Origin of the sequence: Paenibacillus sp. RC73 (assembly GCF_044908085.1) — a bacterium.
GTDB lineage: Bacteria > Bacillota > Bacilli > Paenibacillales > Paenibacillaceae > Paenibacillus > Paenibacillus terrae_A.
Genome location: NZ_JBIYCV010000008.1, coordinates 173015 through 255858 on the forward strand (window position 1 = coordinate 173015; position 82844 = coordinate 255858).

Sequence of the window (82844 nt, forward strand, 5' to 3'; positions counted from 1 at the left end):
TCCCGTTTCACAGCGGCAATTCTCGGCTTACCTAGCGCATCCAGATATCCGTGCTTATCACGCACATCTTTAATCGTGAACGAGACAATTTGCAGCCCCATCTTTTTCAGATCGCGAGCCGCCACGCCCTGTACTTCCTGTGCAAAGCGATCCCGATTACGATATACTTCCTCCACCGTCATCGAGCCGAGGATCGCACGTAAATGGCCCTCCAGCACTTCCTGAGCCTCTCCCCTGAGGGCCTCCAGCGGCTTCCCGATGAACTGCTCCGCTGCTGTTGCTACATCTTCAATGGAACTGCCTACCTTGATGATTGCCACACCGTCCGCAATCACGGGAACTCCTTGCTCCGTATACACTTCCGGTGTTGTTACATCCAGCTTGTGGGACAATAAAGAAATAAATTCGGACTGCTGAAAAATAGGCCATATAAAGGCGCCACCGCCGCGCACAATTTTGATTTTGCGACCGGAATCATCCTCGGAAATATTTTTATTTCCCAAAAATGAACCCGTCACGATCATCCCTTCATCCGGTCCTACCGTTTTGTAACGGGCCCAAAAGGCGATCCCTAATATGACGATAACGATAACGACAATCCCCGGGACCAACACAATATCCTGCAAGCTTGACACTCCCGTTCACGCTCCCTTCAAGTTAAGCGAATGCGTCGTCTATGTGTCCAGATACGCTACGCGGACGACACCCTCTGCGACCTCAACCACGACGATACGGGTTCCCGCAGCCAGCGGTTTGTGATCAAAGCTCGATGCTGTATGTATGGTGTTGCCTGCACCCAAGCGGATCATAACCTCCCCGTAACCAACCTCAGGTACCGGGACGGTGACCTCACCGATTCTGCCAGTCAGCTCACGCATCGAGAAGCCGCTGGATACCTCCGAGTTCGCCATTGGCTTGATAAACGCAAAAAATACGAGCACTCCGATCACAAACGCAATCGCAAGGGCAAGCAGAACAACCCGGCTCATGCTCAACCCGGTATATTTCGTCAGCAACACACCCGCCCCGCCAAAAGCGGTCATCGCTCCAAGTAAAACGACGGGTCTGAACCAATCGAGGCCGGGAAGCTCCAATCCATCCAGCCAACCACCGAGTACATCCCCGATCAACACACTGACCACGGTAAAGATGGCGCCCCCTGCCAATAACCACCAAAATATAGTTTCCATGCGGCTCCTCCTTCCATGTCCCTTTTCAGTCTGGTTTCCAGCCTATAACTATGTTTACGTATTCAACCTTAAAAAGTTTCAAAATTTTCCTCTAAAATTCCAAATCAAACCCAAAAAAGCACGTCCATACGTCTAATGACGTACAAACGTGCTTACAATTATCCAATGACTGAATGACTGGATTACAGAGATGCTTTGTAAATTTCCACTACATCTTCGCGATTCAGCTTGTTAAATCCGCCAAAGGATCCGAATTTCACAGCTTTATCAGCCATAACGTCGATTTTGGAACCGTCAATGTCGTAATCAGCCAGACGGCTTGGCGCACCAATCGAGTTCCAGAAATCACGCAACGCCTGAATACCTTCGAGCGCTACTTCTTCATCACTCTTGCCTTCCGGGTTTACATGGAACACATTCACAGCCAGTTGCTTGAAGCGTTCAGGCTTCACATGCAGATTGTGCTTCATCCAGTTCGGGAACAAAATCGCCAGTCCTCCGCCATGTGGAATATCATAAACAGCAGACACCGCATGCTCGATATTATGAGTCGCCCAGTCACCTGTCAGCCCCATATTCAGGAAGCCGTTCAGCGCCATCGTACCACAGTACATCATCGTTTCACGCAGCTCGTAGTTCTCCAGATCGTTGACCAGGCCCGGAGCCGCATCCATAACTGTACGCAAAATCGTTTCACACCAGCCAAGCTGAACCGGAGTGTTAGATTCCAGATGGAAGTAATGCTCCAGCGTATGTGACATCATATCCACGATTCCGTACACCGTTTGATTTTGTGGCAGAGAATACGTGTTCACCGGATCAAGAATGGAAAACGCAGGGAACGCAAATACGCTGCCCCAGCCCAGTTTTTCCTGTGTTTCTTCGTTCGTAATGACAGAACCTGCGTTCATTTCGGAACCGGTAGCTGCCATCGTCAGAACTGTACCTAAAGGCAATGCTGCCTGTGGAGCCGCTTTACGCTCTGCAAAATCCCACATATCGCCATCATATTTCGCCCCGACAGCAATCGCTTTGGAGCAATCCAGCACACTACCGCCGCCAACAGCCAGTACGAGGTCGATTTGATGTGTTTTACACAATTCCACGCCTTTATGTACTGTGGACAAGCGAGGATTTGGTTCTACACCTGCCAGTTCCGTTACCTCTGCTCCAATCTCTTTAAGCAGACTTATTACATTATCATACAAGCCGCTGCGCTTAATACTGCCGCCGCCATATACAAGCAGTACACGTTTACCGTATTTAGGAACTTCACGCTTGAGAGCCTCTAATTGCCCTTTACCGAAGATCAATTGAGTAGGATTATAAAATTCGAATGCTTTCATCGCAAACGTTCGCCTCCAATATTTTTCAAAGTTTAATGTTAAGAAACTACTCTATTATAACCTTCTCAGTTACAGGAAACAAATTTGCTTCTTTTTCAGAAAAAAAACCATGTTCCTTAAGGAGCATGATTCCATGTCATATCTTGGGAGGGTTCTCGCACTGTATTATGCGCTGCCTGCAATTATTTTATTCCCCTGTTGTATAACCCAGTTGCTTTATAAAACGTCCAAACGCTTGCTGACCTTCCGAATCACGCTTGTACACTCCTGCATGCTCCAAAATTTCACTGAACTTCAGTCCAACTTCATTTTGTACAGTGCGAACAGCCGTCTCCTTGTCAGGCAGACGACCAAATCGGGTGTTCAACTGGTAAATCCAGTCCGCATGCTTGAATAGCGGATGCCCTTCCTGCTGCATAGCTATAGCCAGCTCGTCGTTACCGCATAAAATATCTGCAATACCATCCAGTTCATCCTTAAGCCGCCCCGGCAAAATCGCAAGTCCCATAACCTCGATCAGACCGATATTTTCCTTCTTGATATGATGCATCTCGCGATGAGGATGAAAAATACCTTCCGGGTACTCATCACTCGTCCGGTTGTTGCGCAGCACCAGATCCATCTGGTACCTTCCTTCCGTATCCCGGCGTACAATCGGTGTCACCGTATTATGCGGCACCGCTTCTCCGTCCTGCTCCGTATGAGAGAGGACATCGGCTGCGGGATCGCTGTAAGTCTTCCAGGCTTCAAATGCAGCATTCCCCGCCTCCAGCAACGCTTCGCCATCCGTTGAAGTAAAGCGGATCACTGACATCGGCCAGTTCACAATCCCTGCTGTGACTTGCGGGAAGGCTTCATTGCGATATACAACGTCCACGCCTGCTTTTTCAATCGGGAACGTATGACGTCCACCTTGAAAGTGATCGTGAGTCAGAATAGATCCTCCGACAATCGGCAGATCGGCATTGGAACCGATAAAATAGTGCGGGAACGCTTTCGTAAATGCCAGCAACCGCCGCAGCGTATCCTTCGTAAGCTTCATCGGCACATGATCGTGATGGAACACAATACAATGCTCGTTGTAGTACACATAGGGCGAATATTGAAAAAACCACGGTTCCCCGTTCAATTCCAACGGAATGATGCGCAGGTTTTGGCGGGACGGATGATTCACCCTTCCGGCATACCCAACGTTTTCACGGCATAATTGACATTTTGGATAAACTGGCGGCGGAAGAAGCTTCGCCATTGCGATTTCCTTTGGACTTTTCTCCGGCTTGGACAGATTAATCGTGATTTCCATATCTCCGTAAGGTGTCGGCTGATTCCAGTACACATTGCTGGCAACGCGGTCCATTCGGATGTAATTCGAGTCGATGGACAGTTGATAAAATGCATCTGTCGCTGCCTCTATGCCACGTTCAGCCTCCGTTTGATGAAAGTCACGGATGACTTCAGACGGTCTTGCCATCAGCAGGCCCATGATTTTGGAATCCAGCAAATCACGGTACGTATCTGTGTTTTCCGATATAAGTCCAATCGCATATCCATAATCAATCAATACATTAAGCACAGGCTGGAGAACCTCGGGGGCTGTGATGCCCCCTGCCTCCTCGCCGGAATAAGGCTCCGAAAACCCGAACTGCTCCAGCAGCAGATTACGGCTGTAATCTGTATCTTGCAGACCGATCAATCCCCGGTTTTGTGCGAATGCAGCCAGTTGCTCAATCGCATACAGAGCGGCTTGCTGTACAGTTTCATCGATGTCATGGGCCGCATGCCGGGAATGTTCCCGGCCTTGACCTCTATCTGCGGATTGACTCTTGCTCATCATGTCATCGTCTCCCGTCTATTCGTCGCCGTAGCCCTGAAGGTGCGACTGATGCCAGCCCCAAGCTCCGCAAATAATGTCCTCCAGTTGGGTACGCGCCGGACTCCAGCCCAGCACCGAACGTGCCTTTTCAGAAGAGGCAACCAATACTGCCGGATCACCCGAGCGCCGTGGCTCTGTAACCACCGGAATGTCGAGTCCGGTGACCTTGCGTGCCGTCTCGATAACTTCCTTCACCGAGAAGCCCTGTCCGTTGCCCAGATTAAACACGTTGCTGTCATGACCTTCACGCAAATAATTTACTGCACGCACATGGGCATCCGCCAGATCGCTCACGTGAATATAATCCCGGATGCACGTTCCATCTGGCGTGGCATAATCCTCACCAAACACCGCGATGTGTGGGCGCTGTTTCAGTGCTGTCTGGAGTACCAGCGGAATCAGATGACTTTCCGGACGATGATCCTCACCGATTTTGCCGCTCTCATGCGCACCGGCCGCATTAAAGTACCGCAAGGACACATATTTGATGCCCAATACTTTATCAAACCACGACATCATACGCTCCATCATCAGCTTTGTTTCACCATATACATTCGTTGGCTCCGTACGGTCGCCCTCTTCAATCGGCACCTTTTCCGGTTCGCCATAGGTAGCCGCAGTGGAGGAAAATACGATCCTGCTCACACCGGCATCCTTCATGGCCTCCAGCAAGCTCAACGCGCCGAATACGTTGTTGTCATAATATTTACCCGGATTTTGCATACTTTCCCCGACCAGCGAGTTGGCTGCAAAATGGATAACTGCGTCGATACTGTTTTCGGAAAACAGTCTGGACAGCAGTTCTTTATCTCTCAGATCACCTTCATACAGCTTGCCTCCGAGCAGTGCTGCCTTGTGCCCGGTCTGCAAATTGTCCAGCACCACAACTTCTTCTCCCCGATCCAACAGCTCTGCTACCGTATGTGAACCGATATATCCAGCTCCGCCTGTTACTAAAATGGCCATGTTATTCGTCCTCCTTCTGTTCTTTAACTCCGTCTCCCGCCTTACATACATAAAAGCTGGCTTCCAGCCCTGTCCGGGTCTGATAAGCTTCGCCGACTTCCTTCACAAACCGTTCCACATCGTCCTCATGGACAAGTGAAACCGTACAGCCCCCAAATCCGGCTCCCGTCATACGCGCACCCAGCGTGCCAGGAATGCGCCGTGCTTCCTCGACCATCACATCCAGCTCCGTGCAGCTAACCTCATACAAATCGCGCAATGAATCATGCGAAGCGTTCATCAATTGCCCAAAAGCTTCGAGATCATTCGCCGCAAGAGCATCGACAGAGGCCAGCACGCGAGCGTTTTCCTCTACCACATGCTGTGCCCGGCGTCGTACCGTTTCATCCGCAATATAATGCTGGAGCTCACCTAAACGGGCCTCATCCAGCTGAGCGAGGTATTCCAGCGTCGGCTCCTGCTGCTGCAAAATGGACAGTGCTTCGGCACATTGGCTACGGCGCTCGTTATAGGCTGAATCCACCAGCCCGCGGCGCTTATTCGTGTTGCCGATCACCAGCTTATAGGCATCGGTACGGAATGGCACCTTACGATATTCCAGCGTATCGCACATCAGCAGAATGGCATGATCAGCCGCACCGTTCGCTACAGCGAACTGATCCATAATACCGCAATTGACACCAACGTAATTGTTTTCTGCCCGCTGGGACAATAAAGCAATTTCGACTGTGTTCGTTTCCTGTTTTTCGGTAGTGAGGAACGCGTATCCCGTTACAACCTCAATAGAGGCAGAGGAGGATAATCCGGCACCATTCGGTATTTCTCCATGATAGAGCAGGTCGTATCCGCTAGACGGATACACTCCCTTTTCAGCCAGCTCCACCAGCACACCGACCGGATAGTCCACCCACTCATCAGTTTTACTTTTACCTATTTTTCCACGTGGGATAGATGCTTCATAGGAAAGGTTCGTCGAAGCAAAATGAATTTCATCATCATTACGCACACGAAGAATCAGCGTCGTACCGAATTCCAGTGCAGCCGGGAGTACATAACCACCGTTGTAGTCGATATGCTCCCCAATCAGATTAACACGCCCGGGAGCATGAAATATCCGCAGCTCATGGCTGCTTTCACCATATTTGTCGATAAAACGTTTCTTTATTTCAGTAGTGTTCATATCCACATCCACCTCATCACCGTTAGTAAAGGCCCCCTGACTTCCCTGTAACAAACTTAATCAGGTTGACACTTCTTATGATTTCAGTATAAATGAAAGCGTTAAATAATGTAATGCATCCATGTGTTAAAGCTATGGATAAATGTGACTTGGATATGTACAATGTAAGTATACCGTATCTAATAAACCATTCACAAATCCAGGAAGGATGACCCTATTTGCAAACGCATTCATATAGCTATGCTGTGGCCTCCAATCCGGTGTTTTATGAAAATAGCCCGTTGCACGTGCTTTTTGCCGGCGAGAGCCAAACCAAATCCGGTCATGCCGTCGGGCCGAAGCTCTATGATTACTATCTGCTTCATTTTGTAGAATCTGGAAAAGGCATCTTCCGAACAGAGCAGCACTCATATCAGCTTGAAAAAAACGATTTTTTCCTGATCCATCCCGGTCAGCTCGTAAGCTACACCTCCGATGAAGAGGAGCCATGGCGGTATCGCTGGTCTGCGTTTACAGGACAGCATACCGAAACCATGGTGCAGGAAGCAGGACTGCGCGTGCACCAGCCTGTCTTCCACGCTTCCAGTGAAAGCCTGATCCCCAGCTATCTGGAGCAGATGCAGTTAGCCTTTTACAGCCGAAAATCCAGCTCGCATCTTGCAGCCCTCGGCTACCTGTATCTGATCATGGGGGAAGCGGGTAATCATTTAAGCGACTGGTCTGACCCAACCGGGGCGGATTCGCAAATTCGGCGGACGGTCAAGCAGATGGTCCAATATATGTCCACTCAATATGCGCATCCCGTTTCTATTGAACAAATGTCCGAAGGACTTGGTTATAACCGTGCGTATTTGTCACGTATATTCAAGAAGGAAACGGGCGTCTCTCCTGTTACCTATCTGCTCAAGCTGCGAATTGACAAGTCTCGTCAACTGCTACGCGAGCGTCCCGAGCTTTCGGTGGAGCAGGTGGCCGCTTCGGTGGGATTGACAGACGCTTTGTATTTCTCGCGTCAATTCAAGCGCTTCTGCGGTCAGTCGCCAACCCAGTATCGAGGCAAGGTTCAGCAATATCCGCATCCTTAACAGACTTTAACCGATCACATGTCCTGCCCTGCTCCGTCTGATGATTGATCCTCAGTTCCAGCATGAATGAGCAACGACCAAGCTGGTATGGTTTGGAAAATGGCAAACAGCCCGCATCCTTCAACGATGCGGGCTGTCGCGTGTATATTGGGTATGAAAAATTGCACGTTATACCGATGATGATGGAATAGCTTTTGAGCATTAGGCTGTGCCGCCGTCCTGTAAGTTCCCGGCATTCAGAATCGAATCAATCCGATCCAGCTCTTCCTGTGAAAAGTCCAGATTGGACAAGGCAGCAACGTTTTCTTCAATTTGGCTCACACGGCTGGCCCCAATCAGGACGGAGGTCAGACGCTCACCACGCAGAGCCCAGGCCAACGAGAATTGAGCCAAGCTTTGTCCGCGCGCAGCTGCCATTTGATTGAGCGCCCGCACCTTACGAAGTGTTTCGGGTGTCACATTGTTTTCATTCAAGAAGACAGATGCACTCGCTGCACGCGAATCCTCGGGAATTCCGTTCAAATATTTATTGGTTAGCAATCCCTGAGCCAAGGGGCAAAAGGCAATGCTGCCGATCTCGTTTTCGTCCAGTACATCCTGCAACCCGTTTTCAATCCAGCGGTCGAGCAGAGAATATTTTGGCTGATGAATCAGCAGCGGTGTTCCCAGCTCCTTCAAAATACGAGCGGCTTCTGCCGTTTGCTCCGCGCTATAATTAGACACGCCCACATACAGCGCTTTGCCGGAACGTACGATATGATCCAGAGCCTGCATTGTTTCTTCCAGCGGCGTATCAGGATCAAAACGGTGGGAGTAAAATATGTCGACGTAATCCATACCCAATCTCTTCAAGCTCTGATCCAGACTGGATATCAGATACTTGCGTGAGCCCCAATCACCATAAGGTCCTGGCCACATATAATAGCCCGCCTTGGTCGAAATGACCATCTCATCCCGGTACGGCTTCAAATCACTAGCCAACACTTGTCCGAAAAATTCCTCTGCCGAACCCGCCGGAGGACCATAGTTATTAGCCAAATCAAAATGCGTAATCCCCAGATCAAAGGAACGGGTAACCATGTTACGGCCGTTCTCTGCATTGTTGATCCCACCAAAATTGTGCCACAAGCCCAGTGAAATGGCAGGCAGCTTAAGGCCAGATCTCCCTGTGCGGTTATATTTCATATTTTCATAACGATCATCGCCAGCCAAATAAACCATGCTATCCCAGCCTCTCTCGAAACATTGTTATGTCCATTACAACAACATCATAGCGCTTTTATCCGGCCGTTGACAAGAAAACGATTACAAACTCAATTGACTGCCGAGTTCTCCCATAACCCTGCCGATGGGATCGGTAATCAGGAGATCCGCCTTGTGATCATATGAAGTGGGGTCTGTATTAAGCAATACCGTATGTTTACCGTGAAAATAAGTAATCAGTCCCGCCGCAGGATGTACCGTCAGCGAGGTTCCTCCAATTAATAGCAGATCGGCCTGCGAGATAGCCTGAATGGACCGGACAAGCGTATCCTGATCCAGCTCTTCCTCGTATAAAACGACATCCGGTTTGATAATTCCCCCGTCTACTGGACATTTGGGCACCACCTCAGAGCTGTCCATCACTTCGTTCAGACTGTAAAAGCGCCCGCATTCCATACAATGGTTGCGATGCACCGAGCCGTGAAGCTCAAGCACATCCACACTGCCTGCGGCCTGATGCAATCCGTCAATGTTTTGCGTCACGACCGCTTTGAGTCGCCCTTGCTGTTCCAGTGATGCAAGGAAACGATGGCAGCCGTTCGGCTCCGCATCCGGATGCAGCATTTTGCTGCGATAGAAGCCAAAGAACACTTCAGGATGCTTTACAAAAAAAGAACGGCTAAGCATAACCTCGGGGGGATAAGGCAATTTTTCCTCACTCTGATACAGACCAGCCGCCGAACGAAAATCCGGGATACCGCTCTCCGTCGACGTACCCGCCCCGCCGAAAAAAACAATATTTTGTGATTGCTGTATCCATTCAGCCAACGTTTTTACTTTGTCCATGTTTCACGCACCTCCAGCTCTTCATATCCGCGGACGATGATGTCCGCATCCAGCAAATGATCGGAACGTTCCGGCTCTGACCCAAATCCGATGGCCAGCCGCACCCCGGCACGCTTGCCCATCTGCATATCCCCGTTGCTGTCTCCGATGACAGCTACATCCGCTGGCGACAGTCCTAGCAAAGCACAGGCTTTTTCAGCCATTTCCGGGTCCGGTTTGCCGTATGTAACTCTGTCGTGTCCGATGACCTCGTCAAAATATGACGTCAGCCCCATCCACTCCAGGTGCTCCTGCGCAGCCTCTGTACTGTCAGAGGTCACGACCGCCAGCTTCAATCCGGCACGGCGGCTTTGCTCCAGTAACGTGCGTAAACCCGGAAACACCTTCGCGGCCCGATGTCGCCGCACATCAGCCATCGCCATTTTGTTAAAATCCCGAACCAGCCTCACTGCTTCATTCCATGGTACACCGGCAGTATAAAGCTGCCAAGCCAGCACGCCCGTGGTCTCATCCACCGTCCCCATCGCCAGCGGGCCGGAAGGATCATAGCCGATCACGCGCCCCTCGGGGTCGTGGATGGTACCTAAAATACTGCCTTTTTCCACCGTAAAGTCAGTACCTGCCACAGCAAGATGCTGTTCCAACATATCCAGTATAGAACGGGCCCAGGGACCCCACAACTGAATAAAATCCAGCAGCGTGCCATCCTTGTCCAATAAAATGCCACGGCATGGAAACCGCTGTCCCTGCACGACTAACTCAGACATGCAGCCCACCTCCTTTTACTGGTTTTTTGGAGCTGAATCTACACTCTCTTTCATCCAGTCCTGCAAAGCTGAAACCGTTTGATTCCATTGCTCGGCCGGGCTAATTTTCGCAGGGTTATCTCCTTTTTGGGCTCCGTAGCTGCCAAATTGGGCATGATTGCCGCCCTCAACTGTAAAATACAGCGTATTGGCTGGTAGATAAGCCCTTCCACTTTGAACACTATCCATTTTAATAACTCCATCATCACTTCCAAGCAGGGAAATGACCGGCAGATTTTTATCCTTCAAATTCCCCTTACTGTCCGGGTAGGAAGCAAGGAAAAATACGCCCTTGACCTGATCGGGATGTGTAGCGGCATAACGGGCAGCCATAACACCGCCTAACGAATGGCCTCCGATCACAAAGGTTTCTTTCGGATATGCCTTCAACACCTCACCCGCCAAATCCGGGGAAGTCAGTGCAAGGTTCAGCGGCATTTTTGCAATGATCACATGATGACCCTTTTCCGCCAGACGGCGGGCCAAAGGAGCGTAGCTTTCGGGCTTCACCAACGCACCCGGGTACAAAATAACTCCGGCACCGATTCTTTTTACAGGCTCAAAACCAACCCAATACTCTTGTTCGTTCACCTTCACAGCATCGGCTGATTCTGCTAATGCAGCAGTAGCTGTGCTATCAGGCTGATAGGGCGTGAATACCTTCCATGCTCCCCAGCCTGCGATAAGCACAATGACAATCAGGATACCCAATAGAATTTTCCATATTTTCCGGGGAGTGCGTGTCCCATATGAGCTGTATGATCTTCTCGTCCTTCTTCTCATTTTAAAGGTTCCTTTCGTATTTCGTACCTCATGATTCATGATTGGTGTATGAAATTTTTTGCTGCGTAAATCAGCTTATCTATAACCTTGTTAGGGTACCATCGTTGCGCACACAGGGTCAAATAAGAAGACATTTCCAGACATTTGCCTGGTCTTTGTCCCCTGTTCAAGCTTCTGCCACATAATAAGGATATGACAGCGCTTACAATTGTGAATAAAATCACAATGGTAAGACTCAGAGTATCGTACCTTGTTCCTTGTAAGGATTATTTTGCACAGAGTTTACTCGGCTGAGTGCCGTTCGGAGGGAATTACATGACGACAAGCCATGACATACAAGGAGAAAGCTTCTTTCTCAATTTGCGCTTTATGCTGATCATATGCGTATTTGCAGGCAATGCTCTGGAGCCCTTGGTTGGCTCGCTTCACATCGCCCAGCAATGGTTTAGCTGGATATTCATGTTTCATATGCCGTTGTTCGTGCTCGTTACAGGGTACTTTGCCAAAACATCGTTAGCTGGGTACGCAGGCCGGAAAGTCTTGCTTCAGATCGGTATGCAATATCTTATTTTTCAAACCCTCTATTCGATATTGGATGCTGCACTCTTCCATGTTCCCCATATTCATCATTCTTTTTTTGCACCTTATCTGCTGCTATGGTTCCTCGCCAGCCATATCTGCTGGAGACTGCTGATGCTTGCTTTCCAGGGAATGTCACCTGTTGTCCAAATAGGTATCTCCGTGCTGCTGGGTATCCTTGTCGGGTATCTACCAGTGGATGGCATCTGGCTCAGCATAAGCAGAACCTTTGTTTATTTGCCCTTTTTCGTAGCAGGGTATCATCTGCATTATGCCGATGTTCGTCGCTTCTTCACGACTCCAGTCCGTGTGATCGCAGGCGTAGTGTCCCTTCTGCTTATGGTACTGGCGGGAACGTCGTACTACGGCATTCCGGCAGGCTGGCTGTATGGCAGCATGACTTATGGTGAGCTGGGTCATACCGAATGGTATGCGGGGATTTACCGCATTGGCATTTACGGAGTGCAATTCATAGCGGCTATCGCGTTTTTGAGCTTTGTTCCAGCCGTCACCGGACGTATGACTGAAATGGGGCGGCGGACATTATACGTCTTTTTGCTCCATGGTCTGATTGTCCGTACCGCTGCTGCCAAGGGGATTTACGATTATATAGACACTCCGGTGGAAGTGATTCTGATCGTAGCGTGTGCTGCGGGTCTGTGCTGTCTACTGACTCTGCCTTGGGTGCGAAATGCAACACATCCTTTAATCGAGCCACGGGTTGACTGGATGCTTAAGCCGTCTCCTTATCTTTTTAAACGATCCGCATAACTTTTTATGTCCATCCTATAACAAGCGTCAGTACGCGACAAACGGCTATCAGACGAAGAACTAGGCGGACCCTGATCCTCTTTACTTAGCAAGGGGCCTGTTTCATCAAGGCATGATGTGGTAAGTAAAGGATGCGCGCAACAAAAAACAACTTTTCATAAAGGAGTGATTTGTAATGGCACGTAATCAGGATCAAGGTAAAATGAGTCGCGAAGAGGCAGGTCGTATGGGTGGGGAAGCAACATCCAAGAAGCACAACAAGGAATTTTATCAGGAGATTGGTAAAAAAGGCGGGCAAGCTACCGCTAACTCCCACGATAAAGAATTTTATCAGGAAATTGGTAAACGTGGCGGCGATGCTACGGCTGAGTCCCATGACAAAGATTTCTACAGGGACATTGGACGCAAAGGCGGCAGAAATTAATGTGCAGTACCACATAAAACACCCTTCGTAACTATAAAAGCAAGCTCAAGCCCATCCCGCTTTATTGCGGAGTGGGCTTTTTCATATTTTGCCGACATCACAAAAATCCAATCGATTACTTTCTATATATGTAGAAATATGCGCACATGTATGATAGACTCTTTAGAAAACATCTGCGCTAATTCGGCGTCATTCGAACGCCATACCATTTTTTAACTTTGGGGGGAAACCAGCATCATGACAGCTAAGACGAAAATGCGTTCCGATATGATTAAAAAAGGCTTTGACCGCGCTCCTCACCGCAGCTTGCTGCGCGCAGCGGGCGTTAAAGAAGAAGATTTTGACAAACCATTTATCGCGGTGTGTAACTCGTATATCGACATCGTACCGGGCCACGTCCATTTGCAGGAATTCGGCAAAATTGTCAAGCAAGCCATTCGTGAGGCAGGCGGCGTACCTTTTGAGTTTAACACCATTGGTGTAGATGACGGCATTGCCATGGGACACATTGGTATGCGTTATTCTCTGCCAAGCCGTGAAATTATTGCCGACTCCCTGGAAACTGTCGTTTCCGCTCACTGGTTTGACGGCATGGTCTGCATTCCAAACTGTGATAAAATCACACCCGGCATGATGATGGGCGCATTGCGCGTGAACATCCCGACTATTTTCGTCAGCGGCGGCCCCATGAAAGCTGGTAAAGACAAGAACGGGCGCTCTATCTCCCTGACCTCCGTCTTCGAAGGCGTAGGTGCCTATCAGGCTGGTAAAATCGATGATCAAAGCCTGCTGGAATTAGAACAATACGGCTGTCCAACTTGTGGCTCTTGCTCAGGTATGTTCACAGCGAACTCCATGAACTGTCTCGCTGAAGCAATGGGTCTGGCTATGCCTGGTAACGGCACCATTCTCGCAGTAGCGGAAGAACGTAAAGAATTCGTTAAACAATCTGCACGTCAATTGATGGAATTGATCAAGCTGGACCTGAAACCACGTGATATCGTGACTAAAGAAGCTATTGATAACGCATTTGCGCTGGATATGGCAATGGGTGGTTCCACCAATACGGTATTGCACACATTGGCACTGGCTCATGAAGCTGAAGTAGACTACCCTATCGAACGGATCAATGAAGTGGCGAACCGCGTACCTCATTTGTCCAAATTGGCACCTGCTTCCGACTATCATATCGAGGATGTTCATAATGCAGGCGGTGTCAGCGCAGTGCTGAATGAATTGTTGAAGAAGCCAGGCGCACTGCATGGTGACTGTATTACCGTAACCGGAAAAACGATCCGTGAAAACGTAGAGGGGCAGGAAATTCTGGATACCAATGTTATCCACAAGCTGGACAACCCTTATTCCGAACGCGGCGGTTTGGCTGTATTATTCGGTAATCTGGCACCGCAAGGCTCCATCATTAAAGTCGGTGCAGTTGATCCGTCTGTTGGTGGTTATCACAAAGGTCCTGCCATCTGCTTTGATTCACAGGAAGATGCGCTGGCTGGTATTGCCAATGGTAAAATCGCAGAAGGCCACGTTGTTGTTATCCGTTATGAAGGTCCTAAGGGTGGACCGGGTATGCCTGAAATGCTCGCTCCAACTTCGCAAATCGTCGGTATGGGACTTGGTGCCAAGGTCGGCCTGATTACAGACGGACGCTTCTCAGGCGCATCCCGTGGTATCTCCATCGGTCACATTTCCCCCGAAGCAGCAGAAGGCGGCCCTATCGCTTTTGTTGAGGACGGTGATATTATCGAGCTGGATCTGAACAATCGTACGATTGAGCTGCAAATTAGTGACGAAGAATTTGAACGTCGTCGCGCAAACTGGAAAGGCTTCGAGCCGAAGGTTAAAACAGGTTATCTGGCACGTTACTCCAAGCTGGTGACCAATGCAAGCAACGGCGGTATTATGAAAATCTAATCCTTATCATGATATGTTTTAAAAACGAATAAACAAAAGCCTCCCGAACACCCTGATCACAGGGGTTGGGAGGCTTTTTTAGCGTTAATTCAACTACTTGATCTCGTATCTGCTGCTTGCGAGGCTCTAACTGCTTCCTGAATAGGATCGGTTTTGCCTTGGCCTTGATCCGTAGGGTATGAATCCCCCAGCCAGAAACGGTCAAACAGAGTATCAATCGGCATCACAATCATCTTCGGCACCATCTCGTCCCTTTTTTCATTCAACCGCTCTGGGCCGGAAGGGTGGATAACACTAAATAACAGCTTTAAATATAAGGTTGACGCTATCCTGAACAGTCCCTTGGGAAGCTCTCGTATCTGAAAACCCAGCTTCTCCGGTCCCCGATTAATCATACTCACTGCATAGATGGCCTTAATACCGTTCATTTTGGGGTCATCCGCAATTCGATAGGCGAGATCAGGAAGTTGTCGTTTTACAATCCGAATCAGTTGAATGGCCAAATGCACCATAGACTTGGCGGTTGTGCCTAACTGAAACAGCATTTTATTATCAAAATGCAGCTCAACCACGGCGTCCCCTTTTTCCAGCCACCTGCCGTTCTCCATGTTCACATTTGGCCCGTGATAGATACTACGCTTGTAATAAAAGATCGTGTCCTCCTTACGCACCGGACGTAGACGGAACAGAACGTGAAATAGCCGCTCATACAGCAACCATCCGAATACTAACGTTCTTTTAAACCAACTCGTATTGGATGTTTCGGTAGTAGCAGGTCTGCTGGCAGACTCACGACAAAATAAGGTATCGACACGTACGCTGCGCAGCTTCCGTTCTTGGGCAACCACCAACAGCTTCTCCAGCGCAATCAGCATGTTTTGCGGAGCGCCTGCGTCTGCCCCCAGTGTTGTACCGCAGTCATGGAGCAGCATCACCTCGCCACCCCTCAGCTTTTTGAGCATCCGCTCAGCCAACTGTTTTGCTCCGATGCTTGCCTTCCAATCCCCAAACATGGAGGACCATAATACGATTCGGCGACCATTCGAGTTGGAAATATCAAAGAAATTCACAATTCCCCATGGTGGGCGGTAAAAGGTCGTTCCTTCCCCGGTTACCCGGCGAATAACAGCCTCTGTCCGGGCAATTTGTCTTCTGACCGTGACGGGCCGCATAAGCCAATTCGATTTGTGCACATAATTATGAATACCGATCAAGTGACCTTCGTCATGCATGCGTTTCAAAAGCTCCGGGTGTTTTTCCGCATGTACGCCTACGACAAAAAAAGTAGCCTTGGCATCAAAACGCTTCAGCAAATCAAGCAACTGCGGCGTATACACTGGATCAGGACCATCATCGAAGGTGAGCGCATACTCTTGCTCGCTTTTGCCCCGCCGAAACACCCGAAATCCAAACATTCGACTGACCAGCGCCGGAATAAAAGCATAAAAAGTTGAAATGTAAAACATCCATAACAGTAAAGTCTGCACGTTTTATCCCCACTTTTCTATTTCTGGACTACCAAGCAGGCTTCCTGAGGAAAACTCACTTACTTTTATGTTATCACAAAGACGTAAGCGTGCCGAGATTTTGCTGCATTCTTTCTTGAGCATAACGATCAGCTACTGGGCTAACCCGTTGCTGCTTTAGGCGGTTATACTGTCGGTTTTGATTCTGTATTTTAGCACTGTGTAAGCAGCATAGAGATCCAATTTAGTGTACAATAGGTGAAAATCTTAAAGGAGTCGTTGTATACATATGCTTCCATTGTACAAAAAATATTGGCGGACCGTTTTTGATATCGGCCTGATTGTATTAACTGTGTATTTAATTATGTTCGTATCCAGTAAGCTGTATCAGCTCGCGGCCCCTGTATTCCTGTCGTTCGTTGTGTTTTGGTGCATTGAACCTGTGGCCCGTTATTTCCACCGTAAAGGTATGAAGAAGCCCTTCGCTTCCGCACTCTCTGTTTTGCTGTTTATCATCCTTTTACTCGCTATTTTTTTTGGATTAGGTCTGATTCTGGTTACGCAATTTACGAAAGTGGCGCAAAATCTCCCACAGTATACCCAGATTATCCAAACGGAATTCACACGGTATCTTCATCTTTCCCAAGATAAAATTGCCGCTTTGCCGCCGGGGATTACCGAACGTGTTAACGATTATTTTGAAACTGCGACCGCCATTGCCACCAAATGGGCACAGCTGGGGCTCTCCTTTTTCATACAGTTTCTCAGCTCCTTCACTGTCTTTATGGGCAACTTTGCAGTTGCCATTATTTTAGCTTTCTTTTTAAGTATGGAGATCAATCTCTGGAAGGGCATTGCTCGCAGTAAAACACCCAAGACGCTTAAAACCGCTTATCTTTTTCTGAAAAATCATGTACTCAAAGCGATTTCAGCCTTTCTGAAGGCACAAGCCATGCTGGTGGGAATTACCTTTGTTCTCGTATTTATAGGTTTACTCATTTTGCAGGTGGATAATGCCCTGTCGTTGGCTCTTGTGGCGGCTTTGTTCGATATTTTGCCACTGCTGGGTGTACCTGTTATTTTTATTCCGTGGGCAGTCTATTTGTTCATCACGGGCAACACCGGCCTGGCTGTAGGGCTGCTCATTGTCATGGCTGTAACGGTAATCGTCCGCCAGCTGGCAGAGCCTAAAATCACTGGTAATTCCATCGGTGTTTCATCTGCTTATCTGATGCTTTCCTTTGCCATCATCTCACTGTCGATCTTCGGATTGGCCGGGTTGATCCTGTCTCCAATCCTGATCATTTTACTGAAGGAATTATGGCAGCAAGGCTATTTGCAGCAATGGATTCGATTTCCGACAGAAGAATTCGAGGAGCCTCCCTTTATCGTCAAAATTCAGGAGGAAGAGCGTGTAGCTTCTCGTGGGACCGAGGAAAATTGAGCTAACAGGTCCATCACTTGACCAAACAGTGCTGTTGCCTGATTTGCAGAATGCTGTGGCGCATTTTGTACCAAGACGGCAACGGCATAACGAGGGTGCTTCACCGGGCCATACCCGATAAACCATTGGTGATTCACGGGTTGACCATCCTTTAGAGCCTGGGCTGTGCCCGATTTTCCAGCCAGATGCCACGACTTGCCACGCAAGGATGCACCTGTGCCGTGGGCTACGACCTTCTCCATCGCTTCGCGAAGCGTACGAGCTGTGGAAGCGTGAATCGGATGGCTTCCTTCGGGTGATAGAGAAGCGTGAGCTGGCAGATCCAGCAACGTACCTCCGTCTGCGTAGCCGACGTGCTTCACCAGCCGTGGAGCATGCACCTGACCATCATGCAGCAATGTCACGACGAGATTGGCGACTTGGAGGGGCGTGACCAGCACGTCTCGCTGGCCTATAGCTGTCTGGACACGTACACCCGGATCAGTCGCATTTGTAAGGGAGCCGAATACGGCTCCCTTTTCTTCGTGATCCAATGGACTGAACTGCGACATGCCTGCAAGATTCCGCTCCTGCCAGCCGACGGTCCGGCTCAATCCGAGCGCAGAGGCTGTGGCCTGAATTTGGGCAGGGCTAAGCCGTTCACCCAGATGAGCGAACACGATATTACAGGATACGGCGAGCCCTTCCTCCAGGTTCAGAGCGCCGTGTCCTTCTTTTTTCCAGCATGCCAAACCATACTTCCCATAGGTCCCGTGACAATGGAATTGCTCCTTCGGTTGGACTACCCCCGATTCAAGCGCAGCAGCAGCCGTAACAAGCTTAAAAATAGAGCCGGGTGTCACTGCCTTGAGCGCACGGTTAGCCCAACCTGTGGTCTGTTGTGGATCGACGCGACCAGGGTTATAAAAAGGACGAGACACCATCGCCAGCACATCGGCGTTCCCCGCATCCAGCACAACCACCGCCCCTTCTGCCAGATGATTGGTTTCCGTCAGCTTTTCAAGCTGCTGCTGTAATGGGAGATCAATGGTCGTCTGGACCTGTAGAGGATAGTGGCCATTGGACGGGGCACTGACACGTAACGGCAAATGAGCCAGCGGACGGCGCTGTGCATCCACAAATCGGGAAACGAAGGTTTCACCCACACCACTCAGGAGTGGCTCCAGCGTTCTTTCCAGCCCGGCTGCCCCGATTGGCAATTGCCCCGGTCGATCTGGTCGTTCGTACAGAAATCCAAGCCACTGCTTGCCATTGGGTACATTGTTGTAGCGTGTCGAATACGGTACAAGCTCTACCAGAGAAGGTGTGAGGCTAAGCAGTTGGTCCGCTTCATCCGGCTTGATATGCAGGGGTTGTCCATGCCCGTCTCGCCATAACAGCGGGGATTGCAGCCCCTTCCATTGAGCCAGCAGCTCCTTCTTATTTGTCCGCAGCAGCTTGGCAAGCTGTTCTCCATGCCCGGCTGTTTTACCGTCTACATCAGGAAAAAGCACTGGCGTCCATACCACGCCTCCAGTTAACGGTCGTCCGTACCGATCCGTAAATTGTCCCCGCCCCGAGTCTATTGCAATGCCCTCCTGCCGCTGGCGTACAGACATTTCCTTGAGCGAATGCCCCCCGTAAGCAGACATTTGGATACCCGCCGTCCCCTGTATCCAGGCCAGCCGCAACAGCAAAATGAGTAGCAATGTCGTAATGCCCACAGCCATATATGCTATGCGACGTTTTCGAATAAAACTGCTGCCACGCCTCGGCACATGCATCCTTCTTTCATCTTTTTTCCAGTAGTATGTCCTGTAAATGTTTTTTCCATTCTGTATGCTATATGGCATGTCGTTTTATTGAAAAGCAAAACCACCCAGCTTGAGAAGCCGAGTGGTTAGTTATTGAACATTGCCTTCACGATTATTTACGAACTAAATCCAAATTGCTTTAGTGATGATAACCAACAGAATAAAGAGTACCAAAATTGCACCAGTAGAAGTCCAACCGCCGTAACCACCTTCAAATCCACCCATGGCTCGATCCCTCCTTTGATGTGTAGTACACTTCAGCATATGTAGAAGATTACTCAAGGGCAGGGCATTCAGGCAAACAAATAAGGCTCTACCAGTACGATGCAGTAGAGCCCACAATGTTATAAGAGAAATGTTTTCAAGATGATCACTAGCAAAATAAACAGTGTCAGGATAGCAGCTATTGATGTCCACACTCCTCCGAAGCCTCTTTCCATTTCCCCCACAAGAACGCCTCCTTTGTTTTAGCGTACTGTATAGGCTATGCAAAGTATTGGCTAAGGAAAGGGCTTCTGGGTAAACAATAAATTCATATAACACAATAATCCTCAAACGTCAGCAAGCTCTACAATTTATGGATACGTATACCCTTACACTGTAAACCGTGAAAGCTGCTCCTTCAAATTGACCGATACCCCTTCCAGCTTATCAGACAATCCTACCAGCTGATTCCCGATATTCGCCTGCTCGGTGCTGAGAGAAGCGACTTCCTGCGAAGTGGCGGAGGACTGCTCGGCTACCGCACTCACATTGGTCATCGCCTCCGACAAGATCGCCTGCGATTCACTCAGCTCCTGAATGGATGAGGTAACCGTACCCAATCGAAGCGCAAATTCTCCCATTTGCTGCTGTACCGATTGGAAAATGTCCGTCGTCTCCTGTACCGCTCCCATCTGCTGTCGGAACAGTGGGTAAACCTCCGATAACGCCTGAACCGTCTCATTCATCTCGCCGACGATGTTATTAATAATTCCCGTCGCCGTGCGAATGGCTTGACGTGATTGTTCAGCCAGCTGCCGAACCTCATTGGCCACCACCATAAATCCGCGACCTGCTGTTCCGGCCCTTGCCGCTTCAATCGTTGCATTTAACGATAAAATATTCGTTTGCTTCGCAATATCTTGTAGCACGTCCAGCACCTTGAAGACATCGGAAGTCGTCTCCTTCAACTTGTCTACTTTGCTCACAAGCGCATGCGTCGTTTCTTCAGTGACCTGGGTCTTACTCAGGAGGTTTTTCAGCTGAACCGTTCCTTGTTCACTGGATTGCTCGACCTCGTGTGCAACCTTGCTCATTTCATGGTTGGAAGCTATAACCGTATCCATTTGCTGTGATATGTTTCCGGTCAGTCCGCTGCCACGTTCAGCCTCTGTCGCCAAGCTGGCGGAGCCGTGAGCAATCTCCTCCGTTGCTGCTGCAATTTCCTTGGCTGAGATGGCCGTTTTCTTTGAGGCATCACTCAGTTCCGTCGCTGTATCCAGCACCTCTTGGGCTGAAACGTTCGTCTGTTCTACCAGCAAAGTAATCTGCTCCATCATCGTATCAAAGCTTTCAGACAATTGCCCGATTTCATCCTTAGCGTTGTAGTTAGTACGAACCTGCAGATTGCCCTTGGCTCCTTCCAGCATCAGATCTTTTAAATGCGTTAAAGGGAGCGCCACAAGTCGCACCATCCACAAACCGATGAACAACGCAATCAGTGCCGCCACCGCAGCAAAAATCCAGGTCGCCGTTAAAATCCCTTCGGCATCTTTAACCAGCACAGATACAGGTACGACACCCAGGAGAATCCACTTGGAGGTGCCCAGTGTATTATGCACCGCCAGCACATTTTGCACTTTCCCATCTGCGGACTGCTCCAAAATTTGATTTCCTTCAACACCCTGGAGCTGTGAAACGTAATCCAACTTTTGTTTCCCTCCTGCCAGAGCATCAATGTTGGAGCCTATAAAAACGCCATCCTGTGTAATAAGGCTAATCATACTGCCCGCACCCAAATCAATACTCTTCAACTGATCATCCACGGCACTGGACTTCAAATCCATGACCAAGACGTAAGTCCCGCCCAAGCCCGACATGCTGTTCATGGAACGAGCCAGACGAAACGTCTTACTGCCGTTTTCATTTACCTGTGTAGGCAACCAGACAATCCCTTTATTTTTTAAAATATCCTTGAACCATGCTTCCTGTCGTACGTCCTTTTGTGTTCCTGTGCCCATAGCAGCCAGATCCGTCTGTTCAGGATACAGATAAAGCGAATCAATTTCCTTGTTTGTAAATGCAATATTCGTTAACTTCTTGTTTACTTCACCCATAGCGACAAATGAATCAAACGAATTTTTCTCCTGCTTTGCCGCCTTTTGTAGCTGATCACTTAATTCAGTATCGAAGAACACCTGTGTCGAGGTATCCTGAAAGCGTTCCAAAATGATATCCAGCTTCTCTGCGGTTTGTTGAACCGTTTGCTGGTAAGCCGTAGCCGCATTTTGCTCAATTGTATTTTTGGCTTTAAAGTATGAAATCATTCCCAGACTGATCACAAACAACATAATCGCTGTAAAAAAGATCAAAAACAGCTTCATGCCAACTGAACGGACCGGATTATAATTTTTAACCAAATGCATAAAATCCTTACTGTATTTTTCCGGCTTGAGTAAGCGCTTTAAATTGTATGCGCCTACACGAGTAGCCTTAGACAACCAGGGAGCGACCTTCGAATACCCCCCAACTGTTTTGTCTCCTTTAGCCGTTGTCGCCTTGCTGCCCTTCAACCCTTTAATTAGAGCCGTTTTCTTTGGCTGCTTCTTCGTTGTATTCCCCTCTTTTTTCCAAAAAGCCATTTCTCTCACCTACCACCCTATAATTAGTTTCCTGATCCACGTATCCGTTATGTATCTATTATCTATATCATATCTATCGGAACTATTCGACAAGGAATGTAGCTTTCCTTTCAACAACCACTAAATTTTGTGAAACTTTTTTCCTAGAAAAGTATTCAAAAAAAAGCCCCTCCAACCGATAGGAGAGGCTTTTGAATCTTTTTATCCGAGACTTAAGACTTAATTACTTCTTTTTACGCATCATGTCAAAATAAGATACAGGCTGATCTACCTTCATTTTGATCCGTTGAAGCGGGTGACGGGCAGCATCCAATTCGTTGCCTTCTTCATCCCAGATTGTTCCAACCGTTTGTTTAAAGAACGTTCCGTTCGGACCAAAAAATTCAATTTCATGTCCCGGTTTAAAATGGTTACGCTGTTGAATGGTAGCTATACCACTCGCCGCATCGTAGTCCATAACCAGTCCGGCAAAATCATAAGGCGCAGCCTTTTCTTCCGGCTCATAAATATGATCTTCGTGATCCGGTGTATCGTAGAAAAAGCCAGTGTTCAGCGGACGATTAGCCGCCTTGTTTATTTCATCAATCCATTCCGGTTTGAGCACATAATTTTCAGGATCAGCCATATACGAGTCAATCGCTTGACGATAAACATTTACAACCGTAGCCACATAGTGAATGGACTTCATACGTCCTTCTACTTTGAAGCTGTCCACACCGACATCAATCAGATCAGGGACATTATCAATCATGCACAGATCCTTAGAGCCCATAGAAAAGGCATTATCACTTTCCTCAAACAATGGAATCTGATTAACGCCAAGCTGGAACTGCTTCAGAACGTTGCTATCCTGCGCCTCTTCCTCTGATATCCACACCTCGTCTTGACGGGCATCCTCAAACAAATCGTATTTCCAGCGGCAGGACTGACAGCAGCCCCCACGATTGGAATCCCGGTCCGTAAAGTGATTAGACAGCACGCAGCGACCGGAAAATGAAGAGCACATCGCACCATGGACAAAGGCTTCGATTTCGATGTCTACATGCTTTTTAATTTCTTCAATTTCCTCCAAGCTGGTCTCACGGCCCAGTACCACACGCGGTAATCCTTCATTCTTCCAGAACTTTACCGCCTGCCAGTTCAGCGTCGATTGCTGGGTGCTCAAATGCACTTCCAGCTCCGGCACCGTACGCAATGCCACAGATACAATCGCTGGATCAGCGACAATTACAGCATGAATACCCGCCTTGTACAAATTACACAGGTATTCTTCAATTCCCGCAATATCCTCATTGTGCGCATAAATATTGGTAGCAACAATAACTTTGGCGCCATATTTTTTCGCAAACTCTACGCCTTCCCGCATTTCCTCAAAGCTGAAATTATCGGCATTGGAGCGCAGACCGTATTTTTGTCCACCAATGTACACGGCATCCGCGCCATAGTGAATAGCGAACTTCAGCTTTTCCAGATTTCCGGCAGGAGCCAGCAGCTCCGGCTTATCCAGACGATTCCGCTTGCCCGTATACTTTCTCGTTTTGGTCATCGTTCCCATGACGTTCCCCCCTCTGTGTACTCTTTTTCAAATTAATAAACCTGTTCTTTATAGAAAAATCCGAAGGACAGTTCCCGTTCAGGATCTTGAAGACGGCGAACCTCATCCAGCCAGCTTTCATCATAAGCATAAGCGTCCGGATCAGCTGTAAAAGTATCCATCGCTTTGCGATAAGCACGAACGACCGCCGCGTTATAAGCCGCAGGCTTCAACAAGCCCTCAATCTTAAAGCTATGCACGCCTGCTTCCATCAGAATATGCAGGTCCTCCATAATGCAAAAATCATCCGAACTCATAATATGCGTTCCGTTGATATCCTCATAAATCGGAAACTTCTCTTCCTGCCGCTCTGCTTCGATCAAAAACAAGCCGCGCTCTCTGCCCAGATCACCTTCCACCGTGCGTCCCTGATGCAGCATATAGCTTTGTACAAGCTTGCGCTTGGAATGATAAATATTAGTCATGCCATGCACCTGAACCTGCGCCTCCATGTTCAACTTTGGCACCATTTCCGTAATTTCGTCCATACTCAGCTCACGGGCCAAAATGACGCGCGAAGCCCCCTTCTCTCCCCAATAGTTGGCGGTTGCGAAGTTGGTGGAAATCATTTCACCGTTCCAGAACAACTTCAAATGAGGGGCATATTCCTTTACCGCCATTAATACGGCCGGATCATTAAACTCAATGGCATCTACACCGCATCCGGCAAGTGTCTGTACGTATTCGGAAAGGAACGGCAATAGCTCGTTCGTCATCAAGTTGGTCATGGATACATATACCTGGGCCGTATGCTTTCGAGCTTCTTCCACAACCTCACGGATTTGGTCCGGTGTAAAATGTCCCGGTAATCGCATCCCAAAGCGGTCATCTCCAATAAGCAATGCGCTCGCTCCAGCCTCCAGCATTTGACGGGCATCCTCCGGAGAACTGGCAGTTACCAATAGTTCGGGTTTGTAAGCCATAGGCTCACCTCCTAATTTGTCTTACGGTTGCTTACCTGAATATTATGCAAATGTTCTTTATATGTCTTGGCAAACAAATGTCTGTGCGTTCCGTCTTTTTTGGTCACATAAAATAAATAATCCGTAGCATCCGGCTGCAAAGCTGCCACCACTGATTTCAGGCTGGGGCTTGCAATCGGCCCCGGTGGAAGTCCCTGATGCAAATACGTATTATATGGGCTTTCTACAGCCAAATCCTTGTAGTACAGCCGTTCCTTTTGCTTGTCCAGCATATATTGAACGGTAGCGTCAATTTCCAGCTTCTTATCCTGCTTGAGCCGGTTATAAATAACGCCAGCAACGACAGGCCGTTCATTATCTACAACGACCTCGCGCTCCACCAGAGAAGCAACGGTCAGCAGTTGATGCCGCGTTTCCCCCCGCTGTTTCAGCTTGGCGTCCACATCAGGAACGGTCTCCAGACGTTTTTGCGTCTGTTCCAGCATCGCCTGTATAATATCTTTGGTCGTACTGCCCTTTTTCAGCTCATAGGTTTCCGGGAAAAGATAGCCTTCCAGCGCATAGCGAAGCCCCGCCTGCTTTGGAATGTCACGCACCAGTGCGACGTCAAAAGCGGACGGATCGTTGGCCAGCTGCAAAAATTGCTTCTGGTCCGCCAGTCCTTCCTTTTGCAGCTTATCAGCCATCTGTCTGATCGTAAATCCTTCCGGTATCGTAAAACGGATCATTTCCTCTTTCACAACGTCCCCTGCCGAGAGCTTGGCAATCAGCTGATCGAAGGTAGCACCGGGCTGAACCTCATATTTTCCGGCCTGAAATGCGCTTCCTTGCTGTTTGAATTTAAGGTAAGCCTTAAACACGAGCGCATTACGTATGAGTCCCTTTTGCTCCAGTGTATCAGCTATAGCGGACGTGCCCGTTCCCTTCACTACTGTAAATACAACCGGCTGCGTTTTCGCCTGAACAGGCTGCATGGCATTCCAAATATAGAGAGTTGCTCCGCCTGCTATGATCACAATCAACAGAAGCAACGTAACCAACGTCATCCTTCGCTTCACTTCCACCCAACTCCTTCACAGCCAAAAAGGGCGGACTGGTCCGCCCTTTCAGGTTTGATCTCCTCGTTATCCAGACCTTACAGCTCTTCCGGCAGCGTGCATTCATCATACAGCTCGGAAATATCTTCCCACTCATCGTCATCCTCAATCGTGGTGATGGAAATATCGCCTTCCGGGGATGGGCTCACATGATACAGCTCATGCTCGCCTTCAGCAGTTCCGGGCTTGCGCAATACGGCGTACCGTTGCTCTCCTACCTTGAACTCTGCTTCCAGTTCCATGCGTATTGCACGGCCCTGTTCATCCTGTAGCTCTACATCGCCGCCGAACGCTTCCTTCAAATCAGAGGTCCAGCTCAGGTCTTCACGTGAATAGTTCGTCATTTCCCGTCTTCCTCGTCCTCTTCTTCCACAAATGTATTAAAGGTCTCTTCAACGATTTCCCATTCGGCATCGTCTTGGATCACAAACAATTTAATATCATCGCCTTCTTCCTCGTAACGGAAGGCGTACACATCGGACTCGTCGGCTTCAGGGTCCACTGGCGCAACCATCATGTACTTCGCTTCGGAACCGTCTACCTCAAACTTCATAATGACCTCGAACTCTTCCTCGTTGCCCTCGTCATCGGCAATGTAAATAATTTCCGGCTCTTCTTCCATACCCACTTGATTTTCAGCCATTACGAAATCCCCCTCACCTTGTACTGTGTGCGTCCAAATAGTTTTGCAAGATCAGGCTTGCGGCCAGTTTGTCTACCACCTGCTTGCGTTTTTTTCGGCTGACGTCGGCCTCCAGGAGCGTGCGCTCTGCCGAACGCGTCGTCAGCCGTTCATCCCAAAGGTGAACGGGTAAACCCAGTAACTCCTTGAGTCGGTTTGCAAACTCAATGCAAATCTCACCGCGTGGACCCACGGTACCGTTCATGTTTTTCGGCAAGCCTACTACAACCTCGCCGACCTCATTGTCACGTACCAGATTTGCAATTTTACCGAACTCGCTGTCGTCACCGCGTCGTTCTATGACTTCCAATCCTTGGGCGGTCCAGCCGAAGGCATCACTTACGGCGACCCCGATTCGGCGGTCCCCGTAATCCAATCCCATTACTTTCATGCCTGTCTCCTAACGGTGCTTGGCCAGATAGAAACGAACCAGCTCTTCAATCAGTTCATCGCGTTCTTTTTTGCGTACCAGGCTTCTGGCATTATTATGCCGTGGCACATAAGCCGGATCACCTGACAACAAATACCCGACAATTTGATTGATCGGATTGTATTCTTTTTCCACCAAAGCATCATATACGGTCAACAAAATCTCCTGAGCAGAAGCTTCCTTCTCATCCGCCTTGACATTAAATTTGACCGTTTTGTCCATGGAATCCACTGTTGACACCTCGCTTCCACAAAACATGTGTACATGTTTATGCCAGCTTATTCTTATACATCATACCATAAGCAGAGCCCTTCAAGGAAATGTCTAAGTCCGGTTTTTTCCAAAATTCCGCAAAAATTATCGAACTTTATCCTTGAGTAGCCGCCACTACCAATTCACGGGCACGCACGAGCGCTTCGTCCAGCTTGCTGGCATCCTTGCCTCCGGCTTGCGCCATATCCGGACGTCCGCCGCCTCCGCCGCCGCATACTGCAGCAATTTCCTTCACAAGCTTGCCTGCATGAAGCCCAGCCTTGGTATGCTCTGCCGGTACAGCTACGACAAAATTGACTTTGTCATCCATTGCAGCCCCAAGTACCAGCACAGCAGCTGGAAGCTTGCCTTTCAGCTCATCAGCAATCGCACGCAGCGCATCCATACTGGAAGCCTGTACACGTGCAGCCAACAGCTGTACTCCGCCAGCTTGCACGACCTGATCGGTCAATTGGCCCGCTTCAATAACACTCAGCTTGCTTTGCAGCGATTCATTTTCACGACTGAGGTCCTTAATTTGCTGTTGCAAGGATTCGATGCGTTTTGGCACCTCGGACAGCTTGGATTTCACCAGACCTGCCGATACTTTTAGCAGTTCCAACTGGCCTTCCATATATTCAAAGCCAAAGCGTCCAGTCACCGCTTCAATCCGGCGAACACCCGATCCGATGCCGCTCTCGCTGACAAGCTTGAACAGTCCGATTTGTGAGGTGTTGCTCACATGACAGCCGCCGCACAGCTCAATGCTGTAATCGCCTACCTTGACGACACGTACGATATCTCCATATTTTTCACCGAACAGCGCCATCGCTCCGAGAGCCTTGGCTTCATCAATCGGTTTCAGTTCAATATTTACATCCAGCTGGCTCCAAATAGCGCGATTTACACGCAACTCAATATCCGCCAGTTCTTCCGGCGTTATGCTTCCAAAATGGGAGAAGTCAAAACGCAGACGCCCAGGCTCCACCAGTGAACCTGCCTGATTGACATGGTCGCCCAGCACTTCCTTAAGCGCTTTGTGAAGCAAATGCGTAGCCGTATGATTTTTTTCGATTTCACCACGGGATGCTTGTTCCACTTCCGCTTTCACCGTATCGCCAACGTTCAGCTCACCGGCTTCCACGACGACCTGATGTACATGCTGGCCTTGAGGCGCCTTGAACAGTCCTTCGACCTTCGCCGTTACCGTACCTCCGCGCAGCAAGCCATGGTCACTTACCTGTCCGCCGCTTTCAGCATAAAAAGGAGTCACGTCCAGCACAACCTGACAAGTCTGTCCTTCACTAACACTATCCACTAGCACATCTTCATATACAATAGCCACAATTTTGGATTCGGTTACGAGGTCATTATATCCAACAAAATCGCTTTTAACCGCCAAGTCAGACAGGGGTCCACCCTGAATCTTCATGCTGGCATTGTCCTGATGAGCGTCACGCGCACGTTGCCGTTGCTCCTGCATCGCTTCATCAAAACCCTCACGGTCTACTTTCAAACCCTGCTCATCCGCATAATCCTCTGTGAGGTCAAATGGGAAGCCGTACGTGTCATACAGTTTGAAGGCGTCTGCTCCACTGATGACATTGCGACCTTCCGCTTTCGCCTGAGCACTGATATCAGCCAAAATAGCCAATCCGTCTGTCAGTGTCTCGTGGAAGCGTTCCTCTTCTGTTTTGATCACCTTGATGATGAAATCACGCTTGTCCACCACCTCAGGGTAGTACACGCCCATGACATCCCCCACCGTTTCCACCAGTTCAAACATAAATGGACGGTTCATACCCAGCATTTTTCCGTAACGCACAGCACGGCGCAGCAAACGACGGATAACATAACCACGGCCTTCGTTGGAAGGCAGTACACCGTCACCAATCGCAAAAGCTACGGTGCGGACATGGTCAGCAATCACTTTGAGAGCCACATCGCTGTCCACATTTTCGTTATATTTGACTCCTGCCATAGCGGCTGTTTTCTGAATAATAGGTTGGAAAATATCCGTATCGAAGTTGGAATCCACATTTTGCAAAATGGATGCAAAACGCTCCAATCCCGCGCCTGTATCAATATTCTTGTTCGGAAGCGGCGTATAGCTACCATCCTTGTTATGGTTGAATTGTGAGAATACGAGGTTCCATACTTCCAGATAACGCTCGTTTTCCCCGCCCGGATACATTTCAGGGTCCGTCATGTCGCTGCCATAAGCTTCGCCGCGATCATAAAAAATTTCCGTACAAGGTCCGCAAGGGCCTTCGCCGATATCCCAGAAGTTATCTTCCAGTTTGATAATACGTTCAGCAGGAAGCCCTACCTTTTCGTTCCACAGCTTGTACGCCTCTTCATCCTCAGGATACACGGTTACAGCCAGACGCTCCGGGTCAAAGCCGATCCACTTCGGATCAGTCAGAAACTCCCACGCCCATACAATAACTTCTTCCTTAAAATAGTCGCCAATCGAAAAATTACCGAGCATTTCGAAAAAAGTGTGGTGCCGGCGCGTTTTGCCGACATTTTCAATGTCATTCGTGCGAATACATTTTTGCGAATTGGCGATACGCGGATTCTCAGGCTTCACACGTCCGTCAAAATAAGGCTTAAGCGGTGCCATCCCCGCATTAATCCACAGCAGGGAAGGATCTTTATGCGGAACAAGCGGTGCGCTTGGTTCAATCACATGTCCCTTGCTTTCAAAAAACTCCAGCCATTTGGAGCGGATTTCACTAGCTTTCATATAAGTAGCCTCCTAATTATGGTGTCACTTGTACTTGGCACAGGCCATAAAAAACAGAAAAACGCCCCTGAACGGATCAGGGACGATTGTATCGCGGTACCACCCTGGTTATCGTCGTCCCCTCTGTACGAAATGCTACATGCGCAAGCTGCGCACCCAACATCTGATTAACGGACGAGCGATCGCCTTGTTTTCACTGGTAACGGGAGCATCCCGGCGGGTTCAGCCCGCACTCCGAAATGAGCTTTCCCTACTGGATAAACACATTTAAACATACTCAATTCAGTATATCCGTGTCATTTAGCCGTGTCAACGCGATTTCAGACGGGGATATGAACGAAATCAGATCGTTTTGCGCTTCACGTAATAAGCAAAAAAATGCTGAAGCGCCACCTTCAAGACCGCCATCACCGGAACCGCTAAAATTAACCCGGTTATTCCCGCTATTTCCCCGCCCACCAGCAGTGCGAAAATGATGGCAATCGGATGCAAATGCAAGGTTCGTCCAACCACCTGGGGAGAAATGACGTTACTTTCCAACACTTGAATACAGGTGTTGACGACTACGACCAGCAATACCATTTTAAAAGAAACCGTAGAAGCCATTACGACCGCCGGAGCAGCCCCCAAAAACGGGCCTAAATACGGCACGATATTGAATACAGCCACCACTCCTGCCAGCAGCAGCGCATAAGGCATCCCAATCAGCATATATCCGATATAGGCCATCACCCCGATAATGACGCACACCAGCAGTTGTCCGCGCACATAGTTACCGAGCGCCTGATCAATTTCCTTGAGCACCGTTACAATAGCCTTGCGGCGGGATCGCGGGAGATAAGACACAATAGCCCGTTCAAACACATCGAAATCCTTTAAAATATAAAAAATGAGAAACGGCACAATGAACACATTGAACAACATATTGATCATCCCGCCGATGTTGTCCATAAAAGCAGCAATCCCTGTAGCCATCCGATTTTCGAGTTGAAAAAACCACTGATTCATACCTGAGCGTACCCCTTGGGGTAAAATACTTCCATCCATATTCGTCATTAATCCCTGTGCATGCATGGTCAGCTCAGGCAGATGCTCATTCAGTTCATCCAGTTGATCAATAAACATCGGAATCAGGTGCATCAGAATAACGACGAGGCTGCCCAAAAATACAGCATAAATGAGCAGGACGGCTACGCTTCGAGGTACCTTGCGTCCGCCCAGCATATTGACCACAGGATTAAGCACATAGGAAATAATCATCGCCACCGCAAATGGCGCAATAATTGTTTTTAGAAAATCATACAGATGCAAAAACAAAGGCCGAAGCAGCCAGATAAAATATAGAATGACAAGTCCCAGCAGTGTCCATATTCCGTATCGGAACAGCCTGCTTTTCGTTAATTGCTCCATATCGTGCCCCCTTACCGGACTAGCCTCTTCTAAGTATATGCCTGTACCTTTACTTTAATCCTTCCCATAACTGTAGAGGCGCCTTAAATAATGATTATGAAGAAAGAATGAAAACAATTGAAAATGATTAACAAAGTCATTCTATCTGACGATATAAGTACAAAGAACTATTTGAGCTTTCACATTTCTGAATCATCGGGGGTCGTTACATGAACTTAAAAATGAAGCTTATTCTCCTTTTCACCTGTATTGTTATCGTTGCAGCTGGGCCTTTGTCCGTCATTAGCATGACAAGCATTAAAAATCAGGCCAACCGTGACATCCAAGAGCTTATGAACAGTAAAGCCACCGAAACCGTCAATCAGCTCGACGGATGGACAAGCGGCAATGCCAAAATTATCGAGACATTAGCTGCAGGTCTGGAATCCGGCAATATTCCACCAGATGCCAAAATAGCTTCTCTAAAGGCGGCCTTTCAAAACTATAAGGATCAAAGTATCGCTAACATTTATGCAGGATTTGAGGATGGAACCTACTGGGATGGCTCCGGCTGGTCTGATGCGGGCTACGATCCTCGCACACGTCCGTGGTACAAGGATGCCAAAACCAAGGGGGAATTGTATTATTCCTCACCGTACATTGATGCAGGAAGCCAGGACTTCACCATTTCCATTGCAAAGCCTCTCAAGGACTCCAATGGCTCTATCACTGGGGTGATCAGTGAAGATATTATGTTAAACGACATGACAAAAATCATAAAAAACATAAACCTGAACGGATTAGGCTACGCATTTCTGATTGACCAGAATGGAGTTGTCGTCGCGCATCCGGACAGCAAGCTGGCTGGTAAAAATCTCAAGGATACGCCCGAGTTGGGTTCATCAACGGCCACTCTGCTCAGTGCCCCTTCGGGAAAATCCGACTACAACTACAATGGTAGTGATCGCCAGCTTTATTTTAAGAAAATGCCCAGCACAGGCTGGATTGTAGGCTTGTCTATCTCAAAAGATATTGCTTTTCAGGAGTACTACTCCACTCGTAACCAACTGTTGATTACTGTAGCTATTATTTTCGTTGTTGCCATGCTTTTGGCGGTCTGGGCGGCGAACAGCTTTATCAAGCCGATTCGGAGGCTTCAAGCGAACGTCAAGCGGATTGCTGAAGGGGATATGACAGCACGTGTGGATATTAAGGGCAAAGATGAAATTGCCAGCTTGGGTACGGATTTTAATATCATGTCGGATAATCTTTCTCACTTACTGCGCAAAGTGGCAGATACGGCTGGCGAGGTCAGCTCAGCTTCTCATGACATGCACCAGCACGCCAAGGATACCGGGACCATTGCATCACAAATCTCCAGTGCCGTTCAGGAGCTTGCCCAAGGAGCAAGTGATCAGGCCGAGGCTGTATATTCCGGCTCTGAAAAGCTATCGCATATGACGGGCTCCATCGACCAAATCGGCCAAAGTGTCAAGCGAACCCAAACCGCCGTGCTGGAAACAGACTCTGCCGTGCTGGCTGGGTACGAAACAGCGGAGCGTCAAGCGAAGCTTGCAGCCGAGTCCAGACAAACAACAACCGCTGTAGGTGAAGCTGTAGACTCGCTCACGTTGAAAACACAGGATATTGAACGGCTGGCTGGGGCCATTCATAATATCGCAGCCCAAACCAATCTGCTGGCGCTAAATGCTTCCATTGAAGCAGCCCGTGCCGGGGAACACGGACGCGGCTTTGCCGTCGTTGCCGGGGAAGTACGCAAGCTGGCTGAACAAGCAGGAAGCTCCAGTGACAGCATTATGCACAAGCTGGAGGAAATCAAGGTTGCGGGACTGCGGAGCGCAGAGGAAATGAAGAAGGCTCTCGCTGTAACAGTAGAACAGGAGCATGCGGCTACCGCTACGAGACAGGCGTTCGAGTCTATACGGGGAGCTTCTCAGCATATGCTTACCCAGATTGAGGACGTATCCGCTGCGGCTGACCATCTCCGTACAAACGCTGGACATATTTCCGATGTCATTTCCAGCGTGGTCGCCGTTTCTGAGCAAAGCGCAGCTTCCACCGAGGAAGTGGCTTCCTCCGTGCAGGAGCAAGGGCATTCCATGAACAATATTGCCCAGCTTTCCGCCAAACTTGACTCGCACGCAGACCTGCTGCTGGAAGAGGTTAAACGCTTTAAGCTGTAAAACACTTCTGCCCAAAAAAACAGATAAATAGCATGCTATACATCCAGACAGGAATCTACATGAAAAAGAGGGTGACCCCCAGGCTATTACAGCCATCGGGAGTCACCCTCTTCGTTATTCATCAAGCATGGTCCAAACTATGATCCGTTCATCTGCTGAACAGTATAGTCACATCTCATATAGATGGACAGCCTGTCCCCGCTTCAGTTTTAAACTTAGGAGGAAGCGTGGATCTGGGGCAGATCCTGTTGTGCCATTTCATCTCCAAAGAACAGGTCGTCCAGCGAACTGAGCGTTCCATCCTCTTCCACTTGGTAGACGGACATTTTTTCACCATTCACTTGAAGTTCGATGAAGCATCCCCAGCAATAAAATTGATGGGAGCCGATTTTGCCGATATCTTTGGAATTACAATTCGGACATCTCAATAAACTCACCCTATCCATTAACAGAATATATGGCTTTTTCCAAACGCTGCTCGCTTAACGGGGGCACCATAACGGCATTCTCCCCGATGGACATTTCTTCGGTGCAGGGCAGCCATTTCCGCCCTTCTATAATATCCGATACAAAACCATCGCTGATTTCCAAGCCTATTATGTTATTGCCCATTCCCTGGTCAAAATAAACATCCGAAATGTGTCCGAGCATAAGTCCTTCCTCTGTAAGCACGGATAAATCCTTCAATTTACCGGGTCCAAGCAAATACGTAAGTTGAATATCGTTGGCTTCCGTTTTACGGACAGCTTGCTGATTGCGAATCATAATCGCATCTTCGCCATAAGCAACGATGTCATCCCAAGCCACCATTTTCACTTGAGATGAAAAAAGGCCTTTGCCCTCCAACTCGATCCCTGTAATTTTCCAATCAGCCGTCACCATAAAATCTTGTATTTTACCGATCTGCTTCCCGTCCTCTACGTCGAAAACGGCAAGTCCGATCATATCCTGAAGCTTCATAATAGGGTACCTCCTCATTCTGCAATCCGAACGGAGGTGCGGTCCTTTCCTTCATGCGTGTCAGACCTTGGTTCCGTTCATGCCATGAAATGGAAAACCGCCCCTCCCTTCTTATTAAAGTGCGGAGAGATCCCTAGTACCTAGTACGTAGCCGCTTCCATATGGTTTCAATTTTCTTGGCCGTGTATTCCATTTCCTCCGTAGTATTACCCAAACCGAAGCTAAAGCGAATCGCTGAATTCAAAACATCTTCAGGAAGATCCATCGCCTGCAACACATGCGACAATTCCAAAGACCCGGAAGTACAAGCTGAACCGCTGGCCGCTGCAATTCCTTCCATATCCAGATTCATCAGCATGGTCTCCGTACCGATATCCGGGAAGCTTAGATTCAGAACATTCGGTAAAGAATGCTCAGGATCGCCGTTGATCACAAAAGCGTCTTTGCCCAAAGTGTCTTCCAGCGCTTTCAGCAGAGTTTGACGAAGAGTCATATCGTGCGCCCAGCGTTCCTCTATAGAGGTGTTGGCAAGAGTTGCTGCTTTAGCCAAACCTGCAATCCCGGCAACGTTTTCCGTACCAGCACGGCGTTTCTTCTCCTGAAGTCCCCCGTGCATCAAAGGTTGGATACGTGTACCCTGACGGATATACAAAGCTCCAACGCCTTGCGGGCCGTTAATCTTATGACCGGATACGCTAAACAAATCAACCGGAAGGCTCTGGCAGTCTATCTGTATATGACCGTAAGCTTGAACCGCATCTACATGGAATACAATGCCATGTTCTCCCGCAATCTGTCCCACTTCATGGATCGGCTGAATTACGCCTACCTCATTGTTGGCATACATCATGCTGATCAAAAAAGTATTCGGCCGGATCGCAGCCTCTATATCGGCTGGATTGACGCGCCCAAAGCTGTTGACTGGCACATAGGTCACTTCATATCCCGCTTTTTTGAGTTCAGCGCAAGCATGAAGCACCGCATGATGCTCAATGGTTGTCGTAATGATATGGCCGGAAGTGCGGCCATCTGCCGTAGCCGTCCCGAACAGGGCCAGATTATCGCTTTCTGTCCCTCCGCTTGTAAATATGATTTCTTCGGGCTTGCAGCCCAAAGAGGCCGCAACGGCATCCCGTGCAGCGCTGACGGTGCGCTTGGCATCCCGGCCAAAGGCATGAACGCTTGAAGCGTTACCGAATTGGCCGGTCATGATGTCCATCATAGTCTGCGCAACCTCAGGATGCATAGGAGTCGATGCGGCATGATCCAGATAAATTCTGTTCATGTCGATTCACCTCAAATGTAAAACATGTAGTTATCCAATTCATCATGTTCCTGGTATGTGATCAAGTCCTTGAGCGTAGTGGAATCCAGTACTTCTGCAATACTGTCACGAATCCGTAGCCATAGCTGACGCTTCGCCGGATCATCCTCTTCAGTGAAATCTACTGGAGAAATCGGACCCTCCAATACACGAATAATGTCTCCTGCCGTTACCCCTGCCGGTTCACCCGCCAGAATATAACCGCCGTAAGCACCACGGATACTTTTTACCAAACCTGCATTGCGCAAAGGCGCAATAAGCTGCTCCAGATAATGCTCGGAGAGCTGATTTTTCTCGGCTATACTTTTCAAAGACGTCGGGCCTTCGCCAAACCTGGCTGCAAGTTCCATCATAATCGTCAGGCCGTAGCGGCCTTTTGTTGATATTTTCAATTGTGCCACCTCACTTATAGTAACAATTCCGTTAAACACGCGGAATAACTGGTGTTATAAACCTCTCTATTCCGATCTTAACCCTCAGCTTATGTTAACATATTAGGGCAGGTAAAGGGAAATATTACGGTAACAATCTTAAAAAAAGTTGTTTTCGGGCCATTTGAAACGGCTTTGGCCCATTTTATAGAACTTTCTCCCATCGTTCTCTGTGTCGTTGGATCGTCCATCCATCGTAACTTATTATCGTTTATGTTATAATAGGAGGGTTCTACAACAATATTGAGAGAATTGGGTGATGACCATGGCTAAAGCCAATCATGAAACCCGTGTCGTCGTCGGCATGTCCGGGGGCGTCGACTCATCCGTTACCGCGCTGCTACTGAAGGAGCAGGGCTATGACGTAATCGGCATCTTCATGAAAAACTGGGATGACACGGATGAATTTGGCCGTTGTACGGCTGAGGAGGATGCGGAGGATGTACGCCGTGTCTGTGAGCAGATCGACATTCCTTACTATACCGTCAATTTTGAAAAAGAATACTTCGATAAGGTATTCACGTATTTTCTTGATGAATATAAGGCTGGACGTACTCCAAACCCGGATGTCATGTGCAACCGTGAAATTAAATTCGGCGAATTTCTCAATAAAGCGCTGGATTTGGGCGCGGATTATGTCGCTACAGGACATTACGCTCGGGTTGTGGAAGAAGACGGCCGTTTCACCTTGCTGCGGGGCGTGGACAGCAACAAGGATCAGACCTACTTCCTAAATGCATTGAGCCAAAAACAATTGTCTCGGACTATGTTCCCCATTGGTCATTTGCCGAAACCGGAGGTCCGCAAAATTGCGGAAGCCGCAGGATTGTATACGGCCAAGAAGAAGGACAGCACTGGCGTATGCTTCATCGGCGAGCGTAATTTCAAGGAGTTTTTGAGCGGGTATCTGCCTGCTAAAGGCGGAGACATGGTGGATATCGCTACAGGTGAAGTCAAAGGACGCCATGATGGTCTGATGTACTATACACTCGGCCAACGGCAAGGCTTGGGCATAGGCGGCTCCGGTTCAGGCGAACCGTGGTTCGTAGCCGACAAGGATCTGGAGCGGAACATTTTGTATGTGGTACAGGGCGACCGTCACCACAGCTTGTATTCCACCAGTCTAATTGCAACCGACGTGAACTGGATTGAAGGCGCGGATACGCGTCCGTCCGGCGAATTCCGTTGCGCAGCCAAGTTCCGTTATCGCCAGCCTGACCAGCAAGTGACTTTACAATGGCTTGAGGATGGAACCGTACACGTCGCATTCGACGTACATCAAAAAGCCATTACCCCTGGACAAGCCGTCGTATTTTACGATGGTGAACGGTGTCTGGGCGGCGGAACCATTGACAAGGTTGAAAAGCTCCAGCCTGAAACGGTTTAAAGTAATCCCCGTTTGATGTTGGCATAAATGCTTAAACAGGAGGCGTCTCTTCTATCTATGGGGGGGACGCTTTTTTTATGAAAAGATGCTCTTTTCTCCATTTGGGTATATTATGTAGACAAGATATCAATAAGCTTCTCATCTAGTCTCATTAAACCTCAAAAAACCTTATTGTATCAATGCTTTTCGTTCACTACTTTTCATTCTAGTCATATCGAATTACCATTAGCTGAAGAGTATCCATAATAAGGTGTATGCAAATTAAATCCCCCTTTATTCAGATAGGCCAACTATGTAAAAAAGCTCGCCCCTTTTTATTGTTAAGGGGCAAGCTGAAATTGTACTTTTTTCAAATCACTATGTTATCCCACAATTCTAAAATAGTCTTGTCGGCAATCTTCCCATTAGCAAACAACTCTCTTGCTGATTCAAACGACTGCGAAAAACTGTCTCTTTCACGAGTAAGAAAGTACTCTTCTTCATTCTGGCTAATCCAATAGCTATCATTCTTATAGTAACTTGTTCATGAGGCCACTCTGGATGCTGCTTTGAATTTCCATGATTCGTATAGTCTACATCGCGTACAGCTCTTCCATTCTCATCATAATATCTTCTTGTTTTTATCTCACCTGTATTTTTATCCAGAATATCAATAGATGAGTTAGGTTCACCTTTAGCCGGATGTGGATTCGTTGTCGTACTTGTATGATTAGATGAAGGAGTACCCTAACAAATCAGGCGTGATCTCCTGCTTAGGACGACCAAATTTCACCCCTGCTGCTTTGGCTACCTCTATTCCTTCACTTTGTCGTTGTTTATTTTTCAACCTTTCCTGTGCAGCTACGTAAGCAAGCATACTTAGGAATTGATCCTCAAGAAGCCTTCCAAAATCACCCTCACGAATCATTAACCGCATTGCCTGATAGCGAGGTCGGTCAAAATTCTTCCCACACTATTATCTATTTTTATACATTACAACAAAATTATTCTTTAAACTGAAACATTTCACCAATTCGGATCGTCTATAGAGTAAAATTCAGAAAGGGGATTTGTTCTATTATGCGGAAGAATGGAATATTGTTTTTGATTATCGTGTTGTTGTTAATAACAGCTTGTAGCTCTAACGCTGAAAAAATAGTTATTTCTCAAAGCGGGAAGGGGCAGGAGAAAATAATAGTCTACAAACTACAGAAGGACGCAACACTGCAACAACAAACAAAAAAAGATGTAATTGCTACATTTAATGATACTTCGGACACTATGATATTTATCAATGCAATTAAGGAATCAGAAAAGTTATCAGGTATAGTTAATACGGATTCTCCAAATTACGAAGTTACATTCCAAAAAGATGGAACAAAAGATTCTTATTATTTATGGATTAACAATAACGATCCAACCAACAATGCTATGTATGTGAATAAGGACGATACTCATACTGCGTACAAGATATCAGTCAACTCCACAAATTCGATAAATAAATTACTTGAGAGAATTAAAGATTAGCTAAAAAGGTCTGTTCTTTTGTTTAAATAAAGAACAGACCTTTTTTTGAATTTATTTCAAATCATATTTTTCCAATACTGATTTTCGGAATTGTTCTTTTGAATCTTGTTTTTTCCCCGAAATACTAGGGGATTGAGAAGAAGGTTCAATAGCAAACTTTCCGAGATCCATATTGATTACGCTATACTGTCCTTGTGTATTTTTCTTGAGAAAAATAATACTTTTTTCATTTTGCTTCAATTCAGTATAATCCTCATAAGCTATTTTTTTCTTGCCCCCAGCATCTTTAATATAAGAAATCGGTTCGACTATAGACAAAGGTTCTTCTGCGTTCAGTGCTACACCTTCGGGTGACTTAATTACCTTGTCAATTTTTACATTAGTAAGTGTGTAAAAGTCTTGAATAGTGCCATCATCAAAGCTCGTAACGATATGTTGACGATCGTCAAAACCCTGTAAAGGAGTCCCTATCACAATAAGTTCTGCATTGGAGTCCAACTCGTCTGCCGTTCCGTATTCAATATAAGAAGCTTCTAACGAGATTTTTGGAGTATTTAATTCTGAAAATTTTGGAGAAGCATTCGTGGATGTAAAAAAAAGACTCCCTGAAGCAATCAGTCCCCCTACCGCTAATACAGAAATACCCAACTTTATTTTTTTATTAAAAGTCATAATAGTGCCCCTTCCCTAAATTAGTTATTACGCTAATTAGTTTCCCCACTTGGCAATTAAGGATTGCTTGTCATATGCTTGAACACCGATAGACTGAATACCTTGTTTCATAACAGAGCTACTAGAAGTTGATGGATGCGCTTGAGATAACGTATGGCCAATCTCATGGGTTGCGTTGGAGGTTTTTTGTGCGGAATTCATACCGAAAGCCTCCATCTGATTATGATAAATTGCCACAGTAGCAAATGCCCATCTATCGCTTACACCTGCTACACCACCAGATGTGTTATAAGGAGTCGTTACTCCCAATAAACCAGAAGTAGCTGTAGAACCAACATAATATTTGTCTGGAGTTCCACTCGTCGATGTCGTTTTACCGATGTTTACTGATCCAGACGCAGCGCTCCAATCAGAACGTGCGGTATCATAGGCACTGGTATAGCCATTCGTAGAAACAGAGGAATCATAATATGCATTAAAATTGGCTGAGCTTCTCCCTCCGGTAAAGCTAGTTGCAAAAGAAGTGGAACTAATAGAAATCACGGCAATAGATAATATTCCGACCATGGAAAAAAGCTTTTTCTTGGAAGCTAATAGTTTTTTCAAGGTTAGCACCCCTTTTAGGAAATTTGGAAATCTTATTATCATTCCTGACGTAACAGAAAACCACTAAATCATTGGCAGCACTTGCTACACTCACTACTAAGTCCAAACGCATCCACCAGTATTAAAGACACTACAACTAGAGTCATTGAGATTTTATTTTATTTTGTTTTCAACTCAATCCTCCCTTTTATTTGGACATTTCCACTATTAATATACAGTCTATTGTTACAACAATCTACCATTTAAACAAAATATTTCATAATTCGACATCAATTTGATTCTTTATTCCTACTTGAAATGTAAGTTTATAGCTCTGCTTCAGGCTCAATATACGCTTTTTGAAGCTCAAGGCTTCATAAAAATTTCGGGTTTAGATCGCTTACTTCTAATTAACGATATGGAAAAGAGTACTCAAGTCTACCTATCTCAGCAAGAGTAAGTCTTTACCATGTCAAATCGTTCATCAAAATACTTCAATCGTAAAAATCAGGCCATATTTAGAAATCTCAATGTTCGATTGATATCAGACGAAGTAATTGAAATGTTGCAGAAGCAACATGAAAGAGTCTTTATGGAAAAAGAATTAGCTGGAGAAATGTATGTAGATATTGAATTAGTCTGTTGCACAAATATTTGGAAAGCAAGTTTTCCCAAACACAATTACAAGGCTGATGAAAAGAAAGATAGAATAATTTACTGAGTAAAAAGAAGTATCTGATCCACTAGAAATTGAAGAAAAATTCTGTGACCAAAAGCGTGACCAGAAAGTCGAAAATGTAGCCGTTTAGACCAAGAAAAACACTGATACATAAGGAAATTTTGATAACACCCCCATTTGGGTATATGATGTAGACAAGATATCATACTTCAATTGAAAAGGAGCGTGCCTTTTATGTCTGATTCATTAGGAATGCTGACACCGGGTAAAAAAGTTTCTTTAAAAGAATGGAACCCCAAGGATACGAAGGATATCAAAAATAAAGAAGAAATTCAGCAGGAAACAGATCAATTGAAGGAACGCTTCGCGGAATTACAAAGCAAATTATTTACGGAGAAAAAACAAGCCGTTTTGTTTGTATTTCAGGGTATGGATTGCAGCGGAAAAGATGGCGTCATCAAGCAGGTATTTTCCAACCTCAATCCGGCGGGGGTGACTGTCCACAGTTTTAAATCACCTACAGCCGAAGAATTAAGTCACGACTTCCTGTGGCGTGCCCACAGCGTAACCCCGGGACGTGGATATATCGCGGCATTCAACCGCTCTTATTATGAGGATGTACTGATTACACGTGTTCACGGTCAGGTATCCGACAAGCAGGCCAAACGAAATATTAAACACATCAAACATTTTGAACAACTGCTGCTGGATAACGGTGTAAAGGTCGTCAAAATCTTTTTACATATTTCAAAGCAATTCCAGTTGGAAAAGCTGATCGACCGAATTGAAAAGCCGCATAAAAACTGGAAACTTGATCCAAGTGATTTGCAGGAACGTAAATTTTGGAAGCAATATACCCAATATTATGAGGACGTGCTGGAGCTAAGCGCAACCAAGCAGGCTCCGTGGTATGTCGTTCCTTCGGATAACCGTTGGTACAGGGATTATACTGTGCTGCGCATTGCCGTCCAAACGCTGGAGGAGATGAAGCTGTCCGATCCTGAACCAAGACCGGAACTGGAATCCCTTTTGCCTGAGCTGTATAAAGAACGGGATAAAAAATAGCTTCGCAGGCGCAAGTACTCTATCATGTGTTTGTTAACATATCAAATAAAAAAAGCTTTCAAAGCCTTACTCATGGCTGAAAATGCCGCGTGAGGGATTTGGAGGCTTTTTTTGCGTTTTACAGACTATTTTGGAGACTTATAAAGTTCAACTAATCATATATCCAGCCGCCGCCGCCGTTACTCCTACCACCACGGAAGACAGCACATAGACAGCCGTACGCCGATATTCTCTACGTTCGATCAGTTGGAGAGATTCATACCCGAATGTTGAAAAGGTGGTATAGCCACCACAAAAGCCTGTTCCCAGCAGCATCCAGAGTACAGGAGACAGATTATGCTGCGTAAATTCGCCGTACAGCCAGCCGAGCAGCAATGAACCACTGATGTTAATGATCCACGTTCCCCCCGGAAATGCGGTGCCAAACCTTTTTCCAACCCACATGCCAAGCCCGTATCTCGCCAATGTACCGACCATTCCACCTGCCGCCGCCCACCAGATCATAAGTTGTCCTCCTTGGGGGCAGCTTGCGTCATTTTCGTGCCCAGACGAATACCTGTCCATGTCAAAAACAGACCTCCACATACACTGAGCAACAGATACAACACAGCCGTAAGCGCACGATCATGAACCGTCAGACGCACGGCATCCACTGCAAAGGTGGAAAAGGTTGTAAAGCCCCCAGTAAAACCTGTTCCGATGGCAAGTCGCCAGCGAGGCTTGATCCGCCACGACCGCAAAGTTACCGTAAAGAACCAGCCGAGAAACAGACAGCCGATCCAATTAATGAACAGTACGCCAAGTGGAAAATCGGCCCCTGCCGCAGGCAGCAATGTTTGTACGCCGTAACGGGCAGAGGTTCCGAGTGCTCCACCTGCCCCGACGAATAGCACGTCTTTCATCTTTATATCCCCTTCTTCACTCTTGCAGTATTCATGGTGTAACCATAACAGCGGCTCGGCTGAACCTGATCTTACACACTACGTATATCCGTCTGCTACATATATTTTACGACTGTGAATCCCGCCACTGCTGGTTTTGTCTGATTTTCGACTCATTCCCCTGCTCTGTAGCCTGGTAAAAGGTCCGGTCTGTTATCGAATCAGGCAAATATTGCTGTTTCACATAATGGTTCGGATAATTGTGCGGATATTGATAACCGACATGACCGAGCTTCTCCGAGCCTTTGTAATGTGCATCTCGCAAATGCAGCGGCACCTCAGCAGATTTGATGTCGTCCATAGCCGACATGGCCCGTGAAATCGCCGTATATACAGCATTCGATTTCGGACTCTCCACGGCGAACAAAATAGCCTGCGCGATGTTCAGCTTGGCCTCCGGCCAGCCGTTATTGCGATAGGCTTCAAGCGCACTCACTGCCTGCACCATCGCCTGCGGATTTGCCAGGCCAATATCCTCGCTGCTCGCTGCGATAAGACGGCGGAGAAAGGTCATCGGGTCCATGCCGAGCTTCTCCACAGCGTACAGAAACCAGAACAGCGCCGCGTCGCTAGAGCCGCGAATGCTTTTGTGAAAGGCGGACAGCACGTCATACTGCGTGGACTCGTCTGCCTTGACAATCGGGCGGCGAATGGATTCCTCCGCGACTTCTAACGTCACGTGAATCGTGCCGTCTGCCAGCGGAGGCGTCGTGAGCGCCGCCAGTTCCAGCGCGTTCAAGGCGCGGCGGATATCGCCGTTCGCCATGGACGCGATGTGATCCAGCGCAGCTTCGTCCACCTGAAGCTGCATATAGCCGAGCCCCTTGTCCGCATCACCCAAGGCACGGCGCATGGCTGCCAGCGAATGCTCCTGCGTCAGCGATTCGAGCTGAAATAACGTAGAACGGCTTAGCAAGGCGCCGTTTACATAGTGAAAGGGGTTTTCGGTTGTGGCGCCGATAAACACGATCGTACCCTTTTCCACCGCAGGCAGCAGTGCATCCTGGCGCGAGCTGTTGAAACGATGTACCTCATCGAGAAACAGGATCGTCTTTTTGCCGTACATCGATTTATTCGTTTGTGCACGGTCAATGACTTCCCTCACGTCCTTCACTGACGCTTCCACTGCATTCAGGCGGACAAATTCGCCTTGCGTGTGTTGTGAAATAATATGCGCCAGCGTCGTCTTGCCACATCCCGGCGGCCCGTACAGGAGGATGGAAGAAACCTGGTCTGCCTCTATAGCTCTTCGCAGTAGCTTGCCCGGACCGACGACATGCTCCTGTCCAATATATTCGTCCAGCGAAGTCGGACGCAGTCGGTCAGCAAGCAACCGATTGCTTGGCGTCGACTCTTGGGAATATGAAAATAAGTCCATTTCATTCACTTCCTTATGGTGATATGAGGGAACACTCTACCCCTGTGGGGTCCATATACATCGCGTTCGCTCATGCGGTTGAAACCTTGAAATTTCAAGCGATCTATTATCCTAAAAACGGTATGAACCGCCTTTTATTCTACCATACCCGCAGACAAGTTGCAGATAGCACAGTCACGGCATGGCTATATATTTACATACCTGCAACCTGGCAAGCAAAAGAAAGAACAGCCGAACGAAAGATGAATTTCGTGGCTGTTCTTATTACTGATATGACATATGACTCCCATGATGTTCACCATTATGGTAGCTTAAGCAGTTACTACGCATCCACTTAGACGCTAATTTAAAATACCCTTTCCTTACTTCACCTGTTCCTGTACATAACTTGGAAGAGTACCCTCATGTAACAGCCACAGCTCATGCAGCGCACGGGTACAGCCCACATACAGCAGCTTGGCATCCCATGCCAGCTCTCCATAATGTTCTCGGTCGGCATCCGCTACAATGACTGCGTCGAACTCCAGCCCTTTGGACAGGTACACAGGTAGAACGGACAATCCGCCTTCGTATTGCTTTTTACCGCCGTCAATCAGATTCACATCTAATCCTGCATTCGTAAAAGCCTCATGCAGCTCCACTGCCTCCTTCAAGGTACGCGTCAGCACAGATACAGTGCGATATTCCTTGGAAGAAAGCTCTTGCAGAGCGGTCAGCAAACTCTGTTCACGCCCCGATGTACCGTATGGCAGTGTGCGCACCGGATCGCCGCTACGGAATACCGGAACGGCCGCAATGCCGCCGCGAACCCCCTGCTCCAAAATCGTATTTGCAAACTCTATAATCTCCAGCGTAGATCTGTAGCTTCGGGTAAGTGCAAAATACCCCGTATGTTCCGGCGCAAAAAGAGAACTCATTTCTTCCCAGGCATGTACGCCACGGTATTCGTGAATACCCTGCGACAGATCACCCAATATCGTGAATGAATGCCCTTTAACGAACAAATCCAATAGTGCGATATGAAAAGGTGAAAAATCCTGCGCTTCATCAATGACTACATGGTCAAAACGTTGAGACGATTCTACCTCATGAATCAGCACGTGAAGATATACCAACGCAGTAAGATCCTCTTCGCGGATAACCTGTTTACGCAGATCCGACTGTGTGGTCTTAAAAATAGCAGCAGGCAAAGAAGCCTTCAGCTCCGCAGCCGTGTCTGCGGGTAATCCTTTTGCTGCCTGAAAAAGCTGCTTGTAAAGCGTCAGCGCGTCGTATTGGGGCCATTTTTTAGCATATGCCTTTTCCCGGGGTCCCGCTTTTTTCTTGCGTTCCTTGAGCGCAACCGCCGAGGGCGACTTTTTCAGCTCCATTTCAATCCAGCGATGGACTCTTGCAAGCACGCGTTCTTTTCGCTTTGCAAGCGGATAGGGCTTGTATTCCTCATTGAACCAGTTCAAAATCTCGGCTCGCGGGAGCACCGCCCCATCCCATGGTGAAAAATCTCCCTCCGGCACCGAGACAGGCTCCAGCCGTTCCACAAAAGCTTGAAGCAGCTTCATGAAGTGAATCGAACCTTTGAATCGCCCCGGCGCCTCATCCATAGATTCCGTTCTGAGGCTGCCGCTTTCAAACCAATAAGCTAACGTTTCAGCAGGATCTGCTATAGGTAAATCCAGACCCAACAGGTTAAGTGCCCAGTCCGCAAATGTACTTTGCTGAATATTTCCGACCCCCAGCTCTGGAAGTACATCTGAAATATAATCGAGAAACATATGGTTCGGTGCAAAAATAACCATCTTGTCCGCCGATACTTGCTCCTTGTATTGATACAGCAAAAATGCGAGACGATGCAGCGCTACCGTCGTCTTGCCACTACCCGCTACCCCTTGAATGACGAGGGCTGTATTTTTAGCGGCACGAATGATTTGATCCTGCTCTGCCTGAATCGTAGATACGATATCCCGCAATCGATTATCCTTGTTCTCTCCCAGACGATAGACGAGAAATTCATCGGAAACCGCAGGCTCGTCGCTTTCACGATTATACGTATCAGCTACCCGTTCCAGTATTCTTTTACGAATGACAACGTTGCGCTTTAGATACACCAAGCCCTCAATCGTTCCCTCTGGAGCCTCGTAGGACGCGGTTTCTTCACCGCCTGTAAAAGAATAAAACAAGCTGGCAATCGGCGCGCGCCAATCAATCACAAGCGGATACGCAGACGCTTCCTCGCGCTCCACTCCGATTTTGCCGATGTAGAGCGGCTTACGCTGTCCCCTGCCACGTTCGTCAAAATCCATGCGTCCAAAATAAGGCTCCTGCGCACTTTTTGCCAAAGCCTGGCGTTTTTCCTCCCGCCCGGATTCCAGCACCTGCTCCGTAAAATCATGTCCCGTGTACACCGGCGTATTGCGAAGCCGTTCCAATCTGCGATCAATTTCTTCCATAGCAAGCGACAGCCTGTGCTGTTCTTCTTGATAGGCACTTTGAAACCCGTTCTCCATTTCAGTTACCTCCTAAGAATATCAAGTCTCGATTTCTGTATCCCATTCATTTGCTCCGACACAAAAAAAGGAAAGTAAGCGTAACACATTAAACCCAAAAAATCCAACCTTATTTCCTAATACGCCCATTTCTATATGAAAAATCCTTGCCCTTGGCTCTTATGCTCTTGTTCTTGGATCTTGATCTTAGCCCTTGAACTTCCCCTGCCCTTCACATAAAGTATGGACCCTTGCGGCACCAGCGAAGCGGGTGATTTGAATCCGAAGAAGCGGAGCGTTCGCCTTTGCCTCTGAATTCCAACCTTCTGTCTTATTACAATCAGAGGAATTCAGAGGCAACAGCGATCGGAGGATCAAATCACACGCGAAGCGGCCTCAAACGCGCTCCATACTCCTCTCCCTCACACTTCCACAAACTGCTTCTGAGCCAGCTCTCGGTACACTTCATGGGACTCAATCAGCTCCGCATGGGTTCCTGCACCGGTCACCTTCCCCTTGTCTAACACGATAATCTGATCGGAATGAACCACAGTAGACAAACGGTGAGCGATAACAATGGTCGTACGGCCTTCCATCAGATTTGCCAGCGCTTTCTGCACCTCATGTTCGGAAGAGCTGTCCAGACTGGATGTAGCCTCGTCCAGCATAAGAATATCCGGGCTACGCAGAAGCGCACGAGCAATGGCAATCCGTTGACGTTGCCCACCGGAGAGCTTCATCCCCCGCTCACCCACCTCAGTCTCATATCCTTGCGGTAAATCCATAATAAATGCATCCGCATACGCCATCGTGGCTGCTTGTCTCACTTCCTCCAGATCAGCTTCCCGTCCCAAGCCATACGTGATGTTATCTCTGACCGTTCCGGTCATCATCGAGCTTTCCTGGGACACATAGCCGATTTTGGAGCGCCAGGAGGATAATGTATACAATGATATCGGTTCGTCTCCATAACGAATCTCTCCTGTATCTGGTATATAAAAACGCTCCAGCAACGAAAACAGAGTGGACTTGCCGCTCCCGCTCGGTCCGACAAATGCAGTTGTCCGGTTAGCCGGAATGACCAAGCTGGCATGATGAAGAACCTCTTCACCTTCGGTATAGGAAAAGGCAACATTACGCAGCACGATATCCCTGCTTTCTTTTGTTGCTTCCTGCTTCAATTCCAGCGGCTCCTCTTCATGATCCAAAATAGTCTGAATTCGTTCCGTGGCACCTACCACCTTTTGCAGACGTGAATATAAGGTCGTGAACTGGGCCATCGGTGTAATCACCTGAAACAGCAGCAAAATGAAAGCTACCAAATCCCCGGCAGTCAGCACACCCGATGCGACGCGAACACCACCAACACCCAAAATAATGACCAGCACTGCGGTCAGCAAGAAAGTAGAAATTGGACCTACAAGGGCCAAAATACGTGACTCTTGCAAACCAAAGCGGAACATTCGGTAAATCCGATCCTCTCCGGCCTGTGCTTCCCTGCTTTCCGTCCCGTATGCCTTTACCAGCCTGATCTCTCCGATAACCTGACTCAGTACCGAGGTCAGATCAGCCATCTCATCCTGCTGCTTTTTGGAGATACGGTACATTTTCCTGCCCACGGGAAATAAAATCAGCGCTGTTAATGGAACGATAGCCATAATAATGAGTGTCATGACCCAATCCAGATAAAAAAGCAAGGCAATACCGCCAATAATGGCAATTACGTTAGAAATCAGATTCACAAGATACTCTGTAATCAGGTTCATAATGAGGCTTGTATCATTGGTGACACGACTCATCGTATCCCCAGAACGATTCCGGTCAAAATACGGAATGGGAAGAGACAAAATTTTATGCCATAAGCGTTTGCGCAAATTAGCCACAATTTTGTGTCCGGCATAGTTCAGCATATAAATGGAAACCGCTGAAGCCACAGCCTGGAGCACGAAGGCCCCAAGCAAGCCAAAAATGACCATTCTGTTCAATGAAGAAAAGGTCAAACCATCGATCAGTCCCTTGGTCATCAGCGGTACAATTAAACCGGCAGTCGTCTGAATCAGAGTCAGGATCAGGGCGATAATAAGAATGGCCTTGGGAGGATGCGCACTCGCAATCAATTTCACAAACCGTCCCATGCCAGCCTTATCAGGTCTTTTACCCAACTTTTCCTTCATCCGGTCCTGCTGTTCATCTTGCTGTAGATTATGCTCCTTTTCCATAAACCATCAACCTCACTTCCTGTCTGACCATTCTTGTCCAGACAACAACACCCGCGCTCTGCGCGGGTATGAACAGTACAGCCTAAATTTGAGTTTACTACACCAGAGAATGAAGCACAAAGTTAGCCACAAACAATACGGAAATGATATACAATGCGACAGGCACTTCCTTGCCGCGCCCTGCTGCAAGTTTGGCTACGGGATATGCAATAAAACCAAATGCCATCCCGTCTACAATGCTATAAGTAAAAGGCATCATCACCATGACCAGAAATGCAGGAAACGCCTCGGTAAAATCACTAAAATCCATTTCACGCACATTTTGCACCATCAGACCGCCAATGATGATGAGCACGGGTGCAATGGCACTATCCGGAATGTAAGCTAGCAGCGGAATAAAAAAGAAGGTTGCCCCGAATAAAATGGCAGTTACCAGCGGCGTCGCCCCTGAGCGACCTCCTGCTGCAATACCCGCCGTCGATTCCGCAGCCGCTACCGCCGGACTGCTCCCTAAAATACCGGCAAAAATATTGGTTACCGCTAACACTCGCAGGCTGTTCTTGAACGTGTCCGGTCTTCCGATCATGTTGGTCTGCGCTGCAATCATCCCAATGTTTTCGAACAGAACAATCAGCAGTAGCAGAAAAACAGCGATCCAGAAGGCTACCGAAACGATGCCTGAAAAGGATAGCTCACCAAACAATTGCCCATACTGCCGCACTGTTTCAGAGGTTCGCACCCCGCTTGTCGGTTCTACAGCTCCCAGCACGTAAGCAAGCCCTGTTCCTGCCAAAATACTAATCAGCAGTCCTCCCTGCACGTTGCGCACAAACAGCACAATAGCGAGCAGCAATGTTACACAAGCCGTGATTACCTTTGGATCATTAAAATGGCCGATAGCGACAAAAGTCGTTTGGTGAGCAATCACGATGCCACTTTTTTGCAATCCGATAAAGGTCAAAAACAAACCAATTCCTACCGTAATTCCGTGCTGCAAATTATGGGGAATTGCCTGGCTAATCAGCTTGTACAAGGACGTAAATGCAACAACGGCGAATAAAATGCCTGTAATGGTGACCACCATCAATGCTTCCTGCCAGCTCAGCTTCATAGAGTGTACGAGCGTATAAGTGAAAAAGGCATTAATCCCCATCCCTGGTACCACAACCATTGGGGACTTTCCGCCAAAGGCCATAAGCAGGCAGCCGATAATCGACGTGAGCAGTGTACCCAGCATTGCCCCTTGTAATGGAATCCCGGCATCTGCCAAAATGGTCGCATTGACCATTACAATATATACAACGGAAAAATAGGAAATGGCACCAGCAGCCACTTCCTTTTTCCAATGATGCTCGGGTTTGAAACCGAGACTTCTGGACAATAGTCCACCCTTCATACCAAAACCCTCCAGCAAGTTGTTCGATCTGTACCTACTAATTTCAGACTTACACGCCAGCGTTGTTTAACAAATCCTTGACAGCCACACTGACCATGATCAATCCTGCCACGGGAGGTACAAAAGCATTACTCGCAGGCGGCTGCTTCGCCTTTCGGATTTCGGGTGCGTTCGCAGGTACGATTTTTTTCGTAATCTCTTCACGCGGCTTCATCGGTTCCTCATCCGAAAATACGACCTTGACACCTTTTGTAATGCCTTCCTTACGCAGCTTGGTGCGGATTACACGGGCAATTGGGTCCATTTTCGTTTGGGAGATATCCGCCACCTGAAAACGGCTTGGGTCCATTTTATTGGCCGCGCCCATACTGGAGATCATCGGAATGCCCCGCTTCAGACATTCCTTGATCAAATGGATTTTGTAAATAATCGTATCCGAGGCATCCAGCACATAATCCAGATCGTACTTGAACAGCTCCTCATACGTTTCTTCCGTATAAAACATGTTCAGTGCAATCGCTTCACATTCAGGATTAATCAGCTTCACGCGCTCTACCATCAGATCAGCCTTTTTTTGGCCTACCGTTGTCGTCAACGCATGAATTTGGCGGTTAATATTAGTAATATCCACGACATCCTTATCAATCAAAATGATGCGTCCAACACCCGTACGCGCCAGCGCTTCCACTGCAATGGAGCCGACACCACCGATACCTAGCACGGCTACCGTGCTATTTTTCATAACCTCTAGCCCCTCAGTCCCGATGGCCAGCTCTGTTCTTGAAAATTGATGCAGCATATGGTATATATCCTCCCTCACTGATTTAGACACTATGCTTGAACTCCATGCATACAAACCACGAACCCATTATCCATAAGAGGGTAACGGGTTCATGGCATTTTTCTTCGCTATTCACAGGCCCAAGTAAGGCACTTATAGAATCAAATGTTCGTCTTAAGCTTTAGGAGCAACTGGCTTCGGAGCAAGACGGATATGAAGCTGCTCCAATTGAGCTTGATCCACTTCGGATGGTGCATCCATAAGCAGGTCTGTCGCACTGGCTGTTTTCGGGAATGCAATCGTTTCACGCAGGTTTGTACGGCCTGCAAGCAGCATTACAAGACGGTCAAAACCGAAGGCAATACCTCCATGTGGAGGAGCACCATATTCGAACGCATTCAACAGGTAGCCGAATTTATCTTTAACTTCTTCCGGCGACAGGCGGAGAGCATTGAACATTTTTTCCTGAACATCACGTTTATGGATCCGCATCGAGCCGCCGCCCACTTCGTAGCCGTTCAGCACGATGTCATAAGCCTGGGCACGAACTTGACCCGGGTCTGTATCCAAGAGGGCAAGGTCTTCGTCCTTCGGACGTGTGAACGGATGGTGTTCCGCCACATAACGTTTTTGTTCTTCGTCATAGCCGAGCAGCGGGAAGTCTACAACCCATGCAAATTTGTATACGTTGTCGTCGATCAGACCCAGTTGACGGCCAATTTTCAGACGAAGCGCGCCCAATACATCAGCGACTACTTTTTTGTTATCCGCAGAGAAGAGCAGCAAGTCGCCTTCTTCGGCTCCTGTACGCTCTCGCAGAGCTTCGATTTCTTCCGGTGTAAAGAATTTAACGATAGGCCCCTTGAATTCGCCTTCTTTCACTTGAATCCAAGCCAGACCTTTGGCACCATAACGTGCAGCATAAGGACCCAGATCATCAATGTCCTTACGGCTCCATGTGCCACAGCCCTTAGCATTGAGGACTTTAACCTCGCCGCCCTTTTCGATTACAGAAGCAAATACCTTCACGCCGCTGCTTGCCACGATATCATTGACATTAATTAACTCAAGGCCAAAACGCAGATCCGGCTTGTCAGAGCCGTACTTGTCTATCGCATCTGCATGTGTAATCCGTTGGAACGGTGTTTCGAGTTCGACACCAATCGTCTCTTTGAACAGTTTGACCATAAGCTTCTCCATCATAGGCAACAAGTCATCCTGTTGCATGAAGGAGGTCTCAATGTCGACCTGGGTAAATTCAGGCTGACGGTCAGCACGCAAGTCTTCATCACGGAAACAACGTGCAATTTGGTAGTAGCGCTCTACGCCACCCACCATTAGCAATTGCTTGTAAATTTGCGGCGATTGCGGCAATGCAAAGAACTCGCCCTCATGCACACGGCTTGGCACCAAATAGTCACGAGCACCCTCCGGCGAGCTTTTCGTCAAAATCGGTGTTTCCACTTCGATGAAATCTTCTCCGTCCAGGAAGTCACGGAATACTTTTGCTGCTTTGGAACGCAGTCTCAGCGTCTGGTGCATCTCAGGACGACGCAGGTCCAGATAACGGTATTTCAAACGCAGCGACTCGTCTACTTCCACGCCATCCTCAATGAAGAATGGAGGTGTTTTGGCTGCATTCAATACTTCAATTTCCGTAATACGTACTTCAATTTCACCAGTAGGCAGGTTCGCGTTAATGGTTTCTGCATCCCGCTTGACGACGGTACCGGTAACCTCCAGCACGTATTCACTACGAACACGGTCCGCGATTTGCAGCGCGTCACCGGAATATGCCGGGTTAAACACGATTTGTACAATCCCGCTGCGGTCACGCAGGTCGATAAAAAGTACGCCTCCCAGGTCACGACGGGTTTGTACCCAGCCGTTCAATGTAACTGTTTCTCCGATGTGCGCATGGGTTAATGCGCCGCATTGATGACTCCTTTTCATAATACACACTCCTGTTTATGTTTTAGTAGTTGATGCTATCTAACCAGCCGAAGGAAGTTCCACCCGACTGAATGTTACTCTGGATTAACCTAGCTCTTCCACCAGTTGATCCAGCTTGACGGTACGCTGCTCGCCAGTTTCCATGTTTTTCAGTGCAATTTCACCGCGTACCAGCTCATCCTCGCCCAAAATCGCAGTATATCGTGCTTTAAAACGATCTGCCGATTTCATCTGTGCCTTCATTTTGCGACCCAGATAATCTCGCTCTGCGGCAAATCCGGCTTGGCGCAGCTTGAACAGCTGTCTGGTCACTTCCGTTTCTGCCGCTTCACCCAACGCCACCATATAGACATCCAGCGGCTTGGCTTCGTTCAGTTCGACACCCTGATGCTCCAAGATTAGCTGAATCCGCTCCAGTCCGATGCCGAAGCCTATACCCGGCTGATCCGGTCCGCCCAGATCGCCAACCAATCCGTTGTAGCGTCCGCCTCCACCGATGGTGTCAATGGCTCCAATTCCTTCGGCTTTAAATTCGAACGCGGTCAACGTATAGTAATCCAGCCCCCGTACCAATCGCGGGTTGACTGTATATTCCACGCCCATGGCGTCCAAATTTTGCTTTACCTTCTCAAAATGCGTGCTTGATTCCTCGTCCAAGCTATCCAAAATGGAAGGCGCACCGCCAAATTTGTCCTGGTCATCCTTGCTATCCAGCACTCGCAACGGGTTACGCTCAATACGCGCTTGGCTCTCCTTGGTCAATGTATCCTTGATCGGCAACAGGAAATCTACCAGATGCTGACGGTAAGCTGCACGACTGGCTGCATTGCCGACTGAGTTAATCTCTACCTTTACCCCCTTCAAGCCCAACTCACGGCAGAACTGATACCCGAAAGCGATAACCTCTGCGTCCAGTGCAGGATCTACCGCACCTAAAGCTTCAATACCGAATTGGTGGAACTGGCGCTGACGTCCAGCCTGTGGACGCTCATAGCGGAACATTGGACCGATATAATACAGCTTCGTTACATCCGGCTCCCCATACAGCTTGTTCTCCACATAGGAGCGAACCACGCCTGCTGTCCCTTCCGGACGTAAAGTCATACTACGTTTTCCTTTATCCTCAAAGGTGTACATTTCCTTTTCCACCACATCCGTTGTTTCACCCACACCCCGAACGAACAAATTCGTTTGCTCGAACATCGGTGTACGGATTTCACGATAATTAAAGCGGCGGCTAATTTCGCGGGCTTTTTCCTCGACAACTTGCCATCTTTCTACATTGCCCGGCAGCAAATCCTGCGTTCCCGTCGGTTTTTGAAAGGCCATTAACATATCCCCCCGTCTGTGTATTTCTTGTTTCAATATAAAACAAAAAATCCCTCGCCCTGTTAAATTAACAGGGACGAGAGATTGTCGTTTACGAATCACCCGTGGTACCACCCACATTCCGGAGTTTGCCTGGACAACCAGCGTAAAAAACGCTCAGTGCCCGTCAGCATTGCGCTGACTCCGCTCATACGTATAACGCCCGTAACGCGCAGTACGGCTATTATGCAGGATCATCGCCTGTTTGGTACAATTACCATGTACTCCAAGCGTGTATGCCTCAATTGTTCGCCGTCTGTTCTCGGGGAAGTCATTCGTCCGCTCATCAAGGGAATTTTTACAGCCTGGAAATTCCTCTCTGCGCTTGTGGGTTCGGAGTACTTGGTCCCGTCATCAAATCATTTTTCATTATTTTATGATTTTAAAGAACCGCTTCGACAAAGTCAAGACATTCCCTTCACAATAAGACAAATAAGTCCTATAAAAAGAAAATAACCTGCGGAAACGGTCCGCAGGTTCAAAAGATATATCAAAAGGGGGTCATGCTGTTATTATAAACAACGAATATTAAGGAATGATGTTTCGAATATTACAATTGTATTACAGCCGTTCTATAACATCTGAATTCCTCAATTTTTCGACAAACCCGTGACAGTTTTTTCAGCTTTAATCCAATTGTGCTACATAACCGCGATTGGAACGAAGCTTATGAACAACCTCATCGTAGTCAGCATCGTTCACCTTCGCAGATAACACATACCGTAATTCATCCTGATCACCGTTAATGTAGACGTCTGTCGCATGAAGTAGGCCTGTGTCGTGATCCGTCGTTCCGCTGCGGTCTTCGTTCAAATCCCTGCGTGCAGTGCCACGGTCAGCCTCGCCATTCTCCGCCTCTGGAATAATGTTCTCACTATAAGCCCCAGCGACAGGTATCGCCGCGCCAGCAGTGCCAGTGTTGTTATAGGGTAACATTGGGATTAATACCCGCGTGTCCCTGCCGAGCGCATCATCCAGCGCACCTACTTCCAAATGCTCCGTTCTATAGGCTTGCAGCGAAGATCTGGCGCCCTCAGCTTCATCTTCAGTGCGAAAATAAGCCTGAATTTGCTTTTCCATATCAAATCCTCCTCAAAATGGGATTGTACAGGCATGAATTCCAGTGGAATTTACAGTACCTTCAACAGCTCACGCACAAAAGCAGGCTCATCTTTAGGTGTACGAGACGTAATAAAGTTTCTGTCCACAACCGCCTCGCGATCCTCAAAATGCGCACCCGCATTAATTAAGTCATCCTTCAAAGGAGGATAAGCTGTAATCGTCCGTCCCTGTAACAAATCAGCGCTCGCCAAAATTTGCGGACCGTGGCAAATCGCGCCGATCGTTTTCTTTGCTTCATTAATTTCAGTCACAAATTTTAGAACATACGCATCCAGTCGCAGATTTTCCGGGGATGATCCGCCGGGAATAACGACAGCATCATAGTCACTTGACTCCACATCCGCAATGGATTTTTCGATGGTGTAGCTTACTTTTCCCTGCTTGCCGTTCACCTTTTCGCCTTGTTTTAGCCCGATAATATCCGCCTCATGTCCGGCTTTCTTTAATTCATCGTAGGGCACTTGCATTTCGGAATCCTCAAATTGGTCGGCCAACAAAAACGCAATTTTACTCATATCGTTCAGATCTCCTTTCCGGTTATCCTCAAAGATGAGTTGTAAGTTAAGTTTGTGACAAATTTTGATTTGTCTACCACGCTTTGTTATTACCCGCTTGATCTATTTTTATAACAATTCGAAGCAGTGAAAAAGAAAAAGGAGCCTCTCGGCTCCTTCCCTATCTGCGTGGCAAAGCGCCACGTCCCGGCTTGTCCATAGCTGCTGCAACATGCTGCAATAACGTATCACTCTCACGAGTGAGGCTGGTTGCCTCCTGAATGCTACCGGGAAAAAAAAGTGCAGCAGTTCGATAACCGTCCATTTTCGGGGTTTGACGCATGGCTTCGTCTCTCCTGTCACCCTTAAAGCTATCCATCTGGCTAAACACCAGCGGAGATGACATTATCCTCCCCCTTGAACGGTCATTTTATACTGCTCCACGTTACGAACGTTCGCTATCCAGAATCAGCGTTACCGGACCCCAGTTGGTCAATGACACATCCATCATGGCCCCGAAAATTCCCGTCTCGACCTCCAAGCCTTTTGCTCTTAGCTGACTGTTGAAAAAATCATACAGCTTCTCTGCTTCCTCAGGCTTGGCCGCCCCCATGAAGTTTGGTCTTCTGCCCTTACGGCAGTCACCATACAGCGTAAACTGAGAAACGGACAAAATAGCTCCGCCAACATCCAGCACACTGTCGTTCATTTTGCCTTCAGTATCCTCAAATATACGTAATCCCGCTGTTTTGTCCGCCAAATAAACGGCATCGGCCGCCGTATCTCCCTGACCAATACCAACCAGCAGCATCAATCCGGTTCCGATCTTGCCGACCACCTTTTGATTAACCGCTACCTGAGCGTCTTTACAGCGTTGAATAATAATCTTCATCGCCTGTCCGCTGTCTCCTTTATCCTTGCCCTTTAAAAGCCTCCTACAGGCACGCCACGTCTCTTTTAGCAACATAACGTGCTCTATACCAAAATGCGTTACAAAGGCTGTAAACCTATTTGCACACCCACAAGGGCTATTGCATAATCCGGTGAACAGTGTACACATCTTTCACCCGTTTGATTCGTTCAACAACAGAGTGCAAATGATCCGTATTGCGGATGAGAATCGTAATGTGAATCATCGCCATTTTATTTTTGTCCGTACGGCCTGTAACGGCTGAGAAGCTGGTTTTATTTTCTGAAATAGCCTGAAGCACCTCGTTCAACAAGCCGTTACGATCATGTCCCGTAATCTCAATATCGACGCTGTAATTCACTTCTGCGGCTTCTTCCCACTCAACCTCGATCACACGCGCCTGATCTTCGCCCGTACCCGAAGGGATATTAGGACAATCCGTGCGGTGAACAGATACCCCGCGTCCACGTGTTACATAACCGATAATGTCGTCTCCCGGCACAGGGTTACAACATCGTGCAAAACGAACGAGCAAATTGTCTACGCCTCTGACGCTGACACCATTGGTCGGTGTTTTTTTCCGTTCGCCCTGCGGCTTATATTCCTTGACCTCGGTCGTCAGCTCAATCAGCCGCGCCTCTTCTTGCTCTCGTCGCAGCTTCTCCGTCAAACGTGTACAGACCTGCGCTGCTGTAATTCCACCGAAGCCGATGGCAGACAGCATATCCTCGATATCGTTAAAAGAAAACTTTTGCGCAACTTCCTGAAGCTTGTCGTCGCTCATCCACACCGAAGGCTCTATATCGCGTTTTCTCAGCTCGCGTTCCAGATTCTCACGGCCTTTTTCGACATTCTCCTCACGCTTTTCCTTCTTGAACCACTGCTTGATTTTACTGCGCGCGTGAGAGGACTGGGCAATTTTGAGCCAGTCCTGACTAGGTCCATAAGAATGCTTGGACGTCATAATTTCGACGATATCGCCGGTTTTAAGCCGATAGTCCAGCGGCACAATTCTTCCGTTTACCTTGGAGCCAATTGTGCGGTTCCCGACTTCGGTATGGATCCGGAAAGCAAAGTCCAGCGGAACCGATCCGGCTGGCAGCTCAATAACCTCTCCTTTTGGCGTAAATACAAAAACAAGGTCGGAGAAAAAGTCCATTTTGAGCGATTCCACAAATTCCGACGCGTCCTTCGCCTCATTTTGCAACTCCAGAATTTCGCGAAAAAAGGTGATTTTATCCTCAAAATTGGTGTTATTCGATCCATTTCCTTCTTTGTAGGCCCAGTGAGCCGCGATCCCGAACTCAGCAGTACGGTGCATATCCACCGTGCGAATCTGTACCTCGGTTGGTTCGCCATTCGGACCTACTACTGTCGTATGAAGGGACTGATACATGTTGGCCTTAGGCATGGCTATATAATCTTTAAACCGCCCCGGCATCGGCTTCCACAATGTATGGATAATGCCCAGTGTGGCATAGCAGTCCTTAATGTTATCCACGATGATCCGAATCGCCAGCAAATCATATATTTCATTGAATTGCTTGTTTTTCGTCGTCATTTTTTTAAACACACTGTAAATATGCTTGGGACGCCCGGATAGATCGGCCTGAATGCCCATCTCTTCCAGCTTCTCAGCGATGCGTTCTATAACGTTATCAATAAACTGCTCCCGTTCTGCCCGCTTCTTATGCATCAAATTGGCGATGCGATAATATTGCTGAGGATTCAGATAGCGCAAAGCAATATCTTCCATTTCCCATTTAATCGCTGAAATACCCAGTCGGTTCGCAACCGGACAGAAAATTTCCAACGTTTCATAAGCGATCCGGCGCTGGCTTTCCTCGGACTGGTATTTCAAGGTGCGCATGTTATGCAGACGATCCGCCAACTTGATGACAATGACGCGAATGTCCTGTGCCATGGCAATAAACATTTTTCGATAATTTTCGTTCTGTTGTTCTTCCTTGGAACGGAACTGGATACGCTCCAGCTTCGTCAGACCATCGACAAGCATCGCACATGTATCGCCAAAATGCTCGCGAATCTGCGCCAAAGACACTGTCGTATCCTCCACAACGTCATGTAAAAGAGCGGCGATAATGGAGATGGTATCCATCTGCATATTAACGACGATATCAGCAACCGCAAGCGGATGCAGAATATAAGGTTCACCGGACTTGCGAGTCTGGCCTGAATGGGCCTGCTCGGCAAAATCGTAGGCTTCCCTGATGCGGATAAGATCTGCTTCTCTGGTATAGGCCCCGGCCTTTTTAAGTAATTGCTCTATCCCCATTCTGCTCTATTCCGTGTCCTTTCTATGCAAAATGGAACCCGCCGATCATGTCGCGCAAAGGTTCCCTTTTAAAAGTGATTTCCTATAATTATGACGGTTACCACGTCACACGTCAACTATTACAGGTTTGGCATTGTCATGTCATTCCGACACATATAGGTCAATGAAATCAGGATTGTTGGCGAAATGAAACGAATTATATTGAAAAAAATACGAAAAGTAATTAATGTATATAAGAATAATTGAAAGAACTAAGGAGTGAACTGCGTTGCAACGCGAAATTCAAGTTAATGAAAAGCTTCCGGCAGGACCCGGGTTCCTGCTCAGCGTACAGCATTTGTTTGCCATGTTTGGCAGTACCGTGCTGGTACCGAATATCTTCGGTGTCGATCCCGGCATGATTTTGCTAATGAACGGAATTGGCACATTGCTGTACATCTGGATCTGCCGTGGCAAAATTCCCGCCTATCTCGGCTCCAGCTTCGCTTTTATCGCTCCAGTTAGTCTCGTGCTTAAAAACAACCCTGGTGGCAATGGTTATGCCATGGCCCTCGGCGCTTTCATTGTTACAGGTATTATTTTCTGCCTTGTTGCGCTGGTGATCAAATATGCCGGAACCCGGTGGCTGGACGTTGTATTCCCACCGGCTGTCATGGGCTCCATCGTAGCCCTGATTGGTCTGGAACTGGTTCCGGTTGCAGCAGGCATGGCAGGCATTATCAATGCCGATCCCACCAAAGCCTGGACCCCGGATCCCAAAACCATTACCCTTTCCCTTGTTACACTAGGTGTCACTGTTCTGGGAGCCGTGCTGTTTCGCGGGTTTGCCAAAATCATTCATATTCTGATTGGTATCGTGGTGGGGTATGTGCTCGCTTATTTTATGGGTATGGTAAACACGCAAGCAATTGCGGATGCTCCTTTTTTCGGACATCCTGCAATTACCACTCCAGTATTTAACACCTCGGCTATGCTGACGATTCTTCCGGTCGCTCTGGTCGTTATCGTGGAGCATATCGGGCATTTGCTTGTGACTAGCAATATTGTCGGACGCGAGCTGTCCAAAGATCCCGGCCTGCATCGTTCGCTGCTGGGTAACGGTATCTCCACTATCTTTTCTGGTTTTGTTGGCTCGACGCCCAATACAACCTATGGTGAAAATATCGGTGTCATGGCATTAACGAAAGTGTACTCTGTATGGGTCATTGGCGGGGCCGCTGTCATTGCCATCCTGTTGTCCTTCTCAGGCACCTTCTCGGCGATTGTTTCCAATATCCCGGCTCCGGTCATGGGCGGCGTATCCTTGCTGTTGTTCGGTGTCATCGCTGCTTCCGGTCTAAGAATCTTCGTGGAGCAAAAAGTTGATTTCGCCAAGCCGACTAACATGCTGCTTGCTACGGTCGTACTGGTCGTCGGAATCAGTGGTGCTACACTCACTTGGGGCGCTGTTACCCTCAAAGGTATGGCGTTGGCTACAATCATCGGGATCATCCTTAGCTTGTTCTTCAAGCTAATTGACGTACTCGGCTGGTCCAATGATAAAACTCAGGAACCCTTGACAGAAAAAACACCGGATTGATGCCTGTCCCATCACATTAAAAATCGCCGACTCCATGTGCTGCGAATGAACACCACCTGCCAAAACGGCAAAGCGTGTTGAGCCACAGTCCATGGAGAACGGCGATTTTTTTATTGCAGCGCCTGTATTTTCAAACAACATCACACACGAAAATGGGATACCACCTGATTGAGCGTGTCAGAAACGCTTGTAAGCGACTTCGCTGAGCTATCCAGACTTTCCAACGCTTTCAGTTGCCGTTCAGATCGTTCAGAGGCTTGCCCAGCACGTTCAGCAGAAGCTTTTGCAATATCGGCAAGGTAACTAATAGATGCCGCAACTTCCTCTGAGCCTGCTGACATTTGCTCCGAAGCCGATGAAACCTCCTGCACTTCAATCGCCACCTGCTGGATATCCTGATTCATCGCAGCAAAACGCTGTTCCACCTCCTGCAAAATTGCCACCCCTTCATCCATCTCCAGAGCGCCTTGTTGCATCCCTTCCATTGCTAATTTCGTTTCTTCCTGCATAGATCGGATTCGGCTCGTAATTTGCTCCGCTGACTGGCTGACATTTACGGCAAGCTTGCCGATCTCTGAAGCCACAACAGCGAACCCTCGGCCATGCTCACCCGCACGTGCGGCCTCAATAGAGGCATTCAGCGACAGTAGCTTGGTCTGCCCGCTAATTTCCTGAATGATCCCGATAATGCTGCCGATCTGGGCCGACCGTTCATTCAACGAACCTACTACCTTGCCTGCTTCATCCATAGATACCTTCGCTTTGTGCATTCCTCGGGTGACCTCGGTCAAACGTTCATTTCCTTGATGAGCCTTATGTTCAATGCCTGTGGTAGCTTCAGATACTTGCTGTATGGATTCGGCAATACGTTGAACGCCAACAGCCATTTCCTCCATCGCAGTCGCACTCTCTGCCGCAGCAGCCAACTGTAGTTCTGCGCCTTCTTTTACCTGAGCCAGCTCGTCAGCATTGTGCTTCGCATCCTCAGCTGCGCCAGAAATATCCCCGGAAATAGTTGAGGATACCGTCGTAATCACGCCGGATTCTTCGCTCAAGCGACTTGCCATCCCCCTTGTAGCAGCAATCACCTCATTGATTCCCTCTGCCATTTGACCAAACTCATCTTTACGATGATGAGATACTTCAACTGTATAATCTCCAACGGCCATGCGATTCGTTATCTGCATTATTTTTTTAATTTCTTTGACCATTCCTGAATTGCTAACCAGCAAAGCCCCCATGATCAACAGGATTCCGATAGCACTAACGATAAGGAGCAGTTTAAGCATTTCGTTCGCAGGACGATTCAGCTCCGAATCCGGTAGCAGCACCCCAATTTTCCAACCGGTTTGCGGTATTGTATCATACAATATCCGATAATCCTCATTCCCGATGGACGCGGACAACTGCCCGGAAGCACCATTTTGGATAGCTTCTGCCTCCTCCATACCCAACACTTTCGCCAGCGGTTCACCTGCTTTTATGGATTGGAGTCCCGATGACAGGATCGCTCCATTCTTGTCCATCAAAACCGCGCTTCCTTGGGCACCGAATTTCATCCGTTCGATATAGGCTTGAATACTCGCCATACTTAAGTCACCCGTAATGACACCCATCAGCTTACCTGTTCGGTCATAAAATGCTTTTCCGGCAGTAATCATATTTACTTTCATTTTGGAATCGTAAAAAGGCTCCGTAAAGTTTATATCTTTACCTCGCTCAACAGCCCCTGTATACCACAACTTTGTTAAATAGTTATATTGGGGATCATCATATTCAGTCGTTTGCTTCATTTGTTTACCATCTCTATACACATAATTGGATCGATATGTCGTATCAGGCTCATACGCATCCTTGGCGAAAAAAACACCCAGACCATAGGTCATATCATTCAATGCCAACTCTTGTTCATACAAATGACCATAATCTTCAATTTTCGTTCCTGTCCCCAGCTGTTCTGCACTCTTGGCCAGCATGGAGACAAGTAAAGCATGCCGATCCACATTAGCTGCAATATCTGCTTTAACTCCCGACAGAGAGTGGGTAGCATTCTGGCTAATTTCCGCGTCCAACTTTTGCTTGGCGAAAAAGTAAGACAAAAAACTGATTAAAATCAAAGTCAGAAGCACAAGGGGAACCAAGGTAGAGAATGTTCGTGCTTGTAAGCTTTTAAATTGAAATGTACGCAATATGACCACCCCTGCCCCTTTTTATTGTTTATCGACAATTCGTTCAATTTTTTTATAACGATTTTCGTAAATGAATTGAAAGTTTATGTTAATTACATTTCTAACCAAAAACACATACCTATACAAAAATAGCCCGATGGAGCAACTCTTTTAGAAAAGAGAGGTTCCATCGAGCTATTTTTGTTATTCATGCTCAAATATTTCCCGGGAAACCCCCAGGCTTTAGAGCGCTTAGTACGTAATCAGCGTAAATACATCTACGTCAGGCAATTTCGCCCGTCCATTCAGATCAGACAGCTCTATAAGAAAAGCAGTCCCTACCACATTTCCACCAAGCTGACGTACCAAATTCACTGATGTAGCGATGGTTCCGCCTGTAGCAAGCAGATCATCCGCAATCAAAACATTTTGTCCCGGCTCAATTGCATCCTTATGCATAGCCAGCATGTCCTTGCCGTATTCCAAGCCGTATGCTTCCTCGATAGTATCACCAGGCAGCTTGCCACTTTTACGGATGGGAATAAAACCAACACCAAGCGCATAAGCCAGAGGCGCACCTACAACGAATCCACGTGCTTCAGGACCTGCAATCAGATCAATTTTCAAATCCGATACCAGTTCCTTCATATCATTGATTGCCTTGCGGTACAGTTCTCCATTTTTCATCAGGGTCGTAATATCCTTAAAACTAATCCCTGGTTGTGGAAAATCGGGAATCACCCGAATATATTCTTTGTAGTCCAACTTAGTTCCTCCTACTGTAAACTTCTAATTAGTATGTCCATCCTACATCATTGACTTTGAGGGTACGCCTCAAGACGCGCCCTTCATAAGCGACATAATCCAGCTTGTCATCTGGGTTGTATCCGCATCCAGCAAATAACGCTCCATTTCAGCCATATCATGCAATTCCTGATAACGTGGAGAAGCCGTTAAATCTCGCTTGGGTGGATTGGAAACAAAACAGAATCGCCCTTTTGTACGCGTTATAAACTCAAGCTCCTCGAAAATGTCCAGCACTTTTGATAGCATTCGTACTGAACAGGAGCATTGGCGGCTAAGGGCAGGCAGCATTGCTTTTTCGTCCACAGGCTGCGTCCCTACTCGGGAAAGCACAACGTAAATACGCTTGAACAGCTCTCTGTCCGGGCTGACGAGCCGACCGCCTCGTTCACTGACCGAATGAAGAAGAAACACATTCTCCACATCTTCAAACGTAGACCACAATGCCTGCAACTGCTCTGGCGTATCCGGTGGCTCCAACACGAACAGTGACTTTACAGAGTGCTGCGTATCCCTTCGATCATCACCGGGAGTAACGCCGCCCTCCTTATCATATACCCATATGGATTCGGCGTTCACTGGACGAGACGGACGAAGCCTGGACGATGGATGCATCACAACAGCAACGTCATTTTTTCGTTCTTCTATACGAGGATGAAAAATCTTAAGCCCCCGCTCCAGCTCAGCAAAAGGGTCCGATACTCCCCGATAATCAAAAATTTGCGGAGCCTGTACACGGATATCCTGCATCATCAGCTGGAGGGAGCGTTTGCCGTTCCACTCGTTAATAGAAAGCTCGCCCATCAGATCAAGCTCGGTTTGCTGCTGCAAAAAATCAGCCAGATCACCACGCCGGAAGGCAATCGCATCCAGCGATAATCCGTTCTGCTCCAGCAACAGCTTTACATGATTTTTCTCACGCCCCATTTTACGGGCCTCACGCAATTGAAGACCCTGTAACACGAAACGTGGAGAAGGGTTCCCCATACCAAAGGGCTGGAGTAACTCCAGTTCTTCAACCACCTGTAAAGATACCTCGTCCAGACGACAGACCATATCTGCCTCGGCTACAGGAACGAGATTGTCTGGCGTCAAAATGGAAGCGGCATAGCGATTTAACCGTTCCTCAAATAATGCCAGATTGTCGCGAGACAGCGTCATACCCGCAGCCGAAGGATGACCGCCAAAGTGCTCCATCAGGTCATGACTGTCTGTCAGAGCACTATAAATATCCAGGGCCGGAATAGAACGGGCAGACCCTTTGCACATTCCTGTCTCTGCATCTATGCCCAGAATAATGGTTGGACGATAATAGCGATCCAGCAACTTGGATGCCACAATCCCCACGACACCCACGTTCCAGCCTTCACCAGCCAATACGATGACAGACGGCAGCGTGCCTCCATTCAGCTTGGCTGCCAGCTGCTGCTCGGCTTGCTCCACAATACGTTCAACTACTTGCTGACGCTCCCGATTGAGCAGATCCAGCGCATGCGCGAGCTGATCAGCTTCTTCCTCCTGCTCTGTCGTCAAAAGGGAGACCGCCCGTCCTGCATGATCCAGACGTCCGCTGGCATTAATCCGGGGAGCCAAGGCAAATGCAATGTTGACAGAGGTCACTGTAGACATATCCACACCCGCTACACCAAGCAACGCCCGAATACCCGGAAACGCAGAGCTTCTCATAGACTGAATCCCTCTGCGTACCATCGTCCGGTTCTCACCATGTAACGGCATCAGATCAGCTACCGTACCGATAGCAGCAATTTCAAACCATTCCTCGGGTACTTCACCCAGCAGCGCCTGCGCCAGCTTTAGAGCGACACCTACACCAGCAAGACCCTTGAATGGATAGGGACAGCCAGGTAGCTTAGGATTGATCAGAGCATACGCTTCAGGAAGCACAGCAGGAGGCTCGTGATGGTCTGTAACAATAACATCTATACCCAAGGTTGCCGCATAAGCGATTTGCTCTACTGCACTAATTCCCGTATCCACTGTAATGACGAGCGTAACCCCCTGCTGGTTAGCCCAATCAAGGGCATGATTGTGCAGTCCATATCCCTCATTGGAGCGGTGCGGAATATAAATATCATACGAAGCTTTCAGGAAGCGCATAAGCTGAATCATCAATGACGTACTGGATACCCCGTCCGCATCATAATCACCATAAATTAATATGTGTTCGCCACGTTCTAGCGCCTGACGGATCCTCGGCACTGCCTCTTTCATGCCCAGGAGCAGAAAAGGGTCGTGTATGTCGTCTGCACTCCCGTACAAAAAACGGTTTGCTTCCCCGGCCGTAGTGACACCCCGATTCACTAAAAGCCGGGACAACAATGGTGAAATCCCCAGCTCTTCCGTCAACGGCTGAGCCGCTTCCAGGCTAACCTCCGGGGTCTTCCATCGGTACTGCGAATGAAGCAATCCTATTCACCTTTCTTTCATAGTCGCCCTGTTATTATTGCAGCAAGGACGACACATCATTATCCGGTAGTTCATGATTAGACTTGTAAGGATACCCGGCTTGATAAGAAACGAACTGCATCTGTACATGGGTCACCTGCGGAAAACGCGCCAGTAGCAGATTTTTTGCCCGATCAGCAATTTCCTGCGCTTCTTGCACGGTAATCCGGGGATTCACGCTAATGATTACATCCACAGTTATAAAATGACCTGCTTCCTGTGCATGCAGATGCTCAACTGTTACGATACCATGTACCCGCTGTATCGTCTCCATAAAGCGTTGTGAGTCTTCCTCACGCAGAGGTTGTGCAGGAGCCGAATAGGCGGTATTCAGTACCATCAGATATCCTTTACGCAACACCAGACAGGCTACCAGCAACGCAGCGGTCGGGTCAAGATATAATAATGCAGGCCACTCCATCGCTTCGCCTGTCATTGCCCCAATCATGCCGATCAAAGCAATCAGCGACGCATAAAGCGAATACCGTTCATGATTAGCGTACAAATCTGCTTCAGCCTTATGACCATGTTTAATGGAGTAGCGGTATTGAAACTGAAACAGCGACTCTCTCAGTACCAAAGCAATGAAAGCGGTAATTAGTGCATACAGACCTGGAGCCTGCGGATCTGGACTGCTTAAAGTACGAACAGCCGATATGCCCAATTGAAGACCACTCATTAGAACCAATATAGCCAGTACTACCGATATGACAGTCCGGACTTTTTCACCGTTTCGCAACCGTGCCAGTATACCATTCTCTGCTGCACCTTTGGAAAACAAAAGCTCCTGCAAACGGGAAGCACTATCCGCAGCCGTGTGCAGCGCATCACCCATCAACGCTTTGCTGTTTGCCGCATAACCGACGGTTCCCTTTAGAACAGCCAGTGCAAGATTGCCCACAATCCCGCTCCACGCCGCAGTTTCCAATGATCGGCTGCGTTCGCTATTCACAACGTCTCCCCCTCAATCCTGAACTGACAATTTCCCGGTAATGCTCCATTTCAAATTCTCCAAACCTTAGAAAACCGCGCCCATACAGACGCGGCTTTCTCTTTAATTCATACTGCTGATGTTAAGCATAATTTAAGACTTTGCAGTCTTGGCAGCACCACCGCCTGCTGCCGGAGACTTTTGTTTTCCTTTCAAAGCTACCCACAACGGGCTGGCAATGAAGATGGAAGAATAAGCACCGAACAACAAACCAATAACCATCGCAAGCGAGAACATCCGAATCGACTCGCCGCCAAAAATGAACAAGCACAAGGAGGCAATAAACACAGTAAACACCGTTGCAAGTGAACGAGTCATCGTCTGTGCAATACTGTGATCGACCACCTGTTCCAAGTCGTCCCTGGACTTCTTCTTCGCAAATCGTAAATTCTCCCGAATACGGTCAAAAATAACGACGGTGTCATTGATGGAGAAGCCAACAATCGTCAGAATTGCCGTAATAAAGGTCAAATCCACCTCAAGTCGGAAGATGGAGAAAATACTGATAACGAGAAATGCATCATGCAACAGCGAAACAATTGCTGCAATGGCAAACCGCCATTCAAACCGGATCGAGATATAGACAGCGATGGCTACACAGGCCAGCAAAATTGCCCATATTGCATTTCGCTCCAGCTCTTGCGCCATTTCCGTATCCACCGTATTAACCTCAAAGGATGCCTTTGGATCAAGCTCTTTATTGAAAGATGTTTTAAAATCATTCACTTGCTGATCCGTCAATACCTGCGAAAAGCGAATACCAAAGCGCTCTTTACCCGGCGTATAATCCACCTCTTTGCCAATACCTTTCTTGTCCAGCAAAGTTTGAATCTGTTCCTGTGTAACTGCTTTGGTCAAATTGACATCCACATTGGAACCGGAACGGAAATCAACACCGTAATTCATACCGAAAATCGACAAGCTCAAAATACCAAGCAGCGTGATAATAATCGAAAACGTGTAAAACCACTTGCTCATCTTGATATATTTAAAGTCCCAATTAAAGCGCACTGATATCACTCTCCTTCACACCAAAATACTTGGGCTTCTTCACAGCATCCGCTTTAACCAGCAGATTGAGCAAGAAACGAGAGAAGAAGATATTCGTCAAAATACTGGTGACAATATCAACGATGAGCACCAGAGCGAAACCTCTAACCGAGCCTGTTCCCAGACCAAACATAACAGCAGCCGCTATAATGGTTGTAATATTGGCATCCATAACGGTACGGAACGAGGCTTTACTACCTGCGATGACAGAAGAACGAATCGTTTTACCTGTCTTGATTTCTTCTTTAATCCGCTCATACGTAATGATATTGGCATCGACCGCCATCCCGATCCCCAGCACGAACGCTGCGATACCCGGAAGCGTGAGTACAAACCCGCCTAAGTAGAAGATGGCAAGCACCAGCCAGGTATGAACGATGAGACAGAAGCTGGCAACCAGTCCCGGTACACGGAACATCAAAATCATGAATACCAAAATAATGATCGAACCAATCAAACCGGCACGGATCGTCTGGTCCAGTGACAATTGGCCCAGTGTAGCGCCTACACTCTGAGAATATTTTTCCGTCAGTTTGAGCGGAAGCGCACCCAGGTTAATCGTATCGGCCAGCTTGTTCGCTTCATCACGAGTATAGTTACCTGTGATCGATGCGCTGCCATCCGTCAGTTCTCCACGTACCGTAGGGGCGGAGAGTAATTCCTGATCCAGGAAAATAGCCAACTCTTTGTTCAGAAGTCGCTTTGTAATTTCAGCAAACTTGGCTTTGTCTTTCACTTTGATACTAATTTCAGGTTGGTTCAGCTGGTCAAAGCCGACAACAGCGCCGTTCTCCACAAAATCATTACCGCGAAGCTCAACTTTGCTGAATTGGCCCGGCTTTTTAGCATCCGCTGCCGTTGCACTGCGGAACGTCAGCTCGGCAGGCTTTTTCAGCATGGAGCGGACTTCTGCCTCATTGGAGACACCAGCAAGCCGCACACGAATACGGTTGGTGCCCTCCGTTGTTACTTCCGGCTCAGTCGTACCGAGCGCATTAATCCGTCTCTCCAGACTTTGAGCTGTTTGTATGAGAGACTGTCTGGTTACACTCTGCCCGGCTTCCAAAGGCTGGGCTTCATATAAAATTTCAAAGCCTCCCTTTAAATCGAGGCCTAGTTTTAAACTGTTCAGCAGGCCCGGGCTTGTCCCGACCATAACACCAGTGGTTATGAGCACGACCACGATGAAACTTAGAATTCTCTTCATTCCGTCCCATGTTCCCCTTTCATTCTCAATATTCCTATTATAGCTACCCCTCAAAAAGCAGTCAATTTGAACGCAAAAAAAGACCCCCTTCTATTCGAAAGTGGAGCCCCGTAATGCGGACATTGTCAAATAGTTCATAAAGCTCGTCGCTTTAAGGGAAAGTATATCGTTAACGAGCTTGTGCAGCGGAGGAATACCCTCCTTTTCATATTTATGGCTGACACAATTCCAGACGTCCTTGCTTGTGACATGCTCATAGCCTACGAGAATCAACTCGTCCGCCTTGCTTTGACACAGCATCTCAATTGCGTCATCCCAATCCTGCTCATCCAGCTCTTCCATACCCACGATGGCCGTTCCTCCTCCCAGCGACTCCGGTTCCGCAGATCAGAAATTAGCGGGTTATTGACTGCTTTATAGAACATTTCTGCCCTGATCCTGGAAAACCCTTCTTTTTCGTCGAAAATAGCCGTAAATCAACAATATATGCATTCATTTCGATCGTCAATAGCAGAATTCACCACTCCCCCTCTGGTTGTTCTGATCCCTCTGCTTTCATTCGGAAAAGCTTGTCATGAACATGGACAGGTCTGGCATATCTTTTAAAGTAACACATAGACGCGGAATTCATTTTTGGGGAAGAGGGAGTTGCGATTGAAAAAGCAGACATTCATCCATGGAGCAATTATTTTATTAGCGGCTGGAATTATCAATCGGCTGCTGGGTTTTATTCCGCGAATCGCGCTCCCGCGTATTATCGGTCCCGAAGGAGTCGGCTTGTACCAACAGGGGTATCCCTTTTTTATCGTGCTGGTAACCCTTATTACCGGGGGGATACCGCTTGCCGTAGCCAAGCTTGTAGCCGAATCTGAAACGGCAGGTCAGCCCGAAATGTCACGGCGTATTTTGCACACAAGCCTGCGTTTCACCGTTACACTCAGCCTGCTTGCCATGGTGCTCTGTCTTCTCTTTGCCCCCTGGATTACAAGCCACCTGCTGACAGACAGCCGTGTTTATTATACATTTGTCAGCATGAGTCCGATGATTGTTATTGTTGCTGTTTCCTCTGCCTACAGAGGCTATTTTCAGGGAAAACAAAATATGATTCCGTCCGCAAGCTCCTCCATTGCCGAGACTGTCATGCGCATTTTTTGCGTCATCTGGTTTGCTTATCTGCTCCTTCCGCATGGCGTAGCCTATGCTGCTGCGGGGGCGATGCTCGGTGCGCTGGCGGGTGAACTCATTGGCATGATTGTTCTTCTATGGCAATACAAGTGGAACCAGCAAAAAGGTCATATCCCCCTACAACCGGAAGTTTCTCCATCTTCAGGTGCTCATTCCGAACAACCGTCTGTGTTGTCACGACTTCTGTCTATATCGGTTCCCGTAACAGCCGGAAGACTTGTGGGATCGTTGTCCTATTTGCTCGAATCTATTCTATGTATGCGCAGCCTGGCCGTAGCAGGTATTGCCACCGGAGTGGCAACCGCCCAATACGGGGCCATGCAGGGTATGGTCATTCCTGTGTTATTACTACCCGGTGTCCTCACCAGTTCACTGGCTGTTTCCCTTGTACCTTCTTTATCCGAAGCTGCTGCCAAGGGACAAATGACAGCCATTCATAAGCGATTGCATCAATCCCTTCGGCTTGCTTTAGTTGCAGGAGCCCCATTTGCTGTCATTATGTACGTATTGGCTGAGCCTCTGTGCCTGCTCCTCTACAACAATGGCGACATTGCGGGCATGCTTAAGCTCATGGCTCCTTTTGCTCTTTTCATGTACATTCAGGCCCCGCTTCAGGCAACACTTCAGGCTCTGGATCGTCCCGGAAGCGCCTTATTCAATACCTTTGTCGGAGCCGTTATCAAAATCGTGCTTATCGTCTGGCTTGCTTCCCAGCCTCAATACGGTATTTATGGAGCTGTTATTGCCATTTGTATCAACAGTTCCATAGTCACTCTTTTGCATGGCTTCAGTGTAAGCAGACTACTTCGGTTTAGAGTGCGGCTGCTTGATTTCTGGAAAACCGGAGTCGGCATGATTATCATGGCGGCTGCCGTCTTATATGCTTACAGACATCTAACGGTTTTCAGTCAAATGTGGCTGCAATTTCTTTTCGCCGCAGGCTTAGGCATTATTCTGTACCTTTTTCTAATGACTCTGATCAAAATGATTGACTGGGACAATCTCAATCGTATCCCCATCCTGAGAAGATGGTTTAAGGCATAGCAGGCTTAATCCGAGGATTCCCCAAAGGCAGGCGGCGTAATATATACATCGCCTTTATGGTTAACCGAGCACAAGAAAACATCCTTAAAATCTTTATGTCCTTGAGCTTGAATCTGATTTTTAAGCCAAAAACGGTTCATATCCATACGCTCCAAATTTCGATCCAGCACTTTGCCATCCATAATCAACGGAATGGGAAGGCCTTCATATCTAAACTTCCCGCCGATTTGAGGCGAAGGATGGACTTTATTCTCTTGTTGATCGTTGTTTATCAAATTCGTTTGTTCTAAATTTGGTTTCTGCTTTTCAGATTCACTATCTCCAACGTCATCATCTTTACTTATGACCGTGAGCTTGCCTGTCGTTTCCAAAATAACGTATTCTACATCGTCCAAGCCTTCGATATTTTGTTCCCGAAGTTGTAACAGCAGATCATCTAAATTGTAGCGTTGCTTCAGCATTTCTTCCCTGTTTATTTGTCCATTGGAGAACAATACACTGGGCTTACCATCGAACAGCAGCCGCAGACGCCGACTTTTAAGACTGAAATACGAAATGCCGATCTGCAAAATCAGAAGCACGCCCAAAGGAATCAATCCTTCATACAACGGACGTTTTATATCTTCCAAACTGAATACAGCGATTTCCGCAATCATAATGGATATCACGAGGTCAAAAACAGATAATTTTCCGATCTCCCGTTTACCCATTAAGCGCATAACCAGAAATACAATAAAATACATGAGCAACGTTCGAAATATATGTGCAAAAATATCGTGACCCAACATGTCGCCTCCTCTCCTGTACTTGCGACAAGACATTCGCCGTTCATTGTACACGTATTCTGACCGTTTCTCATATCAACCATACAAAAAACAAAAGGTTAAATTATTCAAATAAAGACAAAGACTGCTTACGACTTGGTACTAAGCCGGGAGGCTTGGCCATAGAATTATAATAGTTCAAACCTTGGTACAGGAGGAATTATCAATGGAGCTCATTCGCCGCTGGTGTTCGTTTCGTCTGGCCCATCCCATTTTATCCGGCTTGTTTTATGCTTTTGCATGGATGCTGCTGGGCGCATTTATCCTTTCGCTACTCTTGTGGCTGACACAGATGCAGGAACAGGATTTATCGTTGTATACGTACATCGTTCATGCATTCGCCATGGTATCCGGCGGCTTCGTCGCCGGTAAAAGATCTACGAACAAAGGCTGGTATCAAGGCGGTATTACAAGCATCCTGTATGGGCTAATCGTGCTGCTGGTCGGTTTTCTGGCACTGGATGCAGGCATGAACGCCAAGGATCTTTTGCATCTGGGAATTGCCTTTATCATTGGAGCCGGGGGCGGGATGTTTGGGATTAACCTGAGCAGATAATCAAAATGTATGTGGCGAAACAACACAAAAAACCGAGCCCTTCTCAAAGGCTCGGTTTTTGCATGGTTATGCTAATATTCTATGATTTGGAAACAACTTCCTCGGAAGCAGCATCTTTTGCAATCGCATTGCTGATCGCGCTGCGATCAAAGGTTAGCTTCGTAACATCATTCACACGCAAAACGACCACATCATCCGTAATCTCCATAATTGTACCGTGAAGACCTCCGATTGTAATCACTTTATCACCCTTTTTCAAGGCTTGAAGCATCGTTTGACGCTGCTTCTGTTTTTTCTGATTCGGACGAATCAGCAAGAAATAGAAGATTACAAACATCAGAGCCAGTGGCCAAATCATTTGAAAAAGCCCCCCAGCTCCACCGGGTGCAGCTGCAGCTGTAGCAAATTGAAACATATTAAATCCCCCTTTCGTATACTCTCCCCTAAAACTTAAAAACCTTTATCATTATCATGAAGACCGTACTGCTCAAAAAATTCATCGCGGAAATCAAGCAGTCTGTCATCCATAATCGCTTGTCTGACATTGCGCATCAATTGAATTAAGAAATGCAAATTATGATACGTTGTCAGTCGGAGCCCGAAGGTTTCATCCGCTTTAATCAAGTGTCGTAAGTAAGCACGTGAATAATTACGACAGGTATAGCAATCACAAGCCGGATCAAGCGGGCCGAAATCTCTTGCATATTGGGCATTGCGAACGACAAGACGGCCTTGGCTGGTCATCGTTGTCCCGTTGCGAGCAATTCGTGTTGGAAGTACGCAATCAAACATATCCACACCACGGATAGCGCCTTCAATTAAGGCATCCGGAGAACCTACGCCCATCAAATAGCGTGGCTTGTTAGTGGGAAGCAGAGGAAGCGTATAATCCAGCACTTCATACATCAAATGCTTCGGTTCACCTACGCTCAGTCCACCAATAGCATACCCCGGGAAATCCATGGAAGTCAAATCCGCCGCGCTCTGCTTGCGCAGATCTTCATGCATCCCTCCCTGAACAATAGCAAACAACCCTTGATCATGAGGACGCGCATGCGCCTCCAGACAGCGCTCAGCCCAACGGCTGGTGCGTTCCAACGACTTTTTCACATACTCATATTCAGCCGGAAAAGGAGGACATTCATCAAAGGCCATCATAATATCCGAGCCGAGCGAGTTTTGAATTTCCATTGCCACTTCTGGCGAAAGAAACTTCTTATCTCCATTCAAATGAGAGCGAAAATGAACGCCCTCCTCCGTAATTTTACGCATTTCACTCAATGAAAACACTTGAAACCCGCCGCTGTCCGTTAAAATAGGACGATCCCAGTTCATAAACTTGTGCAGCCCACCCGCTTCACGAATAATATCGTGACCAGGACGAAGAAACAGATGGTACGTATTACTCAAAATAATTTGAGCATCCATCTCTTTCAGTTCCTCAGGACTCATCGTTTTAACTGTAGCTTGTGTCCCTACAGGCATAAAGGTTGGTGTCTCAATAACCCCGTGAGGTGTATGCACACGCCCGAGACGGGCTCCCGATTGCTTGCAGGTTTTAATATGTTCGTATCTTATTGCTGGTGCCATATTTTCTCTACCATCCTTAATTAATAAATGAACATTGCGTCCCCAAAGCTGAAAAACCGATATTCCTGGTCAATCGCCTCCTGGTAAGCATGCATAATATTCTCCCTGCCCGCCAGTGCGCTGACCAGCATAACCAATGTGGATTTAGGCAAATGAAAATTCGTAATCATCGCATCTACCACACGGAATTCATAACCTGGATAAATGAAAATCTGCGTCCAGCCGCTGCTGGCCTGTAATAGTCCGTCACCGAATGTATTGCCCACCGTCTCCAGCGTCCGACAACTGGTTGTCCCCACCGCCACGACTCTTCCGCCACGCGCTTTGGTTTCATTCAGCACATCTGCCGTTTCCTGTGACAATGAGTAATATTCTTCATGCATCACATGCTCCTCAATCGTATCCACAGACATGGGTCTGAACGTTCCTAAACCGACGTGAAGGGTGACAAAAGCAATGGAAACACCCTTTTCTCTAATTCGGTCCAGCAATTCCTCTGTAAAATGCAATCCTGCGGTTGGAGCCGCAGCTGAGCCTTCATGCCGGGCATAAACCGTCTGATAACGCTCACGGTCATCCAGTTGCTCCTTGATATACGGTGGAAGCGGCATTTGCCCAAGACGATCCAATATCTCCTGAAAAATACCTTCATATGAGAATGAAAGCACTCTTCCGCCCATATCGCCTTCTTCCTCAATGACCGCCTTCAGCTCATCACCGAAAACGATGACCGCGCCCTTTTTAAGCTTCTTGCCGGGTTTTACCAATGCTTCCCATCGGTCACCCTCCAGTTGCTTGAGCAGTAACACCTCGGCCTTAGCTCCCGTGTCTTCCTTGATACCAAACAAGCGTGCAGGAATCACTCGCGTATCATTTAGCACCAGCGTATCGCCCGGTTGAAGATACTGCACAATATCTGAAAATGTATGATGATCCACTTCACCGCTACCCTTGTTCAACGTCAGCAGTCTGGAAGCACTTCGATCAAGCAAAGGCGTCTGTGCAATTAATGTTTCAGGTAATTCAAAATCGTAATCGTTTACGTTCATATATTGGTCAGTCCTTAACTATATCCACATTTTTGTAATAGTGTTGCAAAATTTTCTTGTAATCATACCCCTGATCAGCCAAACCGTTGGCTCCCCATTGTGACAAGCCCAAACCGTGACCATTCCCTTTGCCTGTAAAAATAAAGCTCTGCGTTTTGTCGATGACTCGCGCATGACGATCTTCATTCATGACGATCACCCCGTTACCACCGGAAGTGCTGCTCCCTGATGCCGACAGGATTGTAGTTCCCTGTGCACCATTTACATGAGTAGTAGCCCCATCAGCGCCTAATACAGTATAACTGCCGGTACTCGCAATATCAAACAGCGTGCTCGGCAATCCGCCCATCGCTGAACGATACATATCAGGATACTTCACCTTTAAAGGCGATCCGTTCGCTTCAACCTCCAGCACTCGTCCAGACGGACCGCGTTTGGTGACATCGAGATGGTCAATAGAGGACGGTACTGTGCCCGTTACTTTCCCTTGCAAGGATTTTACAAGCTGAGCAGCCGTAAAGGGTCCCCGCACCCATGCGTAGTCTCCAGATTGAGGTACCTTTTCCAATACAATCATTTCTTCACCCGGTTGTACCTTGGCTACTGCTGTCACGTTTGATTGAATTTGAGGAATGGGACGCACATTGGTATTTTCAGCAGTCACGGTGACCTTGTCTAGCCCCGCCTCTGTGACTCCCTCCAGCTCCTTAACGTTATCTTCTCGGATATAGCCTGTCTTTCCGCTCGAGAGAAGCACGTGATACCACTCCTGTGCTCCTTTTTGCGCCGAAGTATCTCCAGAGCTATCTACGCTGGCAAACGCTTCGCCGCCACTGTTCCACACCTCGGAAGCATCCGCTGTAACGCCGCCCGCATTGGACGAAAATACAGCTTCAACCACCTTGCCACCACTTTTAATCACTTCACCAGCGGTTGCATCTACAGCCTCGCTAACATTTGCATGCTCCGAGCCTTTGCCGTTATAAGCCTGGCTTAACGTTCCATCCACCACGTTCCCGATCTGAAAACGATTGCCTTGGGCAAGCGCATAGCTGCGAGCCGCTACCGCTTGTGCCTTGAGCGCTTCACCCGGCCATGAGGAATAGACTTCAGCTCCTACCACGGAATACAAATACTGCTCCAACGGCACTTCGTTTACTAGCGCTAGCTGTCCTGACGTCATGCCAATCTCCATGTCTCCACGATATGTACGCTGTGATCTCTCAACCACTTGAATTCCATCGTTGCCTCCGTTGACAATAACCTTGCTATTATCAGAACCACTCAGCACGTAATGAGTCATCACCTGAGAGCCTGTCGTTACTCCTGCTTCCTGTCTCACAATCAGTCCAGTTTGAGTAGCGTTGACTTTAGAGAGGGTGAGTCGCGGTTGCTTGCTTTCCAGTTCTGTTTTCAAAGCGGACAACTTGCTGTCATTACTCTCTTCACCGATCCATACAGCATATTGACCTCTCGATTGAACTACGGTAAAAGCATCAAAACCTGCGGCAGCAATCGTCGTTCGGACGAGATTGGCCTCTTGCTCACTGCCATAGTTCCCTGTAGACCAATGCTTGTTCCCCGTAACTTCGGCCTGTGCTCCAGCTGCAGTAGAAATGCGCTGTACAGCGGCCTGCGCCGCCTGCTCACTCGCATATATTCCCGCATACACCTGATAGACGGAGCTACCGTTTTTCGAGCCAATAAAAACCGTCGGTTTATCATTGGTCTTCTGCAACACTTGAGCCGCTTTTATCGCAGCCGCTTCATTACCTTCAAGTACCTTCACCCGATAGCTGTCTACACTAAAGCGTGCTGTGCTGTCCGGAAGTCTCGTCCAGGCCTGAAAGCTGCCCCCACTGTTTTGTCCGACACTCAAACCCCCTGATGATTTCAAGGTAACAGCGGGTGTAGTCGCTTTATATTTGCTGCCCAGATCCGCAAAGATCACTACACGAATATCCTCTTGGGTGGCAGCGGCGTGAACAGTCGGATACCAAGGCAGGCAAACTACAGCTAATACTATAGCCGCTATTGCCCGTTTGGCCCGACCCGCCCATGTGCCGAAAATTGTGTTTTGATTCAACGCCTTTTCACTCATTTCTGGCTCCCCCATTTCTGGCTGTCATAGCACGCATACTGCATGATTTGGCGGGAACTTGACTCATACCTGTCCCTTTTAATACATCGGCGAAATACGGCTAAACTTGAACCCGCTCAAATCATAATTCACGCACTCTCTTTTTCCATACCATTCGTCTCACAATATCATACGAGTACATAGCCCTGTAATCACGTTAAGAACTAATTTCAGCTACATTTTTCTGTGTATGAGGCGATACTGCCTGTTCTCATGTGATAAAAGTACACACTCCCTGCTCACCGTGAATCCATTGGCATGGGAATTCCGAGGTGAGCATAGGCCGCCGGAGTCACCATCCGTCCCCGCGGCGTTCTTTGCAGAAGGCCGATTTGCAACAAATATGGCTCATACACATCCTCGATCGTCTGACTTTCTTCGCCAATGGTCGCTGCAATTGTATCCAATCCCACAGGTCCGCCACGGAATGAATGAATCATCGCCTTAAGCATTTTATGGTCAATTTCATCCAGTCCGCGCGGATCAATTTGCAATCTCTTCAACGCCTCTGCGGCCAGCTCCGAATGAATAATACCGTCTCCTGCAACTTGGGCAAAATCACGTACCCTTTTTAACAGCCGATTCGCAATCCGTGGTGTCCCCCGTGAACGCAATGCAATTTCCTCGGCCGCATCCCCGACAATCTCAGTCTCCATAATATCTGCGTTCCTTGATACGATGTAGGCCAGCTCGTCTGTCGTATAGAACTCCAACCGACTAATGACACCAAATCGGTCACGCAACGGCGCAGAAAGCAGCCCAGCGCGCGTAGTAGCCCCTATAAGCGTAAAGGGCGGCAAATCCAGACGAACCGAACGCGCACTCGGGCCTTTACCAATCATAATGTCCAGAGCAAAATCCTCCATTGCCGGATACATGACTTCTTCCACCGTACGGTGCAGGCGATGTATCTCGTCAATGAACAAAACATCGCCCTCTTGAAGATTAGTCAGCAACGCCGCCAGGTCCCCAGGTCTTTCAATTGCCGGGCCTGAGGTCGTGCGTAAATTAACACCAAGCTCATTGGCGATAATATTGGCGAGCGTCGTTTTGCCCAATCCAGGCGGGCCGTACAGCAGCACATGATCCAGCGCCTCTTTACGCATTTTGGCCGCTTCAATATATATTTTCAAATTTTCTTTTACCTGATTTTGCCCGATATATTCATTCAGATAACGGGGGCGAAGGCTTAGCTCCGCCGTCTGGTCTTCCATCATCAAATTGGCGGAAATAATCCGGTCATCCATATTCCATCGCTCCTCCTTTTCATCAGACTTCTTTAACGGACATCATCGTCCTATCCGGCAAACAACAGTTGCAAAGCCCGTTTCATTAAAATATCGGCAGATTCATCAGGTTTCGCATCTTTCTTCATTTTGCTCCATACCTTATCAAGCTCTGCATCTGTGTAGCCCAACGCCTTGAGCGCTTCTCGTGCCTCGCTCCAATAGGAACCCTCGCCCTCTTCCACGACAGGCTCCGCAAACAATCCCGTAGCAATGCCGATTGAACCGATGCCATCCAGCTTATCCTTCAAATCCAGAATCATGCGCTGTGCTGTCTTTTTACCGATACCAGGCAGTTTGGTGAGAAATGCGATGTTCTCCTGATAGATTGCCGTTACCACATGAGTAGGTGTACCGCCTCCCAAGATGCCTAGCGCCACACGCGGCCCAATGCCGGATACATCAATCAGCTTACGGAACAACTGCTGTTCCTCACGAGTCGCAAACCCGAACAGTAAAGTGGCATCGTCCCTTACATGATGATGAATATAGATGACAATCGGCCCTTCCGTTTTGGCAAAGGCATAAGGATTCGGACAAAATACCCGGTACCCGACACCCTGCACATCCAAAACGACATATTCATTTTCCAAGTGAGCCACAGAACCACGCAAGAAATCTATCATTTTCGCAATACCTCATTTAACTTTGAATTTAGTCCATATGAATGCGCATGACAAATAGCCACTGCCAAAGCATCCGCCACATCATCCGGTTTGGGCACAACTTGAAGCTTCAGAAACATTCTAACCATTTCCTGTACCTGCTTCTTCTCAGCCTTTCCATAACCTACAATAGCCTGTTTCACCTGCATAGGCGTATATTCCCCTATAGGCAGACCACGCTGTTTCGCAGCCAGCACCAGCACACCACGCGCCTGACTCACAGACATTGCGGTTGTTACGTTACGATTAAAAAAAAGCTTCTCCAGCGCTACCGCATCAGGCTTATATTTATCAATCAATTGCAGCATGCCTTCATACACATGAAGCAACCGCTCTTCTTCCGGTGTATGGGCCTCCGTCTGGATGCAGCCATATTGAACAGGAACCACCTTACTGCCAATCTTGTCCACAAATCCAAAGCCCACAATTGCAATACCCGGATCAATTCCTAGAAAACGCAAAAAAATCTCTCCCCTATCGCCAAAATACGGAGTTAACTAGCCATCAACGATCAATATCAAAGCCATAATCATTGCCAAATAGTAAACAAAGCGAACATATGTGTCGTTCATTTCATTATAACAAAACTTTGCATCTAATAGAGTAAAAAGTTTAACTTTAAGTTCAGCACAAAAAAAGAGACGTTGTACGCCTCACCCCCCGGGCAAAGCCACACGCCTCCCACTTGCATGTAATCAATATTGCTGCTTCAATACCCGCTGTGTTCGTTCCACCGCAAAATCACCAAAAGTGGAGATCACGCTGTTGTATTCGTTCATATCCTGCACACGGATTCCCTGCTGGAGCTGCTCATACACTCCCTCGGGCAGAGCCGTTTCCATTGATCCCACATCCAGCTGAAAGAAAGTCCGAATTACTTTTTCTTTTTTAGGCGGTCCTTCAAACAAAGTAAGCTGTCCATCCATACTAATACCCATGTAGGCGTGCTGTTTACATAACTCCGACAAATCCTCCACTTTACGCTCCAGCCACACCTCGCCCCTGGAATTGAACCGTCCCTTCCAATCGGGATGCTGCTTCAGCAAACTCTCTAACTGCTGCGAACTTAACGTTCCCAAGGAAAGTGTCTCTGTGCCACACACATAGGTAGTTAACAAATGAGTCTTTCTGCTGATGCCAGAAGCACGGATACTTTGCAATACCTGCACCTGCGAGGAATGCACTTCAGCCTGACTCGTGTGTGAAGGCTCCTCCGTATCAACGTCCGCCATAACGGTAGTAGCAAGGGACTGTGACAGCATAGTCTGCATATAACGTGAAAACAGGATACCTAAACCTGCCAGCAAACAAGCCGATCCAAAAATAGTACAGGCCCACACCGTTCTTCTCCAGTGCTTCCAGCGTCGTTTAATTTGTTTTTTCCAGCTTAATCGCTTCACAGTAATCCCTTCCGTCCCACTTTTTGTGTTAGTGTGACCTGACGATTACTGATTTATACAAAAAAAGACAAAAAATATAACAAAAAAAGCCGCTTCTTCAAGCGACTTTCCTTTTGAATCGGGATGACACGATTTGAACATGCGACCCCCTGGTCCCAAACCAGGTGCTCTACCAAGCTGAGCTACATCCCGAAATACATGCCGGTGAGAGGACTCGAACCTCCACGGTTTCCCTCACGATTTTGAGTCGCGCGCGTCTGCCAATTCCGCCACACCGGCTTATGAAGTTAAATGGCGCGCCCTGAGAGATTCGAACTCCCGGCCTTTTGATTCGTAGTCAAACGCTCTATCCAGCTGAGCTAAGGGCGCAAATATGGAGCGGACGACGGGAATCGAACCCGCGACCCTCGCCTTGGCAAGGCGATGCTCTACCGCTGAGCCACGTCCGCAATACAATGATATCCATGACATATAAATTCATGAATGATGAGCCATGAAGGGCTCGAACCTTCGACACCCTGATTAAAAGTCAGGTGCTCTACCAACTGAGCTAATGGCTCCCAACAGAGTAATATAACTTTGTAAAAATGGCGGAACTGACGGGATTCGAACCCGCGATCTCCTGCGTGACAGGCAGGCATGTTAGGCCTCTACACCACAGTTCCAAAAGGATTTCCTTAGGGAAATTAATTGCGGGGACAGGATTTGAACCTGTGACCTTCGGGTTATGAGCCCGACGAGCTACCGAACTGCTCCACCCCGCGATAATATTAGGGAATTCTATATAGTGAAAATGGTGGAGGCTGAGGGGCTCGAACCCCCGACCCTCTGCTTGTAAGGCAGATGCTCTCCCAGCTGAGCTAAGCCTCCATATTATGACCCGTAGGGGAATCGAACCCCTGTTACCTCCGTGAAAGGGAGGTGTCTTAACCGCTTGACCAACGGGCCTTAACAATAAATAATATCTGGCGGAGAGAGAGGGATTCGAACCCTCGAGACGCTTTTGGCGCCTACACGATTTCCAATCGTGCTCCTTCGGCCAACTC

74 protein-coding genes, 9 tRNA genes and 1 pseudogene (1 of these 84 cut by a window edge) are annotated in these 82844 nt (G+C 47.9%); 14 read left to right on the forward strand and 70 right to left on the reverse strand.

Going from position 1 to position 82844, the window contains the following annotated elements; all coding sequences use genetic code 11:
• The 6 genes from ABH897_RS19790 to ABH897_RS19815 all read right to left on the reverse strand — a co-directional run.
• Positions 1-626, reverse strand: partial view of a flotillin lipid rafts scaffold protein FloT gene (locus tag ABH897_RS19790; RefSeq protein ID WP_283656311.1) — the 5' end (the start) only. The gene continues 910 nt to the left of window position 1, outside the view; 626 of the gene's 1536 nt are visible here — the first part of the coding sequence; its start codon is at positions 624-626; its stop codon lies off the left edge, out of view.
• Between the two features lie 48 nt (positions 627-674).
• Entirely contained in the window at positions 675-1190 is a 516-nt protein-coding gene (locus tag ABH897_RS19795) for an NfeD family membrane protein (RefSeq protein WP_044648157.1), read from the reverse strand.
• A 182-nt stretch (positions 1191-1372) separates the two neighbouring features.
• A complete protein-coding gene (locus ABH897_RS19800) occupies positions 1373-2536 on the reverse strand; it encodes an iron-containing alcohol dehydrogenase (protein WP_283652936.1) in 1164 nt (387 codons plus the stop codon).
• A gap of 187 nt (positions 2537-2723) precedes the next feature.
• Positions 2724-4367 carry a UDP-glucose--hexose-1-phosphate uridylyltransferase gene (locus tag ABH897_RS19805; protein WP_283656312.1) on the reverse strand — a complete coding sequence of 548 codons (1644 nt, stop codon included), beginning with the start codon at positions 4365-4367 and terminating at the stop codon, positions 2724-2726.
• Between the two features lie 18 nt (positions 4368-4385).
• The gene (gene galE / locus ABH897_RS19810; RefSeq protein ID WP_404592599.1) at positions 4386-5375 is read right to left on the reverse strand and encodes a UDP-glucose 4-epimerase GalE; all 990 of its coding nucleotides are present in this window, start codon (positions 5373-5375) and stop codon (positions 4386-4388) included.
• Between the two features lies 1 nt (position 5376).
• Positions 5377-6555: a galactokinase gene (locus ABH897_RS19815; RefSeq protein ID WP_283652938.1), complete on the reverse strand. Its 1179-nt coding sequence runs from the start codon at positions 6553-6555 to the stop codon at positions 5377-5379.
• A gap of 218 nt (positions 6556-6773) precedes the next feature.
• Here ABH897_RS19815 and ABH897_RS19820 point away from each other — a divergent pair, with 218 nt between their 5' ends.
• On the forward strand, positions 6774-7640 hold the full coding sequence (locus ABH897_RS19820; RefSeq protein ID WP_404592600.1) for an AraC family transcriptional regulator: 867 nt from the start codon (positions 6774-6776) through the stop codon (positions 7638-7640).
• Between the two features lie 14 nt (positions 7641-7654).
• Here the strand turns inward: ABH897_RS19820 and ABH897_RS19825 are convergent, their stop codons facing one another.
• From ABH897_RS19825 to ABH897_RS19845, 5 genes are all read right to left on the reverse strand, one after another.
• Positions 7655-7876, reverse strand: coding sequence for a hypothetical protein (locus tag ABH897_RS19825; RefSeq protein ID WP_404529695.1), 222 nt, complete (start codon positions 7874-7876; stop codon positions 7655-7657).
• A complete protein-coding gene (mgrA, locus tag ABH897_RS19830) occupies positions 7842-8861 on the reverse strand; it encodes an L-glyceraldehyde 3-phosphate reductase (RefSeq protein ID WP_283652940.1) in 1020 nt (339 codons plus the stop codon). The genes ABH897_RS19825 and mgrA overlap by 35 nt, the downstream gene beginning before the upstream one ends.
• A gap of 84 nt (positions 8862-8945) precedes the next feature.
• Positions 8946-9689 (reverse strand): NAD-dependent protein deacylase, encoded by a 744-nt coding sequence (locus ABH897_RS19835; protein WP_283652941.1) that lies wholly within the window; start codon positions 9687-9689, stop codon positions 8946-8948.
• A complete protein-coding gene (locus ABH897_RS19840) occupies positions 9677-10456 on the reverse strand; it encodes an HAD family hydrolase (protein ID WP_404592601.1) in 780 nt (259 codons plus the stop codon). Before ABH897_RS19840 ends, ABH897_RS19835 begins: the two co-directional genes overlap by 13 nt.
• Before the next feature lie 15 nt (positions 10457-10471).
• Positions 10472-11278: an alpha/beta fold hydrolase gene (locus ABH897_RS19845; protein WP_404521002.1), complete on the reverse strand. Its 807-nt coding sequence runs from the start codon at positions 11276-11278 to the stop codon at positions 10472-10474.
• A gap of 315 nt (positions 11279-11593) precedes the next feature.
• Here ABH897_RS19845 and ABH897_RS19850 point away from each other — a divergent pair, with 315 nt between their 5' ends.
• The 3 genes from ABH897_RS19850 to ilvD all read left to right on the forward strand — a co-directional run bounded on the left by ABH897_RS19850 (position 11594) and on the right by ilvD (position 14978).
• The gene (locus tag ABH897_RS19850) at positions 11594-12628 is read left to right on the forward strand and encodes an acyltransferase family protein (protein WP_404521003.1); all 1035 of its coding nucleotides are present in this window, start codon (positions 11594-11596) and stop codon (positions 12626-12628) included.
• A 175-nt stretch (positions 12629-12803) separates the two neighbouring features.
• On the forward strand, positions 12804-13052 hold the full coding sequence (locus ABH897_RS19855; protein WP_014282920.1) for a KGG domain-containing protein: 249 nt from the start codon (positions 12804-12806) through the stop codon (positions 13050-13052).
• A gap of 237 nt (positions 13053-13289) precedes the next feature.
• A complete protein-coding gene (gene ilvD, locus ABH897_RS19860; protein ID WP_044648168.1) occupies positions 13290-14978 on the forward strand; it encodes a dihydroxy-acid dehydratase in 1689 nt (562 codons plus the stop codon).
• A gap of 89 nt (positions 14979-15067) precedes the next feature.
• Here ilvD and ABH897_RS19865 read toward each other — a convergent pair whose 3' ends face one another.
• On the reverse strand, positions 15068-16465 hold the full coding sequence (locus tag ABH897_RS19865) for a polysaccharide deacetylase family protein (protein ID WP_283652946.1): 1398 nt from the start codon (positions 16463-16465) through the stop codon (positions 15068-15070).
• 268 nt (positions 16466-16733) lie between these two features.
• Between ABH897_RS19865 and ABH897_RS19870 the strand changes: the two genes are divergently transcribed.
• On the forward strand, positions 16734-17888 hold the full coding sequence (locus ABH897_RS19870) for an AI-2E family transporter (RefSeq protein WP_283652947.1): 1155 nt from the start codon (positions 16734-16736) through the stop codon (positions 17886-17888).
• Here ABH897_RS19870 and ABH897_RS19875 read toward each other — a convergent pair.
• From ABH897_RS19875 to alaS, 11 genes are all read right to left on the reverse strand, one after another.
• Entirely contained in the window at positions 17843-19651 is a 1809-nt protein-coding gene (locus tag ABH897_RS19875; protein WP_404521004.1) for a peptidoglycan D,D-transpeptidase FtsI family protein, read from the reverse strand. The two genes, ABH897_RS19870 and ABH897_RS19875, sit on opposite strands and share 46 nt — an antisense overlap.
• A gap of 153 nt (positions 19652-19804) precedes the next feature.
• Positions 19805-19906: a sporulation protein YjcZ gene (locus tag ABH897_RS19880; protein WP_082067271.1), complete on the reverse strand. Its 102-nt coding sequence runs from the start codon at positions 19904-19906 to the stop codon at positions 19805-19807.
• Between the two features lie 368 nt (positions 19907-20274).
• Positions 20275-22524, reverse strand: coding sequence for a methyl-accepting chemotaxis protein (locus ABH897_RS19885; RefSeq protein WP_404521005.1), 2250 nt, complete (start codon positions 22522-22524; stop codon positions 20275-20277).
• 223 nt (positions 22525-22747) lie between these two features.
• Positions 22748-24079 carry a peptidase U32 family protein gene (locus ABH897_RS19890; RefSeq protein WP_283652950.1) on the reverse strand — a complete coding sequence of 444 codons (1332 nt, stop codon included), beginning with the start codon at positions 24077-24079 and terminating at the stop codon, positions 22748-22750.
• A 32-nt stretch (positions 24080-24111) separates the two neighbouring features.
• Positions 24112-25041, reverse strand: a complete 930-nt coding sequence (locus ABH897_RS19895; RefSeq protein WP_283652951.1) for a peptidase U32 family protein — start codon at positions 25039-25041, stop codon at positions 24112-24114.
• 11 nt (positions 25042-25052) lie between these two features.
• Entirely contained in the window at positions 25053-26081 is a 1029-nt protein-coding gene (gene mltG / locus ABH897_RS19900; protein WP_404592614.1) for an endolytic transglycosylase MltG, read from the reverse strand.
• A gap of 95 nt (positions 26082-26176) precedes the next feature.
• Positions 26177-26482: a DUF1292 domain-containing protein gene (locus ABH897_RS19905; protein WP_283652952.1), complete on the reverse strand. Its 306-nt coding sequence runs from the start codon at positions 26480-26482 to the stop codon at positions 26177-26179.
• Entirely contained in the window at positions 26479-26781 is a 303-nt protein-coding gene (locus tag ABH897_RS19910) for a DUF1292 domain-containing protein (RefSeq protein WP_025682191.1), read from the reverse strand. The genes ABH897_RS19905 and ABH897_RS19910 overlap by 4 nt, the downstream gene beginning before the upstream one ends.
• A gap of 13 nt (positions 26782-26794) precedes the next feature.
• A complete protein-coding gene (ruvX, locus tag ABH897_RS19915) occupies positions 26795-27211 on the reverse strand; it encodes a Holliday junction resolvase RuvX (protein ID WP_014282932.1) in 417 nt (138 codons plus the stop codon).
• Between the two features lie 9 nt (positions 27212-27220).
• Entirely contained in the window at positions 27221-27481 is a 261-nt protein-coding gene (locus ABH897_RS19920; protein WP_007431624.1) for an IreB family regulatory phosphoprotein, read from the reverse strand.
• Positions 27482-27617: 136 nt separating this feature from the next.
• Entirely contained in the window at positions 27618-30251 is a 2634-nt protein-coding gene (gene alaS / locus ABH897_RS19925) for an alanine--tRNA ligase (protein ID WP_283652953.1), read from the reverse strand.
• A gap of 34 nt (positions 30252-30285) precedes the next feature.
• On the opposite strand from alaS, the gene ABH897_RS19930 reads away from it, so the two are divergent.
• Entirely contained in the window at positions 30286-30522 is a 237-nt protein-coding gene (locus ABH897_RS19930) for a hypothetical protein (protein WP_354453357.1), read from the forward strand.
• A gap of 71 nt (positions 30523-30593) precedes the next feature.
• Here ABH897_RS19930 and ABH897_RS19935 read toward each other — a convergent pair whose 3' ends face one another.
• The gene (locus ABH897_RS19935; protein WP_044648689.1) at positions 30594-31661 is read right to left on the reverse strand and encodes an AI-2E family transporter; all 1068 of its coding nucleotides are present in this window, start codon (positions 31659-31661) and stop codon (positions 30594-30596) included.
• Positions 31662-31870: 209 nt separating this feature from the next.
• Between ABH897_RS19935 and ABH897_RS19940 the strand changes: the two genes are divergently transcribed.
• Positions 31871-33844 carry a methyl-accepting chemotaxis protein gene (locus tag ABH897_RS19940; RefSeq protein ID WP_283652954.1) on the forward strand — a complete coding sequence of 658 codons (1974 nt, stop codon included), beginning with the start codon at positions 31871-31873 and terminating at the stop codon, positions 33842-33844.
• A gap of 215 nt (positions 33845-34059) precedes the next feature.
• Here ABH897_RS19940 and ABH897_RS19945 read toward each other — a convergent pair whose 3' ends face one another.
• From ABH897_RS19945 to cymR, 4 genes are all read right to left on the reverse strand, one after another.
• Positions 34060-34272, reverse strand: a complete 213-nt coding sequence (locus ABH897_RS19945; protein ID WP_013311529.1) for a hypothetical protein — start codon at positions 34270-34272, stop codon at positions 34060-34062.
• A gap of 10 nt (positions 34273-34282) precedes the next feature.
• Positions 34283-34804 carry a PRC-barrel domain-containing protein gene (locus tag ABH897_RS19950; RefSeq protein WP_283652955.1) on the reverse strand — a complete coding sequence of 174 codons (522 nt, stop codon included), beginning with the start codon at positions 34802-34804 and terminating at the stop codon, positions 34283-34285.
• Between the two features lie 133 nt (positions 34805-34937).
• Positions 34938-36089, reverse strand: coding sequence for a cysteine desulfurase family protein (locus tag ABH897_RS19955; protein WP_283652956.1), 1152 nt, complete (start codon positions 36087-36089; stop codon positions 34938-34940).
• 11 nt (positions 36090-36100) lie between these two features.
• On the reverse strand, positions 36101-36520 hold the full coding sequence (cymR, locus tag ABH897_RS19960; RefSeq protein ID WP_014282941.1) for a cysteine metabolism transcriptional regulator CymR: 420 nt from the start codon (positions 36518-36520) through the stop codon (positions 36101-36103).
• A gap of 298 nt (positions 36521-36818) precedes the next feature.
• Here cymR and mnmA point away from each other — a divergent pair, with 298 nt between their 5' ends.
• Positions 36819-37946 (forward strand): tRNA 2-thiouridine(34) synthase MnmA, encoded by a 1128-nt coding sequence (gene mnmA, locus ABH897_RS19965; protein ID WP_404592602.1) that lies wholly within the window; start codon positions 36819-36821, stop codon positions 37944-37946.
• A gap of 751 nt (positions 37947-38697) precedes the next feature.
• Here mnmA and ABH897_RS19970 read toward each other — a convergent pair.
• Positions 38698-38892 (reverse strand): annotated as a pseudogene (locus ABH897_RS19970) (recombinase family protein); the annotation flags it as partial.
• Positions 38893-39005: 113 nt separating this feature from the next.
• Here ABH897_RS19970 and ABH897_RS19975 point away from each other — a divergent pair.
• Positions 39006-39452: a YhfM domain-containing protein gene (locus ABH897_RS19975; protein ID WP_283652958.1), complete on the forward strand. Its 447-nt coding sequence runs from the start codon at positions 39006-39008 to the stop codon at positions 39450-39452.
• A 51-nt stretch (positions 39453-39503) separates the two neighbouring features.
• Here the strand turns inward: ABH897_RS19975 and ABH897_RS19980 are convergent, their stop codons facing one another.
• Together ABH897_RS19980 and ABH897_RS19985 are read right to left on the reverse strand one after the other, a co-directional pair.
• Positions 39504-40124 (reverse strand): hypothetical protein, encoded by a 621-nt coding sequence (locus tag ABH897_RS19980; protein ID WP_404592603.1) that lies wholly within the window; start codon positions 40122-40124, stop codon positions 39504-39506.
• 36 nt (positions 40125-40160) lie between these two features.
• Positions 40161-40730 (reverse strand): hypothetical protein, encoded by a 570-nt coding sequence (locus ABH897_RS19985; RefSeq protein ID WP_044648697.1) that lies wholly within the window; start codon positions 40728-40730, stop codon positions 40161-40163.
• Positions 40731-41178: 448 nt separating this feature from the next.
• Here ABH897_RS19985 and ABH897_RS19990 point away from each other — a divergent pair, with 448 nt between their 5' ends.
• Together ABH897_RS19990 and ABH897_RS19995 are read left to right on the forward strand one after the other, a co-directional pair.
• Positions 41179-41430 carry a hypothetical protein gene (locus ABH897_RS19990; protein ID WP_404592604.1) on the forward strand — a complete coding sequence of 84 codons (252 nt, stop codon included), beginning with the start codon at positions 41179-41181 and terminating at the stop codon, positions 41428-41430.
• A 192-nt stretch (positions 41431-41622) separates the two neighbouring features.
• Positions 41623-42453, forward strand: a complete 831-nt coding sequence (locus ABH897_RS19995) for a PPK2 family polyphosphate kinase (RefSeq protein ID WP_404521009.1) — start codon at positions 41623-41625, stop codon at positions 42451-42453.
• A 147-nt stretch (positions 42454-42600) separates the two neighbouring features.
• Here the strand turns inward: ABH897_RS19995 and crcB (ABH897_RS20000) are convergent, their stop codons facing one another.
• The 14 genes from crcB (ABH897_RS20000) to ABH897_RS20065 all read right to left on the reverse strand — a co-directional run bounded on the left by crcB (ABH897_RS20000) (position 42601) and on the right by ABH897_RS20065 (position 59794).
• Positions 42601-42957, reverse strand: a complete 357-nt coding sequence (gene crcB / locus ABH897_RS20000) for a fluoride efflux transporter CrcB (RefSeq protein ID WP_404521010.1) — start codon at positions 42955-42957, stop codon at positions 42601-42603.
• Positions 42954-43355 carry a fluoride efflux transporter CrcB gene (crcB, locus tag ABH897_RS20005; RefSeq protein WP_283657263.1) on the reverse strand — a complete coding sequence of 134 codons (402 nt, stop codon included), beginning with the start codon at positions 43353-43355 and terminating at the stop codon, positions 42954-42956. Before crcB (ABH897_RS20005) ends, crcB (ABH897_RS20000) begins: the two co-directional genes overlap by 4 nt.
• Positions 43356-43461: 106 nt before the next feature.
• The gene (locus tag ABH897_RS20010; protein ID WP_404592605.1) at positions 43462-44772 is read right to left on the reverse strand and encodes a replication-associated recombination protein A; all 1311 of its coding nucleotides are present in this window, start codon (positions 44770-44772) and stop codon (positions 43462-43464) included.
• A 362-nt stretch (positions 44773-45134) separates the two neighbouring features.
• On the reverse strand, positions 45135-47276 hold the full coding sequence (locus ABH897_RS20015) for a HelD family protein (RefSeq protein ID WP_404592606.1): 2142 nt from the start codon (positions 47274-47276) through the stop codon (positions 45135-45137).
• 401 nt (positions 47277-47677) lie between these two features.
• Positions 47678-49474 carry an ABC transporter ATP-binding protein gene (locus tag ABH897_RS20020; RefSeq protein WP_404592607.1) on the reverse strand — a complete coding sequence of 599 codons (1797 nt, stop codon included), beginning with the start codon at positions 49472-49474 and terminating at the stop codon, positions 47678-47680.
• Between the two features lie 97 nt (positions 49475-49571).
• Positions 49572-50870 carry an NCS2 family permease gene (locus ABH897_RS20025; RefSeq protein WP_404592608.1) on the reverse strand — a complete coding sequence of 433 codons (1299 nt, stop codon included), beginning with the start codon at positions 50868-50870 and terminating at the stop codon, positions 49572-49574.
• Between the two features lie 49 nt (positions 50871-50919).
• Positions 50920-51669, reverse strand: a complete 750-nt coding sequence (locus ABH897_RS20030; RefSeq protein WP_014282962.1) for a tRNA threonylcarbamoyladenosine dehydratase — start codon at positions 51667-51669, stop codon at positions 50920-50922.
• Between the two features lie 156 nt (positions 51670-51825).
• Complete coding sequence (aspS, locus tag ABH897_RS20035; RefSeq protein WP_283652969.1) at positions 51826-53604, reverse strand: aspartate--tRNA ligase; 1779 nt, start codon at positions 53602-53604, stop codon at positions 51826-51828.
• 84 nt (positions 53605-53688) lie between these two features.
• Positions 53689-54933, reverse strand: coding sequence for a histidine--tRNA ligase (gene hisS, locus ABH897_RS20040; RefSeq protein WP_283652970.1), 1245 nt, complete (start codon positions 54931-54933; stop codon positions 53689-53691).
• Between the two features lie 666 nt (positions 54934-55599).
• Positions 55600-56052 (reverse strand): hypothetical protein, encoded by a 453-nt coding sequence (locus ABH897_RS20045; RefSeq protein WP_283652971.1) that lies wholly within the window; start codon positions 56050-56052, stop codon positions 55600-55602.
• A 50-nt stretch (positions 56053-56102) separates the two neighbouring features.
• Positions 56103-56609, reverse strand: coding sequence for a type 1 glutamine amidotransferase domain-containing protein (locus ABH897_RS20050; protein WP_283652972.1), 507 nt, complete (start codon positions 56607-56609; stop codon positions 56103-56105).
• Between the two features lie 160 nt (positions 56610-56769).
• Positions 56770-56994 carry a hypothetical protein gene (locus ABH897_RS20055; protein WP_152643857.1) on the reverse strand — a complete coding sequence of 75 codons (225 nt, stop codon included), beginning with the start codon at positions 56992-56994 and terminating at the stop codon, positions 56770-56772.
• Between the two features lie 39 nt (positions 56995-57033).
• On the reverse strand, positions 57034-57480 hold the full coding sequence (gene dtd / locus ABH897_RS20060; RefSeq protein WP_137064039.1) for a D-aminoacyl-tRNA deacylase: 447 nt from the start codon (positions 57478-57480) through the stop codon (positions 57034-57036).
• A gap of 136 nt (positions 57481-57616) precedes the next feature.
• The gene (locus ABH897_RS20065; RefSeq protein ID WP_283652973.1) at positions 57617-59794 is read right to left on the reverse strand and encodes a RelA/SpoT family protein; all 2178 of its coding nucleotides are present in this window, start codon (positions 59792-59794) and stop codon (positions 57617-57619) included.
• A gap of 268 nt (positions 59795-60062) precedes the next feature.
• On the opposite strand from ABH897_RS20065, the gene uraA reads away from it, so the two are divergent.
• Positions 60063-61373 (forward strand): uracil permease, encoded by a 1311-nt coding sequence (gene uraA, locus ABH897_RS20070; RefSeq protein WP_044648345.1) that lies wholly within the window; start codon positions 60063-60065, stop codon positions 61371-61373.
• Between the two features lie 140 nt (positions 61374-61513).
• On the opposite strand, the gene ABH897_RS20075 is transcribed toward uraA, so the two are convergent.
• The 7 genes from ABH897_RS20075 to ABH897_RS20105 all read right to left on the reverse strand — a co-directional run bounded on the left by ABH897_RS20075 (position 61514) and on the right by ABH897_RS20105 (position 70407).
• Positions 61514-63472, reverse strand: a complete 1959-nt coding sequence (locus tag ABH897_RS20075; protein ID WP_404592609.1) for a methyl-accepting chemotaxis protein — start codon at positions 63470-63472, stop codon at positions 61514-61516.
• Between the two features lie 321 nt (positions 63473-63793).
• Positions 63794-64306: an adenine phosphoribosyltransferase gene (locus ABH897_RS20080; RefSeq protein ID WP_283652975.1), complete on the reverse strand. Its 513-nt coding sequence runs from the start codon at positions 64304-64306 to the stop codon at positions 63794-63796.
• A gap of 69 nt (positions 64307-64375) precedes the next feature.
• Positions 64376-66772 (reverse strand): single-stranded-DNA-specific exonuclease RecJ, encoded by a 2397-nt coding sequence (gene recJ / locus ABH897_RS20085; protein WP_283652976.1) that lies wholly within the window; start codon positions 66770-66772, stop codon positions 64376-64378.
• A gap of 34 nt (positions 66773-66806) precedes the next feature.
• The gene (locus ABH897_RS20090) at positions 66807-67763 is read right to left on the reverse strand and encodes a cation diffusion facilitator family transporter (protein WP_404521016.1); all 957 of its coding nucleotides are present in this window, start codon (positions 67761-67763) and stop codon (positions 66807-66809) included.
• A 132-nt stretch (positions 67764-67895) separates the two neighbouring features.
• The gene (secF, locus tag ABH897_RS20095; RefSeq protein WP_404521017.1) at positions 67896-68813 is read right to left on the reverse strand and encodes a protein translocase subunit SecF; all 918 of its coding nucleotides are present in this window, start codon (positions 68811-68813) and stop codon (positions 67896-67898) included.
• Complete coding sequence (gene secD / locus ABH897_RS20100) at positions 68803-70059, reverse strand: protein translocase subunit SecD (RefSeq protein WP_283652979.1); 1257 nt, start codon at positions 70057-70059, stop codon at positions 68803-68805. Before secD ends, secF begins: the two co-directional genes overlap by 11 nt.
• A 90-nt stretch (positions 70060-70149) precedes the next feature.
• Entirely contained in the window at positions 70150-70407 is a 258-nt protein-coding gene (locus tag ABH897_RS20105) for a post-transcriptional regulator (protein WP_013311570.1), read from the reverse strand.
• A 306-nt stretch (positions 70408-70713) separates the two neighbouring features.
• Between ABH897_RS20105 and spoVB the strand changes: the two genes are divergently transcribed.
• The gene (gene spoVB, locus ABH897_RS20110) at positions 70714-72288 is read left to right on the forward strand and encodes a stage V sporulation protein B (protein ID WP_404581322.1); all 1575 of its coding nucleotides are present in this window, start codon (positions 70714-70716) and stop codon (positions 72286-72288) included.
• Positions 72289-72293: 5 nt separating this feature from the next.
• On the opposite strand, the gene ABH897_RS20115 is transcribed toward spoVB, so the two are convergent.
• Positions 72294-73073, reverse strand: a complete 780-nt coding sequence (locus ABH897_RS20115) for a YetF domain-containing protein (protein WP_283656314.1) — start codon at positions 73071-73073, stop codon at positions 72294-72296.
• A gap of 205 nt (positions 73074-73278) precedes the next feature.
• Here ABH897_RS20115 and ABH897_RS20120 point away from each other — a divergent pair, with 205 nt between their 5' ends.
• Positions 73279-73668 carry a TIGR04086 family membrane protein gene (locus ABH897_RS20120; protein ID WP_283652981.1) on the forward strand — a complete coding sequence of 130 codons (390 nt, stop codon included), beginning with the start codon at positions 73279-73281 and terminating at the stop codon, positions 73666-73668.
• A 79-nt stretch (positions 73669-73747) separates the two neighbouring features.
• Here the strand turns inward: ABH897_RS20120 and yajC are convergent, their stop codons facing one another.
• The 17 genes from yajC to ABH897_RS20205 form a co-directional block, all read right to left on the reverse strand.
• Complete coding sequence (yajC, locus tag ABH897_RS20125) at positions 73748-74083, reverse strand: preprotein translocase subunit YajC (protein WP_137064049.1); 336 nt, start codon at positions 74081-74083, stop codon at positions 73748-73750.
• A gap of 35 nt (positions 74084-74118) precedes the next feature.
• Positions 74119-75258, reverse strand: a complete 1140-nt coding sequence (tgt, locus tag ABH897_RS20130; RefSeq protein WP_014282980.1) for a tRNA guanosine(34) transglycosylase Tgt — start codon at positions 75256-75258, stop codon at positions 74119-74121.
• 20 nt (positions 75259-75278) lie between these two features.
• A complete protein-coding gene (gene queA / locus ABH897_RS20135; protein WP_283652982.1) occupies positions 75279-76307 on the reverse strand; it encodes a tRNA preQ1(34) S-adenosylmethionine ribosyltransferase-isomerase QueA in 1029 nt (342 codons plus the stop codon).
• A gap of 7 nt (positions 76308-76314) precedes the next feature.
• On the reverse strand, positions 76315-78408 hold the full coding sequence (locus ABH897_RS20140) for a SpoIID/LytB domain-containing protein (RefSeq protein ID WP_283652983.1): 2094 nt from the start codon (positions 78406-78408) through the stop codon (positions 76315-76317).
• Positions 78409-78686: 278 nt separating this feature from the next.
• Positions 78687-79694, reverse strand: coding sequence for a Holliday junction branch migration DNA helicase RuvB (gene ruvB / locus ABH897_RS20145; RefSeq protein WP_404592610.1), 1008 nt, complete (start codon positions 79692-79694; stop codon positions 78687-78689).
• Positions 79695-79744: 50 nt separating this feature from the next.
• Positions 79745-80359 (reverse strand): Holliday junction branch migration protein RuvA, encoded by a 615-nt coding sequence (gene ruvA, locus ABH897_RS20150; RefSeq protein WP_283652985.1) that lies wholly within the window; start codon positions 80357-80359, stop codon positions 79745-79747.
• The gene (ruvC, locus tag ABH897_RS20155) at positions 80356-80859 is read right to left on the reverse strand and encodes a crossover junction endodeoxyribonuclease RuvC (RefSeq protein ID WP_014282985.1); all 504 of its coding nucleotides are present in this window, start codon (positions 80857-80859) and stop codon (positions 80356-80358) included. The genes ruvA and ruvC overlap by 4 nt, the downstream gene beginning before the upstream one ends.
• Positions 80860-81093: 234 nt before the next feature.
• Positions 81094-81798: a BofC C-terminal domain-containing protein gene (locus tag ABH897_RS20160; protein ID WP_283652986.1), complete on the reverse strand. Its 705-nt coding sequence runs from the start codon at positions 81796-81798 to the stop codon at positions 81094-81096.
• A 118-nt stretch (positions 81799-81916) separates the two neighbouring features.
• Positions 81917-81990: transfer RNA gene (locus tag ABH897_RS20165), tRNA-Pro, on the reverse strand.
• 7 nt (positions 81991-81997) lie between these two features.
• Positions 81998-82077, reverse strand: a tRNA-Leu gene (locus tag ABH897_RS20170).
• Between the two features lie 13 nt (positions 82078-82090).
• Positions 82091-82167: transfer RNA gene (locus ABH897_RS20175), tRNA-Arg, on the reverse strand.
• Between the two features lie 5 nt (positions 82168-82172).
• A tRNA-Gly gene (locus ABH897_RS20180) sits at positions 82173-82247 on the reverse strand.
• 38 nt (positions 82248-82285) lie between these two features.
• Positions 82286-82358: transfer RNA gene (locus ABH897_RS20185), tRNA-Lys, on the reverse strand.
• A 28-nt stretch (positions 82359-82386) separates the two neighbouring features.
• Positions 82387-82463, reverse strand: a tRNA-Asp gene (locus ABH897_RS20190).
• A gap of 25 nt (positions 82464-82488) precedes the next feature.
• A tRNA-Met gene (locus ABH897_RS20195) sits at positions 82489-82562 on the reverse strand.
• Between the two features lie 30 nt (positions 82563-82592).
• Positions 82593-82668, reverse strand: a tRNA-Val gene (locus ABH897_RS20200).
• A gap of 6 nt (positions 82669-82674) precedes the next feature.
• Positions 82675-82746, reverse strand: a tRNA-Glu gene (locus tag ABH897_RS20205).
• Between the last annotated feature and the right edge of the window lie 98 nt (positions 82747-82844).

Excerpts from the sequence above, each read along its gene's own strand:
- ABH897_RS19795 (WP_044648157.1), bottom strand. The coding sequence starts at position 1,190 with ATGGAAACTATATTTTGGTGGTTATTGGCAGGGGGCGCCATCTTTACC.
- ABH897_RS19800 (WP_283652936.1), bottom strand. The coding sequence starts at position 2,536 with ATGAAAGCATTCGAATTTTATAATCCTACTCAATTGATCTTCGGTAAA.
- ABH897_RS19805 (WP_283656312.1), bottom strand. The coding sequence starts at position 4,367 with ATGAGCAAGAGTCAATCCGCAGATAGAGGTCAAGGCCGGGAACATTCC.
- galE (WP_404592599.1), bottom strand. The coding sequence starts at position 5,375 with ATGGCCATTTTAGTAACAGGCGGAGCTGGATATATCGGTTCACATACG.
- ABH897_RS19815 (WP_283652938.1), bottom strand. The coding sequence starts at position 6,555 with ATGAACACTACTGAAATAAAGAAACGTTTTATCGACAAATATGGTGAA.
- ABH897_RS19825 (WP_404529695.1), bottom strand. The coding sequence starts at position 7,876 with ATGCCGGGAACTTACAGGACGGCGGCACAGCCTAATGCTCAAAAGCTA.
- mgrA (WP_283652940.1), bottom strand. The coding sequence starts at position 8,861 with ATGGTTTATTTGGCTGGCGATGATCGTTATGAAAATATGAAATATAAC.
- ABH897_RS19835 (WP_283652941.1), bottom strand. The coding sequence starts at position 9,689 with ATGGACAAAGTAAAAACGTTGGCTGAATGGATACAGCAATCACAAAAT.
- ABH897_RS19840 (WP_404592601.1), bottom strand. The coding sequence starts at position 10,456 with ATGTCTGAGTTAGTCGTGCAGGGACAGCGGTTTCCATGCCGTGGCATT.
- ABH897_RS19845 (WP_404521002.1), bottom strand. The coding sequence starts at position 11,278 with ATGAGAAGAAGGACGAGAAGATCATACAGCTCATATGGGACACGCACT.
- ABH897_RS19850 (WP_404521003.1), top strand. The coding sequence starts at position 11,594 with ATGACGACAAGCCATGACATACAAGGAGAAAGCTTCTTTCTCAATTTG.
- ABH897_RS19855 (WP_014282920.1), top strand. The coding sequence starts at position 12,804 with ATGGCACGTAATCAGGATCAAGGTAAAATGAGTCGCGAAGAGGCAGGT.
- ilvD (WP_044648168.1), top strand. The coding sequence starts at position 13,290 with ATGACAGCTAAGACGAAAATGCGTTCCGATATGATTAAAAAAGGCTTT.
- ABH897_RS19870 (WP_283652947.1), top strand. The coding sequence starts at position 16,734 with ATGCTTCCATTGTACAAAAAATATTGGCGGACCGTTTTTGATATCGGC.
- ABH897_RS19875 (WP_404521004.1), bottom strand. The coding sequence starts at position 19,651 with ATGCATGTGCCGAGGCGTGGCAGCAGTTTTATTCGAAAACGTCGCATA.
- ABH897_RS19880 (WP_082067271.1), bottom strand. The coding sequence starts at position 19,906 with ATGGGTGGATTTGAAGGTGGTTACGGCGGTTGGACTTCTACTGGTGCA.
- ABH897_RS19885 (WP_404521005.1), bottom strand. The coding sequence starts at position 22,524 with ATGGCTTTTTGGAAAAAAGAGGGGAATACAACGAAGAAGCAGCCAAAG.
- ABH897_RS19890 (WP_283652950.1), bottom strand. The coding sequence starts at position 24,079 with ATGGGAACGATGACCAAAACGAGAAAGTATACGGGCAAGCGGAATCGT.
- ABH897_RS19895 (WP_283652951.1), bottom strand. The coding sequence starts at position 25,041 with ATGGCTTACAAACCCGAACTATTGGTAACTGCCAGTTCTCCGGAGGAT.
- ABH897_RS19905 (WP_283652952.1), bottom strand. The coding sequence starts at position 26,482 with ATGACGAACTATTCACGTGAAGACCTGAGCTGGACCTCTGATTTGAAG.
- ABH897_RS19910 (WP_025682191.1), bottom strand. The coding sequence starts at position 26,781 with ATGGCTGAAAATCAAGTGGGTATGGAAGAAGAGCCGGAAATTATTTAC.
- ruvX (WP_014282932.1), bottom strand. The coding sequence starts at position 27,211 with ATGAAAGTAATGGGATTGGATTACGGGGACCGCCGAATCGGGGTCGCC.
- alaS (WP_283652953.1), bottom strand. The coding sequence starts at position 30,251 with ATGAAAGCTAGTGAAATCCGCTCCAAATGGCTGGAGTTTTTTGAAAGC.
- ABH897_RS19935 (WP_044648689.1), bottom strand. The coding sequence starts at position 31,661 with ATGGAGCAATTAACGAAAAGCAGGCTGTTCCGATACGGAATATGGACA.
- ABH897_RS19940 (WP_283652954.1), top strand. The coding sequence starts at position 31,871 with ATGAACTTAAAAATGAAGCTTATTCTCCTTTTCACCTGTATTGTTATC.
- ABH897_RS19950 (WP_283652955.1), bottom strand. The coding sequence starts at position 34,804 with ATGAAGCTTCAGGATATGATCGGACTTGCCGTTTTCGACGTAGAGGAC.
- ABH897_RS19955 (WP_283652956.1), bottom strand. The coding sequence starts at position 36,089 with ATGAACAGAATTTATCTGGATCATGCCGCATCGACTCCTATGCATCCT.
- mnmA (WP_404592602.1), top strand. The coding sequence starts at position 36,819 with ATGACCATGGCTAAAGCCAATCATGAAACCCGTGTCGTCGTCGGCATG.
- ABH897_RS19975 (WP_283652958.1), top strand. The coding sequence starts at position 39,006 with ATGCGGAAGAATGGAATATTGTTTTTGATTATCGTGTTGTTGTTAATA.
- ABH897_RS19980 (WP_404592603.1), bottom strand. The coding sequence starts at position 40,124 with ATGACTTTTAATAAAAAAATAAAGTTGGGTATTTCTGTATTAGCGGTA.
- ABH897_RS19990 (WP_404592604.1), top strand. The coding sequence starts at position 41,179 with ATGTCAAATCGTTCATCAAAATACTTCAATCGTAAAAATCAGGCCATA.
- ABH897_RS19995 (WP_404521009.1), top strand. The coding sequence starts at position 41,623 with ATGTCTGATTCATTAGGAATGCTGACACCGGGTAAAAAAGTTTCTTTA.
- crcB (WP_404521010.1), bottom strand. The coding sequence starts at position 42,957 with ATGATCTGGTGGGCGGCGGCAGGTGGAATGGTCGGTACATTGGCGAGA.
- crcB (WP_283657263.1), bottom strand. The coding sequence starts at position 43,355 with ATGAAAGACGTGCTATTCGTCGGGGCAGGTGGAGCACTCGGAACCTCT.
- ABH897_RS20010 (WP_404592605.1), bottom strand. The coding sequence starts at position 44,772 with ATGGACTTATTTTCATATTCCCAAGAGTCGACGCCAAGCAATCGGTTG.
- ABH897_RS20015 (WP_404592606.1), bottom strand. The coding sequence starts at position 47,276 with ATGGAGAACGGGTTTCAAAGTGCCTATCAAGAAGAACAGCACAGGCTG.
- ABH897_RS20020 (WP_404592607.1), bottom strand. The coding sequence starts at position 49,474 with ATGGAAAAGGAGCATAATCTACAGCAAGATGAACAGCAGGACCGGATG.
- ABH897_RS20025 (WP_404592608.1), bottom strand. The coding sequence starts at position 50,870 with ATGAAGGGTGGACTATTGTCCAGAAGTCTCGGTTTCAAACCCGAGCAT.
- ABH897_RS20030 (WP_014282962.1), bottom strand. The coding sequence starts at position 51,669 with ATGCTGCATCAATTTTCAAGAACAGAGCTGGCCATCGGGACTGAGGGG.
- aspS (WP_283652969.1), bottom strand. The coding sequence starts at position 53,604 with ATGAAAAGGAGTCATCAATGCGGCGCATTAACCCATGCGCACATCGGA.
- hisS (WP_283652970.1), bottom strand. The coding sequence starts at position 54,933 with ATGGCCTTTCAAAAACCGACGGGAACGCAGGATTTGCTGCCGGGCAAT.
- ABH897_RS20045 (WP_283652971.1), bottom strand. The coding sequence starts at position 56,052 with ATGGAAAAGCAAATTCAGGCTTATTTTCGCACTGAAGATGAAGCTGAG.
- ABH897_RS20050 (WP_283652972.1), bottom strand. The coding sequence starts at position 56,609 with ATGAGTAAAATTGCGTTTTTGTTGGCCGACCAATTTGAGGATTCCGAA.
- ABH897_RS20055 (WP_152643857.1), bottom strand. The coding sequence starts at position 56,994 with ATGTCATCTCCGCTGGTGTTTAGCCAGATGGATAGCTTTAAGGGTGAC.
- dtd (WP_137064039.1), bottom strand. The coding sequence starts at position 57,480 with ATGAAGATTATTATTCAACGCTGTAAAGACGCTCAGGTAGCGGTTAAT.
- ABH897_RS20065 (WP_283652973.1), bottom strand. The coding sequence starts at position 59,794 with ATGGGGATAGAGCAATTACTTAAAAAGGCCGGGGCCTATACCAGAGAA.
- secD (WP_283652979.1), bottom strand. The coding sequence starts at position 70,059 with ATGAAGAGAATTCTAAGTTTCATCGTGGTCGTGCTCATAACCACTGGT.
- ABH897_RS20120 (WP_283652981.1), top strand. The coding sequence starts at position 73,279 with ATGGAGCTCATTCGCCGCTGGTGTTCGTTTCGTCTGGCCCATCCCATT.
- yajC (WP_137064049.1), bottom strand. The coding sequence starts at position 74,083 with ATGTTTCAATTTGCTACAGCTGCAGCTGCACCCGGTGGAGCTGGGGGG.
- tgt (WP_014282980.1), bottom strand. The coding sequence starts at position 75,258 with ATGGCACCAGCAATAAGATACGAACATATTAAAACCTGCAAGCAATCG.
- queA (WP_283652982.1), bottom strand. The coding sequence starts at position 76,307 with ATGAACGTAAACGATTACGATTTTGAATTACCTGAAACATTAATTGCA.
- ABH897_RS20140 (WP_283652983.1), bottom strand. The coding sequence starts at position 78,408 with ATGAGTGAAAAGGCGTTGAATCAAAACACAATTTTCGGCACATGGGCG.
- ruvB (WP_404592610.1), bottom strand. The coding sequence starts at position 79,694 with ATGGATGACCGGATTATTTCCGCCAATTTGATGATGGAAGACCAGACG.
- ruvA (WP_283652985.1), bottom strand. The coding sequence starts at position 80,359 with ATGATAGATTTCTTGCGTGGTTCTGTGGCTCACTTGGAAAATGAATAT.